The following is a 115,343-nucleotide window of genomic DNA, read 5'->3' on the forward strand; positions in this document are numbered from 1 at the left end:
TACAGCACTCAATAATTGGTCACGAGTTAATACACGACTTTTATTTTTTGCAAGATAAACAAGTAACTCAAATTCTTTCGGTGTTAGTTCCAGTTTCCTACCTTGGAAGTACGCTTCATAAAACTCCGGTAAAATTTTAAGCTCTGCAATTATGATACTATCTTCATCTGGCGTTTCCGAAACTTTTTCTTCTTGCTGTAATTTCGTGCGGCGCAAAATCGCTTTCACACGAGCAACAACTTCCCTTGGGCTAAACGGCTTCGTCATATAATCATCAGCCCCAAGCTCAAGACCTAGCACCTTATCAAATTCATCATCTTTTGCTGTTAGCATTAAAATCGGCGTCATAACACGCTGCAATCGTAATTCTTTACAAACTTCCATACCATCCATTTTTGGAAGCATTAAATCTAATATAATTAAATCTGGGCGTTCTGTTGTCGCTTTTTGAAGCGCCATTTCTCCATCCATCGCTGTTATAACTTCAAACCCAGCTTGTTGTAAATTAAATTCAATTAAAGTTAAGATAAATTCCTCATCATCAACTACTAAAATACGATTGTTCATTCTTTTCCTCCAAGTTATAGACTTGAAACCTTCTTCATCCTAGTATTTTCCCCGTTATTCTCATCATACTAGAAAACAAGGTCTCCCTCAATATAATTGTCTATTCATGGAGCTCGTTTGTACTAGAGTTTCGGAAAATAAAAGCAATCGTAACTTCATTCCCTCTATCCGGTCGCTATCCAAACTTTATAGATGAATCTATCTTTTTTAAACTCTTTTTCCGTATGAACTATAAACTCTCGATTTTGCGCTAGGAAAAACGAAAGAGCATACGCTATTTTATAATCTGGTGTTTCATATCCATCAAATACTTTCCCGTACATTTCATTCGCGATTGAATCGGCCCACACTTCAGCTTCTCTTATCGTTTCAAAAATAATGTCTTCCCTTTCCCATTTCAAAGTTATATCACCCTTTCCAAACAAAAAGCAGCGCTAGCATACCCTTAATAAGAATATGACTAGCGCTACTTTTATATCATTCTAACTTTCATTTTTTAAAAATTATCTAATGCTTTTTCCATAATGGAAACAGATTTAAAAGGTGGTGTTACTGTTAATGAACCTTTTACAACAGTTTCTCCTTTTTCATCATGAGCAAATACAAGCATATCAATTGTATGTTCCTCCTCTGAAACAGCCACAACTTCAAAGTGGATTTGTAACGTTTCATAATGGTGAACATGTTTCACGAACGTAAGGTCCTTCCTAGTAATATGACTACCTGGACCTGGTAAATATTTCGTAACCGCCGTTGTAATCAGCCCCGTTAGCATAATGCTTGGGACAATCGGCTTTTCATACGGAGTTTGGGATGCGTAATCATGCTGAATATATAATGGATTGGCATCATTCGTTAACCCTAAATACAATAACAAATCTTTATCCTCAATTTTTTCAGTGATAGATAATTTCTCTCCTACTGTAATTTCATCCATTCTACGACCAATTTGAACTTTTTTCTTTAACATGTTACAACCCCCTCCGATTTTTTCACCTTATTATCCTACTAAAAGCGATACCTTATCCGAAAATTACTATGACGAGGGCAATGTATAGTATAAGTTTATAGTTTCATTATAGGATACACCAAATGATAGCGTTTTCATATTATTTCAAAAAAACAATTTAGTAAATAGTAGAAAAAGATTCGGGGCCCCGAATCTTTTTCCGCTTATATTTAATTATTAAACAAGAACTTTCATAACGTTACGTACAGATTCTACAGAGCGATCTAACGCTTCTTTTTCATCTGCAAGAAGTTCTAATTCAATAATTTTTTCAATTCCGTTACCACCTAGAATTACTGGTACCCCTAAGTAAATGTCACTATAACCATACTCACCTTCAAGGTATGCAATAGCAGGTAATACACGGCGTTGATCTTTCAAGATTGCTTCTGTCATTTCAACTAAAGAAGCTGCTGGCGCGTAATATGCACTACCGTTTCCTAATAAGCCTACAATCTCACCGCCACCTTTACGTGTACGTTCTACGATTGCCTCTAAACGCTCTTTCGGAATTAATGTTTCTAACGGAATACCACCTGCATAGGAATAGCGTACAAGAGGTACCATATCGTCACCATGTCCACCAAGAACAAATCCTGTAATGTCTTTCACAGAAAGGTTTAATTCTTGTGAAATGAATGTACGGAAACGAGCTGTATCTAATACGCCCGATTGACCGATAACACGCTCTTTCGGGAATCCTGCTTCTTTAAATACAGAATATGTCATTGCATCAACTGGATTTGTTAATACAACAATAATCGCATTTGGTGAATGTTTTGCAATGTCGCGCGTAATACTTTTCATAATTTTAGAGTTTGTTGCTACTAAGTCATCACGGCTCATACCAGGCTTACGCGCAATACCTGCTGTAATAACGACAACGTCAGAATCAGCAGTATCTGCGTAATCAGATGTACCAATAATGTTAGCATCAAAACCTTGTACTGGGCTCGCTTCTAACATATCTAACGCTTTCCCTTTTGTTGGATTTTCCAGCTGTGGAATGTCCACTAATACAACATCTGCAAGTTCTTTTTGTGCTAATAAGAATGCTGTTGTTGCTCCTGTAAATCCTGCACCGATGACTGAAACTTTCTTGCGTTTGATTGTCATAATTTACCCCCCGCTTTAATTATGCGTTTTTGATTATCGCTACATCCATGTTTTTAATAAGTTCATTAGCGAACTCAGAACATTTCACTTCTGTTGCACCTTCCATTAAGCGTGCGAAATCATAAGTTACTACTTTTGATTCAATTGTTTTCTCAACTGAATCAGTTACTAAATTCGCAGCTTCGTTCCATCCTAAGTGCTCTAATAATAATACACCAGAAAGAAGAACAGAAGATGGATTTACTTTATCTAAACCTGCATATTTTGGAGCTGTACCATGTGTAGCTTCAAAGATAGCATGTCCAGTCACATAGTTAATGTTTGCACCAGGTGCAATACCAATTCCACCTACTTGTGCAGCAAGTGCATCCGAGATGTAGTCTCCGTTTAAGTTCATTGTTGCAACAACATCGAACTCACGTGGACGAGTTAAAATTTGTTGTAAGAAGATGTCTGCAATAGAATCTTTTACGATGATTTTCCCAGCAGATTCTGCTTCTGCCATCGCTTTATTCGCTGCATCTTTACCATCTTTTTCAACGATACGATCATATTCAGCCCAAGTAAATACTTTGTCGCCAAATTCTTGTTCAGCTACTTCGTAACCCCAGTTTTTGAAAGCACCTTCTGTAAATTTCATAATGTTTCCTTTATGAACTAATGTAACAGAAGAGCGTTTTTCGTTAATTGCATATTGAATCGCAGCACGAACAAGACGCTTTGTCCCTTCCTCTGAAATTGGTTTAATACCAATCCCTGATGTTTCTGGGAAACGAATTTTATTAACGCCCATTGCTTCTTTTAAGAATGCAAGAACTTTTTCCGCTTCTGGAGAACCTTGTGCATATTCAATACCAGCGTAAATATCTTCTGTATTTTCACGGAAAATAACCATATCAGTATCTTCCGGACGTTTTACAGGTGAAGGAACACCTTCAAAGTAACGAACTGGACGTAGACATACATATAAATCTAATTCTTGACGAAGCGCAACGTTTAGAGAACGAATACCACCGCCAACTGGAGTTGTAAGTGGACCTTTAATTGCGATTAAATATTCACGAATTAAATTTAAAGTCTCTTCTGGTAACCACTCGCCTGTTTGGTTGAATGCTTTTTCCCCTGCAAGCACTTCTTTCCAAACAATTTTCTTCTCACCATCATATGCTTTCTCAACTGCTGCTTCTAGTACGCGAGATGCTGCAGCCCAAATATCAGGACCAATTCCATCTCCTTCGATAAATGGAATAATCGGATTGTTTGGTACATTCATAACACCATTAGTTACAGTAATTTTTTCACCTGTCGTCAATGTGATAACCCCCATGTTTGAAATTTCATATGTATGAAACTGAGGGAATAACCCCTCAGTTCAAACCGTTAGTCAAATTAAAATATTCTAATCATTATATCTTTCCGAAAAAATCAGACTTTTGAAAGCGTATTTTCACTATCAAAATAGTGTTTTTCACTTATCGTTGCGCAATTGGAACATACACTTGATGCGTAGGTCCATCATAATCAGCACGCGGACGGATTAAACGGTTATTTTCATATTGCTCTAGAATATGAGCTAACCAGCCTGACATACGGCTAATCGCAAAGATAGGTGTAAATAGGTCATGGTCAACTCCTAAACAATGGTATACAGAAGCTGAATAGAAATCAACATTTGGTGGAAGACCTTTTTCTTTTGTTACAATGTCTTCAATTTTGATAGACATATTATACCATTTGTCTTCTCCTAAAAGCACGCATAATCTCTTAGACATTTCGCGTAAGTGTTTCGCGCGTGGATCACCATGCTCATATACGCGATGACCAAATCCCATAATTTTCACTTTATTTTGAAGAGCATTATGAATATATGATTCTACATTTTCTTCTTCGCCAATTTCAGTTAACATCTTCATTACATTTTCATTTGCCCCGCCGTGAAGAGGACCTTTTAATGCACCGATTGCTGCTGTAATACCAGAATACACATCTGAAAGTGTAGCTACGCAAACACGTGCAGTAAATGTAGAAGCGTTTAACTCATGATCTGCATGAAGTACAAGTGCCTTATCAAAAGCCTCAATTTCAACTTCATTTGGCTCACGATCATTTAACATGTACAAGAAGTTTGCAGCTAATGATAGATCTTTTCTTGGCTCAACAACATCTAAACCTTTGCGAATTCTTGCATAAGCCGCAATTAAAGTTCCGACTTGAGCCTGTAATTTAACCGCTTTCAAATAATTAGACTTTCCATCCATTATTTCAGCGCTCTCATCATATAATGATAGCATGGAAATCGCAGTTCGTAAAACCGACATCGGGTGCGCGATTTTTAAATCTACTTGTTTCAAATATGTTAAAATTTCACCTGGTACTTTATAGTATTCAGATACAGTTTCACTAAATTCCGCTAGTTCTTTTTCGTTAGGAAGCTTGCGGTGCCATAATAAGTATACTACTTCTTCGAACGTAGCATTCTCAGCTAAATCATCAATATTATACCCAACATAAGTTAATGTATCATCAATAATAGAGCTCACAGATGATGTTGTTGCTACTACCCCTTCTAAACCTCGAATAACAGTCATGACATTCTCTCCTTTTCCTGAAAATTCTCCCAACCTTGCTCCTTATATCTATTTGCTCCCCTTATAAATTATGAACGCTCGTTCACTCTTTAGGCAAGCAAAATGCACGTTCATGCAAATTTGTTGCGATGTTCCCCTCTAATTGTCCATTACTTACAGGGAAAGCATGAGCGTGAATGTCTCTCCGAATCCTCACGCTCTGAACAACAAGTTAGTGAGGAAAATGAATTCCGAAGAGTTTATGATAAAAACAACATAAAACAATATCATTATAAAATTGTTTTATGTTGTTTTTATTTTATCTGGTGTAAAGTCTCTGCTGTTATGTAACTTTTCAAAGTTTCTAATCCTATTATAAACAATTATCTGACTTTTGTGAACAGGAAGAATTCAAAATTTTTATATTACTATAAAATTCCTTATTTAAACATTTGTATAATACTCATAACTGCATAGGCAATTCCAGCCCCAATTAACGGACCTACAGCAACTCCATTAAATAAAGCTACAGCTATAATTGTCCCAAAAACAAGTGCGGTTGTAATATGAGGATCAGTCGTTAATAATTGCACCCCACCTTTCGCCAATAAAGCAACCGCTACTCCTGAAGCTAAAGCAATCCATGCATAGTATGATTTCGCCGCTTCTCCAAGCTGTTTAAACCCTATTTCCCCCGTCGCAATTGGGACAAGCACCGCAATTGTAATAACCGTCACACCGAGGTTAATTCCTTTCGTTTGTAAATAAGGAAAGACTTTATCGCCTAAAAACGTAAACTTCAATAAAAATAACACTCCAACAGCTACAGTAAGCGATTGGTTTTTAGCAATAAGTCCTATAATAAGTAGTATGAATAAAAATAACGTTGACTGACTAATCATGATTGCACTTCCTTTCTGAAAATAATGAACTTGTTTCCAAACAAAAATACCCTTAAACCTATCGTTATACATGCTATACCGATGCATATTTGACAATTATATAAAGAAAAAAATTGATTTTCATATACATTCCAAAATTACAAACAAGACTTTAACCAGAAAAAAATAAAGCATGCATATACATTTAAAAGCGGATGTCTCTCCTTTCTTTTATAATAAGAAACAGGTAAAATAAAAAAGAGAGAAAATGAAGTTTTTACCATATAGTAGAAGCGTCACCAACAAGCTTCTGTAGTCATTAATCCGCTGCAAAAGCAGGCTAAATCCATCATTCCACTATAACATAAAGTGCAACTTTGATCAGTGAATCTCACTAGTTATAAGTTGAACGAATTAGGATAATCCAAATTGGAATGGGAGGTATACATCTTTGAACCGGAACTTACTATATATGATATTACGACTCATATTTGTCATTGCAGCAACGGTAGTTGGGTTCTATACATTGCTGCACATGTCAGGCCTGATCTACCCTTTTATTATCGCTTTTGCATTCGCTTATTTGATTAATCCTGTCGTCAATTTCCTTAATCAAAAACTACAATTCCCTCGCGCATTAGCGGTACTCGTTAGCTTAATTCTCGTATTCGGAGCTATCGTCGGACTCGTTACATACCTTGTAACTGAAGCAATATCTGCCACAACATACTTACTACAAATTGTCACAGTGAAGTTTCCAGATATCGTTGCATTCGCCCAAGAATTTGCACTTAATCATATTATGCCTCTCTATGATGATTTAATTTCTAAATTTAATCATCTTGGAGAACCACAGCGATACACTATTACACAAAACATTCAAAACTTAGGCACCGGAGCAACGACACAAATGAAAGAACTTTTAACCGCCATTATAAGCGGATTAACAAATTTCATTAGTGCATTACCAACAACTTTAACTGTCCTTGTATTCGTCTTATTAGCCACCTTCTTCATTAGTTACGATTGGCACCGTCTTGCTCATAAAGTAAGAAAACTTCTACCTAATCGTTTACACGGATACGGAAAAACTATTTTTGTCGATTTAAGAAAAGCTTTGTTTGGTTTTGTTAAAGCGCAACTTACACTCGTATCTATGACAACTATCATTGTACTAATCGGCCTTTTAATATTACGCGTGCCATACGCAATTACTATCGCGATTATTACAGGGGTTGTAGATTTACTCCCGTATTTAGGAACTGGAGCCGTCTTCGTTCCTTGGGTTATATACGTATTTTTCACAGGTGATACTGCATTCGCCATCGGTCTTCTCATCCTATACATCGTCGTGATTGTCCAAAGACAAATCATGGAGCCAAAAGTACTTTCATCTAATATTGGACTCGATCCATTAGCGACACTCATCGCTCTATTTGTCGGCTTTAAGCTCTTTGGTTTTTTAGGATTAATCATCGGTCCAGTCATATTAGTACTACTTAATACATTACACAAAGCTCATGTATTCCACGATTTATGGAAATTCATTAAAGGCTCACCATCAAAATAATGTTTTCTAACTCATACACAACAAAAAATCAACTGTAATCAGTGGGAAATTCCCACTGATTATTCACTGTACTTTTTGCACTACTACATTTAAAAGGGGATTTCCTAAAAAAGGATAATTCTCTTATTTTTTTGCATAAAAACGCATATTTCAGGCCGGAAATACATTTTTATTCTATTTATTCTATAATTATTACTTACATTTATTACTTTTTATGTAAATGAATAAATATACAAAACAAGGCAGGTGAACCCTTTAATCAGTAATTTTTCTTCTCCTATCTAACTTCTGCTCACTAGTCGAATCTTACTACATGCAAGAACATCACCCTAATGTAACACTTTTCATTCACAAGAACCCTCTGTATCCTATCGTTTAATAACTAACAATAATCCACCCCCAACAAGAAGCTAACAATTGACTATAAATAGCAAACAAAAAAAATAACGCGTAGATCGCTATAATCTACGCGTTATTTCTGAACAATAATAGTAGTTCTCTTTCTAAATTTCCAATCAATCCACTTCATAACAACCGGCTTCAATAAAGCCCTCGTTACAGGAACAACAAAGATAAAACCTATTATATCCGTCACATATCCAGGCAGTACTAAAAGAATACCTCCTACGAATATAAAAATACCATCTAGAACCGTATCACCGGGCATTTCTCCTCTATTTAACCTAAATTGAATCTCTCTAAGCACTTTAAACCCTTGTCGTTTCGCCAAATATACACCAACAATACCCGTAAATACAATCATAGCGAACGTAGACCATAAACCTATTACATGACTCGATCCTATCAATACCGCAATCTCGATCGCCGGTATTACAATAAGTAAGAATAGTAACCACTTCACAGCTCCACACTCCTTCATATTTCATTCAAAAGGTGAAAGCATCACTTTCCACCATCCACCTTACAAAACCCCGTACGAGCCTCTTAAAACGCTCATACAAGCTTTACAAAGGACGAATAACCCTCTTCCACTAAACATTATAATAAACGTTTTTCAAAGCGATTTCAGGCATTTAAAGCTAGCTCTATACTTTTTTGTGTAAAAAAAAGAGAAGGACTCCGATCCTTCTCTCCGTATTACTTCTTATAGCACTTCCGCATGTCCATTATAAACAATTCCGCGCGCTGCATCAACTGTTACTTCTTGGCCACTTTTTAAAGTTGTTGTTACGCCGTTTACACCAACGATAACAGGAATACCGATTGATACACCTACAACAGCTGCATGGCTTGTTAGACCGCCTTCTTCTACAACTAGAGCTGCAGCTTTTTCAATTGCAGGAATCATATCTTTATCAGTGCTTGTTGTAACAAGGATATCACCTTTGTTTACGTTCGCTACAGCTTCAGCAGCTGTTTTCGCTACAACTACTTTACCTTTTGCAGCTTTACGACCGATTCCTTGCCCTTTAGCAACTTCTTCACCAACAACGTGGATTTTCATTAAGTTTGTTGTACCAGTTTCAGCAACTGGAACACCAGCAGTGATTACTACAGTATCTCCAAGTCCGATTAGACCCGCATCCATACCTGTTTGAATTGCTGTATCTAACATTTCGTCAGTAGAAGCTGCACGTTTTCCAGCCATAAATGCTTGAACACCCCAAACAAGTGCAAGACGACGTCCTACTTGCTCGTCAGATGTTACAGCTACGATTGGAGATTTCGGACGGTATTTAGAGATCATTTTCGCAGTATGTCCACTTTCTGTTGGAGCTACGATTGCAGCTACATCAAGAGCAAGTGCTGTGTGCGCAACAGATTGGCTAATTGCATCTGTAATTGTTGGAGTGAACTCTTTAATACGTTTTTTGAACATATCTTCATATTGTAATGATTTTTCAACACGTACCGCAATGTTAGCCATCATTGTTACAGCTTCTACAGGGTATTGACCCGCAGCAGTTTCACCTGAAAGCATGATTGCATCTGTTCCATCGAAGATTGCGTTTGCTACGTCACTTGCTTCCGCACGAGTTGGACGTGGGTTACGTTGCATAGAATCTAACATTTGTGTTGCAGTAATAACTGGTTTGCCTAATACGTTACATTTTTTGATTAGACGTTTTTGTACTAATGGTACTTCTTCTGGTGGAATTTCTACACCCATATCACCACGAGCAACCATTAAACCGTCAGAAACTTCTAAGATTGAATCGATGTTGTCGATACCTTCTTGGTTTTCGATTTTTGGTACGATTTGGATGTATTGAGCGTTATGCCCTTCTAATAATTCACGAATTTCTAATACGTCAGATGCTTTACGTACGAAAGATGCTGCGATGAAATCAACTTTTTGCTCGATACCGAAAACGATATCTTGTACGTCTTTTTCAGTGATACCAGGAAGCTTAATGCTTACGTTTGGTACGTTAACACCTTTTTTATTTTTTACAGTTCCGCTGTTTAATACTTTTGTACGGATGTCTCCGTCAGCTTTCTCGATTACTTCTAGTTCGATAAGACCGTCATCGATTAGAATACGAGAACCTGGATCAACATCATCATAAAGACCAGCATAAGATACAGAGAACTTCTCTGCAGTTCCTAATACTTGTTCAGTAGAAAGAATTACTTCTGCACCTGTTACAAGCTCAGCTTGTCCGTCTACGAAGTCATGTGTACGGATTTCTGGACCTTTTGTATCAAGTAAGATACCAACTGTTTTACCAGTTTTCTTTGAAGCTTCACGAATATTTTTAATACGAGCTCCATGCTCTTCATGGCTACCATGAGAGAAGTTTAAACGAGCAACGTTCATACCCGCTTCCATTAATTGCTCTAATTTCTCAATACTTTCACTAGCAGGACCTATAGTACATACAATTTTAGTTTTACGCATATTGCACCTCCGAAAATTATGAAACCGTTCCCAAATACAAGGCATTAAGCCAATTAGATAGATAATTCTTTAGATAATTGATACATATCTTTATCGATTGTATGCTTTTGAGCTAACGCTTCGATAATGTCATGATCAACAAGTTTATTATTTTGAATACCAACACAACGTCCGCCATTACCAGCAATTAACAATTCAACTGCTCTTGCGCCAAGACGACTAGCTAATACACGGTCTTGTGCACTTGGTGATCCACCACGTTGCACGTGACCTAATACAGTTACACGAGTATCAAAGCTTGTTGCTTCTTCAATGTGCTTACCGATGTCAATTGCACTTCCAACACCTTCAGCTACAACGATAATACTGTGCTTTTTGCCACGTTCACTACCGCGTTTCAGACGAGCGATAACATCTTCCATGTCATACTTTTCTTCTGGAATTAAGATAGTTTCTGCACCATCAGCTAAACCAGCCCATAATGCGATATCTCCAGCGTGACGTCCCATTACTTCGATAACATATGTACGTTCATGAGATGTAGCTGTATCACGGATTTTATCAATTGCATCAATAACAGTATTTAAAGCTGTATCGAAACCAATTGTGAAGTCTGTTCCAGGGATATCATTGTCGATTGTACCTGGTACACCTACACATGGGAATCCTTGCTCAGTTAATTTTTTTGCACCTTGGTAAGAACCATCTCCACCAATAACAACAAGTCCTTCAATACCATGTTTCTTTAATTGCTCGATTCCTTTTAGTCGTACTTCTGGGTCTTTAAACTCAGGACATCTTGCTGTATATAATTTTGTACCACCGCGGTGGATAATATCGCCAACAGAACCAAGTTCTAATTTTTCAATATGACCAGAAATTAAACCAGCGTATCCATGGTAAATACCATATACTTCAATATCATGGAAAATCGCTTTACGAACAACTGCACGAATGGCAGCATTCATACCAGGTGAATCTCCACCACTCGTTAATACACCAATACGTTTCATTTGTACTCACCTCATAAAGATTATTTGCCTTATAATAAAATAACACGAAAAAATACAAAAACACAATGGAGAAGATGTGTCTTTTCATAATAAAAACGTGCATTCGCGAAGAGGAACGCACGCTTTTCTTATTTTATCCCAATGGAAGCGTTTGAAAACGAAACTTGCCCAATTTTCATATATTTTTCATAACGTTTTTCGATTAATTCATCTTTCGAAATTCCGCTTAATTGTTCAAAAGTTTTCTTAAGCATTAAATCTATATTTTCTGATTGTTTCAAAATATTACGATGCGCTCCGCCTTTTGCCTCTGGAATAATTTCGTCAATTACACCTAATTCTTTCAAATCTAATGCTGTGATTTTCATCGCTTCTGCAGCTTCTTTTGCTTTACCAGCATCTTTCCAAAGAATCGCCGCCGCACCCTCTGGTGTAATAACAGAATAAGTGGAATTTTCTAGCATATGAATGTAATCTCCTACTCCAAGACCTAACGCACCACCGCTACCACCTTCACCGATAACAATGCAAATAACAGGTACAGTTAAACCCGCCATTTCAAATAAATTACGAGCGATAGCTTCACTTTGTCCACGTTCTTCAGCTGCTTTACCAGGATAAGCTCCCTTCGTATCGATGAAACAAATAATGGGACGATTAAACTTCTCCGCTTGTTTCATTAGACGCAGTGCTTTTCGATATCCTTCTGGATGAGGCATCCCAAAATTACGACGAATATTTTCTTTCGTATCTTTTCCGCGTTGGTGCCCAATTACAGTTACAGGCATCCCCTTATATTTCGCAATGCCGCCGACAATCGCTGCATCGTCGCCAAATAGGCGATCTCCATGACATTCAAAAAAATTAGTAAATAAGTGCTCAATATAATCGAGCGTTGTCGGTCGTTCTGCATGACGAGCAATTTGAACACGGTCCCATACTTTCATATTGCCGTATATATCTTCCTCTAGTTTTTCTAGCTTGTCTTCCAAAATACGAATCTCCTCACTGAAGTCCATCTGGCTGTTTTTCGTATAGTCTTTCAGTTCACGAATCTTATTTCTTAGCTCAACAACTGGTTTCTCAAATTCTAGCTCTGCCATACAGCCATTTCCCCTCCTTGATGAACTTCTAAAATCTTACGGAGTGATTCTCTCATATCATCACGATGCACCACCGCATCTAATTGACCGTGCTCTAGTAAAAATTCTGCCGTTTGGAAATCTTCTGGCAGTTTCTCACGCACTGTTTGTTCAATTACGCGTCTACCAGCAAATCCGATAAGTGCACCTGGCTCTGCAAGATTGTAATCACCAAGTGAAGCGAAACTCGCTGAAACCCCGCCCGTCGTCGGGTGAGTCATAACAGAAATAAATAACCCTCCTGCATTACTATGCTTTTTCAAAGCTACGCTTGTTTTCGCCATTTGCATTAAACTTAATATCCCTTCTTGCATACGGGCACCACCCGACGCAGTAAAGATAATAAATGGAACCTGTAAGTCGTATGCCTTTTCAACCGCACGAGCAATTTTTTCTCCTACAACAGAGCCCATGCTGCCCATTCGAAAACGAGAATCCATTACTGCAACAACAACAAGCATGTCATCAATTGTTCCTTCACCAGTTACAACCGCTTCATACAATTCAGTCTTCTTACGATCGTTTTCTAGTTTCTCTTCATATCCCGGAAACTCAAGTGGATTTAGTGAAACCATCTCTTTGTCATACTCACGAAATGAACCTTCGTCCAATATACTATCAAGGCGTTCCCATGCATTCATCGGATGATGATATCCACAATTCACGCATACTTTTAAATTTTTAAGAAGCTCTTTCGTATACATGATTTTTTTACATTTCGGACATTTTGTCATAACGCCATCTGGTACATCTTTTCGTATTTGTTCTGAAGGTATTGCAGCGTACTTTTTCTTTTTCACGAATAAATCTCTTAGCACAATTTGACCCCCTTCGTTGAGAGCTAAGGTTAGCGTAAGAAGAAAATGGGGCTAACACCAATGTTTGATGTTAGCCTTATCTTCTCAATCTGTCTAATAACCTCTCTCTTTACGTTTAACTTTAACCGCTATGCGGTAGAATGTTTGTCATAACGTGTCATGGTCATTTCGACAAATTTTATACATTACGAGTGAAACTGTATATTCTCTACTAATTCATCGTAAATTTTTAACGCATCATTTTCTTGTTTCACTTCCAAAGTAGCATAAAGCTTTCTATAGATTTCGATAGAATCTCCTGAAACTTCACAAGAAAGAGTTGCAACGTAATCATTTACGATCATCCAAATGCGATAGAGTAAATAATTATCGAATTGTTCAATAAGTGTTTTAAAGAACGTTTGATGAAGCACCGGAATTGAGCTTTCATTTTCTTCAAGCACTTGGTGTAATTTACTTAGTACTCCAGAAAACGTTTCTTTCGGTAAATTACATACAAGTCGAATCATATCTTTCTCAAGCAATCGTTTTGTTTGTAATAAATCACGAATTGTTTTCTCATCTTGCAGCAAGAACGGAGCAATTAATTGTACAAGACCGTTATCGTAAAAGTTTCGAATAAACGTCCCCTCACCACGTCTCGTTTCAATTAATCCTACCAGTTCTAAAGCACGTAATGCTTCTCTTACAGAGGAACGTCCAACATTTAAGCGTGAACTTAACTCACGCTCAGATGGCAAACGATCTCCTGCTACTAAACAATCCTCTTCCATAATGGAACGGATTTTTTTTACAATTTCGAGATATACTTTTGTATTTGATGATGTCAATGGAAATTCCTCGCTTATTCTTTACCAATCAGCGCTAATCGTTTTGTTTTCTCAGCGACTTCATTTGGATCTACTTGACGGCGAGCCACTCCTGTCTCCATTGCTGCTTTCGCAACGTAAGCCGCTACTTGAGGCGCTACACGCGCGTCAAATGGCGCTGGAATGATATGGTCTGCATTCAACTCATCCTCTGATACAAGCTCTGCAATGGCTTGTACAGCTGCCATCTTCATTTCTTCATTAATTTGTGTCGCATGTACATCAAGTGCACCGCGGAAAATACCTGGGAACGCTAGTACATTATTTACTTGGTTCGGGAAGTCAGAACGACCTGTTCCAACAACAGCTGCGCCCGCTGCTTTTGCCAATTCTGGCATAATTTCTGGAACCGGATTCGCCATTGCAAAAATAATTGCATCGTCATTCATTGTACGAACCATCTCTTCATTTAATGCACCTGCTGCAGATACACCAATGAATACGTCCGCACCTTGTAAAACGTCAGCTAAAGAACCTTCGATACGATTCTTATTTGTATATTTTGCAACTTCATCCTTCACCGGATTCATACCGACAGGACGACCTTCATAGATTGCACCTTTACGGTCACACATAATAACGTCACGTACACCATAGCGATATAAAAGTTTAATGATTGCAATACCTGCTGCACCTGCACCATTTGCGACAACTTTAATGTCGGACATTTTCTTTCCAACTAACTTCAGCGCGTTCACAAGACCTGCTACTGTTACGATAGCTGTTCCGTGTTGATCATCATGGAATATCGGAATGTTTGTCTCTTTTTTCAAACGTTCTTCAATAACGAAGCAGTTTGGTGCTGCGATATCTTCTAAGTTTACACCGCCAAAAGTTGGCTCCATTAATTTTACAGTTTCAACAATTTTATCTACATCGTTTGTATTTAAGGCAATCGGGAATGCATCTACGCCAGCAAAGCTCTTGAATAATACAGCTTTACCTTCCATTACTGGAAGAGATGCTTCAGGTCCAATGTTACCAAGACCAAGTACAGCCGTTCCATCTGTCACAACTGCTACCATATTTCCCTTCATTGTATATTCATATACCTTACTTTTATCGTCATAAATTTCTTTACAAGGCTCTGCAACCCCTGGAGAATATGCAAGACTTAAATCTTTTGCATTTTCTACTTTTACTTTTGATACAGTTTCTAATTTTCCTTGATGCACTTTATGCATATGAAGTGCTTCTTCACGAAGTGTTGACAAACTATCCACTCTCCTCAAATTATTCTGGCTGATATCAACTTCTCCAAGTGGTCTGACCACGAACACTACTACTATAATAATCGAAGTGTAGGGAAATTGTCCATTATATTTTCACAACGACATTTTCGTCCCCGACAATTTCACGAAGTGCTCCTAAGCATTCTTCACTTGGATGAATCGATAAACTTCGAGATAATTGTACCATTTTATGTTCCTTTTCATAATAAATTAGTACTTTCGTAAAACCTGAATAGTCAAACAATATTTTCGTAACTTGATTTACAAGCTTTTTTTCATATTGAGACGGCAATTTCACGTAAACAGATGCTTCTTTCATTCCTTCATAAACATCCATTTCTTCTAGCGGATATAGTCCATTCACGATCCATTGCAACTTATGATTTCTTTGCTCAATCGTACCATCAACTAAAACAATTTCCCCTTCTTGTAACCTGTGTGAAAAATGTATATACGTTTCTGGAAAAATGACGGCTTCCATTTCATCATTTTGATCACAGAATGTAATAAACGCCATCTTTTGCAACTTTTTCGTACGAATAACTTTCACACTTGTTATATATACGATTGCTCTTTGTACTTTTTTCTTATGTCGCATCGCCTGAGCAAGAGATGGGATTTCTAATTCTTTTCCTAACTCCGCATACTGCGCTGTCGGATAGCTAGATAAATAAAAACCGAGTGCTTCCTTCTCCTTATTTAACTGTTCAATAAAGGATAGCTCTTCTCCTTGTACATATTTTGATTTCGGAACAGCATCCCCTAAATCAAAGTCACGTGCAAGATTTGCATACTCTAACGCCCCTTTAAGACTTTTCCATAACGTCGTCCTCGAAACACCAAAATCGTCAAAACATCCAGACCAGACAAACGCTTCTAAATTTCGCTCTGTTACAAATTTTGATGGCATACGAAGACAAAACTCAAATAAATCTTCGAACATTTTTTTCTCTCGTTCTTCGAGTAGCGCAGTCACGGTAGCCATTCCGATATTCCGAATCGAAAGTAAACTATATCGAATCGCATTCCCTTCTATTTGGAAGTTGTAACCACTTCTCTGAAGAGACGGCGGTAAAACGTGAAAACCTTTCCGCTTCGTTTCTCGTACATACTGCACAATCTTATCTTCATTTCCAATTGCGCTTGATAATAACGCAGTCATAAATTCCAGCGTATAATTCGCTTTTAAATATGCAAGCTGATATCCGATCATACTGTAAGCTACAGCGTGACTTCGGTTAAAACCGTAATTCGCAAATCTTACAATTAAATCGTAAATTTGTTCTGAAGATGTCTCATCGTATCCGTTTTCCAAACAACCTTGAACAAAGTGCTTACGTTCTTGATCTAAAATATCACGATTCTTTTTACTCACAGCACGGCGCAGTAAATCCGCTTCTCCAAGCGAAAATCCAGCTAACTTCGATGCGATTTGCATTATTTGTTCTTGGTATACGATTACGCCGTATGTTCGTTCTAAAATGGGCTTTAAATCCTGATGTAAATATTCAATTCGTCTTTCCCCATGCTTCGATTCAATAAAGGTTGGAATTTGTTCCATCGGTCCTGGTCTGTATAAAGAGTTAACAGCAACTATGTCTTCAAATTCATTCGGTTTTAACCCGCGAAGTACATTTCGCATACCACCTGATTCAAGCTGGAATACACCTGTTGTATCCCCTCTTCCTAACAATTGAAACGTCTTTTCATCTTGAAGAGGTAAATTTCTTATATCAATTTGTTTCCCAGTTTTTTTAACAATAAACTTTATAATATTTTCAAGTAACGTTAAATTACGTAAGCCTAAAAAATCCATCTTGAGCAATCCAAGTTCTTCTAGTGCATCAGCTGGATATTGCGTAACATAAACATCGTTATGCCCTTCTTGAATCGCTATACTTCCCGTTAACGGTTCTTGGCTCATTATAACGCCAGCTGCATGAATAGACGTATGACGCGGTAATCCCTCTACACGTTTTGCAATTTCAAACACACGCTCATGCAAAAGATTCCCTTGTATAAACTCACGGAGCGATTGCGATTCCTCATATGCATCTTTTAACGTTATACCAAGCTTTGATGGGATAAGTTTTGAGAATATGTCGATATCTCTTGGCGGGAGCCCCATTACACGAGCAATGTCTCTAATTGCGGCTTTCGCTGCAAGAGTTCCGAACGTTACAATTTGAGCGACACGAAGCTGACCATATTTATCTTTCACATATCGAATCATCTCATCACGTCTTATATCTGGAAAATCAATATCAATATCTGGAAGTGTCACACGTTCAGGGTTTAAAAACCTTTCAAATAATAAGTCATATTCAATTGGATCAATATCTGTAATTTCCAATACATAAGAAACGAGTGAACCCGCTGCCGATCCACGGCCTGGCCCAGTTAAAATACGATTTTCATGTGCATATTTCATAAAGTCCCATACGATGAGGAAATAATCGCTAAATCCCATACGAGAAATCACATGTAATTCATGATTCAAACGCTGTATATGCACTTCTTTTGGCGTACCATATCGTTTACTTAAGCCTTCTTCACAAACACGGCGCAAATACGTATCATTCGTCTCGTTAGATGGAACAGGAAACTTCGGTAGTTGATTTACATGGAAAGGAATTTCTACTTGGCAACGTTCCGCGATTGTTATTGTATTTTGAACCGCTTCCTCAGCATGAGAAAAGAGTGCTTCCATTTCATCCGATGACTTTAAATAATACTGATCCGTTTTCATTCTCGGCCTATCTGGATCAGTCATTTTCGTTCCGCCTTCAACAGATAATAAACATTCATGAACAAGTGCGTCACTTTGATTAATATAGCGAACATCATTTGTTGCAACGACTGGAACGTTTACCTTATTAATAAATTCAGGCAGTTTTTCTTGTAAAAGCAGTTCATCTTGAATCGCATGATGCTGCAAACTTATATAAAAATTGCTGAACATATTTTGATACGTATGAGCTACTTCTTCAGCCTGACTCTCTTTGTCTTCTAATAATAACTGTTCAATTTCTCCGTCTTTCCCTGGTGAAATTGCAATTAATCCTTTCGCATAATGAGCAAGCCACTTCTTCGGAATACCTTCTTTTGACTTCGTCATAATGCTGCTAGAAATCTTTAATAAATTTTGATAGCCTATTTCATTCTCAGCAAGTAAGACAAGTGGATAAGACCTTTCTTCTTCTTCACTAAAAATAGAAGCTGTTAAGCCGATAATAGGCTGTATACCATTTTTCTTGCATGCTTTATAAAACGGAATAACTCCATACATAACATTTTCATCTGTAATGGCCAGCGATGAAAATCCAAGCTCTTTCGCCCGAATGACAAGCTCATCAATTTTGCAAGCACTTTTTAATAAACTAAAAACGGTTTGACATTGTAAATGCACAAACTTCACTGTTGTACCCTCTCTTTACCTATTTGACTACTTTTATTATAGGTGATGAGGAAAGCGGAAATCAAAACATACTTCTCATACTTTGTCCATATATATGAAGAAGAAAGGGGAATGACGATGGATGTAAGAGAACATACTTTTTTCTCTCTGCTTATTATTAGTTACTTTATTGCCTTTGGAGTTATACTTGGTGGTTCATTAATTGGCGGATTTGGTGCATTTCTCATCGGAAAACCAGCTCTAACTTATATTAGTCAATTTGCTCAAAACTTAAGAATTTGGGCACTCGTTGCAGCAATTGGCGGAACGTTCGATACCTTCTATAGCTTTGAAAGAAGCTTCTTTGGCGGAGATATGAAAGATATCGTAAAACAAATTCTCCTTATTTTTTTCGCAACTGGTGGTATGCAAACTGGTCTTATTATTATTAAGTGGCTTACACAGGAACATGTATGAGAGTACCGAGTGCCAATACAGCCAAAAGGTGGTATTTAGTTTTAGCTGGTGCTGCTGTTGGAGGGATTTTGAGCTGGTTTATTTTTTTGTACATATACGGTGTTTTTCAGCAGGAACAAGCTAGTAAAATAGCAGAACAAAAAGAAATCATCGAGAAACAAGAAGCCAAACTCCACGTCCTTCTCGAAGACCAAGAGAAATTGAACACAGAAAATAAACGACTCTTAACAATTCAAGAAATCAAAATAAAAATTATAAATCGAAAAAAATATGATTTAGACAATCTTACACTTGAAAATATGACCACCTCTATCCATAATGATCTCCAGCATCTTTTAACGAAAAACATTCAAAGCATCGCAAAAAATAAAGACCTACTCAAAAAAGTCATCGAAAATAAAACGTACAAACATTACGATCGTATATACCGCTTTAAAGTAGACACAGTCTCTTTTGATACCGTACTTGAAATTAGTATTGATATAGAGAAAGAAAAATAAAAAAAGGAGGGCCTCAGCGCCTCTCCTTCTCTTTCGTTCAACATACAACTTCTTATTTACATAGCTCACGTAAATCAGCAAAAAGGCGATCCGCTTCTTCCCAAGAAGATGCTTTTGCACCAGAAGCCATCGGATGTCCTCCGCCATTATATTGCATTGCTAATTTATTAATAACTGGTCCTTTTGAGCGAAGACGAACACGAATAACATCATCTTCCTCTAAAAATAGAACCCATGCCTTTAATCCATCAATATTACCAAGCGCCCCGACAACACCAGATGCTTCAGTAGAAAGTACATCAAACTCTTCTAGTACCTCTTTCGTTAATTTAATGTATGCTGCGCCTTCTTCTACCATCGTGAAATTTTGTAAAATATAACCGTTTAAACGAGCAATCTTTTCTTTTGTCTTATACATTTCATTGTATAAATCTGTGAATTTCACGTCCATATCAACAAGCTCACTTACGTAACGAAGTGTTTTCGCTGTTGTATTTGGGAATAAGAAACGACCTGTATCACCGACAATACCCGCTAAAATAAGGCGAGCTGCTTCCTTTGATATCGTTAATCCTTTATCTTTTCCATAACTGTAAAACTCATAAATCATTTCACTTGTAGAACTAGCTGTCGTATCCACCCACGTAATATCTCCGTACGGGTCTTCATTCGGATGATGATCAATTTTAATTACCATCTTTCCTTTTGCATAACGTTGATCACAAACACGCTCTTGATTTGCTGTATCACAAACGATAACAAGTGCATCTTCATATATACTATCTTCAATATCATCCATTACTCGTAAAAACGCTAAAGAAGGCTCGTTGTACCCAACCATATAAATATTTTTCTCTGGAAACGATTCTTGCAGAATTGTACCAAGTCCGCACTGAGAACCTAACGCATCTGGATCCGGACGTACATGACGATGAATAATAATTGTATCAAACTCTTTAATTGCTCCTAAAATTTGCTCATGCATATGTATAATCTCCTTTTTATTCAACTTCTTCATTTTATCCCGCATTAACGTGTAGTAAGACTCCCACCTCAAAAGTATTAAAAACAATGGGGCAAAATTAATTTGGAGCCCGGATGCACGTAAAAGCCCGATTGGTGAGGGCTAATAATTAGTACGTGGGATCTCCCCACACTAATTAAAGTTTCACTTTATCCCCCATTATAACGGAAAACATTTCATACATGCGAACAATTGCTTTATAATAAAAATTAGAAAGTTTAGATTTTTTTTTTTTTCTAAAATGTTATTTTTATACCAATCGATGGGAGCGTGTATTATGCCAGTATTCGTCTTTTGTATTATCATCTCATTTGTGTTGTACCTCTTCTACAAAACAAAATTCTTTCGTACAAACCGTCCAATGGAGAAAGGTTGGCTCTCAGGAAAATCCGCAATGGCACTCGGCTTATTCGTCCTATTCTTTGGGATAAACCAATTCTTTTTAGAACTTTCAACTGCACGCATTATCGTTGGTGTTTTGTTTATTTTACTTGGCAGCGCGAGTACATTTAATGGATTTCGCCAATATAAACATTTTTTACCATTAGCAGTCAAAGAAGCCGAATCTTATAAAACAACGTAAAAAAAGCATCAATATTGTGATGCTTTTTTACGTCCCTTCACTTTCAAAATCGTATATGCAACAAACGCAGATGGTATATTAAAGAGATTACCTTGCACGTGAAAATGTAATTGTTCTTCTTCAAAAGACATCTGTTTGTATAATTCTTGCTGAGATAATCCTGTTCTTTTCTTTTTTTCATGCAATCCTTGTAAATATAAATATTGAATTGGTATCATCACAAGAAAGTAAAAGAGTGCGATACCACCAAAAAAGAGTACTTCTGATGACATATGGTATACCACCTTCCGACATCTATTATCTTATAATACAGTTATAACATAGTATAAACTGAAATTAAATTAATATTCTGTTTTTTAACCATATAATTACGTCTCCGCATATATATCCTGCTAAAACTCTTCCACATCTTTAGCAATAGCTTCAAAGCCCAATAAAACAAAAAAGATGGAACAAACCAAAGCGATTTGTTCCATCTTTTTATTTATCGATCAATTGCACCATAAGTAACGCTTTCCCGACAACATTACCTTCATGATGCACTTCTACATCAACCTTACCAAATTTACGCCCAATTTCTAATACTTTCGGATGAACCGATACAACATTATCAATTTGAACCGGCTTTACGAAATAAATTGTTAAGTTCTCAACAATTGAATCGCTCTTCTTCTGCGCACGAATGACGCGGTTTGTTGCTTCTGTCACAATTGTTGTGAATACACCGTAAGATAACGTCCCGATTGAATTCGTCATTTGTGGTGTCACTGAAAATTGATATAAATGCTCATTTTTCGCTTCTTTCGGCGTCATAAATTGATTCGTTACAATGTCATCAATCGTTTCACCAACTTGTGGTTGACGCTGAATCATCTGCAAGGCCTGAAGTACATCTTGACGACTAATGATACCTTGCAATTTATTTCCATCCTCCACAACAGGAAGTAATTCAATACCTTCCCACACCATCATACGTGCTGCAGCTGCGACAGACATTTTTCCATTTACCGTAATCGGGTGTTTCGTCATCACTTTATCAATCGGTGTATCTTTCGCAACACCAATCATATCTTTCGAAGTTACGATACCTAACACCTTTTTATTTTCATCCACAATTGGATAGCGTCCATGCATCGTCTCTTCATTGTACTCATGCCATTTCTGCACTATGTCACTAGGCTTTAAATATAGTGTTTCTTCAATTGGTGTTAAAATATCTTCAACGAGTACAATTTCTTTCTTAATAAGTTGATCATAAATTGCACGGTTAATTAACGTTGCGACCGTAAATGTATCATAACTACTCGAAATAATTGGCAATTTCAATTCATCTGCTAACTTTTTCACATGCTCTTCTGTATCAAATCCACCTGTAATTAATACAGCAGCCCCTGTTTCTAATGCTAATTGATGTGCGTTCGTACGGTTACCGATAATAAGTAAGTTCCCCGCTTCTGTATAGCGCATCATCGCTTCTAATTTCATAGCCCCAATAACGAATTTATTTAACGTTTTATGTAGTCCTTCTCTGCCCCCAAGTACTTGACCATCGACAATGTTAACGACTTCTGCATATGTCAGTTTTTCGATATTCTCTTTCTTCTTTTGCTCAATTCGAATTGTTCCGACACGTTCAATTGTACTAACATACCCTTTATTTTCTGCATCTTTAATTGCACGGTAAGCGGTCCCTTCACTTACACTTAAATCTTTCGCAATTTGCCGCACAGAAATTTTATGCCCTACTGGCAGGCTATTAATATGTTCTAAAATTTGATTATGTTTGGTAGCCAAATGGTTTCACCATACTTTCTTTTCCCTAAATTCTTCATGTGTTGTATTTTCAGTATACTATATTTCCAAAACTGTTACACTCTCTCTTTGTATGTCTGTACTATTTTTTTTATAACAAAATGCTCCTTACATTACACCAGTCATTCTATTACAACAATGTAATGGTATTGTCATCTCGTTCGATGGTTTGTCCACACGCTTCAATATACAATTAAGACAAGAAATGAAACAAAGGAGTGGATACATTATGAAAAAATTTTTAGAGGTTGTAGGTGCTGTATTTTTAGCTTTCGTAGACGGGAAAAAAGTTGCAATGGAGTTGAATGAAACACCCGAACAGCCACGTACAAAAAGAAAAGAATTACCTAAACAAATACAAACTTTAAAAACTGTACTACACACATAAAAAACCCTTCACTTGTCGTTTCAAATGAAGGGTTTCTTTTTTATAGTGTAATACTTTCTCCAGCTTCTAATACTTTCCCTGTACAATTTTGTAGCTTTTCTACAAATTGATATGGATCTTGTTCAATAACCGGGAACGTATTATAATGCATCGGTACAATTGTTTTCGCACCAGTCCATTTTGCAGCTAAAACAGCATCTTCTGGCCCCATTGTGAAATTATCGCCAATTGGTAAAAATGCTACATCAATATTATTAAGTTCTCCAATTAACTTCATATCAGAGAATAACGCAGTATCTCCTGCATGATATACCGTTTTCTCCTCTGCCGTAAACAAAATACCAGCTGGCATACCTGTATATGTAATCGTCTTATTTTCTTCATCAATATAACTAGATCCGTGGAATGCTTGTGTGAATTTCACTTTACCAAAGTCAAATACATGTGAACCTCCAATATGCATTGGATGTGTATTTACACCTTGCCAGCCTAAAAATGTCGCTAATTCAAATGGTGCCACAACGACCGCATTATTTTTCTTTGCTAACGCTACTGTATCCCCAACATGATCACCGTGTCCGTGCGATAAAATAATCGCATCAACTTTTACATCTTCAGCCTTTAAATCTGTTTTCGGATTTCCTGTTAAAAACGGATCAATTAAAATAACTTTTCCATTCGTTTCAATCTTTACAACTGAATGCCCGTGATAAGATACTTTCATCATTACATTCCTCCCCTATTCACATTCTCACTTTTTATTCTACATGATTTCTCAATTACCTGTCTTTTCTAACATCTATTTACTTGTCATAACGCTTTCATCCGATGTAAAGTTATATTTGTAATTAAATATCTCGGGGGTGCCAATCGATGAATGCTAGATTAGAAAATTTAATGCAATGGCTAAAAGAAAAAAACGTAGAAGCTGCGTTCTTAACTTCTACACCGAACGTTTTCTACATGACGAACTTCCACTGTGAACCACATGAAAGACTACTTGGTATGTTTGTATTCCAAGAAAAAGAACCTATTTTAATTTGTCCTAAAATGGAAGAAGGTCAAGCGCGTAACGCTGGCTGGGCACATGAAATCATCGGATTTACTGATACTGACAGACCATGGGATATGATTGCAAAAGCAATTAAAGATCGTGGTATTGATGCAAATGCAGTTGCAATTGAAAAAGAACATTTAAACGTAGAACGTTACGAAGAATTAACAAAATTATTCCCAAATGCAGCTTTCAAATCAGCTGAAGAGAAAGTTCGCGAGCTTCGCTTAATTAAAGATGAAAAAGAACTTTCTATTTTACGTGAAGCAGCTAAAATGGCAGACTATGCTGTTGAAGTTGGTATAAATGCAATTAAAGAAAATCGTAGTGAGCTAGAAGTATTAGCAATTATTGAGCATGAATTAAAAACAAAAGGCATCCATAAAATGTCATTCGATACGATGGTATTAGCAGGTGCAAACTCTGCTCTTCCACACGGTATTCCAGGTGCAAACAAAATGAAACGCGGCGATTTCGTACTATTTGATTTAGGTGTAATCATTGAAGGTTATTGCTCTGACATTACACGTACAGTAGCATTTGGTGATATTTCTGAAGAACAAACTCGCATTTACAACACTGTACTTGCTGGACAACTACAAGCAGTTGAAGCATGTAAACCAGGCGTTACATTTGGTGCAATTGACAACGCTGCTCGCTCTGTTATCGCAGATGCAGGTTACGGAGACTTCTTCCCACACCGCCTTGGTCACGGACTTGGAATTAGCGTACACGAATACCCAGATGTAAAAGAAGGCAACGAGTCTCTATTAAGAGAAGGTATGGTCTTCACAATCGAGCCAGGTATTTACGTACCAAACGTAGGCGGCGTTCGTATTGAAGATGATATTTACATCACAAAAGACGGATCAGAAATCTTAACGAAGTTCCCGAAAGAATTACAATTTGTGAAATAATAAAGTGAAACTTTAATCAGTGGGGGTTTTGTTCATCCCCCACTGATTATTAGCCTTCACCAATCGGGCGTTTACGGGCAGTTGATCTCCCACCTAACTTCTTTGCTCCAGCCGAATTTTGAGGTGGGAGTCTTACTGCCCGACAAATAGCGGGATAAAAAAGGTAGCTTGATTGCTACCTTTTTCTATTTCTCTACTAGTTCAAATTTCTCTACAATCATTTTTGCTGGGTAGCTTTCAAGTATTTGAGAAGACCATACATTTATTTTATCCCCTGTTTTTAATTGATCATATGCGTTTTTATCCTTAAAGCTCAAGACTGTATCTGATGGATGCTCTTTATTCATTTGTTGTTCCATATAATTTTGCAACTCTACTTTTGTTTCAAACGTTTTATCGCCGACAAAAAACACCGTGTCATTTCTTAATATGATATACCCTTTATATTGCCCCGTCCGATTTTTGCTCTCTCCAGAAAAAGTAACATACGAATTCGAACAACTTCCTAAAAAGAAAATACTAATAAAAAAAAATAATGCTCTCTTCATAATGACTCTCCATTCAAAAGCACTTATTTCTTGTCTATTCCTTCCTCTCATTATACTATCAATATACAGAATTTTCTAAATTAGGAGGATTTATATGTTACAACAACAGTTAGAAGAAATTCGTACTAATAATTACATAATGGCTAACACAATTCATATTGATTCCTTAAGTTCCAGCATGCTTCAACATATCGGTGTTACCGATAGCTATTTAAGAGACAAACTCATTTACTCTACTTTTTATCATCTAATCAAGAAGGACTATATTTCACACACCCACTTACAGAAACTATTATCAGAAAGCATCAGTGAAAACTATTTATTCTATAAAATTCATACAGATGACGATGACGCTGTATTTACCCGTGCATTTACAACATTATTAATCGCACTCATTATTGATGCTGATACAAATCATAATTTCTTATCACAGACTGATATTTTAAATGTGAAAGATAAATTAATTCTATATATGAACAAAGAACATGATTTCCGTGGGTATGTGCAAGACCACGGCTGGGCACATAGTATCGCTCATGCTTCCGATACATTTGAAGCACTTGTTAATAATCCTAAACTGGAAACTTCACATTACGAAGAAATACTACAAACTTTATTAAACAAAGTTTGTGTCCATTCCATTTATTACAAATATGAAGAAGATGAGCGTATCGTTTATCCGATTGTCGCAATGCTACAAAATGATCTAAAGGAAGAAGTACTCATAATAGCCCTCGGTGATTTAGTAGCTCAATTACAAACTCAAAAACAAACACTACACATTGAATCGTATGAATTTCTATACGGAAATATAAAATCTTTCTTACGTAGCTTATTTTTCAGACTACGCACACTGTCTATATGTAAAAAAACCGAATGCGAAATTGAAAAATTACTACAAGAGCTTCCTAAATATTATTAAAAAAGAAGGCCCTTTAAAAAGTGCCTTCTTCTATTTCACTAATATTTAATTGAAATTTCACAATCCAAACTGAGAAAAGGTGGACAAGAAACGCAAACACCATACATGCTCCACTTAAAAAAGTTAATATAGGATGCGAATACACGTGCCCTAAACCATAGGATATTACCACGAGAAATATTGTTATGTAAATATAAATTGCTCCATGTATTTGCTTCATATTAGCCTCCTTTTCCCATATTATAACATAAATTTTCTGATTATTCACATTAATTAACTGTAATTAATATTTCTCCACTGTTACACCTCTAACAGCCGCCTTAATATAAGGTGCTCCTTGTAAACTTTGTAAATCCTCTGTTTTTCCGGTTACGACTACTCCGTATATTGGTATGTCTTTTGGGTTGGTGTTTTTTACTTCCTTATAGTTTGTCCTAAAATGGTCTTGAAATCCCCCTTTATTTTCACTTAAAGATTTCATAGAACCAATAAATCCTATAGAGTTTCTTTTAATATCCTCGTACTCATCTTTCTTTCTATCAGCATAACTCCCCTGAAATCCAAACACAGCTTTTGATTTCTCTATTAATAATGATTCAAACGTATCATTACTCATTCCGCTCTCCTTTCTATATACTCAACGTTTGAGAGCGTAAAATGTATACAGCTTTTCTAAAAAAATTTCATAATAATAAGCACATCTTCGCCAATGTGCTCCTCTCAAAAATACTATTCTATTATTTCATCGCTTCCTTCACAACATCTTGAATCATAACGACTTCCGTTTTCATATCGACAGCCGGAGCATCCTCATCAATACATTCATACCAAAACTCCAAATGCTTTTTATCAATTTCATGATGAGAATTTTCGACATGAGCCCCACCTTCTCCTTGCACAGAATACCAATATAAGTACTCTTCTCCATCTCTTATTTCCCGGAAAATTGTCTCTACATACATCTTTTCGTCGTTTAATGTCAAAAGCACTTCTTTCATATTGTCATTAAGAAGCTGCATCCATTCATCTACACGATGACTTTTACCTTGTTTCACTTTAAATCTCGTTAACTCCACATTCATTTTTATTCCCCCGTTCTCTTACGTACAAACAAACTATATTCTATTGGATTATGAAAACTTAATTTACTAGCTAATTTTTGCGAAGGAATATTGTCTACATTACAATCCCAGCACGGTGTAATATCGTTTTGCATGCAATGTTCAATGAAATGTGTTGCGACAGCTTGGGCTAACCCTTTCCCTTGATGCACTTCATGCGTTGCAATATCAATTTCAGCAAAACTATTCCCTCTAAATATTGAGACGCATTCAGCTATAATTATCCCATCTTGTTCTATACAAAATCCAAAGCCATTATTCAAAAACACTTCTTTTGATCCCCAATATTCTTTGTAATAATCCTCTGTAAATTCATTACTTCGTTCTATATCACTTTTATCAATACGTTTAATTTCATATGTATTTTTGTTTAATTCTATTTTTCTATCTTCAAAAACTTCTCTTTGAAATTGAAATGTCGTTCGTGGGATGTTCCGAAATGCATTACTAAAGTACTCTTCAATCATCATTTCCCACTCTTCACTCGAAGTGAACAGTGTAAATCGTTTCTCTGTTTTTTCAATGGCTGTTTTTATATACGAAAATAAATCTTCGTTATAACTTTGGTCTTGAGTGTCACCAAACAAATAATAAATACCATTAGTGGTGACGATTAGTCCTGCTGTTAATTTCTCATTTATAAAAATCTCACCATTTATGTTTTGATCACAAACTGCATACGCAAAAGTCGTTGTTCGTTGATTCCCTTCTAAAAGTGGAATTACTTTATCGTATTCTTCAATCTCTAACCTTCTCATACGACCTCCACAATAACCGTATCCGCCTCTATATTTTCAAAACAAAGATTTACCGTTCTCTTTAATGCTCTCGTTCTATGAATTGTTCCTGCTGGAATTAAAATGGAATCGTTCAGCTTTAAAACTGCTGTTTCTCTATTTTGAAAATCAATAAGTAATTCCCCCTCTAATACAATGAATAATTCATCCGAATTAGAATGATAGTGCCAATCATATTCACCAGTAAACACAGCAATTCGTAAGCAATGACTATTCACATTTGAAACGACGAAGTTTTTATGTTGGTCTTTAATATCTTTTGTTAATTCTAATAGATTTACTGTTTCCATAGTTCTCCCCACCCAATTCCCTCTATCGATTTTCATTTCTCGTTTAATTCCAAATTATCACAAAAATATACATTGTAACAAGCGAATTTTCTCGTAAAGTTTTGTTTACTTTTTGTAAAGTTTCATTTACTTATTACCTAAAAATGGATATGATAAATGTAACAAATTTACAAAAAGGAGACTTTGTATATTTGATTAAAAATAAAGTAAAACAATTCCGCGTCGTTAGAGACATCACCCAAGAGCAATTAGCCTCCTCTGTTCAAATCACTAGACAATCCCTCATCGCTATCGAGAAGAGTAAATACAACCCAAGTTTAGAATTAGCATTGAAATTATGTGAGTTTTTCAACTGTAAAGTAGAAGATTTATTTCAATTAGATAAAACTGGGGAGGAAAAAGAATGAAAAATACTTTTAATCAAGAATTCATTTTACATCTTACCATTTTAGTGTTAGGATCGACTTTTCTTTATTTCAATAGTAGCGATGAAGAAAAGATTCGTTCCGTCCTTCTATTCACTGGCGTATACATACTCTTAGCCTTGGTACTATTTGTAGTGAAACGAATATTCTTTAAGAACAAAAAGAAAGAGTCCGAGAAATACCCATTACCTGAGACAGATGAAAGAATTGAAAAAATGGGCTTAAAATTTATGGCGCAAATTTTCGGTCTTTCTCATTTAATTGGCTCTGCGATACTATTTGTTTTATATATCACTAACGAAAATTCGACGATACGAGTAGAGTATGCCCTGTATTACTTGTTTGGAATTCTTTTCTTCACAATGATGTTCGGCTTGAAAATTGTGAAGAAATTAGATAATTAGTTTAAACAAAAAGACCCTTCCTACAAAGGAAAGGTCTTTATTTTATTTCTATTATGATAAAGCAGGAGCTTTTTCAAGAAGCTCTTTCGCATCAGCATATTGTAAGCCGTGCGCTTCTGCAACCGCTTCGAATGTTACATAGCCATCTAATGTGTTAATACCTTTTAATAATGCAGCGTTGCCTAGGCAAGCTTCTTTGTAGCCTTTGTTAGCAATTTGTACTGCATATGGTACTGTTACGTTTGTTAATGCAAGAGTTGATGTACGTGGAACCGCACCTGGCATATTTGCAACTGCATAGTGAACAACACCATGTTTCTCATAAGTTGGGTTGTCATGAGTTGTAATACGGTCAGTTGTTTCGAAAATACCACCTTGGTCAATCGCAATATCTACAACGACAGAACCTGGTTCCATTGATTGAATCATTTCTTCTGTTACAAGTTTTGGCGCTTTTGCACCTGGGATTAATACCGCACCGATTACAAGATCAGATTCTCTTACAGCTTCTGCAATGTTGTACGGGTTAGACATTAACGTTTTTACTTGGTTTCCAAAAATATCATCTAATTGACGAAGACGTTCTGCACTTAAGTCGATGATTGTTACATCTGCACCTAAACCTACTGCAATTTTCGCTGCGTTTGTACCAGCTTGACCACCGCCGATAATTGTTACTTTACCGCGTTTAACCCCTGGAACACCTGCAAGTAAAATACCTTTTCCGCCTTTGTTTTTCTCAAGGAATTGTGCACCAATTTGCGCAGACATACGACCTGCAACTTCACTCATTGGTGCAAGTAATGGTAAAGAACGATTGTCTAATTGTACTGTTTCGTATGCAATTGATACCACTTTGTTATCAATTAATGCTTTTGTTAATTCTGGCTCTGGAGCTAAGTGTAAATATGTGAATAAAATTAAACCTTCACGGAAATAACCGTATTCACTTGCAACTGGCTCTTTTACCTTCATAACCATATCTTGATTCCATGCTTCTTCAGCAGTTTCAACAAGTTTCGCACCAGCTTGTACGTATTCTTCATCTGTAAATCCTGATCCTACACCTGATCCTTTTTGAACAAAAACTTCATGACCATTTTGTACTAAATGTACAGCTCCCGCTGGCGTCATTGCCACGCGGTTTTCATTGTTTTTAATTTCTGTTGGAATACCGATACGCATTATTAGTTCCCCCTTGAGTTATGAAATGACCCCTGAATCATTTTTTTAAAGCGCTTTCTACACTCTTATATTCTAACATAATATCTCAATATTTGACAAAAAATAATACAAGTTTTCCGATAGATTTAATCTTACATTAAAGGACAGTATTATCCGTACCTCTCAGTATAAAGGATAAACTGTCCAATTATTCGAAACTTCACTTTATTTAATTCTATCGATGTCTATGAATAACATCAACAGCGCCGGTTACTTCAATAATCGTACCAGTAATCATATCGGAATCTTCTTCACATAAAAACGAAATGGTTCTTGCAATATCTTCGCCTGTTCCAGATCTACCAATTGGTGTGTTACTACCTTTCAGATTTCGCGCTTCTTCAATCGTTGCTTCTTTCATTTCACCAATTATATCACCAGGGCAAACCATATTCGCAGTAATACCATATTCCGCCTCTTCGTAAGATACTGTTTTCGTTAATGAAACAAGTCCTACTTTCGCAGCCGCAAAGGCTGAACGATAAATCCATCCAGGTGCGCTATCTGCCCCTTGAAATCCATAGTTAATAATACGGCCAAATTGCTGGTTTCTCATAATCGGTACGACAAGTTTTAATAAATGAAACACCGCTGTTAAATTACCCTGGATCATTTCATTCCATTCGTCTTCTTCGTAATCGACTAATTTTTTCCTTTCAAATACGTAAGGACCAGCATTATTAATTAAAAAGTCAATTTTGCCAAAACGGCTCATCGCTTCTTCTACTATTTTATGTAAATCTTCCTTTTTCGTGACATCAGCTTGCACGAACTGTAGACGGTCTTCCATATTTTTATATGTTTCTTTCATTGTTTCCATAGCAGTTATATCGCTATGATACGTTACTGTTACTGAATACCCTTTAGCCAATAGCTTTTCTGTTACTTTCTTTCCTAAACCTTTCGTACCGGCTGTAATGAGCGCATGTCTCACAAAACTGCCTCCTTTTAAATTGCCATACTTCATATGTAACAAGTTCTCGCTCCAATTACAACTAAAATGAATTGAAACAAAGTTTTCAAAATTCTGTAACGTTTTAACAGGCACATTACCATAATTTGTTTTATAATTAAGTTGTAAACAGTTATAAAAATGATTGGGAGGAATTTACTATGAATAATACATATACAAATATTTTAATCGCGGTGGACGGTTCTAAAGAAGCAGAAAAAGCCTTTAAAAAGGCAATTCAAGTCGCAAAACGAAACAATGCAACATTAACAATTGCTCATATCGTTGATGTAAAAGCATACTCAGCAGTAGAGGCGTATAGCCGAGCAATTGCTGAACGTGCAAATCTATTTGCAGAAGACTTATTAGAAGACTACAAAAAAACTGCGCTTGAAGCTGGCCTTGAAAACATTGAAACTGTATTAGAATTCGGTAATCCTAAATCTAAAATTTCAAAAGAAATTGCTCCAAACAATAAAGTAGACTTAATTATGTGTGGTGCAACTGGTTTAAATGCTGTAGAACGTTTCCTAATTGGTAGCGTCTCTGAACATATTATTCGCTATGCGAAATGCGATGTCCTTGTTGTTCGTGGTGATGAGGAGCAAGGTGATCTTTAATTTATAAACATAAATAGGGTAGACAAGAGGAAATCTCTTACCTACCCTATTTTTATTTATACTTTAGGAATTCGATAATCCGGGTTATGCTGTTCCCAACCACCTTGTGTATTTACACTCGTATCTCCATCACCATCTACCCAAATTGTGCTCCCATCAGGTAAAACTCTTTCATGGGGTGTTACATGATGAGTATTCGGATTTTCCTCCGTTGTATATTCTACATCAGTTGCTTCTGGAGCTGATGCTTGTGCTATACTATCACTTTCTACTCCCTCTGCAATTCCATCCGCACCATCAATTATATCAATAACTCCAACTGAGAAGACGCCTACAGCTGCAACTTTAGCTAATTCTTTTCCTGCTTCTATTGCTTTATCAGTATCTCCTTCTCGTATCGCTTGCACAGTTTCAACTCCCTTTTCTGAAACATGTACAACTCCGTTTCCAATCGTCCTTGCCGTATCCTGAACCGTTCCAATTATTTCTTCATATCCTCGTTTCGCTTGCTGTTTATCGTCTGTAATGAGTCCACCTATAGCATCATATGTCCCATCAGCAATATTCCCAACAATTTCCCCAGTTTTAACAGTAGCTTTATTGACCCCTTTTCCAACATCCTTTATGAAATTACTGTTCGTAACTTCTCCTACTGCTTCTATCGCACCGCCAACTACTTCAGCTGTAACTTTAGCCGCCGCTCTAGTTACTGATTTAATTAAACTCATACCGCATCCCCTTTTATTTAAAATACAAAATATAATATTATTACGATTTTAATTATATAGTTGCAGCATATACACTACAACTCATTTCACATATCTCACTATAAATACAAGGCAAGCTACAACAACAATGACAACTGCAAACACATAAGGCGGAAGGAACTTCAAAGACCATAGCGCCATCATTATCGTCGCAACCGTTAAGTACGTTTGCTTTGCATCTTCTGTCATTTTTTTACGAAGTAAGAAAACATACACATAACCGATTGGCGGCGTAATGAAGCAAAGAACATATATAATTTTTGATTTTAAATACCACTTGTGTTCTCCAAGTTTCTTTATGTCTTCTTCTATTCTCTTACTCTCTTGTTCTCTCGCTTCTTCTTCAATAGGATCTTCCTCTTCTCCTCGCTTTTCTTTCATATAAGGAAGAAAGTGCATGAAAAAATAACATGCAAATACAATTGCCCAAAATTCAATATCCAATCTTTCTAGTGGAATATGCTCACTAAAAAATGCAGCAGCAATCACTAAAGAAAAACAATACGTTGTCATCCAAAATGAACGTTTTCTCTTTTTCCGTTCTATTTCTTTTTTATCTTTTACTTCTTGTACTTTCTTTTTTCTAGAAAGCCATACAGAAATACAGCAATCTACTACAAATAAAGTAAAGATAAATATTGCTATATGTATTGTTTTTACATTCTCAAATGTAAATATTCTTGGGAATGCAACGTGTAATACAATTAGCGTATACAAAATTAACCCTACAAAATAAATACGTCTCATTTTCCATTCCTTTCTTATTTTCTAACATTACACTAACATACATTTTTTAGTAATAGACGGACAAAATATATGTGTTTAGAAAAGGAGGGTGCTACATGGATGATTATGAACGTATTATTTTAGATGTGAATGGGAAAGAAATCGAAATGTTAGATACGATCCGCACACATTTTAAAGAGAAACATGGTGTGGAAGTAAGTAATGGTGCATTACTTAGAGATTTGATGGATATTGAGTATATTCGAATTACGGAAGGTCGACATAAGTATGATTAATCAATGAAGCTTTAAGCCTAGAACATATTGTTCTAGGCTTAATTAAATCTATACGAAAAATGTTATAATTAGGAAAAAGAATGGAGGATACCAAAATATGCAATCTGAAAATATCTCAAAACATTTTCATACATTACATGTGCAAAGAAACCAGTTCCTTCCTAAGCTTCATTCACTTTCACACGAACAACTATGGTACAGGAAAGAGGACGGAAAATGGTCTATTGGTGAACACTTTTATCACTTATATTTAATTGCAAGAATGCTAAAAGTAGCGATTAAATTCTCTTTCACTCTTATTCCTTATGCCAAACTAAGAAAAAACGCCCCATTTGCAACTGACATACATGATATTTATGCCGAATATAAAGAAAAACACGGCAAAGGAATGAAAGCTCCTTGGATTTTAATCCCTTCAAAAAAAGTCTATTACTCTATGAATGTAAACGAATTAGAAGAATTACTTTCAAGTGAAACAGATGAAATAAAAAAACTAGTTCAAAATATAGAAGAAAATATTGCAGGACATATCGTATTTTTAGATCCAATTGCTCACTACCCTAACCTTATTCAATCTATCCAACTATTAGCGATTCATGAGAAGCATCATTTTATGATTATGAAAAACAATTATGAAATGATAGATACATACCTAAAAATCTAAATACAAAAAGGTAAGGTACTTTCTAAAAAAGCACCTTACCTTCTATATCATACATCATTTAACTTCCAACAAACGCTATGGCTAACCCCTTCGCCTTCTCCAAAGCTTTTTCAATTTGTTCAAACCCTGTTCCACCAGCACTGTTACGACGCTTTACAGCTGCATAAGGTGAAAGAACTTCATATAAATCTTCTTCAAATAACGGACTCATTTCTTTATACGTTTCAAGTGGTACATCTAATAAATAAATTCCTTTTTGTGTGCAATGTAGAACTAACTTCCCAACAATTTCATGAGCCTGACGGAACGGCAGTCCCTTGCTTGCTAAATAGTCAGCAATTTCTGTTGCGTTAGAGAAGTCTTGCGTCACAGCTTGCCCCATTTTTTCTTTGTTTACAGTCATCGTTTCAATCATGCCTGCCATAATATGAAGGCATCCTTCTACTGTTTTCACTGTATCAAACATGCCTTCTTTATCTTCTTGTAAGTCTTTATTGTAAGCGAGCGGCAATCCTTTCATTACTGTAAGTAAGCTAAATAAATTGCCATATACTCTGCCTGTTTTCCCGCGAATAAGTTCCGCCATATCCGGATTTTTCTTTTGCGGCATAATACTGCTTCCAGTTGCGTATTGATCGCTCATTTCAATAAATTGAAACTCTTGACTACTCCATAAAATAAGTTCTTCGCAAAAGCGTGATAAGTGCATCATAAGCATAGATGAGTTACTTAAAAACTCCAGTATGAAATCACGATCGCTTACCGCATCTAAACTATTTTCATAGATTCCATTAAATCCAAGAAGTTCCGCACTATATTCTCGGTCAATCGGGAATGTTGTACCAGCTAGCGCTCCTGCTCCTAATGGTGAAATGTTAATACGCTTTAACGAATCTTCATAACGATTCACATCACGCTCTAACATCCAAAAGTAAGCAAGAATATGATGAGCAAACGATATAGGCTGTGCGCGCTGCAAGTGCGTATAACCAGGCATAATGGTTTCAATGTTATTTTCCGCTTGATGAACAAGAACAGTTTGCAATTGTTTTGTAGCTTTTATAATATCTTCTACTTTTTCTTTTAAATACAAATGCATATCTGTCGCTACTTGATCGTTACGGCTTCGGCCTGTATGAAGTTTCCCTCCTACTTCACCGATTCTTTCAATTAACATCTTTTCAATATTTAAATGAATATCCTCAGCTTCTACCGAGAAATGAAGTTTATTCTTTTTCGCTTCTTCTAATAAATATTGAAGCCCTATCTTGATTTTCTCTGCTTCCTCTTTCGTAACGATGCCTTGCTTTGCTAACATCGTAACGTGTGCAATACTCCCTTTTATATCTTGGCTAACCAATTGCTTATCAAAGGAAATAGAAGCTCCGAATTCTTCTACCCATGCTTCCGCTTCTTCTGTAAAACGTCCGCCCCAAAGTTTGCTCACGCTTCCACCTTCTTCTGATTCACTTGGCTGTATACTTTTGTAGGTAAACCGAATAGTGAAATGAAACCAACTGCTGCATCATGATTAAATTCATCCTGGGCAGTATACGTTGCAAGTTTTTCATCATATAAAGAGTACTCAGATTTACGTCCTTCTACAATCGCATGACCTTTAAATAATTTCACACGCACTGTACCTGTTACATTTTTTTGCGTTTCTTGTAAGAAAGCATTGAGTGCTTGTTTTAAAGGTGAGAACCATAAACCGTTATAAATTAATTCTGTTAGTTTTTGCTCAATCATCGGTTTGAAATGAGCGACCTCTTTCACAAGTGTTAAATCTTCAAGTTCTTTATGCGCTGTTATTAATGTCATTGCCGCTGGGCATTCGTACACTTCACGAGATTTAATACCGACAAGGCGATTTTCTACATGATCGATACGTCCAACGCCGTGTTTTCCAGCAAGTGCATTTAACGTTTTAATTAATTCTGAAAGTGAATATGCAGTGCCGTTTAAAGTCGTCGGTACCCCTGCTTCAAATCCGATTTCTACAAACTCTGGTTTATTCGGTGTATCTTCTAATGCTAATGTCATCTCGTATGCTTCTTCTGGCGGCGCTGCCCATGGATCTTCTAAAATTCCACATTCGTTGCTGCGTCCCCATAAGTTTTGATCGATTGAAAACGGGCTATCTAAATTAATTGGAATCGGTATATCATTTTCTTTTGCATACGCAATTTCTTCTTCACGTGACCATTTCCATTCACGTACAGGCGCAATAACTTCTAAATATGGATTCAACGCTTGAATAGAAACTTCAAAACGAACTTGGTCATTCCCTTTCCCTGTACATCCATGTGCAACTGCACTTGCACCTTCCTGCTCTGCAATTTCTACTAATTTTTTCGCAATAAGCGGACGAGATAATGCAGAGACAAGAGGATATTTCCCTTCGTATAACGTGTGAGCTTGCATCGCTATCAATGCATATTCATTCGCATATTCTTCTTGAACATCAATCATATATGATTTAATTGCTCCTACTGAAAGTGCTTTTTCTTTTACAAACGCTAAGTCTTTACCTTCCCCTAGATCTAAGCAAAGCGCGATAATATCATAATTCTTCTCTTGTAACCATTTAATTGCAACGGAAGTATCAAGACCTCCGGAATATGCTAATACAACTTTTTTCTTCTCCATTTTGCATCCCCCTAAAGAATAAATATTCATCTTTTCTTATAATAATCCAAACTTTATCACCTTTCATAAAATGAATCAAGGGGAATTTATAATTTTTTTCAAACAATTCCGTCGAACTTCTTTCTTTTTTTATGTAAAATAGAGGCAGGAAACTGGAGGGGTGTCTATGAAAAAGTATTTTATATACAATGAACATCTAGGAATTGAAGTGCCGAACATACAAGAAAAATGGGAAGACATCTCTGAACAAGCGCAGCATTCTATTTTATTAAAATGGGAGCAAATTCGCGGAAAAATACCTGATCGTATACAAGAGCTTGAACATCATATTAATCAAAAACAACATTGTTTAAATAACGAAGATAATTTCGAAATTTCCTGTAGGCTTAATTCAGAAATTGCCGATCTCGCTTCAATTATTAACGATCTTTGGCTTTGGTATCGTCTAACGCAAAACGTATCTGAGGGAAAAGCACACCAATGAAAAAAGCATGCCCCTCATTTACTTTGGGTCATGCTTTTTTATCGTAACAAGCTTTGCAATATATTTCTTGCGCCGTTTTTGCTAAACATACATCAAACGGGCCTACTAATATACTTCTTTCTTTCGGCAACTTCACAAAAGCAACTAGCTCTTCTTCATATTGAATCTTTTTCTCGCAAATTGCACATACTAATTCCTTTCTCTTGAACATATCTTTGAACATGATTCATCATCCCCTTTTATCTATTTATATTAATATAATCTCAAAACAAGTAATCCTTGTAAAAAATGACACATCACAAATCATCTCGTTCATATACTAATGAAACGTATTTATGAATGAAAGGAGGCCTTTAATGTATGCGAGCTTTCATTATTATCGCTTTAACTTTTTTAAGTGTTATTAGTTGGGATGCATTTTTTAAAGATAAAAGTGACGAAAAAAAATACAACTGAATAAACAGCTATCTTTTCTTACTTATTGGACAAACTTCTAAAAACTGCCCAATCCTACAAAATCACTTAGGCTTTTCTACAAAAATATTTAAACATAACATTTTTTGTAGATTCCCTCCGGTTATTGTCGGTTTCCATCCGCATACATTTTTTGAAAGTATGATATAATAATATAAATCTTGAAGGAAGGGATTTTGATATCATGATCGCTCGAAGGAGCATGTGGCATCGTATTGACGAATCATACACGTAGCGTATTTTTTAGCTCAGATACTTTAGTCTAGCGAAAAAAATACGAGAGTGGGGAAATTATGATTGCCCGAAGGATAATTTGGCAAAAAAAAGACTCTTCTTACACATAGCGTTTTGTTTAGGACTTAATTGTTACTAGCTAAACAAAACAAAGAAGAGCAGGATTGCTAAATGAAGAATTCTACTCCACGTTTTGTTTAGTCGCTTTAAGACTTAAACTAAAACGAAGGTAGGGAGAATTGATGGACGAGAGGATTATTCGTTATTTCTTCAGCGACATATAGCGTAGTTAGTTTTACGTAAACTAACTGAAAGCTACATGTGAGCTCGTAGTTAGTTTACAACACCAAAAGGACTACTAACTACGGAAAGAAGGAATAACGATGAGGAACATCCAAAGTCGACAAATTATTAAAGAAGTTTTTATGGTTTTAATCGGTTCATTTATTTTAGCAGCAGCGCTATATCACATTCACTTCCAAAACCACTTAACAGAAGGTGGCTTTGTAGGTATTGCACTATTTATCCAAAATTTTTATGATATTTCACCATCTATTTCAACTGTAGTAATGGATATCCCTATTATTTTACTATGTGCTTCATTTTTAGGTAGAAAAATGGTTGGCTATTCATTCTTAGGTTCACTTTCATTCGGAGTATTTTATTCCCTTATGGAAAATTATTCTCCTTTTACGGTAGATTTATCAAATAATTTATTTGTAGCTGCAGTAGTTGGCGGTGCGTTAGCTGGTATTGGACTCGGTTTTATATTGCGATTTGGCGGTGCAACCGGTGGAGACGATATTTTAACAATTATATTAAGTAAACGAACTCGGTTTACAATTGGGCAAATTTTCTTCGTCTTTGACGCGATTGTTCTTGCGCTTTCATTATATTATTTAAATTGGACAGAAATTGCTTTTACTATTCTTTCGATTGCCGTACAGGCAAAAACATTGGATTTAATTTACTATCCAAAAACAGAAAAGAAAGCAGCAAAGCAACCCGTTTCTATTCCAATGTCCAAAAAACATGCGACAAACTAAAAAGCGAAAGGCTTCGGCCTCTCGCTTTTTTTCATGCTCTCTTTTCTTTTTCTAATATATAGCGTACTTGATAAAACTTATTTGCAAATTCAGTAACATTCCTCGTTAAGCGATAGTTCACTGTAGATCCAATTGCCATTCCAAGTACAGGAATGCCTTGGAATAATTTGCGACGAAGAGCATAAATCGAAAACGTCTTCAAAATTTGTTTTAACACAACCTCAGTAGAAGCTGGCTTTAACACCTCTTCGTCTCCTTCATAAAAGAATGAATCTTCTTGCTCAAGTTCTCTCAGTAAATTGTACCATGCATATTGCTGAAGTCTCGCCGGCAATAATGCTGCATGGAATACCTTTAACGCAAGCATCATTTCATACGGCTTGTTCACATCATGCCCAAATGATGTCGCAATAAGTTGTACAGCCTTCACATTTAATGCAATCATAACCGGAAAATCAGCCGTTAATAATAATAGACCGCCAGCACCTGTTGCTCCGCCTTGTACGAATGAATATAGACGATGACGTGCTGTTTGCTGCTCTGCTATGTATGTTAATTGATCAATAGATAACGCCTTCAAATCTTCAAGTTGCTCAATGGATTCATCAAATAATCTCGACGTTCCTAAAATACGATTACGTGCATCTAACTGTGATTGTGAACTTTGAATAAGTGCATGCAAATGAAAGAGCCATCCATCTGCTTTCGTAAAAAAGTCTTTTCGTTTTTTCTCAGGTAGTTTTGCAACTGTAGTATGCAACCACTTATCAAACATCTTTTGAAAATCGGTCGCTTCTTGCTCTACTAATTGCCCTTCCCACTCTTTTATATTTTCTAAAATGGCTTGTTCTCGCTTCGATCGCATCGCAACAACCACCTCGTTCGATTTTTTTCTATTGTATCATATTTGCAAATATGCTTGTACATGGCATGTTCTTTATTTACAGCCTAAGTCCAAACATCTATCCGAATATATGTTATCAATTTCTACTTAGCTACATTATAATCATCCTTATACAAAACAAATAAGGAGCGATTATACATATGTATCCACATGCAAAAGCTTTTGGCATTGCTATACATCAAGAGCGACTTCTCGTACAAGAATATCGTACAGGCGACGAAACATATTATCGTCCTCTTGGCGGCTCAATTGAACTTGGTGAGAAATCAGCAGATACCATTATTCGAGAATTTAAAGAAGAGCTTCATGCAGAAATAGAAGTTACCGATTATTTAGGATGCTTAGAAAATATTTTTTATTCGGGTGAGGAAATTGGTCATGAAATCATTCAACTATATTCTTTACGCTTATTAGACACATCACTATATGAAATAGAGATACTGAATATAAAAGATGAACAAACAGCCTCATATGCAAAATGGATTCCCCTCACTGCATTCATTCAAAAGGAAAAAATACTATATCCAGATCGAATTTTAAAATATATACAAAAAAAAGACGAAATCCTTTAGGATTTCGTCTTTTTCATGCATATATTAACCAATATCTCCAAGACGTAATACGTCACGAGCAATCATAACTTCTTCGTCAGTTGGAATTACGATAATTTTTACTGGAGAGTGTGGGAAGCTGATGAATGCTTCTTCACCGAATACGTTATTGCGTTTTACGTCGAAGTATACACCCATGTACTCAAGGCCTTCTAATACGCGCTCACGAATAACTGCACTGTTTTCACCTACACCAGCTGTAAAGATGATAGCGTCAACGCCTTTCATACGAGCTGTGTAAGAACCGATGTATTTATGGATACGGCTTACGAACACGTCAAGTGCTACTTTCGCACGGTGGTCGCCTTCTTCTTCTTTCGCAATGATGTCACGTAGGTCACTAGAGTAACCAGTAAGACCTAACATACCACTCTTCTTGTTTAATACGCTAACTACTTCTTCTACAGTTTGGCCTGTTTTTTCCATGATGTATGGAATTAACGCAGGGTCAATGTTACCAGAACGTGTACCCATTGTTACACCAGCAAGTGGAGTGAAGCCCATAGAAGTATCGATAGACTTACCGCCTTCTACTGCTGCGATACTTGCACCGTTACCTAAGTGACAAGAAAGTAGGCTTAAGCCTTCAATTGGACGACCTAATAATTCAGCCGCACGCTCAGTTACGTATTTATGAGAAGTTCCGTGGAAACCGTATTTACGGATGCCAAATTTCTCATAGTACTCATATGGTAAGCTGTATAGGAATGCAGATTCCGGCATTGTTTGGTGGAATGCTGTATCGAATACTGCTACTGCTGGTACGTTTGGTAGTACTTCTTGGAACGCTTTAATACCAACAAGGTTTGCTGGGTTGTGAAGTGGTGCTAAATCGCTTAATTCTTCGATATCAGCTAATACTTCATCATCAATTAAAACAGAATCAGCAAATTTTTCGCCGCCGTGTACAACACGGTGACCGATACCGCCAATCTCATCAAGAGATTTTACGATTCCGTTTTCAGTTAATTTCTTAAGAAGCATGTTAACTGCTACTGCATGATCTGGGATGTTTGTAATTTCTTTTTGTTTTTCGCCATTTACAGTAATTGTGAAGACACTATCTTCTAAACCGATACGTTCTACTAAACCTTTTGTTAATACTGTTTCACTTGGCATTTCAAATAATTGGAACTTTAAGGAAGAGCTTCCTGCGTTAATCGCGATGATTTTTGACATCTAGTCTTTCGCCCCTTTTTCTCTTGGTAGTTGTGTGGATCATTCCACAAACCGCTCGATTTTATCTAATTAAATTCACTCATTATGAAAACGTTTCATCATTAGTAAATTTTATACTCACGATTTTAATTTAAACATCGTCCGACATATATTTCAAGTGAAAAAATTGTAACACCAAGAAAAAAAATATATTACAGATTTCAAAAAGATTCAGTTAAATCTTGTATATATTAAAAAATATTCCATATTATATACAACTGTACTACATTAATCACTAACCCTGTTACATATATCTGGCATTACTTATGTGTTGCAAACCACGTATTTAGTTGATCCATCATGTTCTCCATAGCCTTCATGTTGGAGAATTTAGGTAATTCCACTAATAGTGCCTGTTTCGGCATTATTACATCCTGACCTTTCTTTTGGAGAACAAATATACTTTTTGCATTTTTCTCGTTTTTAAACATGGAAACAGGTAGCTGTAACAATCCTTGAATAAAGCATGTTTCTTTAATGAATGCATGTAGCTTTGGCGCTTGATCACTTTCAAAAATGAAGTTTGGTACTAAGAAGAATAAATACCCGCCTTCTTTCGTATGTTTCACACTTTGTTCAATAAATAAGTGATGCGCATATGACATTCCTTCATCTGCTTTTAATGTATATTCACTTGCACCGATTTCATTTGGATAGTAACCAATTGGCAAATCTGAAACAACTGCATCAACTGGATCAATATAAAGTGGCGCTAGTCCATCTTGATGGAAGAATTCGATTGCATGCTTTTGTAAATTCGCATTTACTAAAGCAAGTTTAATTAGCACTTCATCCACTTCTACACCAAATCCACTCATTGCTAGTTCTTCTTTGGCGCTATTAAACACGGTAGTCATTAAGTTACCCGTTCCAATTGCAGGGTCTAAAACTGTAATTTCTTTTTGCCCTTGCATAAATTTATGGAATAAGTAGCTCATGAACATTCCAACTGCATCTGGCGTCATTTCGTGATTCGCTTGTACGCCTTCTTTCATTCCTTTTAAAATGGCTAGCTGAAATGCTTTACGAATTTCTTCCCCTTTATATGTTTCTTCATTAAACGTACTATATTCACGATTCAACCTTTCAATTGTTGATTCGGATAATTCCTCTTGTAAAATCGCTCCCTCAAACAAGTTATCACCTGTTTCTACAAGCGCCTCTAAATATGTTACATCTAATTCTTTACGTAAAACTACCGTAGAAGAATCAAAAATAGAAAATAATGTTTCTACTGCCTGACTCACGTACATTCCTCCTTCTCTCTTTTACACATAACTTATATCATACCACAAAGTGATTTTTTCCAAAAAGAAAAAGCGACCTCCTGTAAAGAGCTCCCTTTTAAGTTATATATGATATAACGTTTTTTCTCATATATTGGTACCATTGAGCAGCAATATATGAGAAAAAACGACCTCTTCTAAAGTGAAACTTTAATGAGAGGTCGTCTTCTTTTACATTACTTTGCAGATTTAGCTGCTTCTAATGCTGCTTCATAGTTTGGATGGCTTGTACCTTCGCTTACGTATTCTACGTAAACTACTTTGTCATTGCTATCTACTACGAATACTGCACGAGCAAGTAAACGAAGTTCTTTCATTACTAAGCCATAAGCTTCACCGAATGAAAGGTCACGGTGATCAGAAAGTGTCGCAACATTTTCTAAACCGTTAGCTGCACACCAGCGTTTTTGAGCGAATGGTAAATCAGCACTAATTGTTAATACTTTCGTATTTTCAATACCTGCTGCATCTTCGTTAAAACGACGAGTTTGTGCATCACATACACCTGTGTCGATTGAAGGTACAACACTAATTAATTTTACTTCACCTTTGTATGTTTCTAAACTTACTGGAGATAAGTCATTTGCTAATACTTGGAAGTTAGGCGCTTGATCGCCAACTTTAACTTCTGTTCCAACTAAAGTCATTGGGTTACCTTTAAAAGTTACATTTGCCACTTGAAAATCCTCCCTTATTTAAACAAAATATGTACAATGTAAATGATAGTTTGTCCCTATCGATAATGCAAATAAAATCGCTTTATTTACAAAAAAATAAAGAAGCTAATCCATTGATTAGCTTCTTTACTCGTTAAATTTGAAATTCCGGATCATCTTCTTTTCGTTTATCCATCATTTCTTTCACTTTATCAACAGCTTGTGGCGCTAATTCAATTATTTTGTCAATGACATGTGTTTGTTTATCTAAATGTAAAACTTTCACACCATCTCCATTTATAACGAGAAAGGCAACAGGATTAATGGAAACCCCACCACCGCTACCTCCTCCAAATGGATGACGGCCTGAATGCTCTACTTTGCCAAATTCACTTCCACCAGCAGCAAAGCCAAAACTTACTTTCGAAACGGTAAGAATTACACTTCCATCTGCCGCTTTAATTGGATCACCAACAATTGTATTTACATCAGTCATTTGTTTTAAATGCTGCATTGCGGTTGTCATTAAACCTTGAATTGGATGGTCCATTCTATATCCCCCCTATGCTTGAACAGATTTATCTGTCATACCAGACTTTTGTTTTCTCATAAACATGAGTAGTTTTACCGCTGTTTTCACAGTACGAAATATGCGAAAGGAAGCCGTTAATTCACATCTTGATGCAAATCCCTTCCCTTGAAAAACAGGTGTAATTTCAAATTCTGGTACGTCGACAATATGCATATATTGTCCTACAACTCCAGCAGCCATTCCTTTTGTCCCCCATGCATATCCAGTGACAATTCCAGTACTAGCCGCATCACCTGCTCCAATTTGTGAATGCCATTTCCAACTATTGATTTTCACTCGTTTGAGAAAATCTTTAACAATAGTATGAACTTCTTGAAGCTTTTTTATCAGTTCTCCAATGCTATCAAGTTGTGCCATAATTTTATTATCTATTCCGCCATCTTTCTCAGCTTTTTCGATTTTCTGCCCCGTCTTTTTCTGCTGTTTTTCAATTCTTTCCAATACATCAAACGTATATCGAATCATCCATATTTTCACTTGAAATAAACACTGTTTTTCCATTTCTGAATATAAAAACGTCACCTTAAGCGATATTTTCGATAATAGTATTAGCAAAATAAAAAGTAGAAGAATTATCATTCCAATTACGAGCCATTTCATTCGTACCATCCTTTCACTCCATACCCATTATCGACAAGTTTATTCATCATTAAACAACCTTTGATAAAATTGAATATAAAAATTTTTCTAAAAATAAAAAGGGATTTTGACATTTCATATCGAAATATACTATTTGAGCATATTATTCAGAATGAAATCTGATGATATGCAGCACTAAAACTAGAAAATTTAACTGCAGTGGAGGGATACATAATGGCAAATCGTCGCAATTTATTTTTCTTTTATGGTGATGACAAAGTAACACTCGTTGAAAAAATGAAACCAGTATATCGTATTTTAGAGGAGAATGGATTTACCATATTAGATCATCCAAAAAATGCAAACGCTATCGTCAGCGTTGGAGATGATGGAACTTTCTTACAAGCCGTTCGTAAAACTGGCTTTAGAGAAGATTGCTTATACGCAGGTATTTCTACGAAAGATGAAATTTCTTTCTACTGCGATTTCCACATCAATCACATTGATACAGCCCTTCAAGAAATTACAAAAAACGAAATTGAAGTGCGAAAATATCCAACAATTAAAGTAGATGTAGATCATGGTACATCTTTCCATTGTTTAAATGAATTTTCATTACGCTCTAGCATCATTAAAACATTTGTCGTAGATGTACACGTCGACAATTTACATTTTGAAACATTTAGAGGTGATGGATTAGTTATCTCCACACCAACAGGAAGTACCGCTTACAATAAATCATTACATGGTGCCGTTGTCGATCCACTTATCCCATGTTTCCAAGTAAGCGAACTAGCATCTTTAAATAACAACACATACCGTACACTCGGATCACCGTTTCTTTTAAATCACGAGCGTACGTTAACTTTAACACTTAGACCAGATGGCAATGATTACCCTGTTATCGGAATGGATAACGAAGCACTTAGCATTAAACAAGTGGAGAAAGCCGTTGTTCGTTTAAGCGATAAACAAATTAAAACTGTTAAATTAAAAAACAATTCCTTCTGGGAAAAAGTACAGAGAACGTTTTTATAGTAATAAAATAACCGTCGAATTATGGGATTTCCATAATTCGACGGTTATTTATTTCCCCCGATTGGTGTGGTCAGCCATCTCTTACTATGCAGTCGCCATTATTGTCAGCTTTTGTCGGTAAATCGATATATTTTAAAAATCGCTGATATATTTTGAATTGCGGTCGATATATTTCAATAATCGCTGATATATTTCGAGTTGCGGTCGATATATTCCGAAAATCGCTGATATATTTTCACACGTCTTTTCTATAAACAATCTCCCCATCAATGACGGTCATTTCTGCCTGTACTTCTTTTATTTCTTCCGCCTCAATTTCAAAAACATTACAGTCTAATATCGTAAAGTCTGCTTCATATCCTTTTGTAATTTGCCCTCGATTTGCTTCTTTTCCAATTGCATACGCACTTCCTGTTGTAAATAAAGAAACCGCCTCATATACCGTTAATCTTTCTTCTGGCATATAGCATACGCCGTCAATAAAGCTTCTACGTGTAACAGCACTATATATACCTAAAAATGGATTCACTTGTTCAATTGGAGCATCAGATCCACCGTTGCAGTGCAACCCTGCGCCAAGTAATGTCTTCCAAGCGTACGCGTAACGAAGACGATGCTTTCCTAGTTTTTCAATAACTGACGGAAAATCCGATGAAACAAAGACGGGCTGAATATCAATAATTGCTTGCAAACTCTTCATTCTTTCAATTAATTCTTCACGGGCAAGCTGGCAATGAATAATGCGGTCACGTAATCCTTCTGCTGGTGGATATAATTCAAGCGCATCAATGACATATTCTAGTGATAAATCACCGATTGTATGAATCGCAACTGGCATATGTAAATCACGTGCTTTCTTCACTAACCCTGCAAGCTCTTCACGTGAGAAAATCGCAACTCCATTCGTTTCCTGCGCATCTTCATACGGCTCACTTAATAAAGCTGTTCTTCCGCCAAAAGAACCGTCAGAAAAAATCTTCATCGCCCCAAATTCAATATAGTGCTCATTTTCATATTCTTTTCGCTCATTCGCTACTTCATGATGAACGAGCAAATGTGCTTTAAATGGCATTTCTTTTATAACGTGTGAAAACGCATTGTACGTTTTTTCAAAGCCGCCATAATAATTTAAGTCTTCCGTGTGCCCGCCAACTAATCCGTATTGCCAGCAGTCTGAAATCGCTGTTTGCAGAGCCCTTTGCAAATACACTCCATCTATTTCAGGCTGAACATGTTTAATTAACTCTTGTCCTTGCTCATATAAAAGTCCTGTTAATTTATTTAATGAGTCACGACCAATTTTTCCGCCCTTTGGATCTTGCGTCGCTTCTGTTATGTTCGCTTCTTGCAATATGTATGAATTCACCCATGTCACGTGACGACAAACGCGCTTTAATAAAATCGGATGTTCTTTAGAAATCTCATCTAAATCACGTATATGAACATGTTTTGTATCTGTAAAATTATTTTCATTCCATCCTTCTCCGATAATCCAAGAGCCTTTTGGTGCTTCTTCTACTCGATTCTGAACAAGGGTAAGCACTTCGCTATAAGATTTGCAATTTGATAGATCTAGACGAAGTAACCTCTCCCCATGCCCAATAAGGTGCATATGGCTATCAACAAGCCCTGGAATCATCGTTTTCCCTTGTAAGTCACACGACTTCACTTCCGAATATCGATTTTCTAATTCATCTTTATTCCCCACATCAACAATGATGCCATTTTCAACGTAAACGGCGTCCACTTTTTCATTCTCTTCTCGCATCGTATAAATGCTTCCGCCATGCCAAATTTCTCCCATATACTCATCCCCTTTTTACTTTAGTCTACGAGATTAAAGTGTATAAAAAAAGCACCATTTCGATTAAAAATGGTGCTTTTCTAAAAATTATTTTTGTTCAGTAGGGTTCGTTGTAACTTGCCATTCAATATTAAATTTATCTTTCAATTGTCCGTATGCTGGGCTCCAAAAAGTTTCTTGAAGTGGCATGATAACTTCTCCACCTTCTTGTAACTTATCAAATACTTCTTTCGCTTTTTCTGCGTTATTAATTCGAATTGCGATTGTTACTTGAGATCCGATCGCATGCCCTTGACCTGGGAATGTATCAGAAATCATAAGTTCCGTATTACCAACTTTTAAATGAGCATGTAAAACGCGCTCTTTTGCTTCAGCTGGAATCGGGTATTCTGGATTTTCAGGCATGTCACCAAAAGTTTGCATTACTTCTACTTTTGCGTCTAACGCCTCTTTATAAAATTGTACAGCTTCTTGCCCACTACCATCTAAAACTAAGTAAGGATTAATACCTAAAATCATACGGACACCTCTTTTTTAAATTTATAAAATCGAACTTGTGTTCGTTTTTATAATATCATACGTTTTACATTTCATTCAACTATTTACTTCCTCATTTTCAAAATTATTTTGAAGGAAGCTCCATCTCTTGTTTTCTAAGTTCAATACGGCGAATTTTTCCGGAAATCGTTTTTGGTAGTTCATCTACAAATTCAATTTTTCGAGGGTATTTATATGGTGCAGTCAGTTCTTTGACGTGTTGTTGGAGCACTGGAATTAATGTTTCTTCGTTCTTTTCTATATTCTCTCTTAATACGATAAATGCCTTCACGACACTTCCGCGAATTTCATCTGGACTTGCGACAACCGCACATTCTCTTACGTATGGGTGTTTTACAAGTGCATCTTCTACTTCAAACGGCCCGATTGTATAGCCAGAGCTAATAATGATATCATCTCCGCGTCCTTCAAACCAAAAATAGCCGTCTTCATCTTTTTTCGCTTTATCACCGGTAATATAATAATCACCGCGGAATTGCATCGCTGTACGCTCATCGTCTTTATAATATTGTTTAAAGAGTGCTGGTGTTTCAATGTGAACTGCAATATCACCAACTTCTCCTACCTGTACTGGAACTCCTTCTTCATTTACGATATCAACATGGTTTCCTGGCGTTGGTTTTCCCATTGATCCTGGTCTAATATCCATCCCTTTCATTATCCCAACAAGTAATGTGTTTTCCGTTTGCCCATAACCGTCTCTTACCGTAATATCGAAATGCCTTTGGAACGTTTCAATCACTTCTCTGTTTAACGGCTCACCAGCTGATACAGCGCTATGTAACGCTTCTAAATTGTACTCATTTAAGTTTTCTACCTTTGCCATTAATCTATACTCAGTCGGTGTACAACAAAGCACATTCACCTTATTATCGCCTAATAAATTCAAATACGTTTTCGGTTCAAATTTACCGTGGTATACAAATCCTGTTGCACCTGAACCGAGAGTCGCTACAAACGGGCTCCAAATCCACTTTTGCCAACCTGGACTAGCCGTTGCCCATACAACATCATCTTCTTCGATTCCGAGCCAGTTCGGAGCGCTTGTACGTAAATGAGCGTATGCCCAAGCATGCGTATGAACAACTCCTTTTGGATTTCCTGTCGTCCCTGACGTATAAGATAAAAAGACCATATCTTCTTTATCTGTCTTCGCCATTTCTAACATGTCACTTTCTGTTTCTAATGCTGTTTTTAAATTCGTCCAACCATCTACTGAACGCTCGCTCAAGACGAATTTTTGAAGAGATTCCACCGCTTCTACGCCGTCAAATTGTCCAATATACGGTTCGTAACTTACGATAGCCTTTACTTCTCCGTGCCCAATACGATACTCAATATCTTTTTTACGTAACATTTCTGAGCTTGGAATAACGACAAATCCTGCTTTAATCGCAGCAATATACGTCATGTAAGCTTCAATTAAGCGCGGCATCATAATAAGAAGCTTGTCCCCTTTTTGTAAGCCACTTTTTATAAAAGCGTTTCCAATTCTATTCGCACCTTGCATTAATTCAAAATATGTAATCTCTCGTCTATTCCCTTTATCATCTTGCCAAATTAAAGCAAGCTTCTCTTTATCACTCGTATATTTCTCTATTTCCGAAACTAAGTTATAAGATGGCGGCGCCAACAATTCCTCTCTCTTCATAAACATCCTCCTTTATTTCTATGCCTCTCTTATATAATAAAGAATTTTCTGCGAATTTTGAACCCTCTTCTTTTGACAAATTTTTTATATTTATGTCGAACCGTTGAATAAAATTATATCGATTTATCGATAAAGTGAAACTTTAATCAGTGGGGGTTTTGTCCATCCCCCACTGATTATTAGCCCGCACCAATCGGGCCTTTACGGGCAGTAAGACTCCCACAAATAGCGGGATAAATAATGACAAAAAAAAGAAAGAGCGGGAGAACCCGCTCTTTCTAAGCCATCGTATATGGGATTATTTTTGGTAACCGCCTAATTGTTGCTCAGCTAGTGAAACTAGACGTTTAGTAATTTCGCCACCAACAGATCCGTTAGCGCGAGATGTTGCATCAGCTCCAAGTTGAACACCAAACTCTTGAGCGATTTCGTATTTCATTTGATCTAATGCTGCTTGAGCACCAGATACTGCTAATTTATTTGTGCTTGCCATGTTGTATCACCTCCTTGTGAGTATAGAGTGTGATAAACAACATGACTTCATGCACATTTGAATGTGGTAATTTATGGGTTTAGAAAAGTTCTTCGAATTTTTCTTCTTCAGCCACTACTTCTACTGTTTGTAATACCATTGTTTCTTTGTTCGCTACAGCCTCTTCAATTAACGGCGCGAAATCGTACTTCGCTTCAAAACGATTTGCTTTCTCACGCTTCGGTTTCGTCGATGGACTTGCTGGTGTGAATACTGTACAGCAGTCTTCATATGGACGAATTGAAATATCATACGTTCCAATTTCTTTTGCAATTTTAATAATTTCTAATTTATCCATCGTAATAAGCGGACGAATAACAGGATAGTTTGTTACTTCGTTAATCGTATGCATACTATCTAACGTTTGGCTTGCTACTTGTCCAAGACTTTCACCAGTCGTAATTGCAAGTGCATTACGCTCCTCTGCAATACGCTCTGTAATACGCATCATCATACGACGCATAACTGTCATAGAATAGCTAGATGGAATTTCTTTATTAATCGTTTTTTGCACTTCAGTAAATGGAACAAGGTGAAGTGTTACACGTTTACAGTATTTCGTTAACTCTTGTGCTAAATCGATTACTTTTTGTTTCGCGCGCTCGCTTGTGAAAGGTGGACTATGGAAATGAACTGCTTCCACAGATACGCCGCGTTTCATCGTTAAGTAAGTTGCTACCGGGCTATCGATACCACCAGAAAGAAGTACCATTACTTTTCCGCCAACGCCAACTGGTAAACCGCCTGCTCCCATGTGCTCACCACACATAATATAGCTATAACCACTGCGAATTTCTATACGTACATTCACATCTGGATTATGAACATCTACTGTGATATCCTCTGTATTTTCTAAAATGTGCCCACCGATTTCTGGAAGTAACTCCATCGTCTTCATTGGGAAGCGCTTATCAGAACGGTGCACTGTAATTTTAAATGTTTTCACATCACCTTTTACTTGTAAGAAAGCTGCTAATGCACCTTTTTTAATATCTTCTAATTCTGATGGTACTTTCATCGCTAAGTTAAACTTATGAATACCAAATACATCTTTCAATCTTTCAGAAATTTCTTCATGGTCTTCGCCATTTAACTGAATGTACATACGATCATGTGTTGCATCAATTTTAATGTTTGGGAATTTTTTTAATTTGAATTTCACATTATCTCTTAACGTACTTACAAACTTAGAACGATTCTTTCCTTTTGTCGTCATTTCTCCATAACGAACTAAAATATATTCATATGTCATCATATTTCTTTACCTCATCACTTCATATAATTTTGGCATTGTCTCTTTAACAATACCTTCAAATTGTTTTACTTCTTCCATCGTGTTGTCCGGTGCTAGACTAATGCGAATCGCACTTGTAGCTGCGGCGTGCGGTACTCCCATTGACACTAGTACTCGGCTCACTTCATTTGCTTTTGAAGAACAAGCAGACTTCGTCGATACATATACACCATGTTCTTCTAAAGCATGAACGACTACTTCTGGTTTTAAACCGACAAATGATACATTTAAAATGTGCGGTGCCGCATATTCAAGTGATGTATTAATCGTTACAGTTTCCATCTCTTTAAAGAAACGGACCAGCTCTGTTTGTAAATTTTGCAAATGAACTACCTTTTCTTTCACTTGTTCCATCGTCATACGAAGTGCTTTCACCATCGCTACAATACCAGGTAAATTTTCTGTACCTGAACGATACTTGAGCTCTTGTTGACCACCTGATAAGATTGGATCTAATCTTACACCATCACGTATGTAAAGAAGACCTGTCCCCTTTACGCTATGAAATTTATGTCCAGATATTGAACAAAGGTCAATATGAGAAGCGTATAAATCAAGTGGTACTTTTCCTATCCCTTGTACATGGTCCACGTGGAATCTTATTTTCGGATGGTTCGATAATAATGTTCCAATTTCAGCAACGGGCTGAATCGCTCCAGTCTCGTTGTTCACGTGAATAATTGACACAAGAATCGTATCTTCACGAAGCGCTCGTTTTACATCTTCTACCGATACAACACCGTGCTCGTTAACCGGTAAATATGTTACATCAAAACCGAGATCTTCTAATTGTTTATATGCCTCAAACACAGACGCGTGTTCAATATTTGTTGTAATGATATGTTTACCGCGCGAACGATTCCTCATCGCTATCCCTTTAATCGCAAGGTTATTCCCTTCCGTTCCACCTGATGTGAAAATAATTTCAGAAGGTTTAACGTGAAGGAGCTGTGCCGCAATCGTTCTCGATTGTGTTAATAGACGCTCTGCCTCTCCTCCAAGCGAGTGAATAGAAGAAGGATTACCAAAATATTTCCCTGCAACCGTTACGTACGATTGAAGAGCTTCTGGATATGGCTTCGTCGTCGCACTATTATCAAAATAGATCATCGTTCTTCCCCTTTCAACGCTATCACATCATATAATCATATCACAAATACGTGTAATTACGCTAAGACTACTCAAAGGTTCCGTTTTTATATAAAAGTGTACATTTCCCCCCGCCATTTGCAGGCATACTGAGTGGTGAAGATTAATAATTAGTGGTGGATGAAACCCCATCACTTACGGTTTCACTTTATTTTGAAACGAACGACCTTACTGTATTCCGCTATTCATTATAGCAACATCGACTTCAAAATTACACAAAAAAACAAACCCTTTATTAAAGGGTTTGCTCATTGTCTACATATTCAGCTATTTTTTGAACAACGCCAGGTTCAAGTTGCTCTAATATAGAAGCCGCTTGTTCTAAAGCTGCATCGTATTGATATTCACGGAATAATTTCTCCGCATAATTTAAGCTTTCTGCAAGATTCTCATCATGACTGCGGTACCGGTTACCGTATTGAATTAGTTTTTCAACTAAATACGCTTGTCCAATTAATTCTTCCGTCATTTCAGATACACCATTCACAACTGTGTATGCTTCTTCTAAACTGCTATTTACAGTATTCATATTTAACGGCTTTACTTCTAATTGCTCATACACAGCTTGCATCGCCATTTGCCCTTTTTGTAAATCTTCCATAATACTCTCTGGAAGACCTGGTAAATTCGACTTTTGCATAAAACGTTTCGTCTCAAAAATTGTATTTCGCATTTCTTGTAACTTCTCACGTGCTTCAAATTCCTCTTTGCGCATCGTTTGCAGCATTTCTTTATATTCTGCATGAAGTACTTTTAAAGTTTCACATTGCTCATAAACCTCTTCTAGTTCCTCACGAATAATAGAGAATGCAATATCTTGTTCAGCAACACGGATTTGCAACACTTCAAAACGTTTCATTAAAATATGCATTTGCTTTTCAATTACTTTTTGTGACTCAATGTCTTTGTCTTGTAATTGATAACTTTGTTTCACAAGTTGTGTTTCTATTTTCGTTTCAATTGTTTCTGTACGAATTTCTTCTAAATCTTCATAAACAGACAGTGTTTTTTGCTCCACATAGTGTTTCGCATGCACTTCTTGTTCAAGTTGATCATAAAAACTGTCTAAACGAGTTTTTAAGTCCTCTACTTTTTCTGCTGCTTCCGTTATATAAAGCTCCTGTATATCCATTAAACATGTTTGTAGTTGTGTCGTCATATCGCGGACTTCTTTAGGAATTTCCAAATACTCTAATACATAGCCTTGTCTTATCATATCATCATGGCCTTGTAATAAATCTTCCAGCTGAACTGGTAATGTCGCTTGACACTCTACCAATAAATCTGGAATTTGATGAATAACGATTTCTAAACTTGCTAAACCTTCTTCTAAACTAATAACAATTTCTCTCGCTTTTAAATAATCACCATTATCAGTTGCCTCTTCAAAAGTTTTGAACTTCTCGGATTCAACATCTAACATCTCTTCAATTTTTTGCTCAGCTGCTCCATACATGTGTCGATGAGCAAGAACGCTCTTTTTCATACTACGATATGTATCACGTAACCCTTCAATTTCCGAGCTGTTTTTCTCATGGCTTTCTAACAGTTGCTGTAATTCATTTAAAATGTCCGTAATACGATTATCAGCGTCATCTAAACCACTTATGGATTCTTTCATCGCATGCTTTGCTTTGCGGAAGGAGAATTGCGAGGCGAATTTTCGCGCTTGCCCTAAATCTTTTTCAGCTTTCGGAAGAGTTGTTGATACAATTTCATCCCACTCTTCACGCCATTTACCAAACAGTTCTTCTGTTTGACCTGTCATATTTAAATCTTTTACCCGCTTTAGTTCATCTGCCACAGGTTTATCTTTTATCTCTTGTTTCCACTGCTCCAGTGCTTCAATATCTTTATATGAACGATTTCTTATCACAAGCTCTATCATGAGCAGCACTAGAATAGAGCTTACTACAATGATAACGATCGTCAGGATAGAATCCATGCAAAAAAGCCTCCTAAGTTATATCTCTTTTTTTGTCCGTTCCGTTTATGAAATGGAAGGCATTATGTATAAAAAGGGAATTCCCCTATATTTAACAACTAACAATGTTCTAATCATACCATGTAATGACGTGTTTTTGACCTAGTTTTTTTTAAAATTTCATGTTTCTTTAAATGTAAATGTAATCTTTCTTAATATTCCGCTTACTTAACTACCTATCCTCAAATGATTGTAATAACAGGCACTCTTTCATATGAGATGCGAAATAATTTTTGCGCACAAGTGACATTTCCTTGCCTTACCGCTTGCTCTACCACCATTTCCGGAATTAAAGTAATACCAAGGCCAGCTTTTACCATTGCAAGCATCGGTTCTGCATAAGATGTTTCAACTATATAACGGCATATTATTTATGAATTTAGTTCCTGTACTTACACTTATCGGTTCTATGTTTCAAGGTTATACTGTCGATAACATAGAAATTGCCGGCGCCTCATTAACAATTATTGCGCTAGTATGCAACAATTTATAGCAAAGAAAACAACATATAAAAATCCCCACCTCAATTCGTTAGGTGGGGGTTTTTCACATATGAACAGCTCTTGGCAGTTCATAATACATACTCGCTTTATATAATGTTCGTTCCATCCATTGCTCAATTTCCTTCGTATACATTTCTAAGAAAAACGTCTCGGATGGAAATGAGTGTAGCACCTCTGATATATATTGTGGATATAAAAACGGCATATTCATCATGCCTTTTAATTGCGTCATAAACATTGTAAAAGATACCTTTTTAAATTCTTGCTTCATTTGTCCTTGTTTAATGATTTGCTCTATATAATATCTTTCTCTAGAAAAATAAACGGTCATCACTTCACGAATTAATGTCGTATCAAGCGAAAGCTCTCTATAAAAAAAACGTGTCAGTTCTCTATTATCAAATTGATATCGTAAAATCCCGCGCACCATTTGCACCATCACATCTTTAGCCGATAAATATTCTCTCTGTTCAAATGACGTTTCAATTACATGAATATATCCTTCTAAAAAATCAGTAATAAGCTGTTCTAATAACCCTTGCTTTCCAGCAAAATAATATGAAATATTCGCTACATTCACATCCGCTCGCTTTGCAATGTCCCGCACCGATGTCCCGTCATACCCTTTCGTATTAAACAACGATATTGCCGCATCAATTACCTTTTGTTTCGTCTGCTTCATGCGCTCACTTCCTCTCAATGAACAGCTATAGTTTAAATTTCTTGACTTTTAAGACAAATTCCTTTAATTTTCTATCGACAAAGTCATGTGAAATACATCGTATTTTGCTACCATTTTACATATCTCGATAAAAAGGGAGTTGTTTCCATGTTTACAAAAGAAAGTTATGCAGGATCTCGTGAAAAGCAATATGAGACAGTAATTAAACAACTAGATGCATTATTAACTGGCGAACCGAACGTAGTCGCAAACTTATCAAATGCGTCCGCACTATTAAATCAATTTTTAGATCGCGTTAATTGGGTTGGCTTTTATGTAACAGAAGGAAATCAGCTTGTTCTTGGACCATTCCAAGGAATGCCAGCTTGCGTGCGTATTCCTTTCGGACGCGGTGTTTGCGGCGTTGCAGCTGAAACAAAAACAACGCAACTTGTAGCAGATGTTCACCAATTCCCAGGACATATCGCTTGCGATAGTGCCTCTAATTCTGAAATCGTTGTACCGATTCTGAAAGAAGGAACTATCATTGGTGTACTTGATATTGATAGTCCTGAAAAAAATCGTTTCGATGAAGTAGATCAGCATTATTTAGAAAAGTTTGTGGAAACACTCCTAAAACATATTTAATAAAGAAAAGAGTGAGTTATCGATTAAGTACGTAACGTACGAAACCGATAGCTCACTCTTTTTTATTGATTGCTAACCGTTGATATCTTCTTTAGTGCCTGTTCTAAATCAGAAACGATATCTTCCCATGATTCTAAGCCGACAGATAGGCGTATTAAATTATCGAAAATACCCATTTCTTTTCTTAGTTCAGCCGGAATAGCTGCATGTGTCATCGTCGCTGGATGCTGAATTAACGTTTCTGTATCACCTAAACTTACGGCAATTGTAATAAAATGGAGGTCATTGATAAACGACTGTGTTTCCTCTTTCCCGCCTTTAATTGAAAAAGAAATAACGCCCCCGCCTTGTTTCATTTGCCGAGATGCTAATTCCCCTTCCGGATACCAAACACCTTCTACCGCTTCATGATTTTTCAAAAACGATACAATTTTTTCTGCATTATCACAATGACGATCCATTCTTACTGCTAATGTTTTTAATCCGCGTAACAATAACCACGCGTCAAACGGCGCCATAATACCGCCGATATCTTTTCGCATCGGACGGATTTTGTCAGCTAACGCTTTCGTTCTACAAATTGTTACACCCGCTACAACATCCCCGTGACCACCAATATATTTTGTCGCACTGTGAACGACGGCGTCACAACCGAGCTCAAGAGGTCTTTGTAAATAAGGTGAACAAAACGTATTATCGACAATAACAAGTAAGTCATTGCGCTTCGCTACCCCGATTACCTTTTCTAAATCAATTAATTTCATCGTTGGATTAATCGGTGTTTCAACGAAAATGAGCTTTGTATTTGGACGAATTTTATTTTCAATATCCGTCTCTGTCTCCATATCACAAAACGAATGAGTAATCATAAATTTTTCTTCTAATACTTCTAAAAAACCGTACGTACATCCATATAATCCATTTGAACAAATAATATGATCTCCAGCCTTTAGAAAACCGATTAACGTTGCTGAAATGGCTGCCATACCTGAACCAAACGCCAGCGCTTCCTCTCCACCTTCTAAAACAGCCATACGTTCTTCAAATAATTTCACAGTTGGATTCCCAAGCCTTGAATAAATATAAGATGGATCTTCTCCCGCAAAACTCGCTTCTCCTTGCTGTGCTGTCTCAAACGTAAATGTAGAAGTTTGAAATAAAGGTGGCGTTAAACTCCCTTTATTTTCATTTGATTCATATCCGTGATGAATTAATGCTGTCTCCATATGTTTTTTTTTCATAAAAACATCCCCCTTATGTCTTTATTGCCACATATCCACCAAGAAAAATCTGATGAACGTTTTTACTACATTTTATGTAAGCGTTTTACTTCTGTTTCTATCTCTTCTTTCATATTGTTTTAAATTCCTTCTTGTTAATTTCCAAAATTTATCTGCATAAAACAAAAAGGGAGTCGCTTGACGAAACTGTAGGTAAAAGATATAATAGCGTTTGTGTAAAATAAAAAGGCAGCCTTGTAATGTGAGTTTATCGTTTGTATTTTGTTCCTCTGCGGAGGTGTATCTCGTAACTCCCTGCTGCTGGAGCGAAGGTACATGAAAACAAAATACCCGTAAATATCGATTACGTCTGTTTTTATTTTACGAAAATAAAAACATTTTTGAAGGAGGAGTCAACTATGGCTCGTTATACAGGTCCAGCATGGAAACTGTCTCGTCGTCTTGGAATCTCTCTAAGCGGCACAGGAAAAGAATTAGAAAAACGCCCTTACGCACCAGGTCCTCACGGTCCTAACCAACGTAAGAAACTTTCAGAATACGGTTTACAATTACAAGAGAAACAAAAACTTCGTCACATGTACGGCATGACTGAGCGTCAATTCCGTCGCACATTTGACCAAGCAGGTAAAATGCCTGGTAAGCACGGCGAAAACTTCATGATCCTTCTTGAAGCTCGTCTTGACAACCTAGTTTACCGCATGGGCTTAGCTCGCACTCGTCGTGCAGCTCGCCAATTAGTAAACCACCGTCACATCACGGTTGATGGAGCTCGCGTAGATATCCCATCTTACCGCGTTAAACCTGGTCAAACTATCGGCGTTCGCGAAAAATCTAACAGCCTTGTTGTTGTTAAAGAAGCGATCGAAGTTAACAACTTCGTACCAGAATACTTAACTTTCGATGCTGATAAGTTAGAAGCTACTTACACTCGTCACGCTGAGCGTTCTGAGTTAGCAGCTGAAATCAACGAAGCATTAATCGTAGAGTTCTACTCTCGTTAATCTCGGTACTCTGCAAAGAGTATTATTAAAAGCCTTAGGAACCTTGTTTATCAAGGGGCCTGGGCTTTTTTTATTGAATATAGCCGGTATATGTATAGAAACGGGACAATGTAACAAAATAAAAAGAACTGTAGACCTATAGTTAATGATGCTTAACCCTCTCTCTAGAATTTCATCAATTTTTTATTCACATTAATAAAAATCTCTCTTCTTCTAACAACGAAAAAATACTACATTCTACCCCATGACTCATTTTTCTTTGTTATACTCTCCTTCCTCCCCTTTTGTTAATATTATTTTTACAACGTATTCTTTTGTACATAAACTATACCTTCCCCTGTTCTATTTACATTCAACCTTAAAAACCCCTGCATCACCCGAGCATCCGAATGAGATTAAAGAACTTAATGAACAAGTACCTCTTTGACCATGAATTTATGAGAATATTCCATTTACAACCCTCCCCTTAAATTGGTATTATTTCCTTGTAAAGGGGAGGGAAAGTTCATGTCTTTAAATATGTATCTGGGAGAAGTACAGGCTCAAACACAAAGTATGAATGCTTTCTGTACCGCTACTATTCAAGGTATAGAACAAGCTATTCAGTCGATTGATGCTTTCACCAGTGATACTGTTCTACAAGGGCAAACATATGACAGTGCAAAGGCATTCTTTGCAGAAACTTTTCGTCCTTTAGCACAAGGAATCATTTATTTGTGTGAAGAACTAATTCGTCAGAATGATGCCTTTCCAAATCAATTTCAATCACAGGTCGCTTCGACAGATGTAATCGAACAAGAAATATTAGAACAAATTCGAGAAATTGACCGAATGAAGGCAAGTATGGAAGCTATCAGTCAAGCTATGCCAATCCCAGGTATGGATGCTATGGTAAATCTTTTTATTACCATGAGGCGCAAACTTCAAGAAAAGTTAGATCATTTGTATCAGTTCAACCAAACATCTAGCAATAACTACAGTACAGCAATTCAATTAGCTGCTAGTATTGCAACAGGTCTTGCAGAAGTCCAAAGTGGAAAAGGTTTTAGTCCTGCAAGTGGTACATTTAGTACACAAGGGTTGAATATGGAATGGGTGACTTCTATCCAAGCAATTACAGAAGATAGGAAGCGTCAGGCTGATAATTCAATTGAAGAAGGTGCAATGTGCGGCAAAATCCAACCACAATTAGAACAATCCTTTTGGGATAGAAATAAAAAGGATTTGAACGATGCCTGGACTGGTATTTCCACTGGTGTAGTAGATGGCGTTGTAGACGCATGGGACGGATTTGTTGCTTTGGGAGATAAAGAGACCTGGTTGAATATGCGGGATGCGATTGTAAACTATGAGGAAACACTTCCTGCTGCATGGAATGCTTTATCAGATTCATTCATGAATGAATTTTGGAATGGGGATATGGAAAGTAGAGAACATTATGCAGCTTATGCAGTCACTTCGCTACTCACTGGTTTTATTGGTAGCAAAGGTCTGGATAAAGTTGGACAAGTAGGAAAAGTAGCAGCTGTTACAAGTCTTACAAAAGGAAAATCGCTTCTAACAAACTCCTCTGCATACAGAAATGCATTGCATATATTAAATAACTATGAATTCATACCTGGAACTCCTTTCTCATATGCAGGAGTTGGAAGTATCCAACAGTATTTGCAGAAAGCAGCTCCATATACTTATGAAGGTCCAAATGGCCCTAAGACAATAAGATTAAGAAAAGGTGAGTTGGCAGGAGACAAACATCCTGCTACAGGTATTCCGTATGATGCAGATGGGTTCCCTATTTTTAAATCTAAGGGTGAGGTAATCCTCAAAGAGGCAGACTTCAAAAAATCTAGACCAACACATTTTAGAAAATGTAGTAAAGCATTATACGAACAAATAATAAAAGACCCTGATTTAGCTTCAAAATTTACGAAAGAAGAAATCCAAATGTTTAAACAAGGTGAAACACCAAAGCATTACACATGGCATCACCATCAAGATACTGGTAGAATGCAACTTGTAGATTATCAGATACATCACGATACTGGTCATACAGGTGGATATAGAATTTGGGGAAAAGATAGCGATAAATAAGGAGTGGCAAAAATGAACAATATTACATGGTCCTTTATGAGTAAAACACCAGTTACAGACGAAGAAATCCAAAAGATAGAACAATATTTTAATATTAAATTACCCAACGATTTTGTTGCGTGCGTGAAGAAATATGACGGGGGATACCCTAACCCAAAAGTATTTGATGTACCAGGACAAGATGAAAATGTATTCAGTGACCTCTTAACTCTTCATATAGAAGATAAATATTCGATTGTCCAAAACTATGAAGGTATAAAAGATAGATTAGTTGATAAAGTATACCCTTTTGCTAGAGACCCGTTTGGTAACCTTCTATGCTTTGATTACCGAAATAATCCCGAAGCCCCAACCGTTGTATTTTGGGATCATGAGGAAGAAGAGATGGAAAAAGCAATTTACCCTGTTTGTTCATCTTTTACAGAATTGCTGGATAGCTTACGCGATTTTGAAGACGACGAATAAAATAAAAAAAGAAGAACGCCTTGTAGTGAGGTGAACTGTACCCCGAATCATGGACACTTAAAAAAAGCCCCATGATTCGGGGTTTTTGTGTATTTTTATCAAAAAACCTCGTTATAATGGAACCAACGATAGAAATGAGATACGGAGAATGAGTAAAATTATTTTTAACGAAATTCAAATGAAACAGCTAGAAAAAAATAAAAATGTATTAAAAGCGTCGGAACGTTCGATTAGCTATTGTTCAGATTTCAAAGTAAGAGCGGTAAAAGAAAATCAACAAGGAAAAGGTCCTAGCCAAATCTTTTTAGAGAATGGGTTTGACTTAGCAGTGATTGGTGAGAAGAAGCCAAAACAATGCTTGAAACGTTGGCGAAGAACCTTTGAACAATTTGGTGAGGAAGGCTTTTATACAGAACGCCGTGGGAAAGGAAGTACGGGACGCCCTTCGGAAAAAAACCTCTCTTCTGATGAAAAATTAAAGAAAGCGGAAGCACGTATTGCGTTTTTAGAAGCGGAATTAACATTCCTAAAAAAGTTAGACGAACTCGAAAGGCAGGCGTTACAGAAGAAGTGTTAACACCACGAGGAACATACACACTGATTGAACAAACCTTACGTCGATTTCAATTCCCACGTATGGTGCGTTACCTTTGCACACTGGCTGGGGTAAGTCGGAGTGGATACTATGCGTGGCTTCATCAGACAGATAAACAGCTCGAAAAAGAACGCAATGATGAAACAGATTATGAATGGATCCAAGAAATTTTCAATCGAAAAGGGAAAACATGTGGTGGTCGTTCTATCAAAATGGTGTTGGAAAAGACAAAAGGAATTTGTATGAATCTCAAGCGTATTTATCGTATTATGCGTAAATATAACCTTGTGACAAAGATTCGCCGAGCGAATCCTTATAAACACATCGCAAAAGCGACACAAGAACATAAAACATGTCCGAACCTTTTAAAACGCCAATTCAATCAAGAAGAGCCTGAAAAAAGTATGTCAACGGATATTACCTATTTATTTTATGGAAAAGGAAAGAAGGCTTATTTATCATGTGTAAAAAACAGCACAACACGAGAGATTTTAGCCTATCATGTCTCCTCCTCTTTACGAATGGATATCGTCTATCAAACATTAGATAACTTGAAAGAGAGATTAGGAGAAGTCATTCATCCTGAAGCGCTTCTACATTCAGACCAAGGTATTCATTATACACACCCTGAATTTCAGAAACGTGTAAGAGAAATGGGGATCAGACAATCTATGTCCCGTAGGGGCAATTGTTTAGACAATGCACCAATGGAATCCTTTTTTGGTCATATGAAAGATGAATTAGATTATAAAGATTGTCAAACCTTTGAATCCCTTGAGCTCAACATAAAGGATTATATGGAGGAGTATAATTATAATCGTTATCAGTGGACATTAAAAAAGATGGCTCCGATCGAATATCAGAACCACCTTTTAAGTGCTTGATTTTTCAGGGCTTTTTTATTAAACTGTCCATTTTATAGGGTACAGTTCATTCAGTTACTTCGAGTAGCTTTTATTTATATATATTAAAGTTATTTATTTTCCTCTTTTTGAACATATACATAAGCATCTTTCTGCTCTTTATGTATATCAACCTTCGTGTTCTCTGCAAGCTGTCCTGCATTTAGCAAAGAAAAAATAATGAGCGCTTCTAGTGACATTTCGTTTTACCACTCCTTTCTATTTGTTATACGTTTATCATACCGCTTACATGTGATTTCCGTATGAACTCGAAAAGGAGATTAAAACAAAAAAGTTACAGGACTGCTAACTGTATTTTATCCCCGAAATAGTTTATTAAAGTACATTCTCACGATATAATAACCATAAAATGGGAGGTTGATTCGTTTTGACAATAAACCAAATGGTTCAATTGGGCAGTGCATGTATGCTGTTTATTACTTCAGCACTTATGAGTTGGTATCAAGGGAGTAATTTAATAGATTATCCTGATGAATGGAAATATAGTGCTAAGTTTACGAATTACTTTAAAGGCACCGTTTCAAATTACCAAGATATTTATCAAATCGACTTCTTTATATATGCGGCAAAATTTTATCCCGCAGCATTTGTCGTTATGTTAATTAGCTTACTTTATATGCTCGTATTAATTCTTCATATTCTATTTAAAAGAAATCATGAGGCAATTTAAATGCATACATAAAAACCCCGAACGATAGACTTTTCAGCCTACCATTCGGGGTACTATTTGTTTTAAATTCGTTTCTGATTAGTAACGAATTAAGAAATATTTCTTCTTACCGCGGCGAATGATTGTAAATTTACCTTCGATGCGGTCGTTTTCTGTTACAACGTAATCTAATGCTTGTGTACGCTCACCGTTTACGTAGATTGCACCGTTCGTTACATCTTCACGTGCTTGACGTTTAGATGGAGAGATTTTGCTTTCTACAAGTAAGTCGATTAATACCGTATCTTCTGCAGTACGTTCTACAGATGGTACGTCTTTGAATCCTTGTTCGATTTCGCTTGCAGTAAGTTCTGCTACAGAACCACTGAATAATGCAGCTGAAATTTTAATTGCTTGCTCTAACGCTTCTTCGCCGTGAACAAGTTTTGTCATTTCAGATCCTAATGATTTTTGTCCTGCACGTTTTTCTGGTGCTTCAGTTACTTGCTTCTCAAGCTCAAGAATTTCTTCATGAGATAAGAATGTGAAGTATTTTAAGTATTTAACTACATCGCGGTCATCTGTATTGATCCAGAATTGGTAGAACTCGTAAGGAGTTGTTTTCTCTGGGTCTAACCAAATTGCGCCGCCCTCTGTTTTACCAAACTTCGTACCGTCAGATTTTGTAACTAGTGGAATTGTTAAACCGAATGCTTTCGCATCTTCTTCTGATTTACGGATTAATTCAAGACCAGCTGTAATGTTACCCCATTGATCACTACCACCGATTTGAAGACGGCAATTGTGTTGTTGGTATAAGTTTAAGAAGTCGTATGATTGTAAAATCATGTAACTAAACTCAGTAAATGAAATACCAGTTTCTAAACGAGATGCTACTGTATCTTTTGCTAACATATAGTTTAAACCGAAGTTTTTACCGATATCGCGTAAGAATGTAATTACATCTAAGTTACCAAGCCAGTCATAGTTGTTAGCCATCGTTGCTGGGTTGTCCACATTTTCAAACTCTAAGAAGTTTGAAAGTTGGTTTTTAATGCTTTCCGTGTAGTAAGCAACTGTATCTTTCGTATTTAATGTACGCTCTGCTTTTTTACCACTTGGGTCACCGATCATACCAGTACCACCACCAACAAGTGCGATTGGTTGGTGACCAGCTAATTGGAAACGACGTAACATTAATACTGGTAACATATGACCAATATGTAAGCTATCCGCTGTCGGGTCGAAACCACAGTATAATTTAACGCTTTCTTTTTCTAATAATTGCTCTAATCCCTCAGCATCTGTTTGCTGATTAATTAGCCCGCGAAATTCAAGATCTTGTAAAATACCCATATCCTACATACTCTCCTTTAAGTTCATTACTGGCGTGAAGGTTGAAAACATAAAAAAATCGCCCCTTCAAATAAGGGACGATTTTGATCATCGCGTTACCACCCTAGTTGCAGACAAAAAAGCCTACCACCTTATTTACATAACGGCTTAGCACCGTCTTTTCCCTTTTGAATATAACTCAATCGAAAAAAGATGCTCTAGGGGCGTAATTCGCGATCATCTATGTGCTGATTTTCACCGACCATCAGCTCTCTAAAACAGGGAAATGATCACTACTTCTCCCTTTCCACGCTCAATTATTCATATACTTTTCTTTATACCATCATTTATATAGGCGTGTCAAATAGAGGTAGGGTTTCTCTCCTTCCCAATCCTTTACAACGTCGCAAGGAGTATCGTAATAAGAGAAAGAACTGGCACACCAACTAATAACGATACATGAAACACAACCGATAAATCATTCCCAATCGTCGCCTCCACAGGATCTTTCGCTGGAGAAGCAAGAAATCCAAGTAATCGATCGAAGCGACTTACCGTTTTCGGAAAATCCGGTATTTCTACATGGTCACTATCTAAATGCTGCTTTAATTTATATTCATTCTTAAAGGGATTTTCGCTCAATTTCATCCACCTCCAGCAATTGTTTCAATTTCTTTATCCCATTATGGAGTCTCGACTTCACTGTTCCAATAGGAATATTTAATACATCTGCAATCTCTTTTTGCTGCATATCATGATAATAAGAAAGAATCAGGACCACTCGCTGTTCTTCAGGAACTTTCAAAATTGCTTCTCTTACTGTAAGACGGTCTTCATGGGAAAATTCCTTTTCTTGAATCGGCACTAAAAACGGTAAGAGCGAACGCCACTTTTTTCTTCTATTTAATTTATTAATCATAAGACGATAACCGATTTGAAATAAATACGTTTTTATTTTTCCTTTTTCGATTTCATACATATGTTTCTTTCGTTCTAACGTCAAAAATGTATCTTGAACGAGATCTATACTCAGTTGTTCATCACGATTAAATCGATACAAAAATGTATATAGCGCTGGCTTGATTAAAACATATAGTTTTTCTCCCGCTTGCTTATCTCCATTTTGATACGCAAGCATGAGCTCCTCCTCAATCCCAATCTGCGCCATGATTTTTGATCTCCTTTATTCCTTTTAACGTTAATGAAATTCGGGAAATTAAATATACACTTGCGACAATAATCCACACTTGTGATTGATTCGTAAAAAATTGAACATATGGGTTTTGAATTGTATGGCCGGTTGAAACTAAAATGTTTAATGCTTGCACACATATGCATGCATACACTGCAAGACTGGCCGAGATAGTATCAAATACATTCCAACGAAAATATATTTTTGTTTTTGTAAAATCAATTTTATTTCCATTTTTTCGTACAATATACTTCTTATCAAACGGAATAAGGGTTGAAAAAATAACAATCATAATAATCCCAACTGTAATCATTGAAATTTTAAATCCAATTGGTATAGGTAATAACATACCACAAGAAAACACAACTATAATTCCAATTAAAGCAAAAGTAAGCATCAATTTATTGGACATATAAAAAGCCTCCCTCATCTATTCTTTCATAAATGTATACAGACGAGGAAGGCACTTCGTTCAAATATTATTTTATTTTTTTAATAATTTTCGCAGGATTCCCGCCAACTACTACATTATCTGGTACATCTTTCGTTACAACAGCTCCAGATGCAATGACTGCATTATGTCCAATTGTTACCCCCGGATTAATAATCGCTCTTCCGCCAATCCATACGTTATCGCCAATTGTTACTGGTTTTCCGTACTCTGATCCGCTTATGCGCTCCACCGGATCAAGTGGGTGCGTTGCTGTATAAATGTGAACTCCTGGAGCTAACATACAATTCACTCCGATTGTAACTGGGCATACGTCTAAAATAGTGCAATCAAAGTTTGCGTAAAAGTTTTCACTAACGTGAATATTATAACCGTAATCACATCTAAAAGAAGATTCAAGATGAATGTTATCTCCAGTCGTTCCGAATAATTCTTTTACGATTGCACTACGTTCTTCTAATTTTACTTCTGATGTTTCATTTAACTTTCTTGTTAATATACGAGCTTGCTCCCTCTCTTGTACTAAAACCGGATCAGCTGGTATGTACATTTCCCCTTGTATCATCTTTTCTTTTTCTGTTTTCATCATACTATCCCCTTCAACTTATATATATGAGTTTATGATACCATAAAAAAAGAAAGGTCTGAACGTCATTTCGTTCAGACCTTTCTCTCTTAATCTTCCATCGTCGATAAATCGCCTGTTGGTAAGTTTAATTCCCACGCTTTTAATACGCGGCGCATAATTTTACCACTTCTCGTTTTCGGTAATTTATCTCTAAATTCAATTTGTCTTGGCGCCGCATGAGCTGCTAGGCCTTTTTTCACAAATTGACGAATCTCTTCTTTTAATTCATCAGATGGTTCGTATCCCACGCGAAGCGCGATAAATGCTTTAATGATTTCCCCGCGTACTGGATCAGGAATACCAATTACACCAGCTTCTGCTACAGCAGCATGCTCGATTAATTTACTTTCTACTTCAAACGGACCAACGCGCTCACCTGACGTCATAATTACATCATCAATACGTCCTTGGAACCAGAAGTATCCATCTTCGTCCATATAGGCAGAGTCTCCTGATACGTACCAATCTCCCGGCATGAAGTAAGAATCATATTTTTGTGGGTTATTCCAGATTCCACGCATCATAGCTGGCCAACCTTTACCAATCGCTAAGTTCCCCATTGTGTATGGAGGCACTTCATTTCCTTCATTATCAACAATCGCTGCTTTCACACCTGGAATTGGTTTACCCATTGAACCTGGACGGATTTCCATACAAGGATAGTTACAAATAACTTGTCCACCTGTTTCTGTCATCCACCACGTATCATGAATACGAAGTCCAAATGCGCTCATACCCCAGCGAATTACTTCTGGATTTAATGGCTCACCAACACTTAATACGTGACGCACTTGTGATAAATCATATTTTTTAATTGCGTCTTGTCCAGCTCCCATTAACATACGGAACGCTGTTGGTGCGCTATACCAAACTGTTACACCGTAATCTTGTAACGCTTCATACCACGCTTCTGGACTAAAGCGTCCACCTAAAATAACATTTGATGCCCCCACTAACCACGGTGCAAAAATACCGTAAGCTGTTCCAGTTACCCAGCCAGGATCAGCTGTACACCAATATACATCATCTTCTTTTAAGTCTAATACCCATTTCGCTGTTTGATAGTGCTGCACCATAGCGTTTTGAGCATGAAGGACGCCTTTTGGCTTACCAGTAGAACCCGATGTGTAATGTAGAATTAAACCGTCTTCACGGCCTAACCACTCGATATGTAATTCTTTTGAAGCTTGTTCAAATAAAGGATTGAACGCTACAGTTTTACCGCCTTCTTCTGCATTGTCTCCAACAAGGAAGACCGTTTTTAAAGCAGGTAAATCATTTAATGGTATGCGCTCTAACAATTCAGGAGTTGTAATTAACACCTTTGCTTCGCTATCTTCTAAACGATCGCGAACTGCGCCTTCCATAAATGCTTCAAATAAAGGTCCAACAATTGCCCCTAATTTCACTGCACCTAGAAGTGCGAAATATAATTCTGGGGAACGCGGCATAAAAATAAAAACGCGATCGCCTTTCTCAACATCGCCATAGTTTTTCAGGACATTTCCTGCTTTATTAGAAAAATCCTTCATTTCCTTAAACGTATATTTCTCTTTTCGCGATCCATCTTGATAATAAAGTGCTACTTTATTCTTTCGATCGGATTTCGCATGCTTATCAATTGCCTCATACGCCATATTTACTCGGCCAGTTTCATTCCAAGTAAAATTTTTATTAACCTCTTCCCAGTTAAAATTCGCGTATGCCTCTTCATAATTCGGCAAATTATTTTCTCCTTTAATGACAGGAAGCGTTTCCACTTTCATACTTTACATCCCCCTCCTATGTATTCTATTATCTATTATAATGATATTATTTAAAATTTTCAGTATATTTGTTGATTTTTAGACAAATTTTTAATGACAAAATTCGATTCACATCGCATATATTATAAAGTACGATATTAATAGATTCACAAACCCTCAAGGTGGTGAGCAATAAATTGATTCATAAAAAAATATATAATGCCAGAAACTTAAAAACAGCGAAAGGTACTTTAATTATTGAAGGTCCTGTCTCTACACATAATCTTGAAATGTATGAATTTCATCCAGACTTAATTGCGTTTCGTCCTGCCGAGCAGCAATATAAAGCAATTGTCGAAATTTCTAAATTGCCAGAAGCTCGTCTCATTATTGCTAGACATGACCAAACGATCGTTGGATATGTTACATACTTATATCCTGATCCGCTCGAGCGATGGTCAGAAGGAAAAATTGAAAACTTAATTGAACTCGGGGCGATTGAAGTTGTCCCAGCCTTTCGCGGTTGCTCTGTCGGAAAAAACTTATTAGAAGTTTCAATGATGGACGATCATATGGAAGATTACATTATATTAACGACTGAATATTATTGGCACTGGGATTTAAAACAAACAGGCTTAAATGTTTGGGAATACCGAAAAGTAATGGAAAAAATGATGAATGCCGGTGGTTTACAATGGATGGCTACAGACGATCCTGAAATTTGTTCACACCCCGCTAACTGTTTAATGGTTCGCATCGGTAAACGCGTTGATACGGATTCCATTCAAGCATTCGATCGTCTACGTTTTCACAATCGTTTTATGTATTAATAAAGGGGGCAACTGGAATGATTGTAGAAGAAATTATGAATCAAAATGTAGTAACATTGCATCCAGATGACACAATCGAAACAGCAATCCGAACAATACGTACGAAAGGTATTCGGCACATTCCAATTGTCGATCAAAATAATCACGTAGTAGGCATTATTTCTGACCGGGATGTAAGAGATGCAAGTCCATCAATTCTTGATGAACAAGTTTCACTCGATATGCTACAGCAACCGCTCGAACTTATTATGAAACACCCTGTCATGACTTGCCATCCTCTTGATTTCGTTGAGGAAATTGCTACTTTATTTTTTGAAAATAAAATTGGCTGTCTCCCTGTTACAAAGGCCGGAAAGCTAGTAGGCATTATTTCCGAATCTACAGTACTGCACACATTAGTGAAATTAACAGGAGCACATCAGCCTAGTTCACAAATTGAAATTCAAGTGAAGAATGAACCTGGTATTCTCGGAAAAGTAGTTGCTATTTTTAGCAATTTACAAATTAATATTGTGAGCGTTCTCGTCTATCCAGCAAAAGACGAGAATGATAAAGTACTTGTTTTCCGCATTCAAACGATGAATCCTCTAAAAGTGATTGATGCACTTGAAGCAGAGGGCTACCGCGTATTATGGCCAAACATAATGGGGATGCAAGCATGAGCAGCGCCTTCATTTATTCAGACGATTTTCGGGGCTATTCTTTTAGCCCTGATCATCCTTTTAACCAACTACGTGTCACACTTACGTATGATTTATTACAAAAGAGTGGTTTTATCTCCCCTTCTCAAGTCATCTCGCCAAGAATGGCTACGGATGAGGAAATTGCATTCATTCATACAGAGGAGTACATAAATGCGGTAAAACTTGCTGGAGAAGGAAAGTTAGAAAAATCAATTGCGATGACATATGGGCTCGGAACAGAAGATACACCGATGTTTCCAAATATGCATGAAGCAAGTGCATTACTCGTTGGCGGTACGTTAACAGCTGTAGATGCTGTTCTTTCCGGGAAAGTAAAGCACGCCCTCAATTTAGGCGGCGGCTTACATCATGGCTTTCGTGGTAAAGCATCTGGCTTTTGTATTTATAACGATAGCTCTATCGCAATGAAATATATTCAGAAGAAATACGGTTTACGCGTTTTATATATTGATACAGATGCTCATCACGGTGACGGGGTACAATGGTCTTTTTATGACGATCCTAACGTGTGCACCATTTCATTACATGAAACTGGGCGTTATTTATTCCCTGGAACTGGCGCAGTAAATGAACGTGGACAAGGAAATGGATATAGTTATTCTTTTAACGTTCCACTCGATGCTTTTACAGAAGACGAATCATTTTTAGATTCATATCGAACTGTTGTAAAAGAAGTTGCAGAGTACTTTAAACCGGATATTATTTTAACGCAAAATGGTGCTGACGCTCATTATTACGATCCACTCACACACCTTTGCGCAACGATGAACATTTATCGTGAAATACCGAAACTCGCTCGTGAAATCGCTAATGAATATTGCAATGGTCGCTGGATTGCCGTCGGCGGCGGTGGCTACGACCACTGGCGCGTCGTCCCAAGAGCCTGGGCACTCATTTGGCTCGAAATGAACAACATCCAAAACATCTCAGGTTATCTCCCTCCAGAATGGATTGACGCTTGGAAAGGACAAGCAGGAACAGAACTTCCCCTCACATGGGAAGATCCAGACAACATGTATCAACCTATCCCTAGAAAACCAGAAATCGAAGAAAAAAACACATTAACTGTAGCGAAATCTCTCGAAATTATTCGGAATAATATGACAAAATCTTTGTACTAAGCAGAAAGGAGGCTCGCTTTTTGAACAGCCTCCTTTTATTTATTGTCGGTTTCTGTCGGTAAGTCGATATATTTTAATAATCGCTGATATATTTTGAGTTGCGGTCGATATAATCGAAAAATCGCTGATATATTTCGAGTTGCGGCCGATATAATCGAAAAATCGCTGATATATTTTCAGTTACTAATGGACTGGTCCAACTTTTATAAGACAAGGGAGTGATATTATGTGGAAACAACAAATAATTAACACGAAACGTGGCACATTTGAACTCTTTACAAAAGGAAATGGTGAACCGCTTTGCATTACACATCACTATTCACAATTTAATGAAACTGGTGATTACTTTGCGGATGTTTTTACTTCTACACATCGTGTATTCCTTATTAATTTACGAGACGCTGGTAACTCTGTAAAAGCCCGGTCAGAAAATGAATTACGTATGATCGAAACGATTCACGACTTAGAAGCGATACGAGAATCTTTACAATTTCCCACATGGCATTTGGCTGGTCATTCAACAGGCGGTATGCTTGGACTTTTATATGCCATTACATATCCAACTTCCTTGCAATCATTAGTTGTGGTCGGGGCTGCAGCGAGCGATTATACGAAAACATCTAATTGTATTTATCATCCAGAACATCCACAGTTTCATTATATGCAAGAACTCATCGAAAACTTGAAAAGCCCTCATCTTACAAATGCAGAACGAAAAGAATTATCTACTAAGAGAACCAAATTATCATTGTATGAACCTGAAAACTACAACTCTTATTTTTGTAAACCAATCCAAAAAACAATGTCCGCTAGCCGGATGAACGCTTTCTCTTATGAATATCCGTTATTTGATTTAAGAAAGTACCTACCTTCTATCCATACAAAGACGCTTATTATTTGCGGAAGACATGATGTGCAGTGCCCGATTCAATATTCTATTGAAATGCATGAGGGGATACGCAATTCTATTTTTGTGCCATTTGAGGACAGTAACCATTATCCTTTTTTAGAAGAAGTCGCCTTATTTACTTCTACTACTCAAAAATTTTATAAATCGTTACACAAAAAAAGTAGCATGCACTAAACTTGCTACTTTTTCATATTTTACTTCCCTACAAATGTAACTTGCTCGCCAGTCGCCCAGCCTCCCATCGGCATAACTGTATACTTCATTCCTTGCTGCAGAGTTGCACCGTTTTGTAAGTCGAAGATTCCTACTGTACCTTTTCGAGAGCTGAAGCGATATTGTGCTTCTACTTTATTTCCGTCTGCACTTTGTAATTCTACTTTTCTACCAGCAAAGAGTTCCATGCTCGGATCTTTATCTAATGTAACTTGAATAGATTTATTGTCTATTGCTTCTGCACTTTGAATGATTAACAGAGCGATAGACGAAGCAGTAAATTTCGGATTTTTAACAGTTGCCCAGTCAGACGTAATTGTGTATTCTGTTCCTGGCTTCAACGTTTGGCCTGCAGGTAGGCGGAATTTAGGCGCTTGTCTACCATCTGCTGCTTGTGTAAACGGAACATATCCAACTTCAATTTTCTCACCTGAACTTGCTGTAATCGTTAGTTTTCTATCACGAAGTGAAGAAATGATTTGATATTGTTTACCATCTTTATCTTTATTTTCTTCATCTAATTGGAATGCTTGATTACCTCTTCCTGCTTTATACGCTTCAATAATATTTGCATAATCTACCACACCATCTTCTAAAAATGATTCAATTTCAAACGTATCATTTGTCACTTGCTTCGCTTGGCGAACATTAATCTTTTCCGAACTTCCTTCAAACTTTTCTTTTTTACCACCCTTATAACTTAACGTATATTTTTTACCTGGTTTTTGCACCTTTACAGGTACGATATATGTACTCGTTGCCCCTGTTTTTAGTCTCGGTACATTCACAATTTCCAGGCCATTACTAAACACGAAGTTTTTCTTAATAGCATCTAAGTTTTCTAATTTCACTTCTTCTTCTGATAACGGTTTAGCAAACGTTAGTTGCAATGTCATCGCATTTAATGGCTCTAATTTCGTAATTTGTGCTTGTTGTTTTTTCTTCTCTTTTTTCACCTCTTGCTTCGTTTCTTGTTTTGATTCCGCCTTCGTTTCACCTTGCGCGCACCCTGTTACAAGTACTGTAAATCCAATTACTGCTGGTACTAAAAATTTCATTTTTTTCATCTTTATACCCTCCAAATTTATGATTAATATCTTCATTGTTTCCTATGATATTTATAATAAATAGCGGGTATAAATTGCCTATAAATAAATTATTAAAAAAAGATAAAATAAAGATAATATATTTTTAATCTCATTTTTTTCAATAAAAAAACCTATCAACAATTTGACAGGTTCACTACACATTAAAGCGATAACCAGCTCCCCACACTGTTTCAATATATTGCGGATGAGCAGGATCTCTTTCAATTTTTTCACGTAACTTTCTAATATGAACAACAACCGTTGCTAAATCGCCAGCTGAGTCTAATCCCCAAATGCGTTCAAATAACTGTTCTTTATTTAACACTTGGTTTGGATGCATTACAAAAAATGTTAATAAATCAAATTCCTTCGTTGTAAACGAAACTTCTTCATTATTTATAAAAACTTTCCTCGCTCGCTGATCGATAGAAATCCCGTGAATGTATAATGTGTCACGCTTCTTAACCATATTTCCTGATAATCTTTCATAACGAGAAATATGTGCTTTTACTCTTGCAACTAACTCACTTGGACTAAATGGTTTCGTTATATAATCATCTGCACCTAATCCGAGTCCGCGAATTTTATCTATATCTTCCTTCTTTGCTGAAACAAGCAAAATAGGAATGTCTTTTATAGCGCGTATTTGTTTACAAATTTCAAATCCGTTCATCTTCGGAAGCATAATATCTAAAATAATTAAGTCATAATCTTCCTGTAAAGCCCTTTGTAAGCCTGTTTCTCCAGAATGCTCTACATCAACTTGAAAATCATTAATTTCTAAATAATCTCGCTGTAATTCTGCAATACTTACTTCATCTTCAATTAGTAAAACTCTCTTCAATTCATTCACCACATTCCTGTACTTTTTGCAGCGAGAAGAAAATACTTGTGCTTTCTCCAAGCTTACTTTCTGCCCAAATTTCCCCACCATGTTCTTCAACAATTTGCTTCGCTATCGCTAAACCAAGTCCACTTCCACCTGTGCTAGAATTTCGTGATTGCTCTGCACGATAAAAACGCTCAAAAATATATGGAAGTGTATCAGATTCTATTCCTGATCCATTATCCTTTACCTTCACGATAACTTTGTTTTCATTACTTGATGCTGTAACGGTAATTTTTTTCTCACCTTTATCCATGTACTTCACACTATTATGAATTAAATTCGATATAACTCTCTTTATTTTTTCACGATCCGCTATTACATATAGCGGTGATACATGCTGTAATTGTAAGTATACAGATATACCTTCTTCACTTAAATCCATCTGCATCTCTTCTATTAAATCTTGCATAAATATATTTAACTCTATCGTTTCAAACTGAAATGGAACTCGGTTCAAATCGAGCTTCGAAAACAAAAAGAGTTCATCAATGAGTGTGTCCATATGTTTTGCTTTCGTATGAATGGTTGTTAAATATTTATCCATTTTTTCCGGCGTATTTGCTATCCCATCTTTTATTCCTTCCACATAGCCTATAATAGATGTAATTGGTGTTTTTAAATCGTGAGAGATGTTTGAAATAAGTTCTTTTCGATTTTCTTCATATTGCGTTTGCATCTCAATCGACCCTTTTAACTTCTTCCTCATTTCCTCAAATCCTTGGTTTAACTGTCCTATTTCATCATGCGATGTAGCTGGAATTTGAAAATCTAAATTTCCTTCTTTAATTCTCTCAGTCGCATCTTTCAATACAAAAATTGGTTTTATAACACTTCTTGAAACGAAGTAACTTAATAGTCCAATAAGTAAAATGGCTAAAAGTAAGAGCGATACGAACAAAATTGGAAATAATTTTTGTGTAAGATCTACGAACGAACTTTGCTTTTTTAGTACAAATATACTCCCTTCTTCATTTTCTGGAAAATAAAAATCAAATTTTACATATCGATAAAATGTACCATTTAGTTCCGTTGTTCCACGACTATTGATATTTGTCTTTTCAAACTTTGGAAGAGCTTCTTTTAAAGCTACGCTTTCAAATACTTTTGAAGCATATGAAATTGCTTCTCCTTTCCTTACAACTATTTTCACATCCTCCTCTTCGATCGATGACATGAACGATTCATCTAACAATTGCGATTGATTCTGTTTAGCCTCCGATTTCAATTCAAGAAAAATATTTTCTTCTTCTGCCGTCAGTGGCTTTTGAATATAAGAACTTTTGTAGAAATTTTTCACTGATTCTAAATCACCAGTTATCGAAAAAACAATTAAAAATCCCGTAACTAATATAAGCGTAATGGAAACGAGAATAACAGCGATATAAGAAAATAAAAATCTTGTTTTAATAGACATAATTAAAATCCTCACTTTCCCCCGCTATTTGTGGGCAGTAAGACTCCCACCTCAAAATTCGCCTGGAGCAAAGAAGTTAGTTGGAAGATCAACTGCCCGTAAACGCCCGATTGGTGAAGGCTAATAATCAGTGGGGGATGCCCCCCCATTGATTAAAGTTTCACTTTATCTATCCTTATTACTCATAAGCATAAAAATATATGTTCAAATACTCAAGCGATTTTATAGTAATTTTAGCACCAGTTTATAAAAATTTAATGTTCCTATTTTACAGTTTAAATTAGGATACCGAATTACTTACAAAAGGAGGTTGAAATTCCATGTTCAAAAAAACATTAAGCATGATATGTTGCGTAATTTTTTTACAAGGATGCTCACAAGAACAAGAAGTTAAAAAGGAGATGACAAACATGGAGACAGCACTACTAACAGCTACTGAGAAACAAGAAACGAATACTGTTATATCATTACTCAAAAAAGGGGCTGACATAAATATAACGGACAATAAAGGACGTACTTCTCTTATGATTGCTACATACAAAAATGATGTAAAAACCGCCAAAGCTCTTATCGACGCTGGTGCTGACGTAAATATCCAAGATGATATGAAAAACAATCCATTTCTATACGCCGGTGCAGAAGGTTACTTGGACATTTTAAAACTAACGATTGATGCTGGTGCGGATCCAGCACTTACGAATCGTTACGGCGGAACAGCTCTTATTCCCGCGTCAGAACATGGCTATATTGATGTTATAAAAGAACTCCTTACTCGAACAAATATCGATGTAAACCATATAAATAACCTCGGATGGACAGCTTTAATGGAAGCCATCGTACTAAGTAATGGAGATGAAGCACAGCAACAAGTCATTCAACTTCTTATTGAATATGGTGCTGATGTAAATATTCCCGACAATGATGGTGTTACCCCATTGCAACACGCCCGTTCTCATAACTTTGAAGAGATAGAGAACATTCTGTTAGAAGGACGTAAGTAAAAAGCTAATTTTTGCCTTCCTCTCCCACCCTATGCTACATTTAATTCGTCAAATAAATACTATTAATAGGGTGGGAATAACATGAACAAACCTCGAATTGGAATGATTGGTCTTGGAAATATTGCACAAAAAGCCTATCTCCCAACACTTACAAAAGAAACAGATTGGAATTTTGTAGGGGCCTTTACACCTAACCCCGAGAAAAGAAAACAAATTTGCCAACAATATCGTATTCAAGACTTTCATTCTATGGACACACTAGCTTCTGAATGTGATGCAATCTTCGTTCATAGTTCGACTGCTACACATTATGAAATCGTTTCTGAACTTCTGAAAAAAGGAATCGATGTTTATGTTGATAAGCCGCTAGCTGCTACTACTGAGCAAGCAGAAAAACTAGTTGAAATGAGTGAAAAGTATAATCGAAAGTTAATGGTAGGATTTAATCGCCGTTTCGTTCCTATGTACGTTACTGCCAAAGAGCAAGCTAATGATACTTCATGGATTCGAATTGAAAAGCACCGCACAAATAAGGTGGGGCCATATACTTATGACTTTACTATGCTAGATGATTACTTACATATTGTAGATACTGCTCGCTGGTTAGCTAACGATGACCTTAACATCGTTCATAATATGATGCAAATCAATGAAAAGAACGAACTTCTTTACGGACATCATACATATACAACTTCAAATGGACTATTACTTTCTACGGCGATGCATCGCCGTGCTGGTACAAATTTAGAACAAATTGAACTTGTAACGACAGGTAAAATCATTCGCGTAAAAAATATGAACACATTTGAAGTGGAGCAAGAAAATTCAGTTTCACAAATCGGTTCACCATCATGGGAAACGACGTTAAAACAGCGTGGTTTTGAGGATGCGGTTCACCATTTTGTCCAATGTGTACAAGGTGATACGAAACCGATTACAGATGGATTAGAAGGGTTAAAAACACAGCAAATTCTCCAATCTCTACTGGACGATGTAAGCAAAAATTAAAACGGATACATTTTTCAGAATTTACTTTCATTCCCATTTCCTCTTTATTTCTCTCACAAATTTCTATAGAATATGTTGATAGGAATTATAAATTTCATAATGAATCGTGGAAAGGATGGGATTGACACATGTGGAACGAGTTTAAAAAATTCGCGTTCAAAGGGAATGTAATCGATTTAGCTGTCGGGGTTGTAATCGGTGCTGCATTCGGTAAAATCGTTAGTTCTTTAGTTAAAGATATCATCACACCATTACTTGGTATGGTACTGGGCGGCGTTAACTTTACAGATTTAAAACTTACATTCGGTAAATCATCTATTATGTATGGTAACTTCATCCAAACTATTTTTGATTTCTTAATTATTGCAGCTGCTATCTTTATGTTTGTTAAGGTTTTCAACAAACTAACATCTAAAAGAGAAGAAGAAGAAAAGAAAGAAGAACTTCCAGAACCAACAAAAGAAGAAGAAATTCTTAGCGAAATTCGCGACTTACTAAAACAACAAAACTCTTCTAAAGATAGAGCATAATTGCACGGATAAAAGGCATGCCCCTCTTGGGGCATGCCTTTTTTTATATGCTATAACGTTTCTGAATTCATATGAATAAATGCAATAATACCTGCAACCATAAGTACCATAATGCTACCTGCAAATAGTGTAATACCGATAAACATTAAACTCGTACTTAAATCTATCGAAATACTTTCAGTAAAAATTGAAATTACATACGTGATAAGGGCGATTCCTGCAAGAATACTTCCTGGAACAAATCGCTTTAAGCCATTTTGTTTTAACGTCATATATGCAAAAATAGCAGTCATGCAAAGCGTAATTATCCAAAGAACGATCATCTCTTCTCCCCCCTCACAAGCCTTTTCTTTCTATTATACATGACATTGCCCTATAATAGTTAAATTTGCACTTGTGTGACATATAACAAGGAATAACCCCAACTGTAGCGAATGTCTTATGAAGAATCCCAAATACATTACCATTATCAAAGCAACGTATTTACAATACCGGCTTCACTTATCGCGAGTATTGTTTATAAAGTAAACATTCAGCATAAGGAGATTGATCTCATATGTACGCTGTAAAATTATTATTTGAATCTGTTCATTCAGGTGAACCTAATCCTAGTAAAATTGATGAACATTATGAAGAGAATCACGATACACTTTTTGAAGAAAGTATTATTCTCGTTAAGGCGAACAGTTTAGAGGAAGCTCACGAGCTAGGTGAAAAGATAGCTCTACAGTCTGAAGATACGTACGATAATATGTACGATGTGCAAGTAACATGGCAGTTTCGAAAAGTGTTACATGTATTTGAATTAAATGATACGTCATTTGAGACAGGAACAGAATTGTACGCAAGATTTTTACATGTTAAGAAAAATGAAACTGTCGATACAGTAGTTAAACAATACTATCCTGAATACTAATAAGAGCTCACAGCTATCGCTGTGAGCTCCCTTATTCTTACTTCGTTGAATCTCTAAATTGGATACGGTGAGGTAAGATAACTGAGTGATCTTCTACTTTTTCTTTGTTCATGTATTTCGTTAGTAGACGCATTGCTACTGCACCGATATCATACATTGGTTGTACAACTGTTGAAAGCTGTGGACGCACCATTAATGCAAGACGTGTGTTGTCAAAACCAAGCACTTCGATATCAGTTGGTACGTTTAATCCCGCGTCTTGTGCTGCGTGGATTACACCTAGTGCCATTTCATCAGAAGATACGAAGATTGCTGTTGGCTTTTCATCCATGCTCCAAAGTCTTTCAAACGCTTCTATACCTGAATCATATGTGTAATCTCCATCAATTATAAGATTTTCATCATATGAAATACCTGCTTCTTCTAAAGCTTTTTTATAACCTTGTAACTTCTTCGCGCTTCCTGCTTTATCAATGAAAGGACCAGAGACGAAACCGATACGTTTATGTCCTTGCTCAACAAAGTGCTTCATTGCATCGTAAGCGGCTTGTGTATAATCAATATTTACTGATGACGTTTCATTTTGCTCATCAAATGACGCTGCTAATACGATTGGTACTGGAGATTTTTTGAACTCTTCAACGTGAATATCTGTAATATCTTCACCCATGAAAACAATCCCGTCCACTTGTTTCCCAAGCATCGTATTTAATAAGTGGAACTCTTTCTCTTTGTTTTGGTCAGAGTTACTTAAAATGATGTTATATTTGTACATTGTTGCGATATCTTCAATTCCACGAGCAAGTTCTGCATAAAACGTATTTGAGATATCAGGAATAATAACACCCACTGTAGTTGTCTTCTTACTTGCTAGTCCACGTGCTACCGCATTTGGGCGGTATCCTAAAAGATCAATTGCTTCTAATACTTTCTTTCTTGTTGTAGGCTTTACATTTGGGTTACCGTTCACAACACGTGATACGGTAGCCATTGAAACGTTTGCTTCGCGCGCTACATCATAGATTGTTATGTTCATCTCTTCGCACACTCCTTCTATTTATGTTATCTATTTTTATGTATCGGTTCACTTGAATGAAAAAAAGACATCAACTCTATTTGCAGATGCCAACAATCGTCCCGAGTTCTTCCTTTTACTAATGATACGATAAAAACGCAGGGTCATACAATATTTTCCCGCAAAAGTTTCGAAAAAATTCGCTTCTTTTCTCGTATTTTCGTATTTTTTATGCAAAAAAGGTCAATTTTTGTAAAAAATTATGTAACAAGGGCTACATAGACTAAGAAATCTTTTTATAATTTACTTCCGAATGCTTTTAATTCTTTCATAAACTCATTGAACTGCGGAAAATTTATAAAATAAAAAAGACAGCTTAAAAACTGTCTTTTTTATTTTATAGGAAAGAAACAAACGGTTTATCGCTGTTCTTCTCTTTTATAATAACAACCTCGATTTTATTCTCGGACTTTATCTGTAATTGAACTTTAGCATCTTTAGGAAATTGTTCTAACATACTTTGAGCAGCCATTTGAGAGAGTGCCATTAATTCTGACTTACCGTTATATTTAACGACAATATCCATCTTTAATTTATCCATCTTATTTTGCTTATAAGAAATCTTAGCATTAACAGGGATATAATCTCCTGGAGAGAATTTCTTTATTGCTTCCGAAAAATCATCTAACTTTTTCTTATCTTCTCCTTGTGCTCCCCCAAATTCTTGAGAAGGATACGAATACGATTTTTCATCAATAGTATCCCAATTTCCAAGGTTAGTCTCGTTCTTTTGAACAGTAGCGCTTGCAATATAAGTACCATTCTTTAAAGAACTTGTACTTTCTTGCTTGAATATAGCAAACGTAATTGGAGATTTGTTATATTTATCATTTTTATTAATAGCTTCTATAAGCCCCTTAGCGACTTCAGTACCTTTAGAAATAGCTTCCTCATTAGATACACTTGAAGACATAGATAAACCAATAACAACACCAGATAAGCTTAGTTCATTTGAATTCTGTTTGCCGAAGTAGTCCTGTTCTATAATATTAGTCAAAACTGGTACTTCTTGTTTCGTAACTAATTCATCAATTGTTTTCTCTGGAATATATTGATTTAATTGTAATACGTAATTTTCTGTATCGAATTGTTTTGAAGCAATATCCATTAAACCATTTTCATATTCTGCTAAATCTAGTTTAGAATTAGTCTTAACATTAACTGTATTAATTACCTTTTGTTCTTTTAAAGGGATAACAGTTCTATAGTAATCCTTAGAAACAGCAGTTCTTGGAATCATACTTTTTTCTTTCGTATCTTTCTGTACAACTTCATCTTTCTTCTCAATAGTATTATTGCTGCAAGCCCCCAGTAATAAACTTAAGCTTGCGATGCATAACGCCATTTTCTTCATTGCTTAAAACCCACTTTCAAAAGTCAATTTACTTAGTTTTAATGTATCTATAGTGTACCATTAAATATATGGCAACAAAATAAAAAAGAAGCAAGCCCTTCGCTTGCCTCCCCCTATTTTACATTCTCTTCTAAAGCTTCTTTTTTAATATTCCAATGCGATGTATGCCATACTACCATTCCATCTTTTATGTATAGCACTTGCGGAGATTCATGCTTAATGCTGTACTGCTCTGCAACATGGTTCGAAACATCTCTCGCATCTTGTACGTATAAGTAATATGCTGGCACTTCTCTTTCTTCACCGCAATACGCTTGAAACTCTGTATATGCACCGTGACTAATTGGGCATGTCGTACTATGTTTAAAAAGAACGTAAGGCTCATTCTTTTCTACTAACGCTTCAAGTTCTTCAATTGTTTCAATCTTCATCATACTCATCATTACTCACCTCTCATGCGAAGTCTAGAGCGCTTCTCTCTCTTTTCAGCCTTCTGCTCAGCTTTCTCAAGTTTACGCTCTTCTTTTTCAATCTTTTTCTCTTGTCTCGTAGCACGGTAATGATTGTATACTTCAATTGCTGCGCTGCTCCACTGCACAACTTGTGCTACTTTATCTGCATTATTTTCAATTTCATCTGTAACAGACTCTGAAACATTGCGAAGCTTCGTATTTAAAGAGTGAATCGTCGTTCCGATTCCATCTACACCTTCTACTACTTTATTTAGCGACTGTGACTTCTGTTGAATATCATCAGCTAACGCATTTGTCTTATGTAATAATTGCTCCGTCTCTACGCTTATTCCTTGCATTTGCTTCTCTAAACCTTCTAACGTACTTGCAACATTTTCTAACGTCTTCTGAACCGATAACAACGTTCTGCATACATACACTACTAATACAGCGAAAGCAACTGCAATAATAGCCGCACTTACATATAAAAGAACTTGCATTTCATCACTTCCTTTATCTTTTTCATACTTTCTCTTATTATACAATCATTTTCCGTTTCGTTCTAATCCCTATCTTTTCATTAGAATTTTCATACTTATTCGTTAACTTTAACATAAATCATTCAACAAATTCCACTAAGTAGGTTACAATAGGTAAGGATACATAATTAGTAGGGAGGCTTTACATATGAAAGATCCACGTATTGAAAAGTTAGCATACAATTTAATTAACTACTCTATCCGATTACAAAAAGGTGAGAAAGTATTAATTGAAAACTTTGGCTTACAAAAAGAACTTGTAACAGCACTTGTAAAAGAAGCATATGCAGCTGGTGGTTTCCCATTCGTTTCTTTAAAAGATCATCAAGTAGATCGCTCTTTATTAATGGGTGCTACTGAAGAACATTTCGAACAAATCGCTGCATATGAAGCGAGCGTAATGAAAGATATGGATGCATACATTGGCCTTCGCTCTGGCGATAACATTAACGAACAAGCCGACGTTCCAAGTGAACGTATGAAAGTTCACGGCCAAACAGTTGGTAAAAAGGTTCATAGAGACATCCGTGTTCCGAAAACACGCTGGGTTGTTCTTCGCTACCCAAATGCTTCTATGGCGCAGCTTGCTAAAATGAGCACAGAAGCTTTCGAAGACTTCTACTTCGAGGTATGTAACTTAGATTACGGTAAAATGGATAAGGCAATGGATAGCCTTGTTACATTAATGAATAAAACAGATAAGGTTCGCTTAACTGGCCCTGGAACTGACTTAACATTCTCTATTAAAGACATTCCAGCTATTAAATGCTCAGGTCATTTAAACATTCCAGATGGTGAAGTATACTCTGCACCAGTTCGCGATTCTGTTAACGGGACAGTTTCTTATAACACACCATCACCTTACAACGGCTATACATTTGAAAATGTACAACTTAAATTTGAGAATGGCCAAATCGTTGACGCAACTGCAAACGATTCAGAGCGCATTAACAAAATCTTCGATACAGACGAAGGCGCACGCTACGTTGGTGAGTTCGCAATCGGCGTAAACCCATACATCTTACATCCAATGGGAGACATTCTATTCGATGAAAAAATCGATGGCAGCTTCCACTTCACACCTGGACAAGCTTATGACGATGCATGGAATGGCAACAACTCTAACATCCACTGGGATTTAGTATGCATTCAGCGCCCTGAATATGGCGGCGGTGAGATTTACTTCGACGACGTCTTAATCCGTAAAGACGGACGATTCGTTGTAACTGAACTAGAAGCTTTAAACCCAGAGAACTTAAAATAATATGAAAAGCGCTCGGAATTCTATCCGAGCGCTTTTTTTATTAATACTCTAATAATTTTTTAGCTACATCTTCTGGTACTTTAAAACTATTTTTATTTTTTATTTTACTAATTTTCAATTCAACCTCAACATAAGGGACATCTTTATATACTGTCATAGTACCAATTTCATGTAACTCTTTTTTATCTTTACTCGAATCCAATAATTTCGGTGTATCCTCTTGATACATTTTAAACGTTTTCCCTTGCGGAGTATCTAAAGGAGCCGATTCCATTTCCCACTCATCCATTTTGATTGATTCAAACAACTTTGTGATTTCTTTCTTATCGGTAATCGTTTTTTTATCGCTCGAATCAATAAGCGATTCTATTTCAATTTTTTGTGCCTTTTCTAAGCTAACATCAGACTTCTCTTTCTTCGCACTACATCCTATTAAAAGAATAGATGTGGTTAGCAAAAACAAAAACAACATACAGATTTTTTTCATGTCTAATCCCCCTGCACTATATAGAGCTATTTTTCTCACTTTTTGTTTGCTGAAAATGAAAATAAAATAAAAGCGTCACTGCGATAGTACCTATTAATATTGGGACATATAAGGGTAGATCCCATTTAATATATACTCTAGTGCAAATAGCAAGCACCAGCAAAATTTCCAAACAAAATAAAGTGAAACTTTAATCAGTGGGGGTTTTGTTCATCCCCCACTGATTATTAGCCCTCACCAATCGGGCGTTTACGGACAGTTGATCTCCCACCTTACTTCTTTGCTCCAGCCAAATTTTGAGGTGGGAGTCTTACTGCCCCCAAATAGCGGGACAAAAGTTTTACATATTTCACTTCTTGCCCACCATTTCTATTTTCACATATGGATTTTCCTTCGCGATAAGCGCCAAAAATTCATCCGGATTTTGCGGCATCGCAATCATATGTACTTTATATGCATTCGTTGTAATCTCAAATGATTTTCCAACTTGACGAATAACTCTTATATCTTTTAATACAACGTCGTCATTTAAAATTCCGTATTTTAAAATACCATTTTCTACTTTATGTTTTTTAATGAACATTTCCCAAACGAGAGGGACATTTACAATAAAACATAATCCCATCCCAATTAGAGCTGAAGCCCAATCCCCTTTTCTTGTAAAAAATAAAACTATTGGATATACCACCATAAAAGCTAACGTTATACTAACGAAAATTATTCCTAACTTACTTCTTTGAATCGGAAAGTTCATACCCACACCCCTCAATCCAAATTATACCATAATTTCCATTTTAGTTTATAAAAAAAGATCATTTATGAATGATCTTTTCAAATAATATATCTATAAAATTTCTTATCTACCTCTAGCACTGGAAAACTTTTCGGCAACTCTTCTATACTCACACTTTGGAAACCATTCTTCTCATAAAAGCGATGCGCCGCTAAAAATTTTACTGTTGTTCCTAAATAAATATCTTTCAACTTTTTATCATCAGCCCACGCAATCGCTTTTTGAAGCAGCATATGCGATGCGCCCCATTCTTTTCCGCGGAATTCTTTCTTCACGAACATTTTTCTTAGCGCTACTTGATGCTTCCCAATATCTAATAAAGCTACCGTTCCAACTACTTTACCATCATAAGTTGCTACCCAAAAGCTTCCGTTGTCCCTTTGATAGAACGTTTCTATTTCTAGTAAGTCAGGCTGCTCTTCTTTTGTAATTGGGACATTGTATTCTTTTTGCTGAATATGAACAATGAGATCTACTACTTCATCTTGAAACTGACTTTCATATGGAATAATACAAATCTTCTCGTTCATCGAATATCCTTCCATTCCGAAGCTAGTAAACTATATACAGCAATATCCTGAAAATGATCGTACACCCATTCTTCATCTCGTAAAATTCCATCTAACTTAAACCCTAAACGTTCTGGGATTGCACGGCTTTTCGCATTTTCAACACCGCAACGAATTTCAATTTTATTCAGCTTTAAATTATCAAATGCATAATGAAGCACACTCTTCACACTTCGCGTCATAACACCTTTCCCGCCAGCATCTTCTGCAAGATAATATCCAAGACTCGTAGCTTTCTTACCCCAGCTCACCGGATGAATACCTACCATCCCAACGAGCTTTCCTTTATAACGTATGCCAGCCTCGAACCCATCTCCCTCTGCAAATTTCCTTAACCACATCGGAAAAATCTCATTATACGCATCAGCAGATTTCGTCCCATCTACCCACGGAAGCCACTTTCTTAAATGGTTACGATCCTGATCTATTAATTCATATAGTTCCTCTTTATGATGTTTTTCTAATAGTTGTAATTCGATTTCGTCATCTACTCGGAGTGTGAACATGTTTTTCAGCCCCCTTTTTTCTTATTATTCTAACATTTCAAAGTGAAAAATGTTAATTATTCACACTTTTTTTCGATCTTATCTTAATAAAACCAGAAGAGTATAGTACTCCCGTAATACCTAGTATCATTCCTACACATTGTGCGGGTGTTATATTTACTTCTTCTGTAAAAGAAAGAAATATAACACCACTATATATGATTGATATCTAGATATGAATCATATATAGTTAAATCATGGAAAAAAATGATAATTTTATAATTCAATTACGTAAAGGTGTTTTTGATCTAGCTATTTTGTCTTTAATAAGCAAACAACCTATGTATGGATATGAAATCACAAGTGCACTACAAGAGATCCCTGTATTTCATATTCCAAATGGTTCGATTTATCCTATACTAAATCGAATCACGAAAAACAATTGGGCTGTTTCCTATTGGGAAGAGTCCGGTGATGGACCGAAAAGAAAATACTATCGGATTACAGATGAAGGGAGAGAAATTTTGCATAATCGCTTAAATGATTATGACGCAGTTTATCACGCTCTAATGTTACTAGCTAAAGGAGAGGATAAAAAATGAACAAGGAACAATTCTTTTCAAATGAACTCATCGCTTCTTTCTTACAGGATCTTCACAAAGGTTTAATGAACTTGCCTACATCAACAAGAGAACAACATGCGCTAGAAATCAAATCCGATTTATACGAAAATGCATTAAGTAAAGAAAGTGATGGGATATCATCAGCAATGATCCCTCAACAAGTTATTGAAGAATTTCTGCCTCCAAAAGAATTAGCAAAGGAAATTGCAGCAGAATATACAGACGTTATTCAAGATGCACAGCAATCTACAAATACGTTTATTAAATATTATTCCGGTCTATCTATCGGTCCGCTTGGTGCTTTATCAGTGCCTATCGCACTTGGGTTTATAAATATTTCAGCTAATTTGCCATTCTTACTAGCCTTTATTGCAAGCAACATTTGGTTTATCTTTAGAGAAAATCATTGGAACACAGATCTATTAAAATACTTTAAAACAATGATTTTTGTTAGCTCAAGGTTGTTAATCGCTCTTCCATTTACTTTTTTCGCCATTCGAATTATGATAACAAAACAGTTCGATATGTTTTCATTCTATTATTTAATCGGATATGTATTTTTTAGTTCACTGTATATCGTTTTATTAAAACGACAATACAAAAAGAATAAGCAATATCAACATATCAACGCCTTTTAAAATATATCGAACACAACAAAAAGACGCACAGCCATAGCTATGCGTCTTTCTTCTTACTTCTCTGCAACTTGAACTTCTTTTACGTAAGCTGCTTCGAATTTTTGGATGTCACCTGCGCCCATGAAAATAAGAACGCCGTTTTTATGTTTCTTTAATACCTCTGTTGTTGTATCTGTAATTAGCTCTGCGCCATCGATACGTTTTTGCAGATCTTCAATTGTTAATTCACCTTTGTTTTCACGTGCTGATCCGAAAATATCACATAAGTATACTTGGTCAGCTTTACTTAGGCTTTCTGCGAACTCATCTAAAAATTTCTCTGTACGTGAGAATGTATGTGGCTGGAATACAGCGACAACTTCACGCTCTGGATGTTTTTGACGAGCTGCTTCAATCGTTGCATTAATTTCTGTCGGATGGTGTGCATAATCATCAATGATAACTTGCTCTCCCATCGGTTTTTCATTAAAGCGACGTTTAACACCTTCAAATGTTGTTAGTTGATGTTTAACCGCTTCTACATCAACGTCTTCGTAATGGCAAAGCGCGATAACTGCTAATGCATTTAATACGCTGTGATCGCCGTATCCTGTAATTTTGAACGTGTCATAATACGTATTACGAACGAATACATCGAATATAGTACCATCAGTTCTCTTTTGAATGTTACGTGCTTGGAAATCATTATCTTCTCCAAATCCATAGAAAATAACAGGTACTTTCGCTTGAATTTTTTGAAGTTCTTCATCATCACCACATGCAATAATACCTTTTTTCACTTGTAATGCCATCTCTTGGAATGCATTAAATACATCATTGATGTCTGAAAAATAATCTGGATGATCGAAATCAATATTTGTCATAATTGCATAGTCTGGATAGTAAGACAAGAAATGACGACGATACTCACAAGCTTCAAATACAAAATACTTACTATTTTCTACCCCATGCCCAGTTCCATCTCCAATAAGGTAAGATGTTGGGTGTGCGCCTTGCATTACATGGGCTAACAAACCTGTAGTTGATGTTTTTCCATGTGCACCAGTTACTGCAACACTTGTGTACTGATTCATAAGGTCACCTAAGAAGTGATGATAACGATGTACTGGGATATTTAATTCTTTTGCTGCTACGATTTCTTCATGCGTATCAGGAAATGCGTTTCCCGCGATAATCACTTGTCCTTCTTTAATATTATTTTTATCAAAAGGAAGGATGGAAATACCACGCTTTTCCAATGCTATTTGTGTAAAGAAACGCTTTTCATAATCAGACCCTTGAACAGTATGCTTCATGTCATGAAGAATTTGTGCTAATGAACTCATTCCTGTTCCTTTAATTCCTACAAAATGGTAAACTGTCATCTTAAAGAACCTCCAACATTTCGAACTAATACAACGGCCTATCTATAAGACAGTATATGAATCTTTTCTTATTTTGGTAATCATCATACATTTCTGATGCAGTGAATTTCTTTTTATATTCACTTATCAGTGATAAACTCGTACGTACTTCTTTTATGTCCATAACACATTTATTATAGCAAAAAACAAGCTGCTATACTATGATAACAGAAAAACTGATAGGGTCAATCACCTATCAGTTTTTCTCGCTTTTACATATCTTCTTTTGTTTCTAATTGAACACGCTCTAGACGTGAATTTGGACGGTATTTACGACCAGCTTTTGCTTCTGGTTTTCCATTTAATTCTACGTTATCACCCGTAAAACCAATATTCATTTTTAATAAGCTACTTCCTACTCCGTATATATCGACAGGAACATTTTGAGCTTCAAATTCACGAATACGTTTCTCATCAAACCCACCAGTTACAACGATATCTACATGTTGGAAACCTTCCTCATCAAGAGCCTTACGAAGAGCAAATACAAGTGATGGATTTACACCACGCGGATCGAATGTTCCAAGTACTTCTGGATGACGAATGAAGTATTGATCAATCATTGTACGAGACGTATCCACACGTACACCTTTTAATGTTGATCCAAATTCACGCGCTACGCGAAGTGCATCTGTAATGACATCATTGTTGTAATCAATTAGTACGACTAATTCATCTTCTGGGAATTTTTTATGATATGCTTTTGCTGCTTCAACAACATCACCATTAAACATTTGAATTAAAGCGTGAGGCATCGTCCCCATACCACTTCTGCCCCACCATTCATTCATTGCATGCGTCGCTTGTGCGCTCATACCTCCGATGTATGCCGCATAACCGTCACCAGCTTGTTGCGTATAATGATCATCACGATCTCCCATGAAAATAACCGGTTTTTCTTTATCTACACTACGTGCAGCTTGGACAACGTTATATACGTTTGTCGCAACTGATGTACGACGAGCTAAAATCCCATCAATTACACCTTCTAAAAAGCCGAAGTATTCATAAGGACCATGAATTGTTAAAACTGTTTCAAACGGACTAATATTATCGCCATCCTTTAAAGAATGAATTTCTAATTCCTCAGGATTTTTGGCGAATGTTTGTAGCAATGCGATTACCTCATCTGCTCCGCAAAGAACTGAATGTTCTTTTTGGAAAAACTGCATTGTTACAACACTTTTCGGGCGAAATTCTTCAATGATTTCTCTAGTTTTTAAAAAGTAAACGGCAGAGAACCAGCCTTCTCCAACACGTTCATCAAATTTAAATGTTTTATTTGTTAGTCGATTTATTTCACCTTTTAATTTTAATTCAATTTCTTTCATGTCGCTTTACTCCCTACTTTACTATCCAACATTTTCTCTTAGTATACAGCAAAACCGTTTACTATACATTCGTTTCCTGCATAGCGGCAAATTCATCCTCAGAAATAAGGACATCTCTCGGTTTCGTTCCTCTTGCTTCAGAAATAATCCCTTGCGATTCCATCTCTTCAATTAGACGTGCCGCGCGATTATAACCAATACGGAATTTTCTCTGTACAGAAGATGTGGACGCTCCCCCTTGCTCTACAACAAATTGACATGCATCAAAAAATAGTTCATCTTCAGACTCACTCTGCTCTGATTTTGCTAATAAATCCTCTTGCTTAAATAAGTAGTTTGGCTTCATTTGCTTTTTCACATGATCAACGGTTCTTTCAATCTCATCATCTGATACGTATACACCTTGTACACGAACTGGTTTAGATGTGCCGTTTCCTAAAAATAGCATATCACCACGGCCAAGTAATTTCTCCGCGCCCCCAATATCGATAATCGTACGCGAATCAACTTGAGATGATACCGTAAACGAAATACGCGTTGGAATGTTTGATTTAATTAAACCTGTAATAACGTCTACAGATGGACGCTGCGTCGCAACTAATAAGTGAATACCACAAGCACGAGCTTTTTGTGCAATACGACAAATCGCTTCCTCAACATCACCAGGAGCAACCATCATTAAGTCCGCTAACTCATCAATGACGATTACAATATAAGGTAATGTCTCACCTGGGATTTCTCTCCCACTTACAATCGTATTGTAACGAGTTAAATCACGAGCACCAGCATGAGCAAACAATTCATAACGACGTTCCATCTCTTCAACCGCCCACTTTAACGCGGCTGTAGCTGCTTTTACGTCAGTAATAACAGGTGCTACAAGATGCGGAACAGAATTGTATGGTGCCAGCTCAACCATCTTCGGATCAATTAGTATCAACTTCACTTCATGCGGCTTCGCTTTATATAAAATGCTCGTTAAAATCGCGTTAATGCACACACTTTTCCCTGAACCAGTTGCACCCGCAATAAGTCCATGTGGCATTTTTCGAATATCCGTTACAATTGGATCACCTGAAATATCAAGCCCCAGCGCAACTGTAAGTGGTGATTCACTCTTTGTAAATACAGGACTTCTTAAAATTTCACGAAGGAATACTGGCTTACTTTCCTTATTCGGAACTTCAATTCCAATTGCACTCTTCCCTGGAATTGGTGCTTCAATTCGAATATCTTTCGCAGCTAAACTTAACTTAATATCATCACTTAAATTTGTAATTTTATTTACTTTCACACCTGGGTCTGGTTGTACTTCAAAACGAGTTACCGCCGGCCCTTGTGACACATTAATAACATGTGCTCCAACATGGAAATTATTAAATGTCGTATTTAATAATTCTTCCTGTTCTTCTAGCCACTCCGTATTATCTAATGCTGCCTGCTGTGGAATCGACAACAACGTTAATGGCGGAAATTCATACTTCGGCGGCGTTTGTAGTACGTTGCGCATATCGTTCTCTTTTTGATTTACAACATATGCTTTCTCTTGTACTTGTTCAGCCACCACTACTTGTTGCATCGGTTTTTCTTCTACTTGTGGTTCCACTACCACTTGCTGCATTGGCTTTTCTTCCACTTGAGCTTCTACTACCACTTGCTGCATTGCTTTTTCTTCCACTTGAGCTTCTACTACCACTTGCTGCATTGCTTTTTCTTCCACTTGAGCTTCTACTACCACTTGCTGCATCGGTTTTTCTTCTACTTGGGTTTCTACTACCACTTGCTGCATCGGTTTTTCTTCTACTTGGGTTTCTACTACCACTTGCTGCATTGGTTTTTCTTCTACTTGGGTTTCTACCACTACTTGCTGCATTGGTTTTTCCGTTACTCGTTCACCCACAGTAGATTGCGTTACATTCGTTCGTACCGCATGTCTTTCCATTAACTTCTTTCTGTCTTGTTTTAACATGACAACGTTAAATGGAACATGACGCTTTTTCTCACGTTTCGGCTCTTCTTTTTGTGCGACAGGCTGTTCTTCAACAACTTGTTTCTTTTCTTCAGCTTCTTCAATTAAAACATTCGCAAAGCTTTGAACATCTTTCTTCGTTTGCTCATCTGCTTCTGAAACTGGTACGAATACTTCACTTTCTTCCATGAACTCAATTGTTTCTTGCTGAGAAATCACTGGTTGCTCTTCAACTGCTATATTTTCTAACGACCCTGTATTCATCGTTTCTTCAATTACTTCTTCTTGCGGTGTTTCCTCTAATGCGAATTCCGTAACTGATTCTATTTCCTTAGATTCCTCTAATTCCACAGCTTCTTCTGCTTCCTCAGATTCTTCTAATTCCGCAACTTCTTCCGCTTCTTTAGATTCCTCTAATTCCGCAACTTCTTCTGCTTCCTCAGATTCTTCTAACTCCGCAGCTTCTTCTGCTTCCTTAGGTTCTTCTAACTCCACAACTTCTTCCGCTTCTTTAGATTCCTCTAATTCCGCAACCTCTTCTGCTTCCTCAGATTCTTCTAACTCCGCAACTTCTTCTGCTTCCTTAGGTTCTTCTAATTCCGCAACTTCTTCCGCTTCTTTAGATTCCTCTAATTCCGCAACTTCTTCTGCTTCCTCAGATTCTTCTAACTCCGCAGCTTCTTCTGCTTCCTCAGATCCCTCTAATTCCACAACTTCTTCTGCTTCCTTAGGTTCTTCTAATTCCGCAACTTCTTCCGCTTCCTCAGATTCTTCTAACTCCGCAGCTTCTTCTGCTTCCTCAGATCTCTCTAACTCCGCAGCTTCTTCTGCTTCCTTAGGTTCTTCTAATTCCGCAACTTCTTCTGCTTCCTTAGGTTCTTCTAACTCCACAACTTCTTCCGCTTCTTTAGATTCCTCTAATTCCACAATTTCTTCTGCTTCCTCAGATTCTTCTAACTCCGCAGCTTCTTCTGCTTCCATAGATTCTTCTTCAAAAGCATCTGGTATTTCTATAGTAATTGTTTCTTCAAGTTTTTCATCTGCTTTTACAATCACTACATCTTCTAAGGTTTCTTCTTCGACTTGATTTGCTGCAACTTCAGCAACAGTTTCTTCTATTTCTGTATTACATTCATTTTCTTCTGTTAATATCGAATCTACGTGCTCTACTTTAGAATCTATTGACTCTTCTTGTAAAGTTTCTTCGTTATCTTCTGTAGATGATAACGCCACTACATCTTGCTCCTGCTTCAAGGCTTGTACAATTGTAGCCTCTTCTTCCACATGCTGTCCTACTGTTTTATGAAGCAAATCATCACTTAGGCTTTCTTCTAATGAAGGGGCTTGACGTTCAACTTCGTAACCGTTTTTCTCTAACCATGCATCCACAACCGATTTTTCTTCTACTTTATTACTTCGTTCGTTCACTCCGTTCTTAACAGATGAACTTCCTTGTAGAACTCCCGAAAAGTCAGATAATGTATATCCCTTTTTCTCTAACCATGCGTCAACAACAGCTTTTCCTTCAACAGATATTTCAAGATCTTCTCTTTCCTTTTCTTCCTCCTGCACAACCTTCGTTTCTACTGAAGGACGGTTATATCCATAAATTGGAGAAATCATTTCTGTTGGACGAAATGGTCTACGGTTACTTTCTTGCGACGGTACGAATGCTTTTTTTACGACAGGCTCTGGTTCCGGTTCATATTGCAATTCCGGTTCCTCATATGTAGGTGCTTCTGTTTCCACATACGGTCGTCTGCTTCTTTCCACTTTTGTTCCTCTTTGAGTAGGCTGTTCTTCATATGTTCCTCTTTGAATAGGTTGTTCTTCAAAGTTAGGCAGTTCTCTTACATCCTCCTCATCGAAGCCATTATCTGGTATTAGTGGAAAACGACATTTCCCTGCATTCCGACTTGCCATTTGTGCTTCTCTTGCTTCAGTGTAGTGGTTTACACGAGGAATTTTCGGCTGACTTACAATTTGCTTTGGTACTTCTTTATTCATCGCTGTTTTTTCTTCCTCTTTGTTAAACAGCTTTTTCATCCAATCTAACATGCTTACCACTCTTTCTACTAAATAGTAACAACCTTTATTGTATCAGCATTCGGCAAAAAGTGCAGGTAAAATTAAGCATATTAACTTTATCCATAATATTCTAATTTACGAGTATTTTGTATATAGAAAAAAGCAGCCTTCCATATAAGACTGCAATTTAAGCTTTATTTTTCCGATATTCATCTACACTATCCGTCACGCTTTGTAATAAAGAATTTACATACTGTGGGTCTGATAATTTTTTGTCTTCTTCTGGGTTTGACATAAATCCGAGTTCTAATAGTACTCCAGGTACTTTCGACCAATTAAATCCAGAAAGGTCATCTCGAAATTTAATTCCATTTACTTTCACCTGATGATTTCCCCTCATTTTGTTTACAATTGTTTGAGAGACTTGAAGACTTTCAGCATAGATTTCTTTCGTATATTGATTTCCTTCTGCTGGCGTCAATACAGCGAACCCACTTTGGTTTGGATTTTCAGAGCCATCCGCGTGAAGACGTAAAAATAAATTCGCCTTATGATCATTCGCGAATGCCGCTCGTTCCTTATTACTTATATCAACCTCATGTGACGTTCTTGTCATCAATACTTGTATACCTTTTGCTTCCAGTTTTTCTTTCAATATAAAAGCCATCTCTAATACAAGAACTGATTCCCTCTTTTTCGTTACAACTCCCGTTGTTCCGTCTGTTACTTTATATTTTTGCGTAGTTGCTCCTGGACCAATTGGCTCTAAATTTAAATTCGCTTTTTGTTGATGCCCCGGATCAATAACGACGAGAAACTTCTCTTGTTTCTCATTACTCTCTACTTTTTGTTCATTATTTTGTACGGGCTGTTCAGTCGTCTGTGCCGGCGGGATTTCCTCTGTCTTTTCTTTGGCCGACACTTCCTCCTGCTTCAGTTCAACTTGTTCATTCGTTTGAATTGCTTGCGGTTCTTCTTTCTTTTCTTGTTCTTCTTGCTGCTTTTCTACCGGTGCGTCTTCTTTTTTATCGTTGTTTTTTTCTTGTACAGAAGATGTTGTTTCTTTTTTCGGTTGTTCTTGTGAACAACCTCCCATATATATTCCAATGACTGCAATAGCGCACATTATTTTTATATACTTCATTTTTCTCTCCTATCACTTTGCACCGGGCTCAAAGCATTTTCTTATAGTATTTTTATAATATCATCCATATTTCCGATATAAATCGGTTGCCACGTTTCCGTACCGCGCTCAGCTGTATAAACAGGGTAAGTATCTTCAGCTACATTAACGAAAACAGGATCTCCCATATCCGTTTCATATCCGATAACAATCCATCCTTCTTGCCATTTTCCACTTTCTTTACTTATTAATGAATTTTTATGTTTATCATATCGGTAACCGATTTGTCCTTTTTCTAATTCATCTTCGCTAAATAAATATATTTCATAGGAACCTAACTCGATATCTTGCTGTTTTGAAGTTTCAATTCGTTTCAGAAGTTCTGCAATTTTTGGTTGTTGTTTCATACGTCTATCCCCTTCTTTTTTCTAAATTTTACCTAATCTATTTTTAAAATACAATATAGATTTTGAGAGGAAACGTTACAATGCTAGGAATTCCGCACAAAAAAAGTAGCCTCACGTATGCGAGGCTACTTTTCTAATATCAATTAAAATTTAAATTCTTGTCCAACTTCAAAGCTGTCTTCTAATACAAGAATACCTTTTTCTTCTGGAGCATCTGGAAGCTCTAATTCACGTGCAGAGCAAATCATTCCAGAAGAAGGAACACCGCGAAGTTCAGCTGGTTTAATTAACATACCGCTTGGCATTACAGCACCGATTTTCGCAACGACAACTTTTTGTCCTGCATCAACGTTTGGTGCACCACATACGATTTGTAATGTTTCTGTACCGATTTCTACTGTACAGATGTTTAATTTATCAGCATTTGGATGCTTCTCTTTTTCAGCTACATAGCCTACAACAAATTTCGGCGTGAAATCAGCTTCTACTTTTTCTTCAAAGCCGTTCTTTGCTAAAATGTCGTTAATTTTTTCAACAAACTCTTTCGTTAATGTAACGTTTCCGTTGTCTGTTACTTCTACATAAGAAGACGCATTAAAGATGTTGAATCCTCCTGTTACGTTGCTTTCACGATCATAAACGCGAGCAACATCTCCTTTGCGGTCAAATGTACGGTTTTCTAAAGTAATATCTTGTAAGGTAACAATTAAAGTGTCACCAATTCCTTCAAGGTTGTAAAAAACGTTCACTTCGTTCATCCTTTCTCTTTTCCATCTGTCTTCTTCCGATTCTTCGCTAAAATAAAGATTGGTTCGAAGTCCCCATCTTCATATACGAATGAAAGTGATGTAATCGGAACATGCCCTTCGGCAAAAAATTTCATTGTCATTTGTGCAATAATATCATAACCGATTTCGTTGACGATATCAGCAATAATTAATACATCTTGGTGAGGAACTGCAACAACCATATCACCAGAGATCTTTTCACGCATCGAGTGTAGTAACGATTCGTTTAAAATACGACTCGCATCGTATCCATCATTTGTGTTTAAAAAGTAGAATGTATTGCCTGCTACTGTGTCCTGCTTAAATTCATAGCCTAATGAGCGAGCATTAAATAATGCCATTTCACGTACTTGTTCCTCTGTAAGCTCTAATTTTTGCAATAAGCGCTCATCAATTAATCGATACGTTTTATTAGAATCTAGCGCATAGTAAATACGTGTTTCCGCCGTATGGTCCGTCATAAGAAACGGATTTCCTTCTTCTGATTGTTTCGGGAAAGAAGTAGAGCGAATAACAGGTAAAATTTTCGCCGTGCTATTTTCTTCTTTATGCATTGCAATTAGCGCTTCTTGTACGTAATAAGCGACCTCTTCAATCGCTTTTTCTTTGTTCACTTCCCATTTTGCCACTACTCCTGGAAGTGATACGTTAATACCTTTTTTCGAGTCTATTTGTTCAATACGAAGAACTTCTTTCTCACTATCATAATGAAAGTCCCATTCTGGTCGAGATAATTTCTTCATTAACTCGTCTTTCATCTTTTTACTTGTCATTTTCATCTCTTTTTCCTCCCTTCCAAAAAAATAACCTCCCCCGCGAAGGTAGAGGTTGTTTTTACAATTCAATTGGCTAATTGTCTTATTTTAAACCTTCAATAAACTCTTCGATTTGCTCTTGTGTTTTACGATCTTTATTTACATAGCGTCCAGTTTCTTCACCTTTATTGTACGCTACAAAGCTTGGAATGCCAAATACGTCTACTTTCACGCATAGATCAATAAACTCATCACGATCTACATAGTAAAATGAGAAATCACTATACTTCTCTTCTACTTCTGGCATAAATGGATCAACGAAACGGCAATCTGGGCACCATTCTGCTGAGAACATGAAGACTACATTCTCTTCATTTTTTAATTCTTGGAATTGTTCCATGCTTTCTAATGATTTCATCTATATTTCCTCCTCTAACGAGTGCACTTTTTTCACACTATAATCTTTTCTTTATACTACCATACATCGCGCATGGTGCAAGGTTTATGCTTGCTTTTCATCATACTTATATTGTCCAATAAGTAACTTAACAACGTGTACAAATAATTCCGTTCGGTCGACATAATCATCTGTAAAAATACCGATAGCACCTTCGTGACTACGAATATCTTTTCGCTCTACAAACTCTTCCATCACTTCACTTAGCTCTTTTCCTTCTTCAAGCGGTGCTAAAAAATCGTCTGGTAACTTAATACGTGCCCCGCCTGCTACAAATGTTTTACCGTCAATCGTCGCTAAAGCACCCCAGTTACACATAAATAACCCATGCTCCGTTTTCATAACACCGCCTTCTAGCCCAATGCCGATATGAGCTTCACCTTCCTGTAACGCTCTCTTCGCCCTATTTACTGCTCCTTGCATCGTCTCTTCATCTGAGAAAGGCTGGTTTGCCACTCCTGACGGAACAGAAAGAGATGTAATTTCAGCATCTTTCCAAACCTTCTCCACAGCCCCAACTTTCGTTTTATTCTTCGATCCAACTACTACCTTCATTTCACTCACCTCTATATAAATTCATTATTCTATCCTAATACTAGCCTCGAACACCAAATCGGTCTTCATGACTGAGGCTCATACGTAGTGCAACTGACCGCACACACGCATCGCTGGGTCATCTCTCCCATCAAAAAAAGAAAGTAGCTTTCCACAATATTTTCAGCTCCGAACACAAAAACAATCTCCCGCTTTCTTCCTATCCGGGGTTTAAATGCATCGCTCGACCACCAATTAAGCACTAACCGCTACCACTCATCGCTGGGCCATCTCTCCTACCTAAAAAAAGAAAAGGTTTTCCCAAAACAGCCTTCCTCTCTTTTCCTATCCGCGGTCTTAATACATCATTCGAGCACCAATTACGCACTAACCGCCACCACTCATCGCTGGGCCATCTCTCCTACCTAAAAAAAGAAAGGCTCTTCAGCCCTTCTTCCTCTTTACGCGTTATTCTTAATTGTCTCTAACGTCGTTTTGTCCGTCGCTCTCACAAGCTTCGTAATTAATTCCTTCGCTGCCGCATAATCATCAACATGTAAAATAGAAGCATGTGTATGAATGTAGCGTGCACAAACACCAATTACTGCTGATGGGATACCAGAGTTACTTGTATGTACACGGCCCGCATCTGTACCACCTTGTGAAATAAAGTATTGGTACGGAATGTTATGTGTTTCTGCTGTATCTAAAATAAATTCACGCATTCCTCTATGTGTTATCATTGTGCGGTCATAAATACGAAGAAGCGCTCCTTTTCCTAATTGACCGAACTGCGTCTTATCACCAGATGCATCATTTGCTGGACTTGCATCAAGCGCATAGAAAATATCTGGTTGAATCATATTTGCAGCAGTTTGTGCTCCGCGAAGACCTACTTCTTCTTGTACAGTCGCACCAGAGTATAATGTGTTTGGTAATGTTTCATCTTTTAATTCCTTTAGCAATTCGATAGCAAGACCACACCCATAGCGGTTATCCCAAGCTTTCGCCATAATTTTCTTCTCATTTGCCATCGGCGTGAATGGACAGATTGGCACGATTTGTTGCCCTGGCTTTATGCCAATTTCAATCGCATCTTCATAACTATCTGCACCTATATCAATTAACATATTTTTTATATCCATCGGTTTTGCACGTTGCGCATCACTTAATAAATGAGGCGGAATAGAACCAACAACCCCAATAACAGGACCATTCTTCGTCATAACTTGTACACGCTGAGCTAATAGTACTTGGCTCCACCAGCCACCTAACGTTTGAAAACGAAGCATCCCATTTTTCGTAATTTGCGTAACCATGAAACCTACTTCATCCATATGACCTGCTACAAGAACGCGCGGGCCAGTTTCGTCCCCTTTTTTCAGGCCAAATACGCTACCTAAACCGTCTTGCACAATTTCATCAGCATATTTGCTTAATTCTTGCTTCATAAAACGGCGTACATCATGTTCAAAACCTGATGCACCTTGTAATTCTGTTAACGTACGAAATAATTGTAATGTCTCTTTATTCACGAAGTCCCCTTCTTTCAAACCTTAGTAGAATACCTCTTTTATTGTAACGAAATTTTCGAAATGTTTCTAGTTTCTTCTTTTTTAGTTGCATTTGCATTATAATTATTATTGGTACACTATTTTTATTTTACAGAATTGAGGTGAATATATGAGCTGGAAAGGTTTAGTCACAGGTCTTGGCGTTGGGTTCGCAGCTGGTTATTTCGTTGCAAACAAAGTACAAGAACAATCCCATATTTCTTCAGAAAAAGCATTGAAAATGGTGAAACAAGCATTAAGTCATAAAGGTGAAATTACTGGCTCTTGGGTACATATGGTTCCAGAGACATTTGAAAAATATGATGTCGCGTACGAAGTTTATCGCGGCGGTCTTACAACGATGTTAGATGAAATACAAGAACGATTTGAATTTTTAGTTGATGCTAAAACAGGCACTGTCTTAGAAGTTATAGCAGCATAAAAAAAAGCTAGTAATTACTAGCTTTTTTAAGCTTCTACAATCGTTTTTCTCTCTATCTTTTCCACTATATGCCCTTCTTCATTCCACTTTACTGCACGGTAATATGCATCATGATAAAAAGTAAACCACGCCTCTTTTTCAGCACCATACTTCATCCACTTTTGTTTATGTTCAATCGATGTCATCGGATAATCATCGTATGCCATTACCCATAATACATTTTGATGTGCATGCGTCGGTAAAATATCCGCTAAATGAAGCATCGTTTCACCTTGACTTTCAAGAATGACAACGGCATGTCCATCACTATGACCACCTGTATGCGCCATTTTTATTTCATCCGTAATTTCTATTTCTTGCCTGAACGTAACAATCTTATCAACGATTGGCTCCCAATTTTCCTTCCAATATGTATTTCGCGATCTAACATTGGGATTTTTCATTTCATTCCATTCAGTCTCACTTACATAAATCGTTGCGTTCGGAAACGCCGGAACAAGGTGATTTCCCTCCCATTTTGTTAAACCAGATGCATGGTCAAAATGAAGATGTGTCATTAAGACGTAATGAATATCTTCAGTACGCAGTCCCAGTTTTTCTAAAGATTCCTTAACTGATGATTCTTCTGTTACACCTTGATTCCGCTTCATTTTCTCATTCAATTTACCGTTCCCTATCCCTGCATCAATAAGCATGTTTCCTTCTTTCGTTTGCAAGAGTAACGGATCTGTTCGTAAATAAATATGATTTGTATCATTATGTTTATATTTGCGTGACCAAAGTACTTTTGGCACAACTCCAAACATCGCGCCTCCATCTAAATGTGTATTCCCACCTTTTAGCCACGTCACTTTTATATTTCCAATTTGTAACTGTTCCATATCCAATCCCCCTTTTTTTATTTAATTTTAACATAATATTCCGATTATTTTTCATATAAAAAACCTATGCATTACTGCATAGGCTCCGTACGATATTTTGCTTCAACTCGGTAAATACGATGACCTTTACTAGAGAATTTCTCTTCGTATTCTGTCATAATGTTTCCTTCATAATCACTATTATGAAGATCTAGGCTAAGGTAAGTTAATAACATACCATACTCAGCCATACTCATAAGAGAATATTCAAATAAGCTTTGGTTATCAGTTTTGAAATGAATTTCTCCACCATCTACTAACACTTCTTCATAATTGCGTAAAAATGCTTTATACGTTAAACGACGCTTCGTATGACGATTCTTCGGCCATGGATCTGAGAAGTTTAAATAAACGCGGTCAATTTCACCTTTCGCAAAGAAAACTGTTAAATCTTCAGCATCTTTATTAATTAACTTTAAGTTCGGTACTTCTTCTTCAATTAATTTATCAAGTGCATCTACAACAACACTTGTGAATTTTTCAATTCCAATATAGTTTATATGCGGATTTGCTTTTGCCATATCATACATAAAGCGGCCACGTCCTGTACCTACTTCAATATGAATTGGCTGTTCATTTCCAAATATTTCTTTCCAGTTACCAGCGCTCTCCTCTGGTTTTCCAATTACGATATGTGAATACTCATTAATTCGATCCATTGCATAAGGCTTATGTCTTAAACGCATAGATGTCTCCCTCTCTTTACAAAACTATTTTAAAGGAAAAATTCCTTCTTTCTGTTTTAATCAATCTATCAAACAAAAAACCAAGTACGTACGAGCACTCGGTCCGTTTCTTTCAAGTATAAGATGTACCATTTTGATAAAAACTACATAAAGCATTAAACATTCCATGACGAAACAGCTTTTTCTCTTACATTTCTAGGGAGAGAAAAACACTCGAAAGGATGATCCGTTCATGCCAATTAATCAACAGCATCAATTAGAAGTGTTAAAAGATATTTTAATCAATCATCAAAGTGATTGCTGCGGGACAGTTTCTGAATGCGAGCAATTAGAGCGCCTCATTCAATCGTTACTCGCAAACGATAGTATAAGTAGTGACACTAAAGCAATGCTAAACGATGTATATTCTTATAGTCAATCGGGTAAATCTTCCTCTAATTTGGACAACCATATTTCCAATAATCAAGAACAACTTACTCAGTGGATTGCTGGAATGGACAATTTTTCTTAAGTATTATTCTGAAGCAAGTAGTTGCTGTAAATATTGATGCCAATATTTCGCTTCTGCTTGCTGCTTTTTTGTTGTGTGCCATTGAATAGATAAAATCGTTTGTGCTATCACATACCATCTCATACGCCTAAGCAACGATTCATCTAGTTCAACCTCATAATATCCGAGCCACTCACTCCATTCATGGCGCGGAACATACCAATATAATAACATACCAATATCCAGAGCTGGATCAGCAATAACAGCTCCATCCCAATCAATTAAAAACAATTCATCTTCATCCGACAATATCCAATTGTTATGGTTTACATCACAATGGCATACAACGAATTCATTGTACTCAATATCTTTTAATGACTCAGTTAAATATTGAAGACCTTGCTGAATTGTTTCATCAACCCTTATATCTCCTCTTAAAACGAGCTGTAATTGTTGTAATAACTCTTGCCCATGAAGCGGCTGCTTCCCTAGCCTTTGAATCATCTGCACAAGTGCTTTAGAGGAGTGTATTTTCTTCAAAAGTTTCGCAACACGTTCTAGTTTCATATCCTCTGGCTCTAACTTCTGTCCCGGAAGCCATTTTTGAGCAGAAATTACATCACCGTTCGTTACCCTTCTTGTCCAAAGTAATTTTGGAACAATTCCTTCTGCTGACAATACCGCTAAAAAGGGCGATGTATTCCGCTTTAAAAATAACTTTTGTTGTCCGTTTTGCGCAATATATGCATCGCCCGTTACTCCACCAGCCGGTATAAGACTCCACTCTTTTCCTAATAATTGTTCCAACCATTCCATATTCATTACCCGTTAACAAATCCTTATCTTTTATAGTTATGAAAAGAAAAACCGCAACATTTCTACACATGTTGTGGATTCATATATTTTACTGTATTTGAATGAAAAAACTTGGCATAAGCCGAAAACAGGATAAATCACCTGTTCTTCTAGTTTATTTTACAAAATCACTCATAGAATGACAACTTATCAAAATCGTCACCTTTGTCAATTCTACATTTATTACATTCTCATCGTCAAGTAGCGATTTGTCACATTATCGTCAATATATACGTGCTAATTGGAGCCAATTGAAGTTCCTTTCCTCTAAATGAAGAAATTGGCTCTATTTTTGCTTGCTTTTCGTTTACTAACACATGCCACGTTTCTTCTTTTGGAAGCTGCACCGTTTTAGCTTCCAAACCGCTATTGAATAGCACAACAATCTCTTTCCACGGCCCAAATAATTCTACATGTTGCAGGTGGTATGCAAGTGCTTCTTTTGATGTTTGCAAAAAAGTCATATGCTTTTTTATAAGGTCAGCACTTTTTAATCGGAATGCCCCATGCTCCTTCCGAATCGCAATTAAACCTTTTATATAGTTAACTGTCTCCATCTCTTTTTCTTTTTGATCCCAATCTAATTGATTAATTTCATCATTTGCATTATAACTATTTTCATTTCCTTGCTTCGTACGATAAAACTCTTGCCCCGCATGTAAGAAAGGAATACCTTGTGAAAGAATAACCATTGCAGTTGCTAAGCGATGACGCCTTTTCAAAATTTCTTCTGATTCTGGATTACTTTGCACTAGTTTATCCCACATCGTCATATTGTCATGACATTCTACATAGTTGATGCTTTGTACTGGCTCTAGGAACAATCCTGTTTCTTTCATACTTAAAAGGCTACCAGCTACTACATACTGCAAATGATTACAGTCTACATGCCCACCAAATGCAAAGCCACGTTTATTTATATTAAAAGTACTTCCTTTTACTCCATCACGAAATTGATCATTAAACTGTGCGATACATGGCATTTTATTCGCATTATTTAACGTCGCTTTCTCTTCAAGAGGAAGCGGTGTTTGTAAATCCCATCCTTCACCTAATAACAGCGCATCCTGCTTTATTTTTCGCACTTCTTTTTCTAACGTATTCATCGTTTCAACATCTGAAATCCCCATTAAATCAAATCGGAATCCATCAACATTGTATTCAGTAAGCCAATATAAAACAGATTCTATAATAAATTTCCTCATCATTTTCCGTTCAGATGCTATATCATTTCCAACTCCCGTCCCATTAGAAGGCATACCATCTTCCCCATGACGAAAATAATATCCCGGGACAAGCTTCTCAAATGATGATAATTCTCTTTCATAAACATGATTATATACAACATCTATAATCACTCGAATGCCGTGATCATGAAATGTTTCAATTAGTTGTTTACACTCTACTATCCTGTTATACGGATCAGAAAGGTTTGTAACATAAAATCCTGTTGGTATATTGTAATATAATGGATTATATCCCCAATTATATGCGGAAGCAGGATTCACTTCATCTATACCACCAAAACAATGTAAAGGTAATAGTTCAACATGTGTAACGCCTAAATCTTTTATATGAGCCAATCCTGTTAATGTCCCATTTCGTCCCGTTGTCTCTTCTTCCATCAATCCTTTATATGTTCCCTTTTTATTCACTCCACTGTTTGGATGAATAGTAGCGTCACGAATATGCAGTTCATACAATATGGCATCTGTCATCGACTGTAATGGTGATAATTTCTCTCGTTTTGTTACATTCGTCTTTTCCAAATCGATAACAACGCCGTATTTCCCATTTACAGTCACTGACTTTGCGTAAGGATCAACCGCTTCATTCCATATTAAATTAATACAAACAAGGAATGTATATCTTGCTCCATCATGATCACCTTGTAATGTATGAATCCACACTCCGTTTTCTTCTCTGTACATTTCATAATCAATATATTCTTTATCACTTTTATAAATCCGTACTTTCGCAAGCCTTGCGGTCGGAGCCCATACTTTAAATATTGTTTCTTCTTTTTTATACACAGCACCTAAGTCGGTACCTTCGTAATAATATTTTTCATCGAAAACTACCGTTCGAATCACAGCGCCTATTTGTAAATCTGTTTCTTCATTCCGTTCATCCCGTACTGTATAATACTTCCCCACATCTAGCGGCTCTTCTATAAAACATTCATACTTCGTTGCATCTGGAAGAGCAATAGTATGAACAATCGGTAACTCTTTCACATTGCTTCCTTCTTGTAAACGAAATGTCCGGCTTGTTCCATACGCATGCGGGAGCAAAATTGTAATTTTATTCATTTCATCTAAATAGGCATCAAATGGACGTTTTACTTTCAACATAAAAAATCACCATCATTCTTAAAGTTAAAATGAAACGAGCTGCACATGATAAGGCTTTTCTTATCAGCGAAGCTCTATACAGTAACATATTATTCCCTATAGTATATTCACCTGTATAAAAAACGTTTTCACACATTCTATTTTTGTAATTTTATTTCGGCAACTAGTCTATACTTTGGCGTTTCCTTAACGTGAGATTCATACAAAGTAATCGTATCTGCTCGAAATGATGTTACGGGTAAATCTTTTACATTTGTCAGATCAAATACTTTTTCTCCTACCCATTTACGAGCAACAGTAATATGTGGATGATAAGGACGTGTCTCTAGAGAAAAACCATTTTCTTCACAAATTGTATGCACTTGTTTTTGCAACTGAACCAAATCATTATTCCCACTTACCTTGGCCCAAAAAATACGCGGCTCTTCTTCTAGGCCAAACGTTGAAAATTCTTGTAACGTGAACGATAGTTCTTTTGTTTCTGTAAGTATTTGTAATCCATTCTTTATTCCTTCTAATTGTTCCTCTGTCGCACTTCCTAAAAATGAAAGTGTAATATGATAGTCTTCTTCATGTACCCACGAGCGAAATGGTAATTCATCCTTCATTTCCTCTTTATAATTAGAGAGCACTTCTTTTATATGACGTGGTAAAGTTACTGCGACAAAATAATGCGGCACCATCTACATCGTCTCCTTTATGTTATTGTTGCTTTTCTTGCTTATATCATTCAGCTAAAAAGAATCCGCCCTCTAAAGTAGAGAGCGGTCATTATTTACATATCTTTTATTTCGCTAATTCATGAATTGCTTGCGCATAAATCGCTGTTGCTTTTAATAAATCTTGAATTTCAATGTACTCGTCTTTTTGATGCGCAAGTTCTTCTTTTCCTGGGAATAACGGGCCAAATGCAACGCCAGCTTTCAATGAACGAGCATAAGTACCACCACCAATTGCTAACAATTCAGCTTTTTCACCCGTTTGTTCTTCATATACGCGTTGCAAAGTACGAATTAACGTATGATCTTTGTCAACGTGATGCGGGCGAGAGTTAGAATAATCCGCTACTTCAAATCCATGAGTACCAACATATTCTTTTAACTTTGCAATCGTTTCTTCAAAGTTAGTCGTAACTGGATAGCGTACATTTAATCCTAAATTACCACCGTTTTCTTGCGAGTAAGACAGGCGACCAACATTCACTGTTAACGGGCCGCTAATATCGTCTTTATAAGAAATACCAGCTTTTTCTCCAATAATATCACCTGTAAATGTTTCTGTTACAAACGATGCAAAGGAAGCCCCTTTTCCATCAAGAGAAACTTTCGTTAAGCAGTTTGCCAATAATAAACCTGCATTTTCTCCCTTTTCTGGAGTAGATCCGTGAGCTGAAATCCCTTTGATTTGCAACGTCACCGTATTTCCTTCTACAATTGCTTTACCTATTTTTTTAGCAGTTTGTAAATACTCTTCATATGCTACTGTAAGTGCATTTACATCTTCTCCTGTAATAACTGCTTCTGCAAAATCTGGAACCATATTTAAACGACGACCTGACTCAAATGAAAGAAGCTTAAATGTGCCTTCTTTCTCTTCGCCACCATTTTGCACAACTTGTATGTCAGAAATTCCTTTTTCCGCATTAATAATTGGAAAATCTGCATCCGGCGCAAAACCGATTGTTGGCATTTCTTCATTTTTAAAATAATGATCTACACACTTCCAATTGCTTTCCTCATCTGTTCCTAAAATCATACGAACACGTTTTGAAAGAGGTAAGCCTAATTCTTTAACGATTTTCATCGCATAATAAGCTGCCATCGTCGGCCCTTTATCATCAATTGCACCGCGTGCAAAAATCTTCCCGTCGCGAATATCCGCACTATACGCAGGAGTTGTCCAGCCATCTCCTTCTGGTACAACATCAACGTGACAAAGAATACCTACTAATTCTTCTCCTTGTCCCATTTCAAGATGACCTGCATACCCTTCTAAATTTTTAGAAGCGAAACCTTCTGCTTCTCCTTTATGTAACATGAAAGATAAGGCTTTTTCTACACCTTCACCAAATGGCGCGCCCTCTTTCACCGATTCTTCTTCCCATACACTTTTAATTTGCAAAAATTGTTGTGTATCAAGAATTAAATCATCTTTTCGTTTTGTAACTTCTTCTGTCCAATTAATCGTTGACATCACGCATCCATCCTTCACTATATTGTCTCTTTCATCATAGCAAACGAAAATCTCTTATGCCATACATGAAAACCTAATAACGAACAATTTTAACATTTCAGATATTTCTTATTAGTTTTTCTTTTATTTTCTCAAAAAAATTTGCAGGAATTTGGCGTTTTACGTAGAAATTTATGAGTTAGTTGACTGACCAAATATACAATGTCAACTTCCAATATTTTTCTATATGAATCTTTGTTAAACTTTTGTAAAATTTAAGTAGATTAAAGCATGAATTTTATCATGTAGAGTACAATGGTAGTAACGACCTTCTTTCCTGAATGGGGTCAAAAAAACTGGTAGAGGAGTGGTTTTCTCTTGAAACCTACAACTACTCGTATGCTAACACGCATTAAATCAATTTATATGTACATCAATGAAAACGGTACGGTAACAACGAAAGACCTTGTAGATGAGTTCGGGATCACACCGCGAACGATACAACGTGATCTAAATGTGTTGCAGTTTAATGAACTCGTGTATAGCCCTTGCCGCGGCAAGTGGACAACGACAGGAAAGAAAGTGAGAATGACCTCATAACAAAAAATAATTGTATGTAAATAAATACATACCCCTTTCTAACTCATTAGAAAGGGGTCTTTTCTATGCTCTGAAATTGGCGTTACTTTTCGTTATCTACTTGATACGTCTTTAATATTTCTACTTCTTCATCTGTTAATTCACGATATTGCCCAAGTTCTAACTCTTCATCTAACACTAAAGGTCCCATCTCTGTTCTCTTTAAATACACTACTTTTTTCCCTACCGCTTCAAACATACGCTTCACTTGATGGAATTTTCCTTCTGTAATAACAAGCTCAATTTCGGAAATATCATCACTTTTTAAAATTGTAAGTTCGCCTGGCTTCGTTTCATAGCCATCTTCTAAAATAACACCTTTAGCGAATTCTATTACATCCTCTTCCGTTACAACGCCTGAAATGTGTGCATAATATTTTTTCGGCACATGCTTTTTCGGAGATAATAGTTGATGCGTTAACTTCCCATCATTTGTGATTAATAAGAAACCTTCTGTATCAATATCGAGCCTTCCAACAGGGAATGGATCGAAAATCGCATCTTCTAATTCTAATAAATCTATTACTGTTTCGTGGTTATCATCTTCTGTCGCTGAAATAACACCTTGTGGTTTATGCATCATTAAATAAACAAACTCTTTATATTCCACAACTTCACCGTGAATCATAACCTCTTGCTCTTCTATATTCACATGAAACTTCGCATCTTTCACTGGCGTTCCATCAATTTTCACAACGCCGTCTTTCAGTAATTTCTTTACTTCTTTTCTACTTCCGTGTCCCATATTCGCTAATAATTTATCTAATCTCATGTTCTTCACCTTCTTTATTTATCATAGAAAAGGGGACGTATTTACGCCCCTTTTGATTTCAACTTTATTTTGAATCTACTACCAAGTTTACGCTGGATTTTCTCTAAAGCTTCTCCGCCAAATACTCTTTCTAGTACTCCCGTGCGAATCGCTAACAATCCGTAAACAAGACCACCAATACCTGCACAAATCGCAACTGTAATAAGAGCACCAATACGGCCATCAGGCGAAATCATGAAGGATAGAAGCCATTGTGATAGTTTTACAGCAATAACCATTACAAGTGTTAATACTGCAATTTGGAATGTTCTCTTATATACAACACCAAATGAATAGTGTGCGTGTTTTTTGATTTGTCTATTCGTATACCATACGGAAGCTAAGAAACCGACTGCAGTAGCTAAAATCGCCCCAACTGTACCGAAATAACGAATAAAGATTACGTTACATACAAATTTCAAAATAACACCCATCACAAGCGCAATAACCGCATGTTTCTGCTTGTTAATCCCTTGCAAGATAGCTGCTGTTACTGTGAATAAAGCGAATAACAATGCAACTGGTGCATACCACATTAATACTTGTCCACCTAGTGGATCTGAATCGTAGAAAGCAGTGTAAATTGGATATGCAAGTGTAGAAATACCGATAACTGCTGGCAATGTTAAAAACATATTCGCCTGGAATGTTTGTGTAATTTGTAATTTTAAATAACGGTATTGCTTTTCAGTAAACGATTTTGTAATCGCTGGTACGAGCGTTAAACTAAACGCTGTTGCAAGTGATACCGGAATCATAATTAATTTATGCGTCCACATCGTGAAAATACCAAGTGCTCGCTCTGCGATATCCCCTTGACCAATCGCCTGCATAATAGAGTTAAATGTCAATGTATCAATTTGTTGATATAAAGGAATTGTTAACCCAATTACGACGTAAGGAATTGCATATGCAAACAACTCTTTAAACAATTGAGCGGTACTCACCGTTGATTCTGGTACAGTTTGCTCAATTAAATATTGATCCAAATATTTTTTACGTTTTAACCAGTACCAAATTAATACGCCAAGTGCTCCAACTGCTGAAACGAACGCAGCGAATGTAGCAACACCAACTGCCGTTGCTACTGTACCGCCAAGTACTTTAATAACGATGAAACTACCCGCTAATAAAAAGACGATACGAATAATTTGCTCAATAATTTGTGAAACCGTAGTCGGTCCCATCGATTGGTGGCCTTGGAAATAACCACGAATCAAACTTGCTGCCGGCACAACAATAAGCGCAAAACTTACGAGGCGAATAATCATCGTAACTTCTTCTATCTTATTTTGTAAACTTTGTTTACCAAGCATTGCTTCTGCAAATAATGGTGCGGTCATGTACAGTACTAAGAAGGAAAGAACTCCTGTTACTATCATCATAACCATTCCCGAGCGGAACATTCTCCGGCTCGTTTTATAATCTCCAAGTGCATTATATTTGGAAACAAACTTCGAAACAGCAAGCGGCACCCCTGCCGTTGCGATACTTAAAAATATCGTATATGGAATGTATCCATATGTATAGAGCGTTCCGCCTTCTGTGCCTACTAATGCATGAAACGGAAAGACGTAAATCATGCCTAAGAACTTTACTAAAAATGTCCCTAACGTCACAATAAGCGTTCCGCGCAGAAATTTTGAATCGGACATACAAAAATCCTCCTACATCTACATAAAGTGAAACTATAATTAGTGGGAGACTCTCCTCCTACTAACCATTCGAGCATTTACAGGCCGCTTTAACTCCCCTTTACTTCTCTTAAATCTTAAGGTAGTAGTCTTATTGCCCATAAATAGCAGGATAATGCTGAACTCTAACTTTTGTATTGTACCACAATTCTCCTCTTAAGCAGTACTTCACTCTATTTTTCTTTTAAGGGAAAACATGCTATTCTTTTAGGCAGGAAATGTAGAAAATGAGGTCGATATATTATGCATTATGATGTTATTGTCATCGGCGGCGGTCCTTCAGGGCTAATGGCTGCAATCGGTGCTGCTGAAGAAGGCGCAAGCGTCTTACTTCTTGATAAAGGAAATAAACTAGGACGTAAACTTGCGATTTCTGGTGGTGGTCGTTGTAACGTAACGAACCGTCTACCACTTGATGAAATCGTTAAACATATACCTGGAAATGGTCGCTTCTTATACAGTGCTTTTTCTATTTTCAGTAATGAAGATATTATTACATTCTTCGAAAATCTCGGTGTAAAACTGAAAGAAGAGGATCATGGCCGCATGTTCCCAGTATCAAATAAAGCGCAATCTGTTGTAGATGCACTGTTAACACGATTAAAAGACTTAGGTGTAAAAATACGTACGAATACACCTGTTGAAACGATTGAATATGAAAATGGTCAAACGAAGGCTGTTATTCTACAAACAGGCGAAGTGTTAGAAACGAATCACGTCGTTATCGCTGTTGGCGGAAAATCTGTTCCTCAAACTGGTTCTACTGGAGACGGATACGCTTGGGCTGAAAAAGCTGGGCATACAATTACAGAACTTTTCCCAACAGAAGTACCAATCCTTTCAAACGAACCGTTTATTCGTGACCGCACATTACAAGGTCTTGCTTTACGAGATGTAAACTTAAGTGTATTAAACCCGAAAGGAAAAGTTATCATTTCTCATAAAATGGACATGCTCTTCACTCACTTCGGCCTATCTGGTCCTGCTGCTCTTCGCTGTAGCCAATTCGTTGTGAAAGCGATGAAAAAGTTTAAAACGAACACAGTGCACATGAGTATCGATGCATTGCCAGAAGAAAATAGTGAGCAACTGTTCCAGCGCATGCTGAAACAAATGAAAGAAGATCCGAAAAAAGGAATTAAAAACGTTTTAAAAGGCTATGTTCCTGAACGTTACTTCCTATTCTTATTAGAAAAAAATGAAATTGACGGTAGCGAACAAGCTGGACAAGTTTCTCATGAGAAGATTCGCGCACTTGTGAAAGACTTTAAAGAATTTACCGTCCATGTAAATGGTACGCAGTCAATTGAAAAAGCATTCGTTACTGGCGGAGGGGTATCCGTTAAAGAAATTAACCCGAAAGAAATGGCTTCGAAATTCACGAATGGTTTATACTTCTGCGGAGAAGTTCTTGATATTCACGGTTATACTGGCGGCTATAACATTACATCTGCCCTTGTTACTGGTCGAATTGCCGGAACAACAGCAGGACAAAATGCGAAAATGCAATACTAAAAAAAGAAACAGGGACTCCTGTTTCTTTTTTTATAGGCGCATGAAATTATATCGACGATACTTTAAATATATCGACCGTTTCTTCAAAAATATCCCTTCCTCCTAACTTCCCATTGCTTTTTTGTTGCTTTATATACCTTAGTACCTTTATATTTTATATTGTTGAATATTCGAAAAAGGGTAAGGGGAAAACAAATGAGAAAAAAAGTCATGATGTCTTTAATGCTAATGACGTTTCTTTCTGCGGTAGAAGGAACGATTGTTAGTACAGCGATCCCTCGTATAACGAGTGATTTGTCAGGTGTCGAACTTGTTAGTTGGGTATATGCAATCTATATGCTTGCAACAGCTGTTTCGACTCCAATATACGGAAAGCTAGCTGATTTATTCGGCCGTAAAAAAGTTCTGCTCATCGGAGCAACAATCTTCTTAATCGGTTCTGCACTTTGCGGAGTCGTTACATCAATGGAACAATTAATCTTCTTCCGTGCTCTTCAAGGTATAGGGGCTGGTGCTGTTATGCCGATCACAATGACGATTATTGGAGACCTATATAGCGAAGCTAAAGACCGCGCGAAAGCACAAGGCTGGATGAGTGCCGTTTGGGGTGTATCTGGTGTTATTGGGCCGTTAGTAGGTGGATTTTTAGTTGATTCTCTTTCTTGGCGCTATATTTTCTTCTTAAACGTTCCTTTTGGAATTATCGCTTGCTTAATGTTTGCCACTTCTTATAAGGAATCTGTTAAGTCCGCCGCTAAGCAACATATCGACTATCTTGGTGCGACAGTTTTCTCATTAAGTACAATCGCTCTGCTATACGCATTATTAACAGGTAGCAGTAAGCAAAACTGGGGAGACATTTCAATTATCGGCCTATTAATCTTTGCCGCTGTTTCATTCATTATTTTCTTATACATCGAGAAAAAATCTCCGGAACCATTAATTCCGCTAGCACTTTTCTCTAACCGTACATTATCTACAATAAACATACTAACACTTATTGCTGGCGCAATGATTATTAGTATTACAGTGTACCTTCCAATTTGGAGCCAAGGTGTTTTAGGAAAAAATGCGACAGAAGCTGGGCT

General features: G+C 36.7%; 121 protein-coding genes, 4 pseudogenes and 1 other annotated feature (2 of these 126 cut by a window edge). Of the genes and pseudogenes, 40 read left to right on the forward strand and 85 right to left on the reverse strand.

Features of this window, described 5'->3' with window-relative positions; all coding sequences use genetic code 11:
• The 7 genes from phoP to MHB76_RS21790 form a co-directional block, all read right to left on the reverse strand.
• Positions 1-567, reverse strand: partial view of a two-component system response regulator PhoP gene (gene phoP, locus MHB76_RS21760; RefSeq protein ID WP_002112195.1) — the 5' portion only. 153 nt of this gene lie to the left of the window's left edge; only the first 567 of its 720 coding nucleotides appear in the window; it begins with the start codon at positions 565-567; its stop codon lies off the left edge, out of view.
• A gap of 164 nt (positions 568-731) precedes the next feature.
• Complete coding sequence (locus MHB76_RS21765; RefSeq protein ID WP_002034283.1) at positions 732-968, reverse strand: hypothetical protein; 237 nt, start codon at positions 966-968, stop codon at positions 732-734.
• Between the two features lie 95 nt (positions 969-1,063).
• Positions 1,064-1,537, reverse strand: a complete 474-nt coding sequence (locus tag MHB76_RS21770) for a MaoC/PaaZ C-terminal domain-containing protein (RefSeq protein ID WP_002015489.1) — start codon at positions 1,535-1,537, stop codon at positions 1,064-1,066.
• Between the two features lie 216 nt (positions 1,538-1,753).
• Positions 1,754-2,692: a malate dehydrogenase gene (gene mdh / locus MHB76_RS21775; RefSeq protein ID WP_002160261.1), complete on the reverse strand. Its 939-nt coding sequence runs from the start codon at positions 2,690-2,692 to the stop codon at positions 1,754-1,756.
• Positions 2,693-2,711: 19 nt separating this feature from the next.
• Positions 2,712-4,004, reverse strand: coding sequence for an NADP-dependent isocitrate dehydrogenase (gene icd, locus MHB76_RS21780; protein ID WP_002112198.1), 1,293 nt, complete (start codon positions 4,002-4,004; stop codon positions 2,712-2,714).
• A gap of 160 nt (positions 4,005-4,164) precedes the next feature.
• Positions 4,165-5,313 carry a citrate synthase gene (gene citZ / locus MHB76_RS21785; RefSeq protein WP_002112199.1) on the reverse strand — a complete coding sequence of 383 codons (1,149 nt, stop codon included), beginning with the start codon at positions 5,311-5,313 and terminating at the stop codon, positions 4,165-4,167.
• A 386-nt stretch (positions 5,314-5,699) separates the two neighbouring features.
• Positions 5,700-6,161 (reverse strand): DUF441 domain-containing protein, encoded by a 462-nt coding sequence (locus MHB76_RS21790; protein ID WP_002112200.1) that lies wholly within the window; start codon positions 6,159-6,161, stop codon positions 5,700-5,702.
• A 430-nt stretch (positions 6,162-6,591) separates the two neighbouring features.
• On the opposite strand from MHB76_RS21790, the gene ytvI reads away from it, so the two are divergent.
• Positions 6,592-7,710 carry a sporulation integral membrane protein YtvI gene (gene ytvI / locus MHB76_RS21795; RefSeq protein WP_340987644.1) on the forward strand — a complete coding sequence of 373 codons (1,119 nt, stop codon included), beginning with the start codon at positions 6,592-6,594 and terminating at the stop codon, positions 7,708-7,710.
• 472 nt (positions 7,711-8,182) lie between these two features.
• On the opposite strand, the gene MHB76_RS21800 is transcribed toward ytvI, so the two are convergent.
• The 8 genes from MHB76_RS21800 to dnaE all read right to left on the reverse strand — a co-directional run bounded on the left by MHB76_RS21800 (position 8,183) and on the right by dnaE (position 19,065).
• A complete protein-coding gene (locus MHB76_RS21800) occupies positions 8,183-8,572 on the reverse strand; it encodes an FxsA family protein (protein WP_002160258.1) in 390 nt (129 codons plus the stop codon).
• Between the two features lie 243 nt (positions 8,573-8,815).
• Positions 8,816-10,573 carry a pyruvate kinase gene (gene pyk / locus MHB76_RS21805; RefSeq protein ID WP_002160257.1) on the reverse strand — a complete coding sequence of 586 codons (1,758 nt, stop codon included), beginning with the start codon at positions 10,571-10,573 and terminating at the stop codon, positions 8,816-8,818.
• Positions 10,574-10,626: 53 nt separating this feature from the next.
• A complete protein-coding gene (gene pfkA / locus MHB76_RS21810) occupies positions 10,627-11,586 on the reverse strand; it encodes a 6-phosphofructokinase (RefSeq protein WP_002034288.1) in 960 nt (319 codons plus the stop codon).
• 128 nt (positions 11,587-11,714) lie between these two features.
• Positions 11,715-12,689 carry an acetyl-CoA carboxylase carboxyl transferase subunit alpha gene (gene accA, locus MHB76_RS21815; protein ID WP_000818786.1) on the reverse strand — a complete coding sequence of 325 codons (975 nt, stop codon included), beginning with the start codon at positions 12,687-12,689 and terminating at the stop codon, positions 11,715-11,717.
• Positions 12,677-13,546 (reverse strand): acetyl-CoA carboxylase, carboxyltransferase subunit beta, encoded by an 870-nt coding sequence (accD, locus tag MHB76_RS21820; RefSeq protein WP_002160256.1) that lies wholly within the window; start codon positions 13,544-13,546, stop codon positions 12,677-12,679. The genes accA and accD overlap by 13 nt, the downstream gene beginning before the upstream one ends.
• Before the next feature lie 185 nt (positions 13,547-13,731).
• Positions 13,732-14,376: a FadR/GntR family transcriptional regulator gene (locus MHB76_RS21825; RefSeq protein WP_002112207.1), complete on the reverse strand. Its 645-nt coding sequence runs from the start codon at positions 14,374-14,376 to the stop codon at positions 13,732-13,734.
• Between the two features lie 14 nt (positions 14,377-14,390).
• A complete protein-coding gene (locus MHB76_RS21830) occupies positions 14,391-15,599 on the reverse strand; it encodes an NAD(P)-dependent malic enzyme (protein WP_165497510.1) in 1,209 nt (402 codons plus the stop codon).
• A 133-nt stretch (positions 15,600-15,732) separates the two neighbouring features.
• Positions 15,733-19,065 (reverse strand): DNA polymerase III subunit alpha, encoded by a 3,333-nt coding sequence (gene dnaE / locus MHB76_RS21835; RefSeq protein WP_078172709.1) that lies wholly within the window; start codon positions 19,063-19,065, stop codon positions 15,733-15,735.
• 42 nt (positions 19,066-19,107) lie between these two features.
• Between dnaE and MHB76_RS21840 the strand changes: the two genes are divergently transcribed.
• Both MHB76_RS21840 and ytrI read left to right on the forward strand, forming a co-directional pair.
• Positions 19,108-19,521, forward strand: a complete 414-nt coding sequence (locus MHB76_RS21840) for a YtrH family sporulation protein (RefSeq protein WP_078172708.1) — start codon at positions 19,108-19,110, stop codon at positions 19,519-19,521.
• The gene (ytrI, locus tag MHB76_RS21845; RefSeq protein WP_002112211.1) at positions 19,518-20,021 is read left to right on the forward strand and encodes a sporulation membrane protein YtrI; all 504 of its coding nucleotides are present in this window, start codon (positions 19,518-19,520) and stop codon (positions 20,019-20,021) included. The genes MHB76_RS21840 and ytrI overlap by 4 nt, the downstream gene beginning before the upstream one ends.
• Before the next feature lie 52 nt (positions 20,022-20,073).
• Here the strand turns inward: ytrI and MHB76_RS21850 are convergent, their stop codons facing one another.
• Positions 20,074-21,006 (reverse strand): DHH family phosphoesterase, encoded by a 933-nt coding sequence (locus MHB76_RS21850; RefSeq protein WP_217700229.1) that lies wholly within the window; start codon positions 21,004-21,006, stop codon positions 20,074-20,076.
• Between the two features lie 316 nt (positions 21,007-21,322).
• Here MHB76_RS21850 and MHB76_RS21855 point away from each other — a divergent pair, with 316 nt between their 5' ends.
• On the forward strand, positions 21,323-21,628 hold the full coding sequence (locus tag MHB76_RS21855; RefSeq protein WP_002088950.1) for a YtpI family protein: 306 nt from the start codon (positions 21,323-21,325) through the stop codon (positions 21,626-21,628).
• A gap of 8 nt (positions 21,629-21,636) precedes the next feature.
• Here the strand turns inward: MHB76_RS21855 and MHB76_RS21860 are convergent, their stop codons facing one another.
• Positions 21,637-21,900, reverse strand: a complete 264-nt coding sequence (locus MHB76_RS21860; RefSeq protein WP_002112213.1) for a DUF3949 domain-containing protein — start codon at positions 21,898-21,900, stop codon at positions 21,637-21,639.
• A 208-nt stretch (positions 21,901-22,108) separates the two neighbouring features.
• Positions 22,109-23,422, reverse strand: coding sequence for a DRTGG domain-containing protein (locus MHB76_RS21865; RefSeq protein WP_000201581.1), 1,314 nt, complete (start codon positions 23,420-23,422; stop codon positions 22,109-22,111).
• 247 nt (positions 23,423-23,669) lie between these two features.
• Between MHB76_RS21865 and MHB76_RS21870 the strand changes: the two genes are divergently transcribed.
• Entirely contained in the window at positions 23,670-23,828 is a 159-nt protein-coding gene (locus MHB76_RS21870) for a hypothetical protein (RefSeq protein ID WP_002112214.1), read from the forward strand.
• Positions 23,829-23,868: 40 nt separating this feature from the next.
• Here MHB76_RS21870 and MHB76_RS21875 read toward each other — a convergent pair whose 3' ends face one another.
• A complete protein-coding gene (locus MHB76_RS21875) occupies positions 23,869-24,552 on the reverse strand; it encodes a metal-dependent hydrolase (RefSeq protein ID WP_078172706.1) in 684 nt (227 codons plus the stop codon).
• Between the two features lie 149 nt (positions 24,553-24,701).
• On the opposite strand from MHB76_RS21875, the gene pepQ reads away from it, so the two are divergent.
• On the forward strand, positions 24,702-25,799 hold the full coding sequence (pepQ, locus tag MHB76_RS21880; protein WP_002160249.1) for a Xaa-Pro dipeptidase: 1,098 nt from the start codon (positions 24,702-24,704) through the stop codon (positions 25,797-25,799).
• A 185-nt stretch (positions 25,800-25,984) separates the two neighbouring features.
• Here the strand turns inward: pepQ and MHB76_RS21885 are convergent, their stop codons facing one another.
• Complete coding sequence (locus tag MHB76_RS21885; RefSeq protein WP_078175071.1) at positions 25,985-26,347, reverse strand: DUF3221 domain-containing protein; 363 nt, start codon at positions 26,345-26,347, stop codon at positions 25,985-25,987.
• A 94-nt stretch (positions 26,348-26,441) separates the two neighbouring features.
• Between MHB76_RS21885 and MHB76_RS21890 the strand changes: the two genes are divergently transcribed.
• On the forward strand, positions 26,442-27,269 hold the full coding sequence (locus MHB76_RS21890; RefSeq protein ID WP_078175069.1) for a DUF2785 domain-containing protein: 828 nt from the start codon (positions 26,442-26,444) through the stop codon (positions 27,267-27,269).
• A gap of 13 nt (positions 27,270-27,282) precedes the next feature.
• Here MHB76_RS21890 and MHB76_RS21895 read toward each other — a convergent pair whose 3' ends face one another.
• The 5 genes and pseudogenes from MHB76_RS21895 to MHB76_RS21915 all read right to left on the reverse strand — a co-directional run bounded on the left by MHB76_RS21895 (position 27,283) and on the right by MHB76_RS21915 (position 29,477).
• The gene (locus MHB76_RS21895) at positions 27,283-27,489 is read right to left on the reverse strand and encodes a hypothetical protein (RefSeq protein ID WP_002160248.1); all 207 of its coding nucleotides are present in this window, start codon (positions 27,487-27,489) and stop codon (positions 27,283-27,285) included.
• A gap of 63 nt (positions 27,490-27,552) precedes the next feature.
• Positions 27,553-27,837: pseudogene (locus tag MHB76_RS21900) on the reverse strand (anti sigma factor C-terminal domain-containing protein); the annotation flags it as partial.
• Between the two features lie 169 nt (positions 27,838-28,006).
• A complete protein-coding gene (locus tag MHB76_RS21905) occupies positions 28,007-28,351 on the reverse strand; it encodes a DUF6176 family protein (RefSeq protein WP_078175066.1) in 345 nt (114 codons plus the stop codon).
• Between the two features lie 2 nt (positions 28,352-28,353).
• A complete protein-coding gene (locus MHB76_RS21910) occupies positions 28,354-29,148 on the reverse strand; it encodes a GNAT family N-acetyltransferase (RefSeq protein WP_078175064.1) in 795 nt (264 codons plus the stop codon).
• Positions 29,145-29,477: a cupin domain-containing protein gene (locus MHB76_RS21915; RefSeq protein ID WP_078175062.1), complete on the reverse strand. Its 333-nt coding sequence runs from the start codon at positions 29,475-29,477 to the stop codon at positions 29,145-29,147. Before MHB76_RS21915 ends, MHB76_RS21910 begins: the two co-directional genes overlap by 4 nt.
• Positions 29,478-29,620: 143 nt before the next feature.
• On the opposite strand from MHB76_RS21915, the gene MHB76_RS21920 reads away from it, so the two are divergent.
• The gene (locus MHB76_RS21920) at positions 29,621-29,884 is read left to right on the forward strand and encodes a helix-turn-helix transcriptional regulator (protein WP_078175075.1); all 264 of its coding nucleotides are present in this window, start codon (positions 29,621-29,623) and stop codon (positions 29,882-29,884) included.
• Complete coding sequence (locus tag MHB76_RS21925) at positions 29,881-30,306, forward strand: hypothetical protein (protein ID WP_078175060.1); 426 nt, start codon at positions 29,881-29,883, stop codon at positions 30,304-30,306. Before MHB76_RS21920 ends, MHB76_RS21925 begins: the two co-directional genes overlap by 4 nt.
• A gap of 51 nt (positions 30,307-30,357) precedes the next feature.
• Here MHB76_RS21925 and ald read toward each other — a convergent pair whose 3' ends face one another.
• Both ald and MHB76_RS21935 read right to left on the reverse strand, forming a co-directional pair.
• On the reverse strand, positions 30,358-31,491 hold the full coding sequence (gene ald, locus MHB76_RS21930) for an alanine dehydrogenase (protein ID WP_002112237.1): 1,134 nt from the start codon (positions 31,489-31,491) through the stop codon (positions 30,358-30,360).
• 214 nt (positions 31,492-31,705) lie between these two features.
• A complete protein-coding gene (locus MHB76_RS21935) occupies positions 31,706-32,497 on the reverse strand; it encodes an SDR family oxidoreductase (RefSeq protein WP_078175073.1) in 792 nt (263 codons plus the stop codon).
• A 146-nt stretch (positions 32,498-32,643) separates the two neighbouring features.
• Between MHB76_RS21935 and MHB76_RS21940 the strand changes: the two genes are divergently transcribed.
• Positions 32,644-33,102: a universal stress protein gene (locus MHB76_RS21940; protein WP_002112239.1), complete on the forward strand. Its 459-nt coding sequence runs from the start codon at positions 32,644-32,646 to the stop codon at positions 33,100-33,102.
• Positions 33,103-33,158: 56 nt separating this feature from the next.
• Here MHB76_RS21940 and MHB76_RS21945 read toward each other — a convergent pair whose 3' ends face one another.
• Both MHB76_RS21945 and MHB76_RS21950 read right to left on the reverse strand, forming a co-directional pair.
• Positions 33,159-33,830, reverse strand: a complete 672-nt coding sequence (locus MHB76_RS21945) for a hypothetical protein (protein ID WP_078175056.1) — start codon at positions 33,828-33,830, stop codon at positions 33,159-33,161.
• A gap of 81 nt (positions 33,831-33,911) precedes the next feature.
• Positions 33,912-34,616: a hypothetical protein gene (locus MHB76_RS21950; RefSeq protein WP_078175055.1), complete on the reverse strand. Its 705-nt coding sequence runs from the start codon at positions 34,614-34,616 to the stop codon at positions 33,912-33,914.
• A 95-nt stretch (positions 34,617-34,711) separates the two neighbouring features.
• Here MHB76_RS21950 and MHB76_RS21955 point away from each other — a divergent pair, with 95 nt between their 5' ends.
• A complete protein-coding gene (locus MHB76_RS21955; protein ID WP_002112241.1) occupies positions 34,712-34,891 on the forward strand; it encodes a hypothetical protein in 180 nt (59 codons plus the stop codon).
• Positions 34,892-34,988: 97 nt separating this feature from the next.
• Entirely contained in the window at positions 34,989-35,555 is a 567-nt protein-coding gene (locus MHB76_RS21960; protein ID WP_002167577.1) for a DinB family protein, read from the forward strand.
• A gap of 58 nt (positions 35,556-35,613) precedes the next feature.
• Here the strand turns inward: MHB76_RS21960 and argH are convergent, their stop codons facing one another.
• Together argH and MHB76_RS21970 are read right to left on the reverse strand one after the other, a co-directional pair.
• Positions 35,614-37,002 (reverse strand): argininosuccinate lyase, encoded by a 1,389-nt coding sequence (argH, locus tag MHB76_RS21965; RefSeq protein ID WP_078175053.1) that lies wholly within the window; start codon positions 37,000-37,002, stop codon positions 35,614-35,616.
• Positions 36,999-38,204: an argininosuccinate synthase gene (locus tag MHB76_RS21970; RefSeq protein ID WP_002129394.1), complete on the reverse strand. Its 1,206-nt coding sequence runs from the start codon at positions 38,202-38,204 to the stop codon at positions 36,999-37,001. Before MHB76_RS21970 ends, argH begins: the two co-directional genes overlap by 4 nt.
• Before the next feature lie 166 nt (positions 38,205-38,370).
• Here MHB76_RS21970 and MHB76_RS21975 point away from each other — a divergent pair, with 166 nt between their 5' ends.
• Positions 38,371-38,688: a hypothetical protein gene (locus tag MHB76_RS21975; RefSeq protein ID WP_002160236.1), complete on the forward strand. Its 318-nt coding sequence runs from the start codon at positions 38,371-38,373 to the stop codon at positions 38,686-38,688.
• A 28-nt stretch (positions 38,689-38,716) separates the two neighbouring features.
• Here the strand turns inward: MHB76_RS21975 and MHB76_RS21980 are convergent, their stop codons facing one another.
• Positions 38,717-38,911, reverse strand: coding sequence for a hypothetical protein (locus MHB76_RS21980; RefSeq protein WP_002112246.1), 195 nt, complete (start codon positions 38,909-38,911; stop codon positions 38,717-38,719).
• An 868-nt stretch (positions 38,912-39,779) separates the two neighbouring features.
• Here MHB76_RS21980 and MHB76_RS21985 point away from each other — a divergent pair.
• A complete protein-coding gene (locus tag MHB76_RS21985; RefSeq protein ID WP_002112250.1) occupies positions 39,780-40,442 on the forward strand; it encodes a YitT family protein in 663 nt (220 codons plus the stop codon).
• Positions 40,443-40,473: 31 nt separating this feature from the next.
• On the opposite strand, the gene MHB76_RS21990 is transcribed toward MHB76_RS21985, so the two are convergent.
• Entirely contained in the window at positions 40,474-41,307 is an 834-nt protein-coding gene (locus tag MHB76_RS21990; protein ID WP_002112252.1) for an EcsC family protein, read from the reverse strand.
• 179 nt (positions 41,308-41,486) lie between these two features.
• On the opposite strand from MHB76_RS21990, the gene MHB76_RS21995 reads away from it, so the two are divergent.
• Complete coding sequence (locus MHB76_RS21995) at positions 41,487-41,918, forward strand: NUDIX hydrolase (protein ID WP_078175051.1); 432 nt, start codon at positions 41,487-41,489, stop codon at positions 41,916-41,918.
• A 24-nt stretch (positions 41,919-41,942) separates the two neighbouring features.
• On the opposite strand, the gene ackA is transcribed toward MHB76_RS21995, so the two are convergent.
• The 5 genes from ackA to MHB76_RS22020 all read right to left on the reverse strand — a co-directional run bounded on the left by ackA (position 41,943) and on the right by MHB76_RS22020 (position 46,318).
• A complete protein-coding gene (gene ackA, locus MHB76_RS22000) occupies positions 41,943-43,136 on the reverse strand; it encodes an acetate kinase (protein ID WP_078175049.1) in 1,194 nt (397 codons plus the stop codon).
• A gap of 299 nt (positions 43,137-43,435) precedes the next feature.
• Positions 43,436-44,422: a class I SAM-dependent methyltransferase gene (locus MHB76_RS22005; RefSeq protein WP_078175047.1), complete on the reverse strand. Its 987-nt coding sequence runs from the start codon at positions 44,420-44,422 to the stop codon at positions 43,436-43,438.
• 215 nt (positions 44,423-44,637) lie between these two features.
• Positions 44,638-45,138 carry a thiol peroxidase gene (gene tpx / locus MHB76_RS22010; RefSeq protein WP_002112256.1) on the reverse strand — a complete coding sequence of 167 codons (501 nt, stop codon included), beginning with the start codon at positions 45,136-45,138 and terminating at the stop codon, positions 44,638-44,640.
• A 133-nt stretch (positions 45,139-45,271) separates the two neighbouring features.
• On the reverse strand, positions 45,272-45,667 hold the full coding sequence (gene ytfJ, locus MHB76_RS22015) for a GerW family sporulation protein (RefSeq protein WP_000350003.1): 396 nt from the start codon (positions 45,665-45,667) through the stop codon (positions 45,272-45,274).
• Positions 45,668-45,679: 12 nt separating this feature from the next.
• The gene (locus MHB76_RS22020) at positions 45,680-46,318 is read right to left on the reverse strand and encodes a DUF2953 domain-containing protein (protein WP_002160233.1); all 639 of its coding nucleotides are present in this window, start codon (positions 46,316-46,318) and stop codon (positions 45,680-45,682) included.
• A gap of 204 nt (positions 46,319-46,522) precedes the next feature.
• On the opposite strand from MHB76_RS22020, the gene MHB76_RS22025 reads away from it, so the two are divergent.
• A complete protein-coding gene (locus MHB76_RS22025) occupies positions 46,523-47,326 on the forward strand; it encodes an NAD kinase (protein WP_078175045.1) in 804 nt (267 codons plus the stop codon).
• A gap of 235 nt (positions 47,327-47,561) precedes the next feature.
• Here the strand turns inward: MHB76_RS22025 and MHB76_RS22030 are convergent, their stop codons facing one another.
• The 8 genes and pseudogenes from MHB76_RS22030 to MHB76_RS22065 form a co-directional block, all read right to left on the reverse strand.
• Positions 47,562-49,130, reverse strand: coding sequence for an amidohydrolase (locus MHB76_RS22030; protein WP_078175043.1), 1,569 nt, complete (start codon positions 49,128-49,130; stop codon positions 47,562-47,564).
• Between the two features lie 87 nt (positions 49,131-49,217).
• Positions 49,218-49,649 carry a VOC family protein gene (locus MHB76_RS22035; protein ID WP_002160231.1) on the reverse strand — a complete coding sequence of 144 codons (432 nt, stop codon included), beginning with the start codon at positions 49,647-49,649 and terminating at the stop codon, positions 49,218-49,220.
• A gap of 103 nt (positions 49,650-49,752) precedes the next feature.
• The gene (gene mbcS / locus MHB76_RS22040) at positions 49,753-51,339 is read right to left on the reverse strand and encodes an acyl-CoA synthetase MbcS (RefSeq protein WP_199708913.1); all 1,587 of its coding nucleotides are present in this window, start codon (positions 51,337-51,339) and stop codon (positions 49,753-49,755) included.
• A gap of 298 nt (positions 51,340-51,637) precedes the next feature.
• Positions 51,638-51,832, reverse strand: coding sequence for an alpha/beta-type small acid-soluble spore protein (locus tag MHB76_RS22045; protein WP_000168891.1), 195 nt, complete (start codon positions 51,830-51,832; stop codon positions 51,638-51,640).
• A gap of 79 nt (positions 51,833-51,911) precedes the next feature.
• The gene (gene thiI, locus MHB76_RS22050) at positions 51,912-53,126 is read right to left on the reverse strand and encodes a tRNA uracil 4-sulfurtransferase ThiI (protein ID WP_016106351.1); all 1,215 of its coding nucleotides are present in this window, start codon (positions 53,124-53,126) and stop codon (positions 51,912-51,914) included.
• 6 nt (positions 53,127-53,132) lie between these two features.
• Positions 53,133-54,275, reverse strand: a complete 1,143-nt coding sequence (locus tag MHB76_RS22055; protein ID WP_002160227.1) for a cysteine desulfurase family protein — start codon at positions 54,273-54,275, stop codon at positions 53,133-53,135.
• 274 nt (positions 54,276-54,549) lie between these two features.
• Positions 54,550-56,259, reverse strand: a complete 1,710-nt coding sequence (gene ezrA, locus MHB76_RS22060) for a septation ring formation regulator EzrA (protein ID WP_002160226.1) — start codon at positions 56,257-56,259, stop codon at positions 54,550-54,552.
• Positions 56,260-56,470: 211 nt separating this feature from the next.
• Positions 56,471-56,648: pseudogene (locus MHB76_RS22065) on the reverse strand (LysR family transcriptional regulator); the annotation flags it as partial.
• An 8-nt stretch (positions 56,649-56,656) separates the two neighbouring features.
• Between MHB76_RS22065 and MHB76_RS22070 the strand changes: the two are divergent.
• Positions 56,657-56,791, forward strand: a pseudogene (locus MHB76_RS22070) (EamA family transporter); the annotation flags it as partial.
• A gap of 53 nt (positions 56,792-56,844) precedes the next feature.
• Here MHB76_RS22070 and refZ read toward each other — a convergent pair.
• The gene (gene refZ, locus MHB76_RS22075; RefSeq protein WP_002160225.1) at positions 56,845-57,483 is read right to left on the reverse strand and encodes a forespore capture DNA-binding protein RefZ; all 639 of its coding nucleotides are present in this window, start codon (positions 57,481-57,483) and stop codon (positions 56,845-56,847) included.
• Between the two features lie 147 nt (positions 57,484-57,630).
• Here refZ and MHB76_RS22080 point away from each other — a divergent pair, with 147 nt between their 5' ends.
• Positions 57,631-58,110: a GAF domain-containing protein gene (locus MHB76_RS22080; RefSeq protein WP_002160224.1), complete on the forward strand. Its 480-nt coding sequence runs from the start codon at positions 57,631-57,633 to the stop codon at positions 58,108-58,110.
• Between the two features lie 62 nt (positions 58,111-58,172).
• Here MHB76_RS22080 and megL read toward each other — a convergent pair whose 3' ends face one another.
• Positions 58,173-59,351: a methionine gamma-lyase gene (gene megL / locus MHB76_RS22085; RefSeq protein ID WP_078175040.1), complete on the reverse strand. Its 1,179-nt coding sequence runs from the start codon at positions 59,349-59,351 to the stop codon at positions 58,173-58,175.
• A gap of 398 nt (positions 59,352-59,749) precedes the next feature.
• On the opposite strand from megL, the gene rpsD reads away from it, so the two are divergent.
• The 4 genes from rpsD to MHB76_RS22105 all read left to right on the forward strand — a co-directional run bounded on the left by rpsD (position 59,750) and on the right by MHB76_RS22105 (position 64,387).
• Positions 59,750-60,352, forward strand: a complete 603-nt coding sequence (rpsD, locus tag MHB76_RS22090; RefSeq protein ID WP_078175038.1) for a 30S ribosomal protein S4 — start codon at positions 59,750-59,752, stop codon at positions 60,350-60,352.
• A gap of 507 nt (positions 60,353-60,859) precedes the next feature.
• Complete coding sequence (locus MHB76_RS22095) at positions 60,860-62,443, forward strand: HNH endonuclease (RefSeq protein ID WP_078175036.1); 1,584 nt, start codon at positions 60,860-60,862, stop codon at positions 62,441-62,443.
• A gap of 12 nt (positions 62,444-62,455) precedes the next feature.
• Positions 62,456-62,908: an SMI1/KNR4 family protein gene (locus tag MHB76_RS22100; protein ID WP_078175034.1), complete on the forward strand. Its 453-nt coding sequence runs from the start codon at positions 62,456-62,458 to the stop codon at positions 62,906-62,908.
• Positions 62,909-63,056: 148 nt separating this feature from the next.
• Positions 63,057-64,387 (forward strand): IS3 family transposase gene (locus MHB76_RS22105; protein ID WP_340987672.1). Its coding sequence is split into 2 segments (ribosomal slippage): positions 63,057-63,444 and positions 63,444-64,387, totalling 1,332 coding nucleotides; the frame shifts between segments, so codons are not numbered across the junction.
• Positions 64,388-64,476: 89 nt separating this feature from the next.
• Here the strand turns inward: MHB76_RS22105 and MHB76_RS22110 are convergent.
• Complete coding sequence (locus MHB76_RS22110; RefSeq protein ID WP_002112286.1) at positions 64,477-64,605, reverse strand: hypothetical protein; 129 nt, start codon at positions 64,603-64,605, stop codon at positions 64,477-64,479.
• A gap of 188 nt (positions 64,606-64,793) precedes the next feature.
• Here MHB76_RS22110 and MHB76_RS22115 point away from each other — a divergent pair, with 188 nt between their 5' ends.
• Entirely contained in the window at positions 64,794-65,096 is a 303-nt protein-coding gene (locus MHB76_RS22115; protein WP_078180059.1) for a YjdJ family protein, read from the forward strand.
• Between the two features lie 78 nt (positions 65,097-65,174).
• Here the strand turns inward: MHB76_RS22115 and tyrS are convergent, their stop codons facing one another.
• From tyrS to acsA, 6 genes are all read right to left on the reverse strand, one after another.
• Entirely contained in the window at positions 65,175-66,431 is a 1,257-nt protein-coding gene (tyrS, locus tag MHB76_RS22120; protein ID WP_016106357.1) for a tyrosine--tRNA ligase, read from the reverse strand.
• A 70-nt stretch (positions 66,432-66,501) separates the two neighbouring features.
• Positions 66,502-66,729, reverse strand: a binding site (T-box leader).
• Between the two features lie 77 nt (positions 66,730-66,806).
• Complete coding sequence (locus MHB76_RS22125) at positions 66,807-67,052, reverse strand: hypothetical protein (RefSeq protein ID WP_002160222.1); 246 nt, start codon at positions 67,050-67,052, stop codon at positions 66,807-66,809.
• The gene (locus MHB76_RS22130) at positions 67,033-67,578 is read right to left on the reverse strand and encodes an RNA polymerase sigma factor (protein WP_078175077.1); all 546 of its coding nucleotides are present in this window, start codon (positions 67,576-67,578) and stop codon (positions 67,033-67,035) included. The genes MHB76_RS22125 and MHB76_RS22130 overlap by 20 nt, the downstream gene beginning before the upstream one ends.
• On the reverse strand, positions 67,559-68,014 hold the full coding sequence (locus MHB76_RS22135) for a hypothetical protein (RefSeq protein WP_078175078.1): 456 nt from the start codon (positions 68,012-68,014) through the stop codon (positions 67,559-67,561). The genes MHB76_RS22130 and MHB76_RS22135 overlap by 20 nt, the downstream gene beginning before the upstream one ends.
• A gap of 67 nt (positions 68,015-68,081) precedes the next feature.
• Positions 68,082-68,639, reverse strand: a complete 558-nt coding sequence (locus tag MHB76_RS22140; RefSeq protein ID WP_033710727.1) for a maltose acetyltransferase domain-containing protein — start codon at positions 68,637-68,639, stop codon at positions 68,082-68,084.
• Positions 68,640-68,728: 89 nt separating this feature from the next.
• Complete coding sequence (gene acsA, locus MHB76_RS22145) at positions 68,729-70,447, reverse strand: acetate--CoA ligase (protein ID WP_002067621.1); 1,719 nt, start codon at positions 70,445-70,447, stop codon at positions 68,729-68,731.
• 176 nt (positions 70,448-70,623) lie between these two features.
• On the opposite strand from acsA, the gene acuA reads away from it, so the two are divergent.
• The 4 genes from acuA (at position 70,624) to MHB76_RS22165 (ending at position 74,165) form a co-directional block, all read left to right on the forward strand.
• Positions 70,624-71,256 (forward strand): acetoin utilization protein acetyltransferase AcuA, encoded by a 633-nt coding sequence (acuA, locus tag MHB76_RS22150; protein WP_002112293.1) that lies wholly within the window; start codon positions 70,624-70,626, stop codon positions 71,254-71,256.
• A 17-nt stretch (positions 71,257-71,273) separates the two neighbouring features.
• Positions 71,274-71,918, forward strand: a complete 645-nt coding sequence (locus MHB76_RS22155; protein WP_002160217.1) for an acetoin utilization AcuB family protein — start codon at positions 71,274-71,276, stop codon at positions 71,916-71,918.
• Positions 71,915-73,081, forward strand: coding sequence for an acetoin utilization protein AcuC (gene acuC, locus MHB76_RS22160; protein ID WP_078175080.1), 1,167 nt, complete (start codon positions 71,915-71,917; stop codon positions 73,079-73,081). The genes MHB76_RS22155 and acuC overlap by 4 nt, the downstream gene beginning before the upstream one ends.
• 226 nt (positions 73,082-73,307) lie before the next feature.
• A complete protein-coding gene (locus MHB76_RS22165; RefSeq protein ID WP_078175082.1) occupies positions 73,308-74,165 on the forward strand; it encodes an alpha/beta fold hydrolase in 858 nt (285 codons plus the stop codon).
• Positions 74,166-74,185: 20 nt separating this feature from the next.
• Here MHB76_RS22165 and MHB76_RS22170 read toward each other — a convergent pair whose 3' ends face one another.
• From MHB76_RS22170 to MHB76_RS22180, 3 genes are all read right to left on the reverse strand, one after another.
• On the reverse strand, positions 74,186-75,271 hold the full coding sequence (locus MHB76_RS22170) for a hypothetical protein (RefSeq protein WP_078175084.1): 1,086 nt from the start codon (positions 75,269-75,271) through the stop codon (positions 74,186-74,188).
• A 175-nt stretch (positions 75,272-75,446) separates the two neighbouring features.
• Positions 75,447-76,136 (reverse strand): response regulator transcription factor, encoded by a 690-nt coding sequence (locus MHB76_RS22175; RefSeq protein ID WP_033714038.1) that lies wholly within the window; start codon positions 76,134-76,136, stop codon positions 75,447-75,449.
• A gap of 1 nt (position 76,137) precedes the next feature.
• The gene (locus MHB76_RS22180; RefSeq protein ID WP_078175085.1) at positions 76,138-77,595 is read right to left on the reverse strand and encodes a sensor histidine kinase; all 1,458 of its coding nucleotides are present in this window, start codon (positions 77,593-77,595) and stop codon (positions 76,138-76,140) included.
• Positions 77,596-77,915: 320 nt separating this feature from the next.
• Between MHB76_RS22180 and MHB76_RS22185 the strand changes: the two genes are divergently transcribed.
• The 3 genes from MHB76_RS22185 (at position 77,916) to mscL (ending at position 80,134) form a co-directional block, all read left to right on the forward strand.
• Complete coding sequence (locus MHB76_RS22185; RefSeq protein ID WP_078175086.1) at positions 77,916-78,596, forward strand: ankyrin repeat domain-containing protein; 681 nt, start codon at positions 77,916-77,918, stop codon at positions 78,594-78,596.
• A gap of 81 nt (positions 78,597-78,677) precedes the next feature.
• The gene (locus tag MHB76_RS22190; RefSeq protein WP_340987679.1) at positions 78,678-79,604 is read left to right on the forward strand and encodes a Gfo/Idh/MocA family protein; all 927 of its coding nucleotides are present in this window, start codon (positions 78,678-78,680) and stop codon (positions 79,602-79,604) included.
• Between the two features lie 128 nt (positions 79,605-79,732).
• Positions 79,733-80,134, forward strand: coding sequence for a large-conductance mechanosensitive channel protein MscL (gene mscL / locus MHB76_RS22195; RefSeq protein ID WP_078175088.1), 402 nt, complete (start codon positions 79,733-79,735; stop codon positions 80,132-80,134).
• 50 nt (positions 80,135-80,184) lie between these two features.
• Here mscL and MHB76_RS22200 read toward each other — a convergent pair whose 3' ends face one another.
• Positions 80,185-80,457: a DUF3917 domain-containing protein gene (locus MHB76_RS22200; RefSeq protein ID WP_002112306.1), complete on the reverse strand. Its 273-nt coding sequence runs from the start codon at positions 80,455-80,457 to the stop codon at positions 80,185-80,187.
• A 111-nt stretch (positions 80,458-80,568) separates the two neighbouring features.
• Here MHB76_RS22200 and MHB76_RS22205 point away from each other — a divergent pair.
• Together MHB76_RS22205 and MHB76_RS22210 are read left to right on the forward strand one after the other, a co-directional pair.
• Positions 80,569-80,703, forward strand: a pseudogene (locus MHB76_RS22205) (DUF3949 domain-containing protein); the annotation flags it as partial.
• Positions 80,691-81,050 (forward strand): DUF4288 domain-containing protein, encoded by a 360-nt coding sequence (locus tag MHB76_RS22210; protein ID WP_002160208.1) that lies wholly within the window; start codon positions 80,691-80,693, stop codon positions 81,048-81,050. The pseudogene MHB76_RS22205 and the gene MHB76_RS22210, both read left to right, overlap by 13 nt.
• A gap of 37 nt (positions 81,051-81,087) precedes the next feature.
• Here the strand turns inward: MHB76_RS22210 and ccpA are convergent, their stop codons facing one another.
• The 4 genes from ccpA to MHB76_RS22230 form a co-directional block, all read right to left on the reverse strand.
• Complete coding sequence (gene ccpA, locus MHB76_RS22215; protein WP_002160207.1) at positions 81,088-82,086, reverse strand: catabolite control protein A; 999 nt, start codon at positions 82,084-82,086, stop codon at positions 81,088-81,090.
• Between the two features lie 376 nt (positions 82,087-82,462).
• Complete coding sequence (locus MHB76_RS22220) at positions 82,463-83,479, reverse strand: CamS family sex pheromone protein (RefSeq protein WP_002199127.1); 1,017 nt, start codon at positions 83,477-83,479, stop codon at positions 82,463-82,465.
• A gap of 113 nt (positions 83,480-83,592) precedes the next feature.
• Complete coding sequence (ytxJ, locus tag MHB76_RS22225; RefSeq protein WP_002145356.1) at positions 83,593-83,919, reverse strand: bacillithiol system redox-active protein YtxJ; 327 nt, start codon at positions 83,917-83,919, stop codon at positions 83,593-83,595.
• A 2-nt stretch (positions 83,920-83,921) separates the two neighbouring features.
• On the reverse strand, positions 83,922-84,431 hold the full coding sequence (locus MHB76_RS22230; protein ID WP_001197724.1) for a DUF948 domain-containing protein: 510 nt from the start codon (positions 84,429-84,431) through the stop codon (positions 83,922-83,924).
• A 187-nt stretch (positions 84,432-84,618) separates the two neighbouring features.
• On the opposite strand from MHB76_RS22230, the gene MHB76_RS22235 reads away from it, so the two are divergent.
• Positions 84,619-85,734, forward strand: coding sequence for an aminopeptidase (locus MHB76_RS22235; protein WP_002034367.1), 1,116 nt, complete (start codon positions 84,619-84,621; stop codon positions 85,732-85,734).
• A 40-nt stretch (positions 85,735-85,774) separates the two neighbouring features.
• Here MHB76_RS22235 and MHB76_RS22240 read toward each other — a convergent pair whose 3' ends face one another.
• From MHB76_RS22240 to MHB76_RS22255, 4 genes are all read right to left on the reverse strand, one after another.
• A complete protein-coding gene (locus MHB76_RS22240) occupies positions 85,775-86,221 on the reverse strand; it encodes a hypothetical protein (RefSeq protein ID WP_002199126.1) in 447 nt (148 codons plus the stop codon).
• 349 nt (positions 86,222-86,570) lie between these two features.
• Positions 86,571-86,975, reverse strand: coding sequence for a PH domain-containing protein (locus tag MHB76_RS22245; RefSeq protein WP_078175091.1), 405 nt, complete (start codon positions 86,973-86,975; stop codon positions 86,571-86,573).
• A gap of 77 nt (positions 86,976-87,052) precedes the next feature.
• Positions 87,053-87,544, reverse strand: coding sequence for a GNAT family N-acetyltransferase (locus MHB76_RS22250; protein ID WP_078175092.1), 492 nt, complete (start codon positions 87,542-87,544; stop codon positions 87,053-87,055).
• Positions 87,541-88,089 (reverse strand): GNAT family N-acetyltransferase, encoded by a 549-nt coding sequence (locus MHB76_RS22255; protein WP_078175093.1) that lies wholly within the window; start codon positions 88,087-88,089, stop codon positions 87,541-87,543. Before MHB76_RS22255 ends, MHB76_RS22250 begins: the two co-directional genes overlap by 4 nt.
• A gap of 236 nt (positions 88,090-88,325) precedes the next feature.
• Here MHB76_RS22255 and MHB76_RS22265 point away from each other — a divergent pair, with 236 nt between their 5' ends.
• Positions 88,326-88,670 (forward strand): PadR family transcriptional regulator, encoded by a 345-nt coding sequence (locus MHB76_RS22265; RefSeq protein WP_078175094.1) that lies wholly within the window; start codon positions 88,326-88,328, stop codon positions 88,668-88,670.
• Positions 88,667-89,329, forward strand: coding sequence for an HAAS signaling domain-containing protein (locus MHB76_RS22270; RefSeq protein ID WP_078175095.1), 663 nt, complete (start codon positions 88,667-88,669; stop codon positions 89,327-89,329). The genes MHB76_RS22265 and MHB76_RS22270 overlap by 4 nt, the downstream gene beginning before the upstream one ends.
• A 53-nt stretch (positions 89,330-89,382) precedes the next feature.
• Here the strand turns inward: MHB76_RS22270 and murC are convergent, their stop codons facing one another.
• The 10 genes from murC to MHB76_RS22320 form a co-directional block, all read right to left on the reverse strand.
• On the reverse strand, positions 89,383-90,693 hold the full coding sequence (gene murC, locus MHB76_RS22275; RefSeq protein WP_002112319.1) for a UDP-N-acetylmuramate--L-alanine ligase: 1,311 nt from the start codon (positions 90,691-90,693) through the stop codon (positions 89,383-89,385).
• Between the two features lie 251 nt (positions 90,694-90,944).
• On the reverse strand, positions 90,945-92,063 hold the full coding sequence (locus MHB76_RS22280; RefSeq protein WP_002112321.1) for a nicotinate phosphoribosyltransferase: 1,119 nt from the start codon (positions 92,061-92,063) through the stop codon (positions 90,945-90,947).
• 61 nt (positions 92,064-92,124) lie between these two features.
• Positions 92,125-96,090: a DNA translocase FtsK gene (locus MHB76_RS22285; RefSeq protein ID WP_340987690.1), complete on the reverse strand. Its 3,966-nt coding sequence runs from the start codon at positions 96,088-96,090 to the stop codon at positions 92,125-92,127.
• Positions 96,091-96,247: 157 nt separating this feature from the next.
• Positions 96,248-97,204, reverse strand: coding sequence for an N-acetylmuramoyl-L-alanine amidase (locus tag MHB76_RS22290; protein WP_070140007.1), 957 nt, complete (start codon positions 97,202-97,204; stop codon positions 96,248-96,250).
• Between the two features lie 41 nt (positions 97,205-97,245).
• Positions 97,246-97,590 (reverse strand): thiamine transporter, encoded by a 345-nt coding sequence (locus MHB76_RS22295; RefSeq protein WP_070140008.1) that lies wholly within the window; start codon positions 97,588-97,590, stop codon positions 97,246-97,248.
• A gap of 143 nt (positions 97,591-97,733) precedes the next feature.
• A complete protein-coding gene (ytpR, locus tag MHB76_RS22300; protein WP_002112328.1) occupies positions 97,734-98,348 on the reverse strand; it encodes a YtpR family tRNA-binding protein in 615 nt (204 codons plus the stop codon).
• Entirely contained in the window at positions 98,345-99,157 is an 813-nt protein-coding gene (locus MHB76_RS22305; RefSeq protein ID WP_002112329.1) for a DUF1444 domain-containing protein, read from the reverse strand. Before MHB76_RS22305 ends, ytpR begins: the two co-directional genes overlap by 4 nt.
• A 79-nt stretch (positions 99,158-99,236) precedes the next feature.
• Positions 99,237-99,551, reverse strand: a complete 315-nt coding sequence (locus MHB76_RS22310) for a thioredoxin family protein (RefSeq protein WP_002015619.1) — start codon at positions 99,549-99,551, stop codon at positions 99,237-99,239.
• A gap of 84 nt (positions 99,552-99,635) precedes the next feature.
• On the reverse strand, positions 99,636-100,145 hold the full coding sequence (locus MHB76_RS22315) for a DUF84 family protein (RefSeq protein ID WP_078173970.1): 510 nt from the start codon (positions 100,143-100,145) through the stop codon (positions 99,636-99,638).
• A 440-nt stretch (positions 100,146-100,585) separates the two neighbouring features.
• On the reverse strand, positions 100,586-101,659 hold the full coding sequence (locus MHB76_RS22320; protein WP_078173974.1) for a M42 family metallopeptidase: 1,074 nt from the start codon (positions 101,657-101,659) through the stop codon (positions 100,586-100,588).
• Positions 101,660-101,807: 148 nt separating this feature from the next.
• On the opposite strand from MHB76_RS22320, the gene MHB76_RS22325 reads away from it, so the two are divergent.
• Positions 101,808-102,119 carry a PepSY domain-containing protein gene (locus tag MHB76_RS22325; protein WP_002112333.1) on the forward strand — a complete coding sequence of 104 codons (312 nt, stop codon included), beginning with the start codon at positions 101,808-101,810 and terminating at the stop codon, positions 102,117-102,119.
• Between the two features lie 26 nt (positions 102,120-102,145).
• Here MHB76_RS22325 and MHB76_RS22330 read toward each other — a convergent pair whose 3' ends face one another.
• Positions 102,146-103,000: a YtnP family quorum-quenching lactonase gene (locus MHB76_RS22330; protein WP_002112334.1), complete on the reverse strand. Its 855-nt coding sequence runs from the start codon at positions 102,998-103,000 to the stop codon at positions 102,146-102,148.
• 71 nt (positions 103,001-103,071) lie between these two features.
• Positions 103,072-103,725 carry a tRNA (guanosine(46)-N7)-methyltransferase TrmB gene (gene trmB, locus MHB76_RS22335; protein WP_078173969.1) on the reverse strand — a complete coding sequence of 218 codons (654 nt, stop codon included), beginning with the start codon at positions 103,723-103,725 and terminating at the stop codon, positions 103,072-103,074.
• Positions 103,726-103,957: 232 nt separating this feature from the next.
• On the opposite strand from trmB, the gene MHB76_RS22340 reads away from it, so the two are divergent.
• Entirely contained in the window at positions 103,958-104,236 is a 279-nt protein-coding gene (locus MHB76_RS22340; RefSeq protein ID WP_002160191.1) for a YtzH-like family protein, read from the forward strand.
• A 3-nt stretch (positions 104,237-104,239) separates the two neighbouring features.
• Here the strand turns inward: MHB76_RS22340 and MHB76_RS22345 are convergent, their stop codons facing one another.
• From MHB76_RS22345 to pepV, 4 genes are all read right to left on the reverse strand, one after another.
• Positions 104,240-105,037 (reverse strand): phosphotransferase family protein, encoded by a 798-nt coding sequence (locus MHB76_RS22345; protein ID WP_002160190.1) that lies wholly within the window; start codon positions 105,035-105,037, stop codon positions 104,240-104,242.
• 245 nt (positions 105,038-105,282) lie between these two features.
• The gene (pulA, locus tag MHB76_RS22350) at positions 105,283-107,424 is read right to left on the reverse strand and encodes a type I pullulanase (RefSeq protein ID WP_078173968.1); all 2,142 of its coding nucleotides are present in this window, start codon (positions 107,422-107,424) and stop codon (positions 105,283-105,285) included.
• 137 nt (positions 107,425-107,561) lie between these two features.
• Positions 107,562-108,107: an RNA 2',3'-cyclic phosphodiesterase gene (thpR, locus tag MHB76_RS22355; RefSeq protein ID WP_016106382.1), complete on the reverse strand. Its 546-nt coding sequence runs from the start codon at positions 108,105-108,107 to the stop codon at positions 107,562-107,564.
• A 103-nt stretch (positions 108,108-108,210) separates the two neighbouring features.
• The gene (gene pepV / locus MHB76_RS22360; RefSeq protein ID WP_078173967.1) at positions 108,211-109,617 is read right to left on the reverse strand and encodes a dipeptidase PepV; all 1,407 of its coding nucleotides are present in this window, start codon (positions 109,615-109,617) and stop codon (positions 108,211-108,213) included.
• Positions 109,618-109,974: 357 nt separating this feature from the next.
• On the opposite strand from pepV, the gene MHB76_RS22365 reads away from it, so the two are divergent.
• Positions 109,975-110,196 (forward strand): DeoR family transcriptional regulator, encoded by a 222-nt coding sequence (locus MHB76_RS22365; RefSeq protein WP_000805512.1) that lies wholly within the window; start codon positions 109,975-109,977, stop codon positions 110,194-110,196.
• 82 nt (positions 110,197-110,278) lie between these two features.
• Here the strand turns inward: MHB76_RS22365 and MHB76_RS22370 are convergent, their stop codons facing one another.
• Both MHB76_RS22370 and MHB76_RS22375 read right to left on the reverse strand, forming a co-directional pair.
• On the reverse strand, positions 110,279-111,007 hold the full coding sequence (locus MHB76_RS22370) for a pseudouridine synthase (RefSeq protein ID WP_002160186.1): 729 nt from the start codon (positions 111,005-111,007) through the stop codon (positions 110,279-110,281).
• A gap of 41 nt (positions 111,008-111,048) precedes the next feature.
• A complete protein-coding gene (locus MHB76_RS22375; RefSeq protein WP_078173966.1) occupies positions 111,049-112,701 on the reverse strand; it encodes a putative polysaccharide biosynthesis protein in 1,653 nt (550 codons plus the stop codon).
• Positions 112,702-112,983: 282 nt separating this feature from the next.
• Here MHB76_RS22375 and MHB76_RS22380 point away from each other — a divergent pair, with 282 nt between their 5' ends.
• On the forward strand, positions 112,984-114,255 hold the full coding sequence (locus MHB76_RS22380; RefSeq protein WP_002112345.1) for a BaiN/RdsA family NAD(P)/FAD-dependent oxidoreductase: 1,272 nt from the start codon (positions 112,984-112,986) through the stop codon (positions 114,253-114,255).
• Positions 114,256-114,450: 195 nt separating this feature from the next.
• On the forward strand, positions 114,451-115,343 hold the 5' portion of the coding sequence (locus MHB76_RS22385; RefSeq protein WP_078173965.1) for an MDR family MFS transporter. The gene runs 550 nt beyond the window's last position; only the first 893 of its 1,443 coding nucleotides appear in the window; the start codon lies at positions 114,451-114,453; its stop codon lies beyond the right edge, outside the window.

Origin of the sequence: Bacillus sp. FSL M7-1345, from assembly GCF_038006985.1 — a bacterium.
In the GTDB taxonomy this organism is placed as follows: domain Bacteria; phylum Bacillota; class Bacilli; order Bacillales; family Bacillaceae_G; genus Bacillus_A; species Bacillus_A cereus_U.

Excerpts from the sequence above, each read along its gene's own strand:
- MHB76_RS21770 (WP_002015489.1), bottom strand. The coding sequence starts at position 1,537 with ATGTTAAAGAAAAAAGTTCAAATTGGTCGTAGAATGGATGAAATTACA.
- mdh (WP_002160261.1), bottom strand. The coding sequence starts at position 2,692 with ATGACAATCAAACGCAAGAAAGTTTCAGTCATCGGTGCAGGATTTACA.
- MHB76_RS21790 (WP_002112200.1), bottom strand. The coding sequence starts at position 6,161 with ATGATTAGTCAGTCAACGTTATTTTTATTCATACTACTTATTATAGGA.
- pyk (WP_002160257.1), bottom strand. The coding sequence starts at position 10,573 with ATGCGTAAAACTAAAATTGTATGTACTATAGGTCCTGCTAGTGAAAGT.
- pfkA (WP_002034288.1), bottom strand. The coding sequence starts at position 11,586 with ATGAAACGTATTGGTGTATTAACGAGTGGTGGAGATTCACCTGGTATG.
- accA (WP_000818786.1), bottom strand. The coding sequence starts at position 12,689 with ATGGCAGAGCTAGAATTTGAGAAACCAGTTGTTGAGCTAAGAAATAAG.
- MHB76_RS21830 (WP_165497510.1), bottom strand. The coding sequence starts at position 15,599 with ATGCATAAAGTGCATCAAGGAAAATTAGAAACTGTATCAAAAGTAAAA.
- ytrI (WP_002112211.1), top strand. The coding sequence starts at position 19,518 with ATGAGAGTACCGAGTGCCAATACAGCCAAAAGGTGGTATTTAGTTTTA.
- MHB76_RS21850 (WP_217700229.1), bottom strand. The coding sequence starts at position 21,006 with ATGCATGAGCAAATTTTAGGAGCAATTAAAGAGTTTGATACAATTATT.
- MHB76_RS21855 (WP_002088950.1), top strand. The coding sequence starts at position 21,323 with ATGCCAGTATTCGTCTTTTGTATTATCATCTCATTTGTGTTGTACCTC.
- MHB76_RS21860 (WP_002112213.1), bottom strand. The coding sequence starts at position 21,900 with ATGTCATCAGAAGTACTCTTTTTTGGTGGTATCGCACTCTTTTACTTT.
- MHB76_RS21870 (WP_002112214.1), top strand. The coding sequence starts at position 23,670 with ATGAAAAAATTTTTAGAGGTTGTAGGTGCTGTATTTTTAGCTTTCGTA.
- MHB76_RS21875 (WP_078172706.1), bottom strand. The coding sequence starts at position 24,552 with ATGAAAGTATCTTATCACGGGCATTCAGTTGTAAAGATTGAAACGAAT.
- pepQ (WP_002160249.1), top strand. The coding sequence starts at position 24,702 with ATGAATGCTAGATTAGAAAATTTAATGCAATGGCTAAAAGAAAAAAAC.
- MHB76_RS21885 (WP_078175071.1), bottom strand. The coding sequence starts at position 26,347 with ATGAAGAGAGCATTATTTTTTTTTATTAGTATTTTCTTTTTAGGAAGT.
- MHB76_RS21890 (WP_078175069.1), top strand. The coding sequence starts at position 26,442 with ATGTTACAACAACAGTTAGAAGAAATTCGTACTAATAATTACATAATG.
- MHB76_RS21895 (WP_002160248.1), bottom strand. The coding sequence starts at position 27,489 with ATGAAGCAAATACATGGAGCAATTTATATTTACATAACAATATTTCTC.
- MHB76_RS21905 (WP_078175066.1), bottom strand. The coding sequence starts at position 28,351 with ATGAATGTGGAGTTAACGAGATTTAAAGTGAAACAAGGTAAAAGTCAT.
- MHB76_RS21910 (WP_078175064.1), bottom strand. The coding sequence starts at position 29,148 with ATGAGAAGGTTAGAGATTGAAGAATACGATAAAGTAATTCCACTTTTA.
- MHB76_RS21915 (WP_078175062.1), bottom strand. The coding sequence starts at position 29,477 with ATGGAAACAGTAAATCTATTAGAATTAACAAAAGATATTAAAGACCAA.
- MHB76_RS21920 (WP_078175075.1), top strand. The coding sequence starts at position 29,621 with ATGGATATGATAAATGTAACAAATTTACAAAAAGGAGACTTTGTATAT.
- MHB76_RS21925 (WP_078175060.1), top strand. The coding sequence starts at position 29,881 with ATGAAAAATACTTTTAATCAAGAATTCATTTTACATCTTACCATTTTA.
- ald (WP_002112237.1), bottom strand. The coding sequence starts at position 31,491 with ATGCGTATCGGTATTCCAACAGAAATTAAAAACAATGAAAACCGCGTG.
- MHB76_RS21935 (WP_078175073.1), bottom strand. The coding sequence starts at position 32,497 with ATGAAGTATGGCAATTTAAAAGGAGGCAGTTTTGTGAGACATGCGCTC.
- MHB76_RS21940 (WP_002112239.1), top strand. The coding sequence starts at position 32,644 with ATGAATAATACATATACAAATATTTTAATCGCGGTGGACGGTTCTAAA.
- MHB76_RS21945 (WP_078175056.1), bottom strand. The coding sequence starts at position 33,830 with ATGAGTTTAATTAAATCAGTAACTAGAGCGGCGGCTAAAGTTACAGCT.
- MHB76_RS21950 (WP_078175055.1), bottom strand. The coding sequence starts at position 34,616 with ATGAGACGTATTTATTTTGTAGGGTTAATTTTGTATACGCTAATTGTA.
- MHB76_RS21955 (WP_002112241.1), top strand. The coding sequence starts at position 34,712 with ATGGATGATTATGAACGTATTATTTTAGATGTGAATGGGAAAGAAATC.
- MHB76_RS21960 (WP_002167577.1), top strand. The coding sequence starts at position 34,989 with ATGCAATCTGAAAATATCTCAAAACATTTTCATACATTACATGTGCAA.
- MHB76_RS21970 (WP_002129394.1), bottom strand. The coding sequence starts at position 38,204 with ATGGAGAAGAAAAAAGTTGTATTAGCATATTCCGGAGGTCTTGATACT.
- MHB76_RS21975 (WP_002160236.1), top strand. The coding sequence starts at position 38,371 with ATGAAAAAGTATTTTATATACAATGAACATCTAGGAATTGAAGTGCCG.
- MHB76_RS21980 (WP_002112246.1), bottom strand. The coding sequence starts at position 38,911 with ATGTTCAAAGATATGTTCAAGAGAAAGGAATTAGTATGTGCAATTTGC.
- MHB76_RS21985 (WP_002112250.1), top strand. The coding sequence starts at position 39,780 with ATGAGGAACATCCAAAGTCGACAAATTATTAAAGAAGTTTTTATGGTT.
- MHB76_RS21990 (WP_002112252.1), bottom strand. The coding sequence starts at position 41,307 with ATGCGATCGAAGCGAGAACAAGCCATTTTAGAAAATATAAAAGAGTGG.
- MHB76_RS21995 (WP_078175051.1), top strand. The coding sequence starts at position 41,487 with ATGTATCCACATGCAAAAGCTTTTGGCATTGCTATACATCAAGAGCGA.
- ackA (WP_078175049.1), bottom strand. The coding sequence starts at position 43,136 with ATGTCAAAAATCATCGCGATTAACGCAGGAAGCTCTTCCTTAAAGTTC.
- ytfJ (WP_000350003.1), bottom strand. The coding sequence starts at position 45,667 with ATGGACCATCCAATTCAAGGTTTAATGACAACCGCAATGCAGCATTTA.
- MHB76_RS22020 (WP_002160233.1), bottom strand. The coding sequence starts at position 46,318 with ATGGTACGAATGAAATGGCTCGTAATTGGAATGATAATTCTTCTACTT.
- MHB76_RS22025 (WP_078175045.1), top strand. The coding sequence starts at position 46,523 with ATGGCAAATCGTCGCAATTTATTTTTCTTTTATGGTGATGACAAAGTA.
- MHB76_RS22030 (WP_078175043.1), bottom strand. The coding sequence starts at position 49,130 with ATGGGAGAAATTTGGCATGGCGGAAGCATTTATACGATGCGAGAAGAG.
- MHB76_RS22035 (WP_002160231.1), bottom strand. The coding sequence starts at position 49,649 with ATGATTTTAGGTATTAATCCTTACTTAGTTTTAGATGGTAGTGGGCAA.
- mbcS (WP_199708913.1), bottom strand. The coding sequence starts at position 51,339 with ATGAAGAGAGAGGAATTGTTGGCGCCGCCATCTTATAACTTAGTTTCG.
- MHB76_RS22045 (WP_000168891.1), bottom strand. The coding sequence starts at position 51,832 with ATGGCAAGCACAAATAAATTAGCAGTATCTGGTGCTCAAGCAGCATTA.
- thiI (WP_016106351.1), bottom strand. The coding sequence starts at position 53,126 with ATGATGACATATGAATATATTTTAGTTCGTTATGGAGAAATGACGACA.
- MHB76_RS22055 (WP_002160227.1), bottom strand. The coding sequence starts at position 54,275 with ATGATCTATTTTGATAATAGTGCGACGACGAAGCCATATCCAGAAGCT.
- ezrA (WP_002160226.1), bottom strand. The coding sequence starts at position 56,259 with ATGGATTCTATCCTGACGATCGTTATCATTGTAGTAAGCTCTATTCTA.
- refZ (WP_002160225.1), bottom strand. The coding sequence starts at position 57,483 with ATGAAGCAGACGAAACAAAAGGTAATTGATGCGGCAATATCGTTGTTT.
- MHB76_RS22080 (WP_002160224.1), top strand. The coding sequence starts at position 57,631 with ATGTTTACAAAAGAAAGTTATGCAGGATCTCGTGAAAAGCAATATGAG.
- megL (WP_078175040.1), bottom strand. The coding sequence starts at position 59,351 with ATGAAAAAAAAACATATGGAGACAGCATTAATTCATCACGGATATGAA.
- rpsD (WP_078175038.1), top strand. The coding sequence starts at position 59,750 with ATGGCTCGTTATACAGGTCCAGCATGGAAACTGTCTCGTCGTCTTGGA.
- MHB76_RS22095 (WP_078175036.1), top strand. The coding sequence starts at position 60,860 with ATGTCTTTAAATATGTATCTGGGAGAAGTACAGGCTCAAACACAAAGT.
- MHB76_RS22100 (WP_078175034.1), top strand. The coding sequence starts at position 62,456 with ATGAACAATATTACATGGTCCTTTATGAGTAAAACACCAGTTACAGAC.
- MHB76_RS22110 (WP_002112286.1), bottom strand. The coding sequence starts at position 64,605 with ATGTCACTAGAAGCGCTCATTATTTTTTCTTTGCTAAATGCAGGACAG.
- tyrS (WP_016106357.1), bottom strand. The coding sequence starts at position 66,431 with ATGGGTATTTTACAAGATCTTGAATTTCGCGGGCTAATTAATCAGCAA.
- MHB76_RS22130 (WP_078175077.1), bottom strand. The coding sequence starts at position 67,578 with ATGGCGCAGATTGGGATTGAGGAGGAGCTCATGCTTGCGTATCAAAAT.
- MHB76_RS22135 (WP_078175078.1), bottom strand. The coding sequence starts at position 68,014 with ATGTCCAATAAATTGATGCTTACTTTTGCTTTAATTGGAATTATAGTT.
- MHB76_RS22140 (WP_033710727.1), bottom strand. The coding sequence starts at position 68,639 with ATGAAAACAGAAAAAGAAAAGATGATACAAGGGGAAATGTACATACCA.
- acsA (WP_002067621.1), bottom strand. The coding sequence starts at position 70,447 with ATGAAAGTGGAAACGCTTCCTGTCATTAAAGGAGAAAATAATTTGCCG.
- MHB76_RS22155 (WP_002160217.1), top strand. The coding sequence starts at position 71,274 with ATGATTGTAGAAGAAATTATGAATCAAAATGTAGTAACATTGCATCCA.
- acuC (WP_078175080.1), top strand. The coding sequence starts at position 71,915 with ATGAGCAGCGCCTTCATTTATTCAGACGATTTTCGGGGCTATTCTTTT.
- MHB76_RS22165 (WP_078175082.1), top strand. The coding sequence starts at position 73,308 with ATGTGGAAACAACAAATAATTAACACGAAACGTGGCACATTTGAACTC.
- MHB76_RS22170 (WP_078175084.1), bottom strand. The coding sequence starts at position 75,271 with ATGAAAAAAATGAAATTTTTAGTACCAGCAGTAATTGGATTTACAGTA.
- MHB76_RS22180 (WP_078175085.1), bottom strand. The coding sequence starts at position 77,595 with ATGTCTATTAAAACAAGATTTTTATTTTCTTATATCGCTGTTATTCTC.
- MHB76_RS22185 (WP_078175086.1), top strand. The coding sequence starts at position 77,916 with ATGTTCAAAAAAACATTAAGCATGATATGTTGCGTAATTTTTTTACAA.
- MHB76_RS22190 (WP_340987679.1), top strand. The coding sequence starts at position 78,678 with ATGAACAAACCTCGAATTGGAATGATTGGTCTTGGAAATATTGCACAA.
- mscL (WP_078175088.1), top strand. The coding sequence starts at position 79,733 with ATGTGGAACGAGTTTAAAAAATTCGCGTTCAAAGGGAATGTAATCGAT.
- MHB76_RS22200 (WP_002112306.1), bottom strand. The coding sequence starts at position 80,457 with ATGATCGTTCTTTGGATAATTACGCTTTGCATGACTGCTATTTTTGCA.
- MHB76_RS22210 (WP_002160208.1), top strand. The coding sequence starts at position 80,691 with ATGTACGCTGTAAAATTATTATTTGAATCTGTTCATTCAGGTGAACCT.
- ccpA (WP_002160207.1), bottom strand. The coding sequence starts at position 82,086 with ATGAACATAACAATCTATGATGTAGCGCGCGAAGCAAACGTTTCAATG.
- MHB76_RS22220 (WP_002199127.1), bottom strand. The coding sequence starts at position 83,479 with ATGAAGAAAATGGCGTTATGCATCGCAAGCTTAAGTTTATTACTGGGG.
- ytxJ (WP_002145356.1), bottom strand. The coding sequence starts at position 83,919 with ATGAGTATGATGAAGATTGAAACAATTGAAGAACTTGAAGCGTTAGTA.
- MHB76_RS22230 (WP_001197724.1), bottom strand. The coding sequence starts at position 84,431 with ATGCAAGTTCTTTTATATGTAAGTGCGGCTATTATTGCAGTTGCTTTC.
- MHB76_RS22235 (WP_002034367.1), top strand. The coding sequence starts at position 84,619 with ATGAAAGATCCACGTATTGAAAAGTTAGCATACAATTTAATTAACTAC.
- MHB76_RS22240 (WP_002199126.1), bottom strand. The coding sequence starts at position 86,221 with ATGAAAAAAATCTGTATGTTGTTTTTGTTTTTGCTAACCACATCTATT.
- MHB76_RS22245 (WP_078175091.1), bottom strand. The coding sequence starts at position 86,975 with ATGAACTTTCCGATTCAAAGAAGTAAGTTAGGAATAATTTTCGTTAGT.
- MHB76_RS22250 (WP_078175092.1), bottom strand. The coding sequence starts at position 87,544 with ATGAACGAGAAGATTTGTATTATTCCATATGAAAGTCAGTTTCAAGAT.
- MHB76_RS22255 (WP_078175093.1), bottom strand. The coding sequence starts at position 88,089 with ATGTTCACACTCCGAGTAGATGACGAAATCGAATTACAACTATTAGAA.
- MHB76_RS22265 (WP_078175094.1), top strand. The coding sequence starts at position 88,326 with ATGGAAAAAAATGATAATTTTATAATTCAATTACGTAAAGGTGTTTTT.
- MHB76_RS22270 (WP_078175095.1), top strand. The coding sequence starts at position 88,667 with ATGAACAAGGAACAATTCTTTTCAAATGAACTCATCGCTTCTTTCTTA.
- murC (WP_002112319.1), bottom strand. The coding sequence starts at position 90,693 with ATGACAGTTTACCATTTTGTAGGAATTAAAGGAACAGGAATGAGTTCA.
- MHB76_RS22280 (WP_002112321.1), bottom strand. The coding sequence starts at position 92,063 with ATGAAAGAAATTGAATTAAAATTAAAAGGTGAAATAAATCGACTAACA.
- MHB76_RS22285 (WP_340987690.1), bottom strand. The coding sequence starts at position 96,090 with ATGTTAGATTGGATGAAAAAGCTGTTTAACAAAGAGGAAGAAAAAACA.
- MHB76_RS22290 (WP_070140007.1), bottom strand. The coding sequence starts at position 97,204 with ATGAAGTATATAAAAATAATGTGCGCTATTGCAGTCATTGGAATATAT.
- MHB76_RS22295 (WP_070140008.1), bottom strand. The coding sequence starts at position 97,590 with ATGAAACAACAACCAAAAATTGCAGAACTTCTGAAACGAATTGAAACT.
- ytpR (WP_002112328.1), bottom strand. The coding sequence starts at position 98,348 with ATGAACGAAGTGAACGTTTTTTACAACCTTGAAGGAATTGGTGACACT.
- MHB76_RS22305 (WP_002112329.1), bottom strand. The coding sequence starts at position 99,157 with ATGAAAATGACAAGTAAAAAGATGAAAGACGAGTTAATGAAGAAATTA.
- MHB76_RS22310 (WP_002015619.1), bottom strand. The coding sequence starts at position 99,551 with ATGAAATCATTAGAAAGCATGGAACAATTCCAAGAATTAAAAAATGAA.
- MHB76_RS22315 (WP_078173970.1), bottom strand. The coding sequence starts at position 100,145 with ATGAAGGTAGTAGTTGGATCGAAGAATAAAACGAAAGTTGGGGCTGTG.
- MHB76_RS22325 (WP_002112333.1), top strand. The coding sequence starts at position 101,808 with ATGAGCTGGAAAGGTTTAGTCACAGGTCTTGGCGTTGGGTTCGCAGCT.
- MHB76_RS22330 (WP_002112334.1), bottom strand. The coding sequence starts at position 103,000 with ATGGAACAGTTACAAATTGGAAATATAAAAGTGACGTGGCTAAAAGGT.
- trmB (WP_078173969.1), bottom strand. The coding sequence starts at position 103,725 with ATGCGTTTAAGACATAAGCCTTATGCAATGGATCGAATTAATGAGTAT.
- MHB76_RS22340 (WP_002160191.1), top strand. The coding sequence starts at position 103,958 with ATGCCAATTAATCAACAGCATCAATTAGAAGTGTTAAAAGATATTTTA.
- MHB76_RS22345 (WP_002160190.1), bottom strand. The coding sequence starts at position 105,037 with ATGAATATGGAATGGTTGGAACAATTATTAGGAAAAGAGTGGAGTCTT.
- pulA (WP_078173968.1), bottom strand. The coding sequence starts at position 107,424 with ATGTTGAAAGTAAAACGTCCATTTGATGCCTATTTAGATGAAATGAAT.
- thpR (WP_016106382.1), bottom strand. The coding sequence starts at position 108,107 with ATGGTGCCGCATTATTTTGTCGCAGTAACTTTACCACGTCATATAAAA.
- pepV (WP_078173967.1), bottom strand. The coding sequence starts at position 109,617 with ATGTCAACGATTAATTGGACAGAAGAAGTTACAAAACGAAAAGATGAT.
- MHB76_RS22370 (WP_002160186.1), bottom strand. The coding sequence starts at position 111,007 with ATGAGATTAGATAAATTATTAGCGAATATGGGACACGGAAGTAGAAAA.
- MHB76_RS22375 (WP_078173966.1), bottom strand. The coding sequence starts at position 112,701 with ATGTCCGATTCAAAATTTCTGCGCGGAACGCTTATTGTGACGTTAGGG.
- MHB76_RS22380 (WP_002112345.1), top strand. The coding sequence starts at position 112,984 with ATGCATTATGATGTTATTGTCATCGGCGGCGGTCCTTCAGGGCTAATG.